Annotated in this window: 131 protein-coding genes, 1 tRNA gene and 2 pseudogenes (1 of these 134 cut by a window edge); 38 read left to right on the forward strand and 96 right to left on the reverse strand. The window is 40.0% G+C overall.

Features of this window, described 5'->3' with window-relative positions; all coding sequences use genetic code 11:
• From IEV27_RS05635 to IEV27_RS05670, 8 genes are all read right to left on the reverse strand, one after another.
• Positions 1–108: the 5' end (the start) of an inner-membrane translocator gene (locus IEV27_RS05635; RefSeq protein WP_188376456.1), read on the reverse strand. 246 nt of this gene lie to the left of the window's left edge; the window shows 108 of its 354 coding nt (coding positions 1–108); the start codon lies at positions 106–108; the stop codon falls past the left edge of the window.
• A 2-nt stretch (positions 109–110) separates the two neighbouring features.
• Positions 111–536, reverse strand: a complete 426-nt coding sequence (locus tag IEV27_RS05640) for a hypothetical protein (RefSeq protein ID WP_188376457.1) — start codon at positions 534–536, stop codon at positions 111–113.
• Between the two features lie 4 nt (positions 537–540).
• Entirely contained in the window at positions 541–714 is a 174-nt protein-coding gene (locus IEV27_RS05645; RefSeq protein WP_188376458.1) for a hypothetical protein, read from the reverse strand.
• Between the two features lie 79 nt (positions 715–793).
• Positions 794–1663: a permease prefix domain 1-containing protein gene (locus IEV27_RS05650; RefSeq protein WP_188376459.1), complete on the reverse strand. Its 870-nt coding sequence runs from the start codon at positions 1661–1663 to the stop codon at positions 794–796.
• Entirely contained in the window at positions 1660–1983 is a 324-nt protein-coding gene (locus IEV27_RS05655; protein WP_188376460.1) for a PadR family transcriptional regulator, read from the reverse strand. Before IEV27_RS05655 ends, IEV27_RS05650 begins: the two co-directional genes overlap by 4 nt.
• Before the next feature lie 92 nt (positions 1984–2075).
• Entirely contained in the window at positions 2076–2249 is a 174-nt protein-coding gene (locus IEV27_RS05660; protein WP_229734846.1) for a hypothetical protein, read from the reverse strand.
• Between the two features lie 86 nt (positions 2250–2335).
• Positions 2336–2518: a hypothetical protein gene (locus IEV27_RS05665; RefSeq protein ID WP_188376462.1), complete on the reverse strand. Its 183-nt coding sequence runs from the start codon at positions 2516–2518 to the stop codon at positions 2336–2338.
• Complete coding sequence (locus IEV27_RS05670; RefSeq protein ID WP_188376463.1) at positions 2505–3083, reverse strand: hypothetical protein; 579 nt, start codon at positions 3081–3083, stop codon at positions 2505–2507. Before IEV27_RS05670 ends, IEV27_RS05665 begins: the two co-directional genes overlap by 14 nt.
• Positions 3084–3228: 145 nt before the next feature.
• On the opposite strand from IEV27_RS05670, the gene IEV27_RS05675 reads away from it, so the two are divergent.
• Complete coding sequence (locus IEV27_RS05675; RefSeq protein WP_188376464.1) at positions 3229–4578, forward strand: N-acetylmuramoyl-L-alanine amidase; 1350 nt, start codon at positions 3229–3231, stop codon at positions 4576–4578.
• Positions 4579–4979: 401 nt separating this feature from the next.
• Here IEV27_RS05675 and IEV27_RS05680 read toward each other — a convergent pair whose 3' ends face one another.
• The 5 genes from IEV27_RS05680 to IEV27_RS05700 all read right to left on the reverse strand — a co-directional run bounded on the left by IEV27_RS05680 (position 4980) and on the right by IEV27_RS05700 (position 7447).
• A complete protein-coding gene (locus tag IEV27_RS05680) occupies positions 4980–5204 on the reverse strand; it encodes a hypothetical protein (RefSeq protein ID WP_188376465.1) in 225 nt (74 codons plus the stop codon).
• A gap of 29 nt (positions 5205–5233) precedes the next feature.
• A complete protein-coding gene (locus IEV27_RS05685; RefSeq protein WP_188376466.1) occupies positions 5234–5404 on the reverse strand; it encodes a hypothetical protein in 171 nt (56 codons plus the stop codon).
• Positions 5405–5486: 82 nt separating this feature from the next.
• Positions 5487–6071: a hypothetical protein gene (locus tag IEV27_RS05690; protein WP_188376467.1), complete on the reverse strand. Its 585-nt coding sequence runs from the start codon at positions 6069–6071 to the stop codon at positions 5487–5489.
• Between the two features lie 76 nt (positions 6072–6147).
• Entirely contained in the window at positions 6148–6957 is an 810-nt protein-coding gene (locus tag IEV27_RS05695) for a helix-turn-helix domain-containing protein (RefSeq protein ID WP_188376468.1), read from the reverse strand.
• A gap of 130 nt (positions 6958–7087) precedes the next feature.
• Positions 7088–7447, reverse strand: a complete 360-nt coding sequence (locus IEV27_RS05700) for a YuzC family spore coat inner layer protein (RefSeq protein ID WP_188376469.1) — start codon at positions 7445–7447, stop codon at positions 7088–7090.
• Between the two features lie 190 nt (positions 7448–7637).
• On the opposite strand from IEV27_RS05700, the gene IEV27_RS05705 reads away from it, so the two are divergent.
• Both IEV27_RS05705 and IEV27_RS05710 read left to right on the forward strand, forming a co-directional pair.
• The gene (locus IEV27_RS05705; RefSeq protein WP_188376470.1) at positions 7638–7955 is read left to right on the forward strand and encodes a hypothetical protein; all 318 of its coding nucleotides are present in this window, start codon (positions 7638–7640) and stop codon (positions 7953–7955) included.
• A 75-nt stretch (positions 7956–8030) separates the two neighbouring features.
• Complete coding sequence (locus IEV27_RS05710; RefSeq protein WP_229734848.1) at positions 8031–9278, forward strand: MFS transporter; 1248 nt, start codon at positions 8031–8033, stop codon at positions 9276–9278.
• Here the strand turns inward: IEV27_RS05710 and IEV27_RS05715 are convergent.
• The 7 genes from IEV27_RS05715 to IEV27_RS05745 form a co-directional block, all read right to left on the reverse strand.
• Complete coding sequence (locus IEV27_RS05715) at positions 9213–10019, reverse strand: AraC family transcriptional regulator (RefSeq protein ID WP_188376472.1); 807 nt, start codon at positions 10017–10019, stop codon at positions 9213–9215. The genes IEV27_RS05710 and IEV27_RS05715 overlap by 66 nt on opposite strands.
• Before the next feature lie 29 nt (positions 10020–10048).
• The gene (locus IEV27_RS05720; RefSeq protein WP_188376473.1) at positions 10049–10342 is read right to left on the reverse strand and encodes a hypothetical protein; all 294 of its coding nucleotides are present in this window, start codon (positions 10340–10342) and stop codon (positions 10049–10051) included.
• 132 nt (positions 10343–10474) lie between these two features.
• Positions 10475–10735, reverse strand: a complete 261-nt coding sequence (locus IEV27_RS05725; protein WP_188376474.1) for a hypothetical protein — start codon at positions 10733–10735, stop codon at positions 10475–10477.
• A gap of 304 nt (positions 10736–11039) precedes the next feature.
• A complete protein-coding gene (locus IEV27_RS05730) occupies positions 11040–12398 on the reverse strand; it encodes a copper amine oxidase (RefSeq protein WP_188376475.1) in 1359 nt (452 codons plus the stop codon).
• A gap of 395 nt (positions 12399–12793) precedes the next feature.
• A complete protein-coding gene (locus tag IEV27_RS05735) occupies positions 12794–13333 on the reverse strand; it encodes a nucleoside/nucleotide kinase family protein (protein WP_188376476.1) in 540 nt (179 codons plus the stop codon).
• 58 nt (positions 13334–13391) lie between these two features.
• A complete protein-coding gene (locus tag IEV27_RS05740) occupies positions 13392–13964 on the reverse strand; it encodes a YdeI/OmpD-associated family protein (protein ID WP_245345289.1) in 573 nt (190 codons plus the stop codon).
• A 62-nt stretch (positions 13965–14026) separates the two neighbouring features.
• Positions 14027–14398 (reverse strand): iron chaperone, encoded by a 372-nt coding sequence (locus tag IEV27_RS05745; protein WP_188376477.1) that lies wholly within the window; start codon positions 14396–14398, stop codon positions 14027–14029.
• A 372-nt stretch (positions 14399–14770) separates the two neighbouring features.
• On the opposite strand from IEV27_RS05745, the gene IEV27_RS05750 reads away from it, so the two are divergent.
• Positions 14771–15019, forward strand: coding sequence for an ATP-binding cassette domain-containing protein (locus tag IEV27_RS05750; RefSeq protein WP_229734850.1), 249 nt, complete (start codon positions 14771–14773; stop codon positions 15017–15019).
• Between the two features lie 79 nt (positions 15020–15098).
• On the opposite strand, the gene IEV27_RS05755 is transcribed toward IEV27_RS05750, so the two are convergent.
• The 4 genes from IEV27_RS05755 to IEV27_RS05770 all read right to left on the reverse strand — a co-directional run bounded on the left by IEV27_RS05755 (position 15099) and on the right by IEV27_RS05770 (position 18651).
• On the reverse strand, positions 15099–15449 hold the full coding sequence (locus IEV27_RS05755) for a DUF2200 domain-containing protein (protein ID WP_188376478.1): 351 nt from the start codon (positions 15447–15449) through the stop codon (positions 15099–15101).
• Between the two features lie 222 nt (positions 15450–15671).
• The gene (locus IEV27_RS05760; protein ID WP_188376479.1) at positions 15672–15977 is read right to left on the reverse strand and encodes a hypothetical protein; all 306 of its coding nucleotides are present in this window, start codon (positions 15975–15977) and stop codon (positions 15672–15674) included.
• A gap of 571 nt (positions 15978–16548) precedes the next feature.
• Positions 16549–17547, reverse strand: coding sequence for a tRNA dihydrouridine synthase (locus tag IEV27_RS05765; RefSeq protein ID WP_188376480.1), 999 nt, complete (start codon positions 17545–17547; stop codon positions 16549–16551).
• Positions 17548–18072: 525 nt separating this feature from the next.
• A complete protein-coding gene (locus IEV27_RS05770) occupies positions 18073–18651 on the reverse strand; it encodes a hypothetical protein (RefSeq protein ID WP_188376481.1) in 579 nt (192 codons plus the stop codon).
• 334 nt (positions 18652–18985) lie between these two features.
• On the opposite strand from IEV27_RS05770, the gene IEV27_RS05775 reads away from it, so the two are divergent.
• Positions 18986–20401, forward strand: coding sequence for a PQQ-dependent sugar dehydrogenase (locus IEV27_RS05775; protein ID WP_188376482.1), 1416 nt, complete (start codon positions 18986–18988; stop codon positions 20399–20401).
• Positions 20402–20963: 562 nt separating this feature from the next.
• On the opposite strand, the gene IEV27_RS05780 is transcribed toward IEV27_RS05775, so the two are convergent.
• From IEV27_RS05780 to IEV27_RS05790, 3 genes are all read right to left on the reverse strand, one after another.
• Positions 20964–21755: a DUF2935 domain-containing protein gene (locus IEV27_RS05780; protein WP_188376483.1), complete on the reverse strand. Its 792-nt coding sequence runs from the start codon at positions 21753–21755 to the stop codon at positions 20964–20966.
• Between the two features lie 589 nt (positions 21756–22344).
• Positions 22345–23388, reverse strand: coding sequence for a YheC/YheD family endospore coat-associated protein (locus IEV27_RS05785; RefSeq protein WP_188376484.1), 1044 nt, complete (start codon positions 23386–23388; stop codon positions 22345–22347).
• A gap of 1 nt (position 23389) precedes the next feature.
• Positions 23390–24607 (reverse strand): ATP-grasp domain-containing protein, encoded by a 1218-nt coding sequence (locus IEV27_RS05790; RefSeq protein ID WP_188376485.1) that lies wholly within the window; start codon positions 24605–24607, stop codon positions 23390–23392.
• Positions 24608–24932: 325 nt separating this feature from the next.
• On the opposite strand from IEV27_RS05790, the gene IEV27_RS05795 reads away from it, so the two are divergent.
• Positions 24933–25310: a hypothetical protein gene (locus IEV27_RS05795; RefSeq protein ID WP_188376486.1), complete on the forward strand. Its 378-nt coding sequence runs from the start codon at positions 24933–24935 to the stop codon at positions 25308–25310.
• 44 nt (positions 25311–25354) lie between these two features.
• Positions 25355–25930 carry a hypothetical protein gene (locus IEV27_RS05800; RefSeq protein WP_188376487.1) on the forward strand — a complete coding sequence of 192 codons (576 nt, stop codon included), beginning with the start codon at positions 25355–25357 and terminating at the stop codon, positions 25928–25930.
• A 908-nt stretch (positions 25931–26838) separates the two neighbouring features.
• Here the strand turns inward: IEV27_RS05800 and IEV27_RS05805 are convergent.
• Positions 26839–27189: a YqfO family protein gene (locus tag IEV27_RS05805; RefSeq protein WP_188376488.1), complete on the reverse strand. Its 351-nt coding sequence runs from the start codon at positions 27187–27189 to the stop codon at positions 26839–26841.
• A gap of 235 nt (positions 27190–27424) precedes the next feature.
• On the reverse strand, positions 27425–27835 hold the full coding sequence (locus tag IEV27_RS05810; protein ID WP_188376489.1) for an NUDIX hydrolase: 411 nt from the start codon (positions 27833–27835) through the stop codon (positions 27425–27427).
• A 263-nt stretch (positions 27836–28098) separates the two neighbouring features.
• Here IEV27_RS05810 and IEV27_RS05815 point away from each other — a divergent pair, with 263 nt between their 5' ends.
• Positions 28099–28839, forward strand: coding sequence for a hypothetical protein (locus tag IEV27_RS05815; RefSeq protein WP_188376490.1), 741 nt, complete (start codon positions 28099–28101; stop codon positions 28837–28839).
• A gap of 157 nt (positions 28840–28996) precedes the next feature.
• Here the strand turns inward: IEV27_RS05815 and IEV27_RS05820 are convergent, their stop codons facing one another.
• The 9 genes from IEV27_RS05820 to IEV27_RS05860 all read right to left on the reverse strand — a co-directional run bounded on the left by IEV27_RS05820 (position 28997) and on the right by IEV27_RS05860 (position 37465).
• A complete protein-coding gene (locus IEV27_RS05820) occupies positions 28997–29554 on the reverse strand; it encodes a DEAD/DEAH box helicase family protein (RefSeq protein WP_188376491.1) in 558 nt (185 codons plus the stop codon).
• Between the two features lie 330 nt (positions 29555–29884).
• Complete coding sequence (locus tag IEV27_RS05825; RefSeq protein WP_188376828.1) at positions 29885–30679, reverse strand: anti-sigma factor; 795 nt, start codon at positions 30677–30679, stop codon at positions 29885–29887.
• On the reverse strand, positions 30666–31238 hold the full coding sequence (locus IEV27_RS05830) for an RNA polymerase sigma factor (protein ID WP_188376492.1): 573 nt from the start codon (positions 31236–31238) through the stop codon (positions 30666–30668). Before IEV27_RS05830 ends, IEV27_RS05825 begins: the two co-directional genes overlap by 14 nt.
• Positions 31239–31648: 410 nt before the next feature.
• On the reverse strand, positions 31649–32257 hold the full coding sequence (locus IEV27_RS05835; RefSeq protein WP_188376493.1) for a flavin reductase family protein: 609 nt from the start codon (positions 32255–32257) through the stop codon (positions 31649–31651).
• A gap of 28 nt (positions 32258–32285) precedes the next feature.
• On the reverse strand, positions 32286–33536 hold the full coding sequence (locus IEV27_RS05840; RefSeq protein ID WP_188376494.1) for an MFS transporter: 1251 nt from the start codon (positions 33534–33536) through the stop codon (positions 32286–32288).
• 25 nt (positions 33537–33561) lie between these two features.
• Positions 33562–35049 (reverse strand): sodium:solute symporter family protein, encoded by a 1488-nt coding sequence (locus IEV27_RS05845; RefSeq protein WP_188376495.1) that lies wholly within the window; start codon positions 35047–35049, stop codon positions 33562–33564.
• Between the two features lie 3 nt (positions 35050–35052).
• On the reverse strand, positions 35053–35304 hold the full coding sequence (locus tag IEV27_RS05850) for a hypothetical protein (protein WP_188376496.1): 252 nt from the start codon (positions 35302–35304) through the stop codon (positions 35053–35055).
• A gap of 40 nt (positions 35305–35344) precedes the next feature.
• Complete coding sequence (locus tag IEV27_RS05855; RefSeq protein WP_188376497.1) at positions 35345–36253, reverse strand: hydroxymethylglutaryl-CoA lyase; 909 nt, start codon at positions 36251–36253, stop codon at positions 35345–35347.
• Between the two features lie 15 nt (positions 36254–36268).
• Positions 36269–37465 (reverse strand): CaiB/BaiF CoA transferase family protein, encoded by a 1197-nt coding sequence (locus IEV27_RS05860; RefSeq protein ID WP_188376498.1) that lies wholly within the window; start codon positions 37463–37465, stop codon positions 36269–36271.
• A 265-nt stretch (positions 37466–37730) separates the two neighbouring features.
• Here IEV27_RS05860 and IEV27_RS05865 point away from each other — a divergent pair, with 265 nt between their 5' ends.
• A complete protein-coding gene (locus tag IEV27_RS05865) occupies positions 37731–38387 on the forward strand; it encodes a GntR family transcriptional regulator (protein WP_188376499.1) in 657 nt (218 codons plus the stop codon).
• A 167-nt stretch (positions 38388–38554) separates the two neighbouring features.
• Here IEV27_RS05865 and IEV27_RS05870 read toward each other — a convergent pair whose 3' ends face one another.
• Positions 38555–39547: an aldo/keto reductase gene (locus IEV27_RS05870; RefSeq protein ID WP_188376500.1), complete on the reverse strand. Its 993-nt coding sequence runs from the start codon at positions 39545–39547 to the stop codon at positions 38555–38557.
• Between the two features lie 431 nt (positions 39548–39978).
• On the reverse strand, positions 39979–40131 hold the full coding sequence (locus IEV27_RS05875; protein ID WP_188376501.1) for a hypothetical protein: 153 nt from the start codon (positions 40129–40131) through the stop codon (positions 39979–39981).
• A 184-nt stretch (positions 40132–40315) separates the two neighbouring features.
• Between IEV27_RS05875 and IEV27_RS05880 the strand changes: the two genes are divergently transcribed.
• Positions 40316–40954, forward strand: a complete 639-nt coding sequence (locus tag IEV27_RS05880) for a YczE/YyaS/YitT family protein (RefSeq protein ID WP_188376502.1) — start codon at positions 40316–40318, stop codon at positions 40952–40954.
• 335 nt (positions 40955–41289) lie between these two features.
• On the opposite strand, the gene IEV27_RS05885 is transcribed toward IEV27_RS05880, so the two are convergent.
• On the reverse strand, positions 41290–41949 hold the full coding sequence (locus IEV27_RS05885; RefSeq protein ID WP_188376503.1) for an HAD hydrolase-like protein: 660 nt from the start codon (positions 41947–41949) through the stop codon (positions 41290–41292).
• Between the two features lie 123 nt (positions 41950–42072).
• On the opposite strand from IEV27_RS05885, the gene IEV27_RS05890 reads away from it, so the two are divergent.
• Complete coding sequence (locus IEV27_RS05890) at positions 42073–42522, forward strand: hypothetical protein (RefSeq protein ID WP_188376504.1); 450 nt, start codon at positions 42073–42075, stop codon at positions 42520–42522.
• 279 nt (positions 42523–42801) lie between these two features.
• Here IEV27_RS05890 and IEV27_RS05895 read toward each other — a convergent pair whose 3' ends face one another.
• Positions 42802–43335, reverse strand: coding sequence for a DUF1572 family protein (locus tag IEV27_RS05895; RefSeq protein ID WP_188376505.1), 534 nt, complete (start codon positions 43333–43335; stop codon positions 42802–42804).
• A gap of 230 nt (positions 43336–43565) precedes the next feature.
• On the opposite strand from IEV27_RS05895, the gene metA reads away from it, so the two are divergent.
• The 6 genes from metA (at position 43566) to IEV27_RS05925 (ending at position 47786) form a co-directional block, all read left to right on the forward strand.
• Positions 43566–44474, forward strand: a complete 909-nt coding sequence (gene metA, locus IEV27_RS05900; RefSeq protein ID WP_188376506.1) for a homoserine O-acetyltransferase MetA — start codon at positions 43566–43568, stop codon at positions 44472–44474.
• A 484-nt stretch (positions 44475–44958) separates the two neighbouring features.
• Positions 44959–45345, forward strand: a complete 387-nt coding sequence (locus tag IEV27_RS05905) for a sporulation protein (RefSeq protein WP_188376507.1) — start codon at positions 44959–44961, stop codon at positions 45343–45345.
• A 33-nt stretch (positions 45346–45378) separates the two neighbouring features.
• The gene (locus tag IEV27_RS05910) at positions 45379–46167 is read left to right on the forward strand and encodes a TerC family protein (protein WP_188376508.1); all 789 of its coding nucleotides are present in this window, start codon (positions 45379–45381) and stop codon (positions 46165–46167) included.
• A 345-nt stretch (positions 46168–46512) separates the two neighbouring features.
• Positions 46513–46743 carry a hypothetical protein gene (locus IEV27_RS05915; protein WP_188376509.1) on the forward strand — a complete coding sequence of 77 codons (231 nt, stop codon included), beginning with the start codon at positions 46513–46515 and terminating at the stop codon, positions 46741–46743.
• A gap of 66 nt (positions 46744–46809) precedes the next feature.
• A complete protein-coding gene (locus IEV27_RS05920) occupies positions 46810–47289 on the forward strand; it encodes a site-2 protease family protein (protein WP_188376510.1) in 480 nt (159 codons plus the stop codon).
• A gap of 104 nt (positions 47290–47393) precedes the next feature.
• Positions 47394–47786, forward strand: coding sequence for an SET domain-containing protein (locus tag IEV27_RS05925; protein WP_188376829.1), 393 nt, complete (start codon positions 47394–47396; stop codon positions 47784–47786).
• A gap of 41 nt (positions 47787–47827) precedes the next feature.
• Here the strand turns inward: IEV27_RS05925 and IEV27_RS05930 are convergent, their stop codons facing one another.
• From IEV27_RS05930 to IEV27_RS05940, 3 genes are all read right to left on the reverse strand, one after another.
• Positions 47828–49021, reverse strand: coding sequence for an MFS transporter (locus IEV27_RS05930; RefSeq protein WP_188376511.1), 1194 nt, complete (start codon positions 49019–49021; stop codon positions 47828–47830).
• Between the two features lie 13 nt (positions 49022–49034).
• Positions 49035–49442, reverse strand: coding sequence for an NUDIX hydrolase (locus IEV27_RS05935; protein ID WP_188376512.1), 408 nt, complete (start codon positions 49440–49442; stop codon positions 49035–49037).
• A 646-nt stretch (positions 49443–50088) separates the two neighbouring features.
• A complete protein-coding gene (locus tag IEV27_RS05940; protein ID WP_229734851.1) occupies positions 50089–50670 on the reverse strand; it encodes a cell wall hydrolase in 582 nt (193 codons plus the stop codon).
• A gap of 195 nt (positions 50671–50865) precedes the next feature.
• Between IEV27_RS05940 and IEV27_RS05945 the strand changes: the two genes are divergently transcribed.
• Both IEV27_RS05945 and IEV27_RS05950 read left to right on the forward strand, forming a co-directional pair.
• The gene (locus tag IEV27_RS05945) at positions 50866–51522 is read left to right on the forward strand and encodes an MtnX-like HAD-IB family phosphatase (protein ID WP_188376513.1); all 657 of its coding nucleotides are present in this window, start codon (positions 50866–50868) and stop codon (positions 51520–51522) included.
• Positions 51515–52567, forward strand: coding sequence for an iron-containing alcohol dehydrogenase family protein (locus tag IEV27_RS05950; RefSeq protein ID WP_188376514.1), 1053 nt, complete (start codon positions 51515–51517; stop codon positions 52565–52567). Before IEV27_RS05945 ends, IEV27_RS05950 begins: the two co-directional genes overlap by 8 nt.
• 113 nt (positions 52568–52680) lie before the next feature.
• Here the strand turns inward: IEV27_RS05950 and IEV27_RS05955 are convergent, their stop codons facing one another.
• The 5 genes from IEV27_RS05955 to IEV27_RS05975 all read right to left on the reverse strand — a co-directional run bounded on the left by IEV27_RS05955 (position 52681) and on the right by IEV27_RS05975 (position 57270).
• Entirely contained in the window at positions 52681–52878 is a 198-nt protein-coding gene (locus IEV27_RS05955; protein ID WP_188376515.1) for a hypothetical protein, read from the reverse strand.
• Positions 52879–53322: 444 nt separating this feature from the next.
• The gene (locus tag IEV27_RS05960; RefSeq protein ID WP_188376516.1) at positions 53323–54663 is read right to left on the reverse strand and encodes a sensor histidine kinase; all 1341 of its coding nucleotides are present in this window, start codon (positions 54661–54663) and stop codon (positions 53323–53325) included.
• Positions 54664–54666: 3 nt separating this feature from the next.
• A complete protein-coding gene (locus IEV27_RS05965; protein ID WP_188376517.1) occupies positions 54667–55362 on the reverse strand; it encodes a response regulator transcription factor in 696 nt (231 codons plus the stop codon).
• 43 nt (positions 55363–55405) lie between these two features.
• Positions 55406–56353 (reverse strand): ABC transporter permease, encoded by a 948-nt coding sequence (locus IEV27_RS05970; RefSeq protein ID WP_188376518.1) that lies wholly within the window; start codon positions 56351–56353, stop codon positions 55406–55408.
• Positions 56353–57270, reverse strand: a complete 918-nt coding sequence (locus tag IEV27_RS05975) for an ABC transporter ATP-binding protein (RefSeq protein WP_188376519.1) — start codon at positions 57268–57270, stop codon at positions 56353–56355. The genes IEV27_RS05970 and IEV27_RS05975 overlap by 1 nt, the downstream gene beginning before the upstream one ends.
• Before the next feature lie 429 nt (positions 57271–57699).
• On the opposite strand from IEV27_RS05975, the gene IEV27_RS05980 reads away from it, so the two are divergent.
• Complete coding sequence (locus IEV27_RS05980; RefSeq protein WP_188376520.1) at positions 57700–57861, forward strand: aspartyl-phosphate phosphatase Spo0E family protein; 162 nt, start codon at positions 57700–57702, stop codon at positions 57859–57861.
• Between the two features lie 40 nt (positions 57862–57901).
• Here IEV27_RS05980 and IEV27_RS05985 read toward each other — a convergent pair whose 3' ends face one another.
• The 5 genes from IEV27_RS05985 to IEV27_RS06005 all read right to left on the reverse strand — a co-directional run bounded on the left by IEV27_RS05985 (position 57902) and on the right by IEV27_RS06005 (position 61744).
• Positions 57902–59326 carry a sodium/glutamate symporter gene (locus tag IEV27_RS05985; protein WP_188376521.1) on the reverse strand — a complete coding sequence of 475 codons (1425 nt, stop codon included), beginning with the start codon at positions 59324–59326 and terminating at the stop codon, positions 57902–57904.
• A gap of 289 nt (positions 59327–59615) precedes the next feature.
• The gene (locus IEV27_RS05990; protein ID WP_188376522.1) at positions 59616–60026 is read right to left on the reverse strand and encodes a hypothetical protein; all 411 of its coding nucleotides are present in this window, start codon (positions 60024–60026) and stop codon (positions 59616–59618) included.
• Between the two features lie 84 nt (positions 60027–60110).
• Positions 60111–61037 carry an Nmad3 family putative nucleotide modification protein gene (locus IEV27_RS05995; RefSeq protein ID WP_188376523.1) on the reverse strand — a complete coding sequence of 309 codons (927 nt, stop codon included), beginning with the start codon at positions 61035–61037 and terminating at the stop codon, positions 60111–60113.
• Complete coding sequence (locus tag IEV27_RS06000; RefSeq protein ID WP_188376524.1) at positions 61030–61344, reverse strand: hypothetical protein; 315 nt, start codon at positions 61342–61344, stop codon at positions 61030–61032. The genes IEV27_RS05995 and IEV27_RS06000 overlap by 8 nt, the downstream gene beginning before the upstream one ends.
• A gap of 55 nt (positions 61345–61399) precedes the next feature.
• The gene (locus tag IEV27_RS06005) at positions 61400–61744 is read right to left on the reverse strand and encodes a hypothetical protein (RefSeq protein WP_188376525.1); all 345 of its coding nucleotides are present in this window, start codon (positions 61742–61744) and stop codon (positions 61400–61402) included.
• 140 nt (positions 61745–61884) lie between these two features.
• Between IEV27_RS06005 and IEV27_RS06010 the strand changes: the two genes are divergently transcribed.
• The gene (locus IEV27_RS06010) at positions 61885–62838 is read left to right on the forward strand and encodes a ribose-phosphate diphosphokinase (protein WP_188376526.1); all 954 of its coding nucleotides are present in this window, start codon (positions 61885–61887) and stop codon (positions 62836–62838) included.
• Between the two features lie 85 nt (positions 62839–62923).
• On the opposite strand, the gene IEV27_RS06015 is transcribed toward IEV27_RS06010, so the two are convergent.
• The 12 genes from IEV27_RS06015 to IEV27_RS06070 all read right to left on the reverse strand — a co-directional run bounded on the left by IEV27_RS06015 (position 62924) and on the right by IEV27_RS06070 (position 73019).
• Positions 62924–63154 carry a DUF3953 domain-containing protein gene (locus IEV27_RS06015; protein ID WP_188376527.1) on the reverse strand — a complete coding sequence of 77 codons (231 nt, stop codon included), beginning with the start codon at positions 63152–63154 and terminating at the stop codon, positions 62924–62926.
• Positions 63155–63308: 154 nt separating this feature from the next.
• Positions 63309–63500: a hypothetical protein gene (locus tag IEV27_RS06020; RefSeq protein WP_188376528.1), complete on the reverse strand. Its 192-nt coding sequence runs from the start codon at positions 63498–63500 to the stop codon at positions 63309–63311.
• 28 nt (positions 63501–63528) lie between these two features.
• Entirely contained in the window at positions 63529–64137 is a 609-nt protein-coding gene (locus IEV27_RS06025; RefSeq protein ID WP_188376529.1) for a DedA family protein, read from the reverse strand.
• 223 nt (positions 64138–64360) lie between these two features.
• Positions 64361–65035, reverse strand: a complete 675-nt coding sequence (locus tag IEV27_RS06030; RefSeq protein ID WP_188376530.1) for a hypothetical protein — start codon at positions 65033–65035, stop codon at positions 64361–64363.
• A 101-nt stretch (positions 65036–65136) separates the two neighbouring features.
• Complete coding sequence (locus IEV27_RS06035) at positions 65137–66624, reverse strand: alkaline phosphatase (RefSeq protein WP_229734853.1); 1488 nt, start codon at positions 66622–66624, stop codon at positions 65137–65139.
• A gap of 377 nt (positions 66625–67001) precedes the next feature.
• Positions 67002–68201: a GTP-binding protein gene (locus tag IEV27_RS06040; RefSeq protein ID WP_188376531.1), complete on the reverse strand. Its 1200-nt coding sequence runs from the start codon at positions 68199–68201 to the stop codon at positions 67002–67004.
• A 13-nt stretch (positions 68202–68214) separates the two neighbouring features.
• Complete coding sequence (locus IEV27_RS06045; protein ID WP_188376532.1) at positions 68215–69369, reverse strand: FAD/NAD(P)-binding protein; 1155 nt, start codon at positions 69367–69369, stop codon at positions 68215–68217.
• Positions 69370–69384: 15 nt separating this feature from the next.
• Positions 69385–69654 carry a 30S ribosomal protein S14 gene (gene rpsN / locus IEV27_RS06050; protein WP_188376533.1) on the reverse strand — a complete coding sequence of 90 codons (270 nt, stop codon included), beginning with the start codon at positions 69652–69654 and terminating at the stop codon, positions 69385–69387.
• Between the two features lie 300 nt (positions 69655–69954).
• Positions 69955–70296 (reverse strand): avidin-fold protein, encoded by a 342-nt coding sequence (locus IEV27_RS06055; RefSeq protein ID WP_188376534.1) that lies wholly within the window; start codon positions 70294–70296, stop codon positions 69955–69957.
• A gap of 13 nt (positions 70297–70309) precedes the next feature.
• Entirely contained in the window at positions 70310–70669 is a 360-nt protein-coding gene (locus IEV27_RS06060; protein ID WP_188376535.1) for a DUF5412 family protein, read from the reverse strand.
• A gap of 259 nt (positions 70670–70928) precedes the next feature.
• On the reverse strand, positions 70929–72149 hold the full coding sequence (locus IEV27_RS06065; protein ID WP_188376536.1) for a hemolysin family protein: 1221 nt from the start codon (positions 72147–72149) through the stop codon (positions 70929–70931).
• 105 nt (positions 72150–72254) lie between these two features.
• A complete protein-coding gene (locus IEV27_RS06070) occupies positions 72255–73019 on the reverse strand; it encodes a class I SAM-dependent methyltransferase (protein WP_188376537.1) in 765 nt (254 codons plus the stop codon).
• Positions 73020–73126: 107 nt separating this feature from the next.
• On the opposite strand from IEV27_RS06070, the gene IEV27_RS06075 reads away from it, so the two are divergent.
• Positions 73127–74296 carry an MFS transporter gene (locus IEV27_RS06075; RefSeq protein ID WP_188376538.1) on the forward strand — a complete coding sequence of 390 codons (1170 nt, stop codon included), beginning with the start codon at positions 73127–73129 and terminating at the stop codon, positions 74294–74296.
• Between the two features lie 258 nt (positions 74297–74554).
• On the opposite strand, the gene ald is transcribed toward IEV27_RS06075, so the two are convergent.
• The 10 genes from ald to IEV27_RS06125 form a co-directional block, all read right to left on the reverse strand.
• Positions 74555–75685 carry an alanine dehydrogenase gene (gene ald / locus IEV27_RS06080; protein ID WP_188376539.1) on the reverse strand — a complete coding sequence of 377 codons (1131 nt, stop codon included), beginning with the start codon at positions 75683–75685 and terminating at the stop codon, positions 74555–74557.
• 29 nt (positions 75686–75714) lie between these two features.
• Positions 75715–77055, reverse strand: a complete 1341-nt coding sequence (locus IEV27_RS06085; protein WP_188376540.1) for an aspartate aminotransferase family protein — start codon at positions 77053–77055, stop codon at positions 75715–75717.
• A gap of 184 nt (positions 77056–77239) precedes the next feature.
• Positions 77240–78832 (reverse strand): PucR family transcriptional regulator, encoded by a 1593-nt coding sequence (locus IEV27_RS06090; protein ID WP_188376541.1) that lies wholly within the window; start codon positions 78830–78832, stop codon positions 77240–77242.
• A gap of 126 nt (positions 78833–78958) precedes the next feature.
• Positions 78959–79189 (reverse strand): hypothetical protein, encoded by a 231-nt coding sequence (locus tag IEV27_RS06095; RefSeq protein WP_188376542.1) that lies wholly within the window; start codon positions 79187–79189, stop codon positions 78959–78961.
• A 26-nt stretch (positions 79190–79215) separates the two neighbouring features.
• A complete protein-coding gene (locus IEV27_RS06100; protein ID WP_188376543.1) occupies positions 79216–80709 on the reverse strand; it encodes an NCS1 family transporter in 1494 nt (497 codons plus the stop codon).
• A gap of 106 nt (positions 80710–80815) precedes the next feature.
• Complete coding sequence (gene hydA / locus IEV27_RS06105; RefSeq protein WP_188376544.1) at positions 80816–82234, reverse strand: dihydropyrimidinase; 1419 nt, start codon at positions 82232–82234, stop codon at positions 80816–80818.
• Positions 82235–82271: 37 nt separating this feature from the next.
• Positions 82272–83558 carry an NAD-dependent dihydropyrimidine dehydrogenase subunit PreA gene (preA, locus tag IEV27_RS06110; RefSeq protein ID WP_188376545.1) on the reverse strand — a complete coding sequence of 429 codons (1287 nt, stop codon included), beginning with the start codon at positions 83556–83558 and terminating at the stop codon, positions 82272–82274.
• Positions 83559–83594: 36 nt separating this feature from the next.
• Positions 83595–84968, reverse strand: a complete 1374-nt coding sequence (locus IEV27_RS06115) for an NAD(P)-dependent oxidoreductase (protein ID WP_229734854.1) — start codon at positions 84966–84968, stop codon at positions 83595–83597.
• A gap of 149 nt (positions 84969–85117) precedes the next feature.
• Complete coding sequence (locus IEV27_RS06120) at positions 85118–86008, reverse strand: nitrilase-related carbon-nitrogen hydrolase (RefSeq protein WP_188376547.1); 891 nt, start codon at positions 86006–86008, stop codon at positions 85118–85120.
• Positions 86009–86353: 345 nt separating this feature from the next.
• Positions 86354–87826 (reverse strand): CoA-acylating methylmalonate-semialdehyde dehydrogenase, encoded by a 1473-nt coding sequence (locus IEV27_RS06125; RefSeq protein ID WP_188376548.1) that lies wholly within the window; start codon positions 87824–87826, stop codon positions 86354–86356.
• 203 nt (positions 87827–88029) lie between these two features.
• On the opposite strand from IEV27_RS06125, the gene IEV27_RS06130 reads away from it, so the two are divergent.
• Together IEV27_RS06130 and IEV27_RS06135 are read left to right on the forward strand one after the other, a co-directional pair.
• Entirely contained in the window at positions 88030–88893 is an 864-nt protein-coding gene (locus IEV27_RS06130; protein WP_188376549.1) for an SDR family oxidoreductase, read from the forward strand.
• 161 nt (positions 88894–89054) lie between these two features.
• Positions 89055–89336, forward strand: a complete 282-nt coding sequence (locus IEV27_RS06135; protein ID WP_188376550.1) for a hypothetical protein — start codon at positions 89055–89057, stop codon at positions 89334–89336.
• Between the two features lie 398 nt (positions 89337–89734).
• Here the strand turns inward: IEV27_RS06135 and IEV27_RS06140 are convergent, their stop codons facing one another.
• From IEV27_RS06140 to IEV27_RS06155, 4 genes are all read right to left on the reverse strand, one after another.
• A complete protein-coding gene (locus IEV27_RS06140) occupies positions 89735–91258 on the reverse strand; it encodes a DUF1510 family protein (RefSeq protein WP_188376551.1) in 1524 nt (507 codons plus the stop codon).
• Positions 91259–91317: 59 nt separating this feature from the next.
• Entirely contained in the window at positions 91318–92715 is a 1398-nt protein-coding gene (locus IEV27_RS06145; RefSeq protein ID WP_188376552.1) for a glycosyltransferase family 2 protein, read from the reverse strand.
• Between the two features lie 190 nt (positions 92716–92905).
• Positions 92906–93871 carry a polysaccharide deacetylase family protein gene (locus IEV27_RS06150; RefSeq protein WP_188376553.1) on the reverse strand — a complete coding sequence of 322 codons (966 nt, stop codon included), beginning with the start codon at positions 93869–93871 and terminating at the stop codon, positions 92906–92908.
• Positions 93872–94633: 762 nt separating this feature from the next.
• Positions 94634–95113: a hypothetical protein gene (locus IEV27_RS06155; protein ID WP_188376554.1), complete on the reverse strand. Its 480-nt coding sequence runs from the start codon at positions 95111–95113 to the stop codon at positions 94634–94636.
• A 156-nt stretch (positions 95114–95269) separates the two neighbouring features.
• Between IEV27_RS06155 and IEV27_RS06160 the strand changes: the two are divergent.
• Together IEV27_RS06160 and IEV27_RS19970 are read left to right on the forward strand one after the other, a co-directional pair.
• Positions 95270–95751, forward strand: a pseudogene (locus IEV27_RS06160) (spore coat protein).
• Positions 95752–96180: 429 nt separating this feature from the next.
• Positions 96181–96381, forward strand: a complete 201-nt coding sequence (locus IEV27_RS19970) for an aspartyl-phosphate phosphatase Spo0E family protein (protein WP_268235636.1) — start codon at positions 96181–96183, stop codon at positions 96379–96381.
• Between the two features lie 205 nt (positions 96382–96586).
• Here IEV27_RS19970 and IEV27_RS06170 read toward each other — a convergent pair whose 3' ends face one another.
• Positions 96587–96982, reverse strand: coding sequence for a hypothetical protein (locus tag IEV27_RS06170; protein ID WP_188376555.1), 396 nt, complete (start codon positions 96980–96982; stop codon positions 96587–96589).
• A 190-nt stretch (positions 96983–97172) separates the two neighbouring features.
• The gene (locus IEV27_RS06175; RefSeq protein WP_188376556.1) at positions 97173–97427 is read right to left on the reverse strand and encodes a hypothetical protein; all 255 of its coding nucleotides are present in this window, start codon (positions 97425–97427) and stop codon (positions 97173–97175) included.
• 164 nt (positions 97428–97591) lie between these two features.
• On the opposite strand from IEV27_RS06175, the gene IEV27_RS06180 reads away from it, so the two are divergent.
• On the forward strand, positions 97592–97774 hold the full coding sequence (locus IEV27_RS06180; RefSeq protein ID WP_188376557.1) for a hypothetical protein: 183 nt from the start codon (positions 97592–97594) through the stop codon (positions 97772–97774).
• Between the two features lie 112 nt (positions 97775–97886).
• Here IEV27_RS06180 and IEV27_RS06185 read toward each other — a convergent pair.
• Positions 97887–98273: pseudogene (locus IEV27_RS06185) on the reverse strand (YolD-like family protein).
• On the opposite strand from IEV27_RS06185, the gene IEV27_RS06195 reads away from it, so the two are divergent.
• Complete coding sequence (locus IEV27_RS06195) at positions 98254–98991, forward strand: site-specific integrase (protein ID WP_268235637.1); 738 nt, start codon at positions 98254–98256, stop codon at positions 98989–98991. The pseudogene IEV27_RS06185 and the gene IEV27_RS06195 overlap by 20 nt on opposite strands.
• A gap of 60 nt (positions 98992–99051) precedes the next feature.
• Here the strand turns inward: IEV27_RS06195 and IEV27_RS06200 are convergent.
• Positions 99052–99124 (reverse strand) — tRNA-Val (locus IEV27_RS06200).
• A gap of 252 nt (positions 99125–99376) precedes the next feature.
• Between IEV27_RS06200 and IEV27_RS06205 the strand changes: the two genes are divergently transcribed.
• The 4 genes from IEV27_RS06205 to IEV27_RS06220 all read left to right on the forward strand — a co-directional run bounded on the left by IEV27_RS06205 (position 99377) and on the right by IEV27_RS06220 (position 101856).
• On the forward strand, positions 99377–100108 hold the full coding sequence (locus IEV27_RS06205; protein WP_188376560.1) for an alpha/beta hydrolase: 732 nt from the start codon (positions 99377–99379) through the stop codon (positions 100106–100108).
• A 15-nt stretch (positions 100109–100123) separates the two neighbouring features.
• Complete coding sequence (locus tag IEV27_RS06210) at positions 100124–100636, forward strand: YjcG family protein (protein WP_188376561.1); 513 nt, start codon at positions 100124–100126, stop codon at positions 100634–100636.
• Between the two features lie 4 nt (positions 100637–100640).
• Positions 100641–101069, forward strand: a complete 429-nt coding sequence (locus tag IEV27_RS06215) for a GNAT family N-acetyltransferase (RefSeq protein ID WP_229734855.1) — start codon at positions 100641–100643, stop codon at positions 101067–101069.
• Between the two features lie 97 nt (positions 101070–101166).
• Positions 101167–101856: a DUF421 domain-containing protein gene (locus IEV27_RS06220; protein WP_188376563.1), complete on the forward strand. Its 690-nt coding sequence runs from the start codon at positions 101167–101169 to the stop codon at positions 101854–101856.
• Here IEV27_RS06220 and IEV27_RS06225 read toward each other — a convergent pair.
• From IEV27_RS06225 to IEV27_RS06240, 4 genes are read right to left on the reverse strand one after another with little or no spacing between them, the layout of a single operon-like run.
• Positions 101835–102731, reverse strand: coding sequence for an MBL fold metallo-hydrolase (locus IEV27_RS06225; protein WP_188376564.1), 897 nt, complete (start codon positions 102729–102731; stop codon positions 101835–101837). The two genes, IEV27_RS06220 and IEV27_RS06225, sit on opposite strands and share 22 nt — an antisense overlap.
• A gap of 18 nt (positions 102732–102749) precedes the next feature.
• A complete protein-coding gene (locus tag IEV27_RS06230; RefSeq protein ID WP_188376565.1) occupies positions 102750–103046 on the reverse strand; it encodes a hypothetical protein in 297 nt (98 codons plus the stop codon).
• Positions 103047–103090: 44 nt separating this feature from the next.
• Positions 103091–103408, reverse strand: coding sequence for a DUF1360 domain-containing protein (locus tag IEV27_RS06235; protein WP_188376566.1), 318 nt, complete (start codon positions 103406–103408; stop codon positions 103091–103093).
• Positions 103409–103468: 60 nt separating this feature from the next.
• A complete protein-coding gene (locus tag IEV27_RS06240) occupies positions 103469–103765 on the reverse strand; it encodes a hypothetical protein (RefSeq protein WP_188376567.1) in 297 nt (98 codons plus the stop codon).
• 192 nt (positions 103766–103957) lie between these two features.
• On the opposite strand from IEV27_RS06240, the gene IEV27_RS06245 reads away from it, so the two are divergent.
• Positions 103958–104410, forward strand: a complete 453-nt coding sequence (locus IEV27_RS06245; protein ID WP_188376568.1) for a CotY/CotZ family spore coat protein — start codon at positions 103958–103960, stop codon at positions 104408–104410.
• A 40-nt stretch (positions 104411–104450) separates the two neighbouring features.
• Here IEV27_RS06245 and IEV27_RS06250 read toward each other — a convergent pair whose 3' ends face one another.
• From IEV27_RS06250 to mgtE, 3 genes are all read right to left on the reverse strand, one after another.
• Positions 104451–104945, reverse strand: coding sequence for a CotO family spore coat protein (locus tag IEV27_RS06250; RefSeq protein WP_188376569.1), 495 nt, complete (start codon positions 104943–104945; stop codon positions 104451–104453).
• Between the two features lie 271 nt (positions 104946–105216).
• A complete protein-coding gene (fabI, locus tag IEV27_RS06255; RefSeq protein ID WP_188376570.1) occupies positions 105217–105996 on the reverse strand; it encodes an enoyl-ACP reductase FabI in 780 nt (259 codons plus the stop codon).
• Between the two features lie 94 nt (positions 105997–106090).
• The gene (gene mgtE / locus IEV27_RS06260; RefSeq protein WP_188376571.1) at positions 106091–107455 is read right to left on the reverse strand and encodes a magnesium transporter; all 1365 of its coding nucleotides are present in this window, start codon (positions 107453–107455) and stop codon (positions 106091–106093) included.
• A gap of 268 nt (positions 107456–107723) precedes the next feature.
• Here mgtE and prpE point away from each other — a divergent pair, with 268 nt between their 5' ends.
• Complete coding sequence (gene prpE, locus IEV27_RS06265; RefSeq protein WP_188376572.1) at positions 107724–108455, forward strand: bis(5'-nucleosyl)-tetraphosphatase PrpE; 732 nt, start codon at positions 107724–107726, stop codon at positions 108453–108455.
• 90 nt (positions 108456–108545) lie between these two features.
• On the opposite strand, the gene IEV27_RS06270 is transcribed toward prpE, so the two are convergent.
• Genes IEV27_RS06270 through yjbM form a run of 3 tightly spaced genes read right to left on the reverse strand, consistent with a single transcriptional unit; the run spans position 108546 to position 110866 of the window.
• Positions 108546–109382 (reverse strand): RluA family pseudouridine synthase, encoded by an 837-nt coding sequence (locus IEV27_RS06270; protein WP_188376573.1) that lies wholly within the window; start codon positions 109380–109382, stop codon positions 108546–108548.
• Between the two features lie 40 nt (positions 109383–109422).
• Positions 109423–110229 carry an NAD kinase gene (locus tag IEV27_RS06275; protein WP_188376574.1) on the reverse strand — a complete coding sequence of 269 codons (807 nt, stop codon included), beginning with the start codon at positions 110227–110229 and terminating at the stop codon, positions 109423–109425.
• 4 nt (positions 110230–110233) lie between these two features.
• The gene (gene yjbM / locus IEV27_RS06280) at positions 110234–110866 is read right to left on the reverse strand and encodes a GTP diphosphokinase (RefSeq protein ID WP_188376575.1); all 633 of its coding nucleotides are present in this window, start codon (positions 110864–110866) and stop codon (positions 110234–110236) included.
• A gap of 175 nt (positions 110867–111041) precedes the next feature.
• Here yjbM and IEV27_RS06285 point away from each other — a divergent pair, with 175 nt between their 5' ends.
• The 4 genes from IEV27_RS06285 (at position 111042) to IEV27_RS20190 (ending at position 113269) form a co-directional block, all read left to right on the forward strand.
• Positions 111042–111623, forward strand: a complete 582-nt coding sequence (locus tag IEV27_RS06285; protein WP_188376576.1) for a CYTH domain-containing protein — start codon at positions 111042–111044, stop codon at positions 111621–111623.
• 54 nt (positions 111624–111677) lie between these two features.
• Positions 111678–112082 carry a globin domain-containing protein gene (locus tag IEV27_RS06290; protein WP_188376577.1) on the forward strand — a complete coding sequence of 135 codons (405 nt, stop codon included), beginning with the start codon at positions 111678–111680 and terminating at the stop codon, positions 112080–112082.
• Positions 112079–112969, forward strand: a complete 891-nt coding sequence (locus IEV27_RS06295; protein WP_308808305.1) for a ClpXP adapter SpxH family protein — start codon at positions 112079–112081, stop codon at positions 112967–112969. The genes IEV27_RS06290 and IEV27_RS06295 overlap by 4 nt, the downstream gene beginning before the upstream one ends.
• Before the next feature lie 123 nt (positions 112970–113092).
• Complete coding sequence (locus tag IEV27_RS20190) at positions 113093–113269, forward strand: hypothetical protein (RefSeq protein WP_507762584.1); 177 nt, start codon at positions 113093–113095, stop codon at positions 113267–113269.
• 206 nt (positions 113270–113475) lie between these two features.
• On the opposite strand, the gene pepF is transcribed toward IEV27_RS20190, so the two are convergent.
• Positions 113476–115281, reverse strand: coding sequence for an oligoendopeptidase F (gene pepF / locus IEV27_RS06300; protein ID WP_188376578.1), 1806 nt, complete (start codon positions 115279–115281; stop codon positions 113476–113478).
• Between the last annotated feature and the right edge of the window lie 62 nt (positions 115282–115343).

Below are 115343 nucleotides of genomic sequence, written 5' to 3' on the forward strand. Positions count from 1 at the left end.
CATTCCTGATACAAATAACGGAAGGCGTTCTGTCTTTTGAAGGTGATAAGCTCCGACATTCATAGCAAGCAACAGAGCAAAAAATAACAAAAGAATAATAGAATCCATCATCAGCCTCCTTCTCGCTGATCTGGTATGTCAATAATAACTTCTTTTGAAGAACTCCCATCACGATCGAATATCCAATATTCAAAGTCATGATCTCGACCAGCGAAGTTACGATCGACGGTTATGAGAAACTGTTCACTTTTTCGAAAGAAAAGAGTCCCTCCTGCAAAGGCATGTAAGTTAGTTACCTGTTCGACTTCTTCACCTTCCCTCGTCATGTGAAACACTTCGTATTGGAAAGAAAGGGAGGCATCCCCATCTTGATAATAAGGGAAAACGATCGTTTTATCATCTTCAGATAAATCAGGTTGATCCCCCAACCCTGTCCTGCCGGGTGGTCCTTCAGCTGAAATCCCCGCCCAGTAAACCAGCCCAAATAGAAGCACTACGCCTCCGATAAAAATAAAGTTTTTCTTTTTTAATGACATTTGTTCATCCGCCTTCCAGCCGATCCTTTGCAAACACATACAACACCAATCCAATGAGCATCGTAATGGCTCCATACATTCCTATAGTCAACATTGAGAACAAACCAACAATCATAACCAGTGCCCCGCAGCCAACGACTAGTGCCGCTGTTACTAATGGGGCCTGCCTCTTTTTCATAAGCAACAAAGTAAAGTGGGTGAGGAAAAATGCTATTACAGCCGGCTATCCCACTGTTTGAAAGAAAGTTACCATCTCATCACCCCCGAATAAGCCCTGAAATAGCAAATGGTGAAGCAGCAACAAGAAATAAAAAGACAAGTCCTACAAAGATAGCGGCAATCGGGCGTTTTTGAATGAATGTCATTTGGAATTTATAAAAGAGAAGCCAGGCAAATATGCTGGAAACAGGAATCAAAACATGCCACCCCATCCCTCCAAAGATAAGCATCCCATATGTAACAAATAAAGCAGCTGTGAAAAGCATGACACCGTAAACGATATTAACAACAAAGCTCACCTTTTGTATCTTTCGTTGTTCTGGTGAAGTTTGGTAAGGGTTCGATGCGTAATAGGAATGCCGAATAACAAAAATAATAGAAATCACGATAATAATCAGCAGGTAAATACTAAACATAATCATTTGAAAAGGGTACACCTGACTGACCATCATAAGCGCAACACCGTTCCACATAGCAGTTAAGAGCACGAGTACATTAACCGACCAGAAATGGCGGCCGACAAAAGCAATATTCATTCCAGTAAGCACGACGAGACTCCCAAACAAAAACTGAATAAGCAGCCACACAGGCTCCGCTCCGCCAAAAGTAAATGTTAAATATAAATGAAAGATTACACCAAACAGGATGGTAGCCAGTCCAATGACATACAATAGACTTCGTTGATACGGATACATCGCCTCTTGAAAACCATGACCAATCTGCTTCGATCCCCCAAATTCCTCAACCGCTTTCTTTTCTGCTTTTTTCTCAGGGTCTCCTTGATCCATATAAAAAGATTTCGCTTCTTCCAAATGAGAAAGAAGTTCTTCTTTAATTTCTTCTCTCTCTTCTTGAGGACTCTGCATCTCCTTTAATACTCGATTGACGTGCTTTTCCATCCTTTTCATGAAAAGTCCTCTGACGTTTTCATGATCAGATCATGGACACTTTTCCATTCTCCCAGCTTTTGATGAAGCACGGTAAGACCTTCATCTGTTATTTGGTAATATTTCCTCCGGCCGCTTACCGTCTCAGACCAGTAGGAACCGAGCCACTCTTTTTTTTCCAACCGTTTTAATGCGGGATAAAGTGTACCCTCGCTCATGTTGTAAAGATCGTTACTTTGTTCCTTTAAGCTTTTCACCATCTCATAGCCATACATATCCTGCTTTGAAACTAGCCCCAGAATGAGTATATCGATACTTCCCTTCATAATTTCGCGGTCCATCAATCCACACCACCTTCCAGGTTTTTCTATAAACATTGTATAACGATGTGCATCGTATAACAAGGTATAAATGTAAAAAAACACCAAGAATGCTAGTTCAACTTACGATTCCTCCTCATTTTCCCAACGAAGTGGTAGCAGCTTATCTCAAAGACGAGAAAAGCTGCGATGAGGCTGGCAAGGAAAGGAGATGGAACCTCTAAAGCCTTCATAACTAGAAGCGTACAAAAGAATATTCCTGCACCGAGTGCTAACGAATTTTTCACCTTCCCCACTCCTTTTTGATCCTATGTAGAACACTATTCTTAATGAAGGATTTATCCCGCTAATAGAGTTACAGAACGAATAACACTTACAGCCACTCCACATTTTTACGAGTAGAGGGAACAAGCACACCCACTGTAAAAAAGAAACCTACACCCGCCACAATGAATGCAAACTGCGAAACGTAAGAAGGGTAAGTAAGTCCACCGGTGAGCAAAGCTGCAAAGATAATCAATACGTGATACACCAACCGTTTATTACGCATCTTCATTAATATACCTCTCATAAAACGTAGTAAAAAAATTAAAGTTTTGAATAAAACTCATATGCAGATTGCCCATTTGCCGGTCTAAGGTCTGTTGAGAATGAAAAACAGACTGCTGGATTTCCTGAATTTCTTCTTCTAACGTTAAGTTGTGTTCTAGTAACACGCGTAAGTTAGACCGGTCATTCCGGGAATAGTCTTCTTGAAATGCGAGCTCTATGATGACTTTACGAGCATCTTTTACATATTGAAGAATTTCATCAAGTTCTTCACTCGTCATATTTCTTCCTTCTGTGTTAAGTAACCAGGACTGCTCATACATTTTTAGTACGTATTGCATGCGGTAGGCGGTCAAATCCTCGGAAGCAGAAGTAGTTAATGGCTCCTCAAACTTATCTTTAAAGGCAGTCACGTCTTCAGCATACTCTTTTACAACTACTTGGTCCGGCTCATATGTGAATGATGGATGTATACTTATAGGTGAATAGGGATACACCCAACTTGTAGTTACATAAAGAGCAACGCCACACAACAGTGAACCAGCTAGAATGATAAGGCCTATTCTTCGCATACCTATCTCCCCTTCTCCGTTTACTATTTCCTATGTCATAAGGCCTCTTTTTTTAAAAAATGAGGTGTTCACCTGCGGTAGTTGTCCATACTTAGGTTATTAAACTTACATATAATGAAGTAGTCTTAAAAGGAGGCTAATCTATATGAAAACTGTCGTTATAGATGCTGGTCACGGTGGTACAGATACAGGCGCTTCGTTTCAAGGCAGTCTTGAAAAAAACTTTAACCTGGCCATCGCTTTAAAAGTTCAAAGTCACCTGCAGCAAAACTATGAAGCGAATATTGTCATGACTCGTACAAGGGATGTAACCTTATCTTTAAACGAACGCACGCAGCTGGCTAACGATGCAAACGCAGACTTTTTCTTATCCATTCATAACAATGCGGCTGGCGGACAAGGGTTTGAAAGCTATATTTTTAATGGAACGGTTTCTATCCCGACCCGTACCTATCAAAACATTATTCACGATAAAATTATGAATGCCGTACGAACGAAATACAATATTAGAGACCGTGGGAAAAAGCGCGCTGATTTTCACGTCGTAAGAGAAACCAGGATGCCGGCTTTATTGCTTGAAGTGTTATTTGTGGACAATGCTAGTGACTTGTCACAGTTAAGAAACCCAGCTTTTATTGAGGAAGTATCAATTGCTATTGCACAAGGAGTCGCTGAAGCTTTAAACTTACCCGCGAAATCACTGCCTAAAGTATTATACCGAGTCATTGCGGGCTCATTTAATAAAAGAGATAATGCGGAACAACGAGTACAGGAACTTGCCCGACGCAGCATCGACTCTTTTATTCGCACGACTTCTATTTCAGGATTAGTATTTTACCGTGTGCAAGCAGGCTCGTTCTCTGAGAAATCAAGAGCCAATGAACAAATTCAGCGATTGAATAATGCCGGCATTCGTGACGCCTTTATTATTACAGATGAGGAAAGCGCTGATCCCCTTCCTCCCCCGCCAACACCTGTAGAGCTCTTTACGATTGAAGGAGAAACCTATTTACTCTCCCATCAAATGGATGAATTCGTTCGAACCGTCAATCCGAATGCACCTATGCTTGGCGCTCACTATGTATACTTCGGAAAAGCCTACGGCATTCGAGCTGACGTCGCTTATGCTCAGGCGATTCATGAAACCGACTATTTCCGCTTCACTGGAGTCGTAGATGCTGAGCAAAACAACTATGCAGGAATTGGCGCCACGGGTCCTGATCACAAAGGAAACAGCTTTGATACACAAGAAGACGGTGTACATGCTCATATCCAGCACTTGTTCGCTTACGCTTCCACTAAAAATATTCCTGCTCCATTTGAAAAAGTCGATCCAAGATTCGACCTCGTGCCACGTGGCAGTGCGAAAACATGGACTCAGCTTAACGGTAAGTGGGCGGTACCAGGTACAAGGTACGGTCAAAGTATTTTAAGTGTGTATAACAAAAACATGAATCATGCCAATGGACAATCACTAAGTAAAAAGAAGTACTAAATGACGTGTTAGACAAAGGTTAATAGGGTGAGTCTGGTTGATGGAATGAGATCAGCCAGACTTTTTTATGTAAGTCAGTAAATAGCCGCGAAAAATTCTATTTACCGGCGATTTCGGTGAATTTACACACGAAAATTTTAAATACCAGCGAAATTTCATATTTACCAGCGAATTTAGTAGTTTTACCAGCGACCTTAGTCACACAAGTTCATCTAAGACATTTCGTTATAAACAAACGTTCCGGCTAGTAAATCATGCGCGCTCGCTTACCTTTTGGCATGAGTACCATACCCGTACTGAGAAGCGCCCATAAGGCAGGCGAGCACATACTTTCCTGGGAACGCTTTTTCTTCTGGAAAACGTGTGATTTATCGACCTTGAACACACCTTTTTACCATCCCTTAGCTAAAAGGTCCGCCACCGCCATGATAACTATTATTCTTCATTTGTTCGGCGGCTATAGCAGATCTCGCATTCATTTGAGCGTTTGAATCAACCTTTGATCTTTCAACAGTTTCATTATCAATTCGACGTTTCTTAAACCCCAGCCGATTAAAAATCATCCCGAGAAACATTGGCAGAAAGCAAATTCCAATAATCGTTAACAATACCCATAATGCGGTCATCTTCCATCACCTTCCTAGAAAGAATGTGTTTACTTTGGTTCCCGGCTTTTTAAAACTCTCACTTCATTTTCCAAACGGTGCACTTTTCGTTCCAAATCTTTGCGCGGTTCGGTGACCCTGTTCCCAATGATCATAAAGATACTAATCACAGCAATGAGGGTGCCAGCTATCCATACACCAAAGAGAATAAACAAATCCATCGAGTTGTCCTCTCCTTTAATAAACTTGCTACTATGTATACGAGTACCACCCCGTATCTGTTTCATTTTTAATGCCGTTTTCCTATTTCTCCTCTTCGAACCACCCCAAATTGTCAACGTTCGTTGTTTCATCCTTTTCGAGTCCAAAATAATATAACACTTCTCCCTGCCCGTCATAGGCTGCAGCGTTCATTTCATCAAAGGAAATGCTGCGATCCCACGAGAATACAGATATTTCTCCTTCTTCTACCTCATTTTCTTTACGGTTCGTCTCTTCCCCTGCTTCTATCTTATCTACATCTGGATCCATACTTTGAACCACAAGCAGGGTTAAGGCATCTGTCTCATCTGTGTAATCTATAGATGATAACGTCTCTAGAGAAGCATCCGTCTGGTGTTCAATGTAAGTCGAAAGTGGACTTTCATAAAAAAGTCCGTCTTTTTTTACAAGGAATGTCTTATATTCTCCTTCTTCTTCATCGTTAAATAACCAGGCTTGAAAATTCCCCGCTTCGATTTTATTCAAATATTGAAGATCATTCTCATATTCAAAATGCTTCTCCACTGCTCCTTTTGCTGTAAAAGAAGGTTCATAAGCAAATAAGAAGATGAGAGGAAGCGCAATCGCTGTTACTACTAATATAAGCCCAACTTTTTTCTTTGTCATATCCATGATCTCCTTATTTTATCTGAATAATGTAACACTTTTACTGTAATGGACTTCCCTAAATATGTAAATAGCGTTACTCATTTAACCAGTCATAATAAAGTGTCTTCGAATCCTCCAACGTTTCCTTACGTGCCATCTGCATAAAGCGATTTTTTAATCCACCATAAAAATACCCTATAAATGTTGTATGAATCATTCGATGCTTTTGTGCAAATACCGTTTGCTTAAACACCTCAATGACTAGATCAATATACCATTCAAGCGGGTCGCGCATATCCCATTGTCGATAGGCACTTTCAACCGTCCTCCAGGCATGTAACGTATCTGTCGGATTTAGAAAAGGACGCACAGCTTCTACGAAAAGTTTGGGAATAAATGATGGGATGAACGTGTGGTCGAGGGGTACAAACATACAAGAAGAGCTTTCGCTTTGCTTATTCACTGCTTCGGAGATTTCTTCAACTGCTGAGGGTTGATCTGTAGAGGGTTTAGCAGGAGTTGGTACAGTGTCATATGGGGTGTCAACTGGGGTGACATCGTTCGGTAAAAAAAGATCCTCCTGGTGGAGAATGACTAAAATATTTGCGCCGCGTTTGCCGTTAGCTCGGGTCGTCTCTACTCGCTCCAGCAGCTTTTCTTGTTCCAGACGATTGATCGCTCGAATGACCGTTCTCCGGCTGACTTGCGTATGTTTTTCAATCGTTTCAATTTTAGCAAAAGATACGCCTCTGTACTTCACAGAATGCCGCCAAATAAACTTTAATACCTTCTGCGTAGCTTCTGATAATGCGGCTTTCATCCGAAAGAGAAAGGATCGTACATGCTTGTCCATTTCCTCTACACTCATAAATGTCTGTAAACTGCGAATCTGTTCAATTTCCATAAAACGTTCCTCATTTCATCTGTTTACTACTATAATCGAAATGAGATGGCAGGCCGGTGTTACTATTTTGAAAAAAAATTAAAAAAAGTGCCGGTTTTTCTGCCACCCGACACTTTTCCTCTTAATTTTTTCACCTCCACCGCAACGCAACCTGCAGTTTACAGCACTCATACCCATCAATGGACCGTCGAAATTCAAGACGCAGGCCATCAGGGTTATAATGAATATCCACTTCAGAAGTGACGCCGATTGAACCAATGAGACGCTTCACCTCGTCATCATTTGACTGCTGGGCGGCTTCCATCAATTGAGAATCAAACTCCTCAGATTCTGCCAGTTTATCGAGCACCTTGCTTGCATCCTTCATTAACTGCTTCGATTCAGTAGCCGACTGTGTCAAAAGAGTAGGATCCAACGATTCGTACTGACGTACACCCCAATAATACGGATTATAATAATAATGATAAGGATAGTGATAAATGTTGTACACGAAACATCCCCCTTTTCCATCCATAACATAACCACATCATATGTGTAAGAAGTTCGTTTTGGGATAAAGGAAATCCTTCGAGTATTATGATGGTATCCACTTTTGATCGGTGATTTGGGATTTTATGTTAAACTAGTAAGCAATTCCATACGATTCACACAAAAAAGTCATATCACACAGGTGATCAATAATGAAAACCATGTATATAGCCTATGGGATCCAATTTATATTTGGCTGTCTATTCTATTTGCTCATCGCCTTATGGGTAACGAGCATCCTTTACGTCGGGGACGCCCTCGGATGGGCGAGAAATCCCACGTTAAATGATGAAAAACTGCTTTTTCAGCTATTATTATCCGTTATCTCAAGTGTTGTATATATTTCAGCATTCGTACTGCTCCATCGCTTTTTCAAACGAAGAAGTACCGTACCCTTCTATAACCTGTTTGGCTTTCTTTCATGGCTGATCGGTTTCTTAGGATTTCTTAGTTTTATGTTTCTTACGTAATACCAGAAAGTTGCTTCATATTTTAGCAATAATACGAAAGACGATCACCTCGTTTTCTTTTACGATGAAAAAGAGGTGATCGTTTTGTATAGAGAATTATGGAAAAATAAGAATATCCGGTATTACTTAGCAGCCGGCAGTGTATCTCGTCTGGGGGATCTACTGTCTGGAATGGCTTTTTTATTTTTGGCTTATGATTTAACCGAATCAAGCATGTTAACGACGGGAATGGCCGTTGCTGAAGCATTGCCTTATCTGTTGTTTGGATTAATAGGCGGCGTTATCGCCGATTGGCTGCCAAAGAAAAAATGGCTGATTTCGTTAGATCTCGTGCGAATTCCTCTCATCTTGTCGGTTGTCGTTCTGTATCAGTTAGACATGCTGACTTACGCGTATTTGGTAACGATCAGTTTTTTGATCCAAAGTATAGGATGCTTTTTTAATCCTGCTCATCGCTCAGTTCTCCCCTCGATTACAAATGTAGAGGAACGTACAATCGCAAACAGTATGTATGACACGTTAACGAGAGGAGTAACCGTTCTTAGTCCAGTTGTCTCCATAGGATTATTAAACACGTATGGAGCCATCCATTTTTTTACGTTCGATGCCCTTACCTACCTGATTAGTGTACTTTGCCTGCGTCAAGTATCGATGGAAGATCGAACACAAGTCTCCGACAAATCGATTTCTGCCCTGTTCGATTCAATTAAAGTAATTGCAGTGTGGATTAAAACGCAACCGACCATTCGAAGGCTTTTCTTTTTTACTTTTATAACTGTATTTTTTAATACGTGGGTTTGGGAAGTCGGCCTCCTGCTGGCTTTAGCAGAAAAAAGCGCGCAGAGTGAGGAATTATACAGTATTCTTCAAGGGATATTTGGCGGCGTTGTTATACTTACAAACATTGTTCTTCCTTATTTCATTAAGAAAATGAAACTTTTCCATTACTTCATCGGTGGATGCCTATGGGGACTTGGCATTTTATACTATGGACTGTTATATGAAGTGACACACTTTTTCATCGGTTGTGCAATTGTTGGGATCGGACTTCCCATTGCCGGACTTGCTCGTGTATATTTAATTCAAACTCTAGTACCCGAAGAAAAGCTGGGGCGGGCGTTCAGTTTTAACGCTGTACTTTTATATTTATCAAATACCATTTCATTAGCTTTATACGGCTTTCTCGTTTTGTTCATACAAATTCAATGGTTAATGATCGCTAGCGGGCTCGCTATCTTAAGCGTTAGTATTAGCGGTTTACTTATGAAAACGGTGGAGGCGTCGAAACTCCGTGGGCGTCTTACGATAAACTTTCTTAAATAATTGATTATAAGAGGAGACATTTGTAAATCCATGCTGCAACGCAATAGTAAGAATCGGCTCTGCCGTATGCAGCAGAGAATGCTGACTGCGAAATAAGCGATACAGCTGTATCCAGGAATAAGGAGAAACTCCTGTCTCTTCCTTAAAAAGATGAGCCACCTGGAACTTATTCATTCCGGCTGCCTCAGCCATCTGATCAAGCGTCCACTCTTCTCTATAACTTTCTTTTAGGGCATTCATCACTTCATTCACCGGACCTTTTATATGTATAGAAGGAAAGGAGGTCTGATGAGAGCCCGCCCCATATTCCAACATGAGAATAGCGAGCTGCGTTAAACTATGATCAAGAAAGAGTTGATGTGATTCTTCAGACTCCTGAGTGATAATGAATTCTCGTACAAAAGTCATCCACTGTTGAATTTGCGGGTGTCGATAGGAGACGCGTGCATACTCAGGGGCTTGGTGCCCAATTCCTATCTTTTCTGCGGCTTCCATTAAGAAGGAAGGCTGGATTTCTATAAGAAATTTTTCATGATAGGCCTGCAGCTGTTTATGTTCATCTTTTGGGTTGAAGATAAAAAAAGCCCCTCGATCGATGGATTGGTCTCCATCAATTGTTTGATAGATTCCTTTTCCATAAGGAGAAAAAATCACCTTATAACAATCATCACTCCGCCACTGGCGCTCCCCCAACTGATCATTCCGCATAAGCAGCAGTCCGCTTTCATTATCAACTATCATCGCTCTATCCCCTGTCAAAATGCCTTCTTTTATTTGTGCTTAAATTGAAGTGCATGTTCTTTTGCAAACTGGACAATCTCATTATAGGTCTTTAAATCAAAATCTTTCTTAGTTAAACTATATACCCTGACTGTCCCTTCATCAATAAGCTTGATTCTCTCTCCTCCACGGACATACAGCGTCACATACAAGAACGGCTCATCTAAGTCATGTTCCATTCTTAAATCTTTCGGAAAATCCGCAGTAATAAGCACACGATCTTCTACCTGCTTTAAGGAAAGCTGGCTATAAAATTGAAGATTTTTCACATTCGTTATAAACAATGGACGTTCCCTCCTATTTGGCTTCGTTACTTTTTTGGATTGTGAAATTAATCACTTTCTCATAGTACGCATTCCCTTTTAAAAGTATTCCCTAACCTTGTTAAGAAATTGTGAATCTTTGTAAAGCTCAACTTAAAGTAAGTTAGATAGATAGCCTTGAATCGTGTCGATGAAGTACAGCATCAGAAAAGGACTAAAAACTAAGACGGTGCTGAGTACCACTAATGTTCGTTCTCTTAACCCAAGCGCCAATACTGCCCCAAATAAACCACACAACAAAGCAAGAAATCCTGAGTAAATGATTCCGTATTCTATAAGGAAAGAAAAAGAGAGGGACAGCAAACCAACAGAAAATACAACCCAATAAGTGATATATGGTAATTTCCCATTCATACTTTTCTCGCCTTTCTTTAGTGAAGAGCCACTGTATAGTTGAATCATATCGTATCATGATTGTGGAATAACTTCCTAGACTGTTGTCATGAAATCTGTCATAAAGCCTGGTTATTGGTCCTATGATTGATTTTCCTTCCACTACCTGTGGCAAAACATGAACCACTAAGATGTAACCTATACGTAATTTAAAAAAGGACAGCCGCAAAAGCAGACTGTCCTTTCTCTAAAGTTACCTAATTCTCGTGAAGTAATCATATGAACGTATTCTTACAATAATACTAAGCTATTATTCTCTTTTGAACTATGATTCCTTACGGCGTACTCCAATAACTAAAGCAAAGAGTGCTGCTGCCATACTGGTGAAAGCAATCATCCATCCGTTTAAACCAGACTGATCACTTGCTCCGCCCATTCCTGTTTTAGGCATCTCACTAGGTGTTTGATCTGCAAACTCTTCAGGGTTCTGGTCGACAATTGCCCCAGAAAGTCCTTCACCTACTCCATACAAATGAGCATACGCTTCACGAACTTGTTCGTATGTTGTCTCATAGTCACCTTCTACATAGCTGTCAAAGGCTCCCGTTAATTGATTGACATGCATTTGCAGCCCTTCTGCCGTCTGCTCTGCTTCTAACCCTCCATCAGTAGCGGTATCAAGAAATTCTGAGAAATCAGCACGATAATCATCAAGGTTGGCTAGAGCTTCATCTTTTGCTTCTTCATCCTCTGCTCCTGTAGCTTCCACATAATCTACAAAGTAACCAATATGTTCGGACCACATCATCTTAAACTCTTCCCCGGCATCTTCACCATACACAGAAGCAATAGCCGCGGTTAAATCTTCCGTATTCGCTTCGAGCGCTCCGGCAGCATTTTCAAAGTCTTCTGCTCCGTCACCGCCTTTTTGCATAGCGAGTGTGGCAAGCGCCGCATGTTCAGAAAGAAGGTGATTTAAATCAGCCCGTAAATCAGCGGCAGGAGCAGCTGGATTTGTGTTATCAAAATCCTCAGGGAATTGCGTCGTAATGGCGGTAGACAGTCGTTCCCCTACTCCGTACATATGGTCAATGCTTGAACGAAGCTGTTCATATGCTTCATCAAAGCTGCCTTCTTCATAATTGTCAAAAGCACCAACTAATTGATCCACATGCAATTGGAGTCCTTCAGCAAGCTCAGAAGCCTCCAAATTTCCTTCAGTTGCTGTTTCTAGAAACGCTGAAAAGTCCTCACGATAATTGTCTAAGTTATTTAACGCTTCTTCACGGCCTGCCTCATCTTCTTCTGCCGTCGCATTCACGTAGTCGACGAAATATCCAATATGCTGCGACCACATTTCTTCAAACTGCGCTCCAGCTTCTTCTCCGTAGACAGAAGTGATAGCCTCTGTCAAATCCCCTGTGTTCATTTCAAGAGCCGCTGCCGCCTGATCAAAATCTTCTGCTCCATCGATCCCTTTTTGCATCGTAACGACCGCTAAATAGGCGTGTTCGGAAAGAGCTTGATCAAGAGTAGCTCGTAAGTCGGCTGCCGGCGTAGATACCGACACATTTTTCATTTTCTCGTGATCCCCGTGATCATCCGCAAAAACTGTTGTACCCGGTACGAGTAGTGCTGCTGATAATGGTAAAGCTACAAACGTTTTCTTCCAATTTACTGTCATTTCCAATCACTCCTTATTATTTTTTCACTTAGCTAACGTAAAGGAAGATGAATTGGATCACTAAAATTCAAAAAATTTTTAAATAAGTTATTTTACCTTCCGATGCTTTTATATAGAGCATACAAAAAGGAAACCTCCAAATGAACGGACCAATGTATAGTACTTTCAATTATCGGCTGTTGTCTAGACGAACAAAGGCACTGACTCACGGAGGAATCAGTGCCTTTGTTCCTTAATAATTAAAAGATGAGAATTTCCCACTTCGTCTGTCCAGCATATATCTATCCCCTTAGTCATAGTTCCAGGATGGATCATAAGCGATAGAAATGCGGATGGAATACGACGTCAGAGATGGTCCCTCGGTTGAGAAGCAAAATAAGATGATTTGATCTGCCCTACATTCTAACATTTTGTAGGGTAGTATCTACGATTTCATTGACTGTTGATGCTCCATCTATAATGATATCTGAGTTTGGTTTTATTGTATTTTCCATTTCTAAATACGCACCTCTGCCAAATTTCATATAAAAAATTAAATCATTATGTACTTCAAAAGTTGTGGTGTTATGATAGTCCCTTAAAAGCCTTCTTGCCATTGCAATGTCGAGGGGTGTTTCAATGTAAATGGATAGATCAATAAAGTTCTTCAGCCTGTCATTTTGATAGGAAAACGGGTAATCCAGTATGATGTATGCAGGAGGATCTTCATCTTCTAACAATAAGTCTATATCCGCAGCAAGAGGTTCTAAATCCCACTGATTGTAATCAGGGCCTTCTTCTACCCATTGAATAAGATCATCTGGTGCTCCTTCAAAATCGTATTCATCAAAAAACAAAGCTTTAGATTTTTTTAATCTTTTTCTTGATTCTTTAGTTATTGTAGTTTTTCCGCCACCTGAAACGGATGCAATGGCTATCACTTTTGTTTTGACCACTTATGTATGTCCTCCCCCTTCCGTTTAAGCTTTTCTCAAGAACTACTACTCTTAGAGACTAATCGTTTAATCCCTTTCCATTGAGGATGTGCTCCATCCACTTTTCGACCCTTGACTCACGAGTTTTAGACTGTTTTGCTTTAGAAAAATAAAGAATGTATGCTCTTTGCCTTCCCGGTGTCAAACCTTCAAAAGCAGATTTTAAGGCAGGAATTTCATCAAATTTGTTTTGAAGTTCTTCAGGAATAATGAGCTCAGTATTCTTTTTCACTTCCAAACCAGCTTTTTCAACTTCAATCGCTTCATGGATATAGGATTTCAAGACATCTTCCAATTCAACGATTTCTTTAACACTGGTAAATCGGATCTGGCGCGCTGATTGCACATTCTCCGTTTGTTGGATGAGAATCCCATGGGCATCCTGCAGTAAGGCGCCTTTATGAAATAAAAGCGCACAATATTCCTTAAACCCATGGATCAAAACGATATTTTTTCCCTCAAATGTGTAGCAAGGATGATTCCACTTAAATTCTTCGGTCACCTCACAGTCAAGAGCGATCGTTCTTAACTTCTCAAATTCTTCCTTCCACTTTTCGGCATGACTTAAATATTCATCAACTTTAGGATTCATTCTACGATGATTAATCAGGAATCATCCTTTCTATTCATTATGAAAGTTTAAACTTAAGCCATTTATTCCCGCCAAAATTTCGTGTATTCTGCTTTATCCTGAATATTAAATTCAATTATTTTCTCAAGCAATTTATAATCTACCTGCTGATTCCAACGAATTCGAAACAGCCCCTTTGTTGAACTGTAACCAGCTTGAGCGATATCCTCGGCAAAATGCCTCATGGCTACTCCTTCCGGTGCAAAGCTCATATGATGCTTCGCTGCATCAATGCCGATAATAAATGTACCGTGATCGGTAAACATTGGCGTATTCCACTTGATTACTGTTTCTAAGTTTGGAAAACGTTCAGCCACCCACGATAAAACCTCTTCTATACGCTCACGGTTATCAGGATTATCGATGCCTTCTAAATATTTCGAAAAAACCTCCATGTTATTCCCTCCTGGTTATACGTTTTGCAGTTACATGAAATGCTTTGATCGAAGTGTCTAGCTCAGATTATATTATATCATTCTACCTGCAATTGATGTTTCTTCTAGTAAGGTAACTATTCGATCAGGTTTTACAACTAAGTGTCATCATGATGCTTTCCCTTGTTTCTTTTCCACCACTTGCCTCCTGCCCATGCTATAAAAAAATAAATAAATAGGATGCCAAGGAGGAGAAAAAGCTCTTCTATAGTAGTCAATCCCCAGATTGACCCGTATTGAGAAATAATGAATCCAAGTAAGAAATTCTTTTTTAAATGGTGTACGTAAAGAAGAAGTGTTAAAAGGAGTGGATTTATCACTGGGAAAGGTGAAGTGACTGCCTTAATAGGTTCTAAGGGTTCAGGAAAACGTACGCTGCTTACGATAGCAGCTGGTCTTCAACCTCTCTCATACGGTCGAGTATTATTCGAAGATCAGAAATTAGCAAAGTTGAGCTCAGATCAGTTGAGAAAAATTAGGGCTCGACATTTTCGGTATACTTCTTCCCACCTGAACTTTACTGCTAAAGTAAACCTATCCCAAAAATTGGACTACTGGACTCGTTTTTTGCTTGAAGTTTAAGATTATTGTCAATTCAAAAAAAACACTGATTCTTTCACATTTATAGATGTAAGTACAGGGTTTTTTTCGTTTTTAATCATTATTTCCGCAAAATCTTCTCCATCGCTTTTCCCTTTGCTAACTCATCGATCAGCTTATCTAAATAGCGAATTTCCTGCATAGTTGGTTCTTCGATGTCTTCCACTCTGACACCGCAGACCACACCTTTGATCAAATTACGTGAAGGATTCAGTTGGGGAGCTTCCGCAAAGAAGTCCTCAAAGTTTGTGTGCTTTTCTAGTTGCGCTTCTAACTCTTCCTGGCTATACCCTGTCAGCCAACGAATGATTTCATCAACTTCTGTTTTCGTACGTCCTTTTTTCTCCGCTTTCGTAATATAATGGGGATAGACATTTGAGACACTCATTGTATAGATCTTATGTTTGGTCATGATACATCCTCCCTTTCATTGATCAATTATTCTCCAATTATATCATTTAAAAAAGTTATTTTGATTTCTTATGGATTAACTGTAATACCATAGGGATAGAATCGACAAAGAATAAAAAGAGACCAAATCGCGTAGATTTGGTCTCTTTTTACTATGCTATTTTTATTCTGCTTCCTCGAAACGGAACTACTTATAGAAATATTAGGTTCTTATTGGCCCGGTTTATTTCTTTCTGTTGAACGTTTTATCTTTGATGGATTTAAAAGCCTTTGACGAATTGTACACGGTCTTACCTATTACATCCGAGCCTTTATCGGATGCTTTTTTAACGATGTTGCCGGAAGAGTCAATTGTTTTCCCGATCAATCCACCCTCACCAGTAATCGACTTAATGATTTTCCCAGAAGTATCGACCGTATGATCGACCACGTCTTTGGCTTCTTTGGATACGCCTTTAACAAATCCATCCTCTTTCTTGTCCGGCTGTTCATTTTCCTTAGAGTAGTTGTTTTTGTAGTCGTCGCTCACGCTCTCATCTCCTCTTTAGGAATAAATGGCTTACAATCCATATCTATGTAGGAAACGAACGCCTATGAATAAATTTTTCTGACGAAGAAGAGTACGGTTATCCATGTTAGTAAGTTGAAAGAGAAACATTTGAAACAAGGGGTTGCGGAAGGGCAATAATCCGTAAACATGCAATTGTAAAAAACCGTGAACGATTCGGTTTCTCCAAATAGTTCAGGTTGAAGAGAACCTGACTTCGATAAGGAGCAAGTGAATTTCAATGCTTGCCCCCCCTAGTGTTAATACTAAACGCGGCCGGAGGCAGGCACCAACGAACAAAGGCGCAAGCGCCCTGGTAGACACGCCACGCATAAGCAAAACGGCCGGAGGAAGGTGGCCTTCCCTTCCGCAGGGCGGACTGCTTATGACGCGAGTGTCTGGGCGCTGGAGCTGGATGTCGCTCTTTTAAATATATATCCACAGCTTGGAATTTTATAATTTCCTAGACAATAAAAAAGAGAGAAAAGCACGAACGGCTTTCCTCTCCTCGGAAAATCTAAGAATAATTCGGTTCAAACGAAAAGGAGTTTACTTAAGAAACAGAAAAACCTTCCTGTTCTTTCACTCCATCTTTCTCTGTAAATTCATCAAGCAGCGCACGCACTTCATCGGTGGATTCTGTACTCATCAGCTGGTTCCTCAATTCACCCGCTCCCCGGAATCCGCGGACGTAAATCTTAAAGAAGCGGCGGAGTGGTTTGAAGATCCGTGGCTCCAGTTCTTCCGAATACTTATCATGTAGATCGAGCTGCAGTCGCAGGAGATCGAGCAATTCCTCACTGGTATGCTCTTTCTTCTCCGTTTCGAAAGCGAACGGGTTATGGAAAATTCCTCGTCCGATCATCACCCCGTCCACGCCATATTTTTCTACGAGTTCAAGGCCCTTCTGACGGTCAGGAATATCACCGTTGATTGTTAGAAGCGTATCTGGGGCTACTTCATCACGAAGTTTCTTGATCTCCGGAATCAGTTCCCAGTGAGCATCGACATTACTCATTTCCTTTTTCGTACGGAGATGAATGGAAAGGTTGGTAATATCCTGTTCCAGTAGGTGCTTCAGCCAGTGGCGCCATTCCTCCACTTCCGTATAACCGAGACGGGTCTTCACGCTTACGGGCAGTCCTCCCGCTTTGGCTGCCTGGATGATCTCCGCTGCAACCTCCGGATGGCGGATCAGACCGGAGCCTTTTCCATTCGCTGCAACATTCTGGACAGGACATCCCATATTAATATCCACCCCACGATAGCCCATTTCGGCCATACCAATACTCATTTGGCGGAAGTATTCAGGCTTGTCTCCCCAAATATGGGCGACGATCGGCTGTTCATCTTCCGTAAACGTCAGACGTCCCTTTACGCTGTCTTTTCCTTTCGGGTGGCAGTAGCTTTCCGAATTCGTAAACTCTGTAAAAAACACGTCAGGTCTCGCTGCTTCACTCACGACATGACGAAAAACGACATCCGTCACAGCTTCCATCGGTGCCAAAATAAAAAACGGACGCGGCAACTCATGCCAAAAATTATCTTTCATAGTATATCTGAACCCTTTCGTTAAGGGAAACCATGTTCCCAAAATTAAAAAGTGAAAATGTTTCGGTTTTCTTATCCATTACCAGCTATGCTGGATTTCAACCATTATATACTTTAACGGTTTTAAACGAAAAGTGCAATAGAGAGTGATGGTAGGGCTTCAGCAAGGTCGGTCCGAACTCTACTATCAGCAGTAGTCAAAATCAGTACAGCCCATTGATTGGATGTGAAACACCAAACAGAAATAGAAAGCAGTGCGGTGGATAGAAACAGCCCCTCGGGGCGGATAATGGTTACTTCGGTCATTTTAAAACTTTTAATAAAATAATGACAACATCTGCTTCCTATCAAAGCAAAACATTCTTAAGATATAAAATCCCGTATAATAAAGCACCACCCAGTAAAATAAATAATCCAAGCATCACGAATCCATTTGTCATACCTTTAATTTTGAACCTTATTCAAGATTAAATTACAGATAAAAAAAGAAACAGTTATCTCTAACTGCTTCTTTCAAAGGTAAACCTTATTTCCGATAAGATAATCGTTTAGAAAAAACTTTGGTGAGTACTTTGAAAGCAGAGATACTTATTTTTTTCCAAATCCAGCTATACAATAAGGAAAAGGCCAATGTCCCTAAAATAACCATACTATTAAAGTGAGATGTTACCGACGGTCCCAGTATAGAAAATTTAAATCCATATAATAAAATACTTATACCTAATGTTAAACATAAAGCTGCAAATGGAATAATAAAAATACCTCTCTTTAAATACTTAAGACCCATACCTAGACTGAGTCCTAATAATCCTGTGGTAAAGAGGAACACCAATAGCTCACTTGGCTGGAACATTGCCAATAGAAATATGGTTAAGAAATAAGTCATCACACCTATTCTGAGTGCCAATAAGCTAGCAAGCACAAGAGGACCAGTGCTCATCATGCTCAGTATATAACCAATACCAGTGAAAATTCCCGCAGATTGAAAAATAAAGGCTATTGAACCTAATAGGGCACCAACTACAAGCCGCATTGTCTTAGAATAACTGTCAATAGCCGGGGTTAACTCCTCTTCCCATAATACTCTTTTGAAAAATGACCGCATCTGACACCCCCATAATAGGTAAATGCAGTGAGAAAGAAGTTTATGCTAGAAATTGATTAAGCTGTCCGTTTTCCAAACATTTTCCTAATATGCATCAAGATGGTGGCATCTCACGCATATGTTTACATACGTGTTGTTGATACATTTATTTTCATGAACTACCAACGAAGTCACTATGCGGGTCCTTTGGCCGCTAGAATGAATGAAAAGTGCTTTACTCTGGTACGGATAATGGTGCAATGCCTTAAAGCTTCTGCATCCCTCATTGGTACTATTAGAACTGTTCTCATCATATTCTTATAAAATAAAACCATTAGAAGGAGTGTAAAGTTAGTTGAGAAAAGTTAAGGTTCGATTACGTCCTATTGTGAATAGGATAAATTTACCTACTGTCTTGAAAACAGCTATACTTCCGGGTGACTCCATTGAAAGATTATTTATTGCAACTCAGGTAGGAGAAATCTTTTACATAGGAAACGGGGAGATTAGGACTTTTTTAGATATTCGTCCTCGCATCATAAAACTAGGTGCTTCTGGTGGGGGATATGATGAGCGAGGATTGCTAGGGCTAGCGTTTCATCCCGAATTTTATTATAACGGGTTGTTTTATCTTCATTATTCAGCAGCTGGAACTCAAGGGCCAGGTGCTCTTTCTGAATCTTTTAACCCTAACCCGTGTGATCCTAAAACTTTAAACCTAAGGTGGACAAATAGGGATACTCAATATGATCATATGGACACAGTTGAAGAATGGATTTTACCATCGAATGGCCAACCTCAAAAAAGACGCACATTACTTAACTTAAGAAGACCATTTTTCAATCATAATGGTTTTAACAGCTTAAACTTTTCACCTGAAACAGGAAAACTTGTTTTAACAACCGGAGATGGTGGATCCGGCTATGATCCATTTAATTTAAGCCAGGACGAAATGGAAATCGCGGGTAAAATCATTGAAATTGATGTAGTTAAAAATACATCTCTCTATCATCCACCTGTAGTCACGCGTTTTAATGAACTACCCGCACCTATTCAGGAAACACTTACGGTCATTGCCAAAGGGGTTCGTAATATCCCAGGGATTTCATTTCAAAGGTATTATAATCAGTATATAAAATATGCGGGAAATGTTGGCCAGCATTTGGTAGAATCGATTTTTTCATTCGTTCATTATAAGCCAATACCGGTTACTCAGCTTATTCAAGCTTCTTTAATGGAATCTGAACCTGACCAAGAAGGATTTATTAACTTTGGTTGGCGAGGATGGGAAGGTCCTTTTCCTTCTTCGATTATAAGGGGCTGCTCTGCAGATCCGAATTCGGATGAGAAAACTATCGCTTATTACAATGAAGCCATTGAAACTTCAGTGAGGCGGATTCAGCCTTTAACTAGTTATTTCCATAAAGATCCCCGCCCCTATAAGTTTGGGGGAACTGCACTTACAGGAGTCCATCCATATATGGGGAAAGGAATCCCCGCTTTAACGGGAAGCGTTGTGTTCACCGATCTTGCCCGGAAGGAAGAATCTCAAACTCCGGCTAAAGGGGTTTTAGCTTATACCAGGGTAAGATCAGATGGTAAACCAAATGATTTTAGTATTATAGAAACCGATTATAATTTTGGATCTCAACCTGCTTATTACGTTAATCTGGGAACGAATCTAGACCAAACCAGATTATATTTAGGGGTTTATGGCTCTATGAAAGTGACTGATTTTAACCAAGGTACTGTTTTTGAAATTGTTCCATGATTAATAATAATAAAAGTCTACCTAGATGATCTGTTTTTTTAAACTAAAGCTAGGTTTGCTTCCATATAGACTTTTTAGCTTTTTTCAAACAGACCTAAGTCTTTCCATCCATCATCAACTTCTTTTCTTTTTTCCAGAGACTTCAACCTCTATAGTATATAGAAGTGCAGTCAGGATATTTTCTGAGACTCAAAAGCTTTAAAGAATTGCCCCCTTATCCTGAAAACACAATTTCAGGATAAGGGGCTTTTTTTGGAAAAAACGAAAAGCAAATCCCTTGGTTTAGCAAGGGGTTTTTAAATGACTATCCACGGTAAGTTGGCCATAGCATGCCTTAAAAACACTATTTTCCAAGAATAGGTGAATAAAAATGATAAAAATAAAACGGTATAAGGTATTTTTTTATGATTGAATTACTTTATATTATTCTTGGTTTTAAATAGCTTTGAATGGATCGGTAGATTTCCTTATGGGGTAGAAGTTGAAAACTAACTAACATTATATTGATTTTAGCGGTCCTCGTCTTCTTTATTTTGTCATCCTTGGCATTTTATTAAATCGTTTAGTTATTGGCAGTAAGGCTAGCCTCAAACCTATCTATAATATGAAGGAACCTTTCTGCTTCACGAAAAACGTGGTCAGCTAAAAGAGGGTGGATATTACTTTTGATCCTACATTCTTCAATCAGTTCTTTTGCTGCTTTCTTAAAGTCTCGAAGAGCAACTACTGAAACCCGATTTTCATCAAGGAAATGATCTACTATTGGTTGAGTTTCTGACTGAGGACGCATTGAATCTAAGTCGGTTGCCTGGAAAACTAGTTGATCAAAATCATGACTAAACTCTCTCGCTTGGTCAACCAATTTTCTTTCAGATGGATCGAGTAGATGACCTATAAATTTAGAATGATCTGCCATTATTCTTAAGAAGAACACATTCTCTTTTATAATTTTACCAGGGGTTGGATTCAATTTCCCTTCATTTAATTCTTTCAACCGTTCACCAAAATAAGCTGCCTCTCGACTAGTATGGTCTAGTAATAGAGGATAATTGTTGGACCTTATTTCACATCGCAGCGTCAATCCAAGGACTTTTCGCTTATATGCCCAAATAGAATAAGCTGCTTGATATACTTGATTATTAAAAGCTGTGATTTGTTGAGGGTCAGAGTTTACAGTAAATTGACTTAATTGTTGTTCAACTCGTTCAAACAAATCAATAAACTGCTGTGCCTCTTGGATTAATTTCGTATCGTCAACGTTAAATCCGAGACTTAGAAATAAGGCGTGCTCTTTCATAATCCTAGACCAGAAACGGATTTCATCCAATGAACGAGCTACAAATTGATTAGCCATATTATTCCCCCCAGTTTGGTTTTCACCGAAGAGATTATATGCGCTAATTTTATTTAAAAGAACCTGGCAGTATTTCACTAATTCCACATCTGATCTTTAAAATGCGGTCCGTTAACAAAACATAAATAAAAATTTACTCTTTCACACTACTGTCCGAATCTGGATTATGTAAGGAAACGACGCTTATTACATAATCGCCCCCAAATACTAAAGACTCAATGTCGAGATAATTTTTAACTCCAAAATATAACTTACTCCCAATTCTGTTTTACACAAATCAAAAGAAACCCCAACGGAAAGATTGTCTTTAATAAAGTAGGAGCCTAACTCCGCGGCTCCCACTGTTGATCATATAATGCCCAGGGTACTCCGCCCAAGGCTCCGGTGTGCTAGCAGTATCGGTTATTCATCACCTTTTATGCAGGAAGGAAGAGATAGATGACAAATTTTGTTCGTAATACATAAATAGGAAACTACTCCGAGTCCCCCATCGTTGAAATCTTATACAGCCATTAACAGATCTTCAGACTAAAACTCGTTTATTTAGCCGCGCATCATGGGTTTTAATATTACTATTTTATATTTAGCACTATTCCTTATTTAACTCACTTCTTTTTTCATTTTGTCTGTGTAAGTAGCATGCATACTGGATCATGTTCTTAGCAACATCCATTTCGAATCTAAATAAGGCAGGGACACCTGGACGCCAGTTGACTTCAAAAATCCAGATTTTCTGGTTTGAATCAATTCCTATATCGATTCCTAATTCATCGAGAGGCTCCTCATACAATCCATCAAAGTGACGGGAGAATTGCAGGGAAAATTGTTCTAAAGTTCTTTTGACATCGTAATATTTCTCATCAAATTCATTTTGTAGTAATTTTTCAAATTTAGTAGAGTAGCCTCCTTGCCCTAAGTTAGCTATCACTCCCTTTGAGGCAACCCTTGGATAAATGGTACCCACTTTCCATTGGCCTTCTCCGTCCTTTTGAGTGTGCAATCTAAAATCGTAGGATAACCCGTTTTTCAGTTTGCACTTAATAAAGGGTTGAGCTAAATAGCCGCCTTTTTCGATTAAGCCATTGATAAACTCTTTGAATTCTTTTTTCGACATAACTTGCTTTAACTGGCTTCGAAAAACCGTATACTGTTTTTTACTTTTTTGTACATACGAAATATCATTCCCTTGGCAACCGGAAGAAGGTTTAATAATGAGATCAGAGTATTCCTTAAACAGGTCTTTGATCTCACTGAATTTAGTGAGACGTGTGGATGGTATCAAATAGTTTGAAAAAGTTTGACCTTTTTTAATTCGATTGTATACACTCATTTTGTCGCCAATGGGATTACTTGTAAACGGAATACGTTGTCGTAGTTCCTTCACGATGACTTCCTGTTTTGGGGTCATCGGTGAGCTTGAATTGTAAATCACGTCTGGGAAAGGGACCATAACTTCTTTCCACTCCCCTCTTTCGTAAACCCATCCAAGGATGGTTTCTTCTTTAAGGTTTACCCTCCCAGGGGAAAAAAAGAAAAAGTCAGCTCCTTCCATTTTGGCAGCTGCAGCATAAGCATATGATTTAAATACAGTTCTTGGATCATCACGGTGGGAAAGCATTCCAACGCTAGTCATATCATTCTTCCTTTTTCTCTAAATGAAAGTATAGTTCTTTAGCGGCATTAAGAGCGTTCACTTTAGCTTCTTTTGCAGTCTCGCCTTTTGCCATAACATAAGCATATCTCTTCCCCATTGAACTAGGAGGCTGCAAAAAGGTGCCTTTCTTTGGTTTAATATGGACTTTTTCCACTCCTGGACACCTTGAAGCACGTTTACGGCCTGTTATCTTTATTAAATTTCCTGACGATTCAACAGTTACGTAATGAGTGTAAATATGTTCTTCCCATTGCCTTGTTAAATTAGGTGTTTGTCCCAAATAGAGCCGAATAGTTTGCTCAACTAAGTCGATGCCATAAGCCTTCTTTATCATTTCGTTCATCGCCCCTCCGGAGATCCGTGGGTTGACTTCGATTAGCTTCCACTTTCCTTTAACCAACCTCAACTCTAAGTGACACGCCCCCTCTTTGATATTAAAAAGTTGGATAATGGAGGTTATATCTTCATACAAACTTCTACAAAAACCCTCTCCCAATTGTGGTTGGATGGAATAACCTGTAATAACAAAAGGATTATACTCCGAAAACTCTTGCTTTATGATAGCGACAATATGAACCCTTCCTTCGTGGATTAACGTTTCCACTAAGTATTGAGGTCCCTCCAAGTATTCCTCTACCAATATAGGTCGACCTCGATGTTTCTTTAATATTTCAATGATAGCGTTTTCTAACTCCATTTGATTATTGGCTAACATTACATCATTTGACCCCGTAGATTTTGGGGGTTTAGCAATCCATTTTCCTTCTTTATGTCTCTTTAAAAATGCAGGGAGTGAATCTTCAGGATGAAATACATCAAATGTTGATGTAGCGACTCCTTGAAGAACACAGTGAGTTTCAATCTTATCTTCCATTTTCTTAATAGCTTCTGTAGAAAAGGAAGACAACTTCCATTCATCCGATAATTCCGCCGCGATTCGGACATAAGATTCAAGAAAACTTAAAATAGCCACAATTTGCTTACCTTGATGCTGAAGCTCCAACATACACTGAATGACATGTTCCTTAGTGAGATCACTGAGCATCATGACGTGAACATCTGGAAAATCTTTTCGTTGACTTAAAAATTTACTTTGATTGGTTAAAAGTACAGTTAAATAGCCCAATCGTTCAGCAGCTTTAATAGCTTCACGACTTGAACCCGATTTGTTTGTTCCTATAAAAACCATGGTCTGCATGAATCTTTAGTTCCTTTCTATATCATTTATCACCATACAATAAGTGATTAATCCTTTATATTTTTATTAAATGCAAATACAAAATTAATGTTCATCTATTGAATTAAAAGAGGTTACCGCCCTATGTAGAAAGGTGTTCATAGAAATAAGTTGGGTTAAACTTCAAAGGTTTAAAGATTATTTCCGACACAGACCTTACACTTACAGCCTAAGTAAAGATGCCCATACAAAATAATCTAAAATACATAAAGTAGATCATACATGAAAAGTAGCACTACACGTTTAGAATGCCCCCATAAAAGGTGCCTTGAGGAGGAATGCTGGTGTGATTGAAGATTTTTGTCCAATGTGTGGTTGTCAGATCGGATGTTTTGCCAGTGATCATCATCGACATGATATTTCATCAGACCCCTTTAACAATAAATTATCCAAAGAAGGTGTATGCTCGTGCCCTGGTCAACTTCCAAAAATATTATGTGACGGATCTTCTGGAGACGATCTAATCCTCTTACAAGAATTAAAAAACAGGCTACAACAGTTGATCGGGTTTGAAGTTGAATTTTTATTGAAGAATAATGAAAAATTACGTGGCGAAGTACGTTCTGTAGGAGAGAATTTTGTAGAAATACTTGTGAAAGATAAGGAAGCCCTGTTGAATGACTATAACGAAGATAACAGTTGTGTAATCGATAATGATAAGTAAAGAATATGGTACTTAGAATAAAATGACTTGAGGAGGAAAGTTTGATGGTGAAGAATTCACATCTAAATAAAAAATTTCGAGTTCCCCCTGAACCCTACGTTATTCTATTACTTAAAAACGGGCTTCCTTTTCGAGGAGTGGGACTCGATAAAAGAAAAAAAGCGTTTGAAACCATTATTTTTAAATTTGAAAAGCACCTTAAAGAAAGGGGATATATCACTCTTAGTCCTGTTCATCCCCTCCACCCTTCTACTATTGTCATTCCAACCTTTGTTTCCTTAACCTCTATATGCGGGTGGCAATGGATTTCCGAAAGACAGCTCCAATCATTATCAACATATGAAAAATCAAAAGATCAATTTAAAGGTAAGAGTTACTCTCTTGTAAATAACCGTACGGACTTTATGCATAAAGGACCTTACGGGTTATATGACGGGCCGATTATAGCAAAACTTTCAAGGAAGAAAAGCGACCTTATTTGTAGGATGGAAGGAAATGACCCAGAACTTTCAACGAATATAAGTAAGCAGGAGTGTCTCTCCCCCATAAGTAAAGTTGATGAATTGCTGACTATGATCCCCTTAGATGCTATTTTAGATGTCCGCAAAGTCAGCTATTAAGCCTAAACGAAATATATGGATAGAAAAGCTTGCTCAGCCCTTCTATCCGTTAGGTATTTTTGAGAATGTGTAACATCAATAAATTCAATCTAGTCTAACCGTCTATAAAGAGATAAATATACATGGTCTTTATAGTACGCAAAACACCTAGCTTTTTTATGATTCCATTAATTGCTCCCGTTCCCTAATCAATTTCAAGTCCGCTGCATCAGCCTCCTAGTCCTGATCTCAACCTCCTTTGCTTCGATTCTCTCCATTTTATGAATCATCATAAATAGGCAGCAACACAACATCCTCATTTCCTCTGAAGCGAAGGCAGGACATCCATGATGACTAAGAACTTCCTTTATGATCCACTTCTCTTCCTCTCGAATCCATCGAAAAAACAGGATACCTCCCGAAAAATGCACTTAACGTTGTAAGCCTGCACTTCTCTGACGCTCCCCTTTACAAAAGAAAAAGGATACCCTCATATTAAAGGTATCCTTTTTCTTTTAGGCTGGTATTAATTTCCGGTTCAGAAGATACGATTAAGGAATCTAGCACCTCCATACCAGCTATGGTTTCAGCTTCACGCAAACGCTGCGTAACGGCAATAGTTATTCAGATTAGCGGACTTAAAGATCACTCTCGGATGAACGATGCTGGTATTAAATGATCCGACATGTGCCCGATGTATTCAAGCACATGACACTCGATCATCATCCCCGGTAAATTTACTGGCCAAATCAGGAGCATCTTCAAGAGAGCGAATAATAGTACAAGCCAATAAAAAAAGTATGATTAAAAACCCATAACTTTCTTTTTTTATATGGGAAGATTAAGATAGCTCTATTTATCATCGAGGAAATAGTTTCTCGATGAAAGATAAATAACTCCACACATGAAATAGTGTGGAGTTTACTCGTTTACTCGTGTTTTCTTGCTTCCTTTTCCTCAGAAACTTGTATGACCGGTTCATCCCACGGATGGTTCGGGTAGATCCCTTCTTCAATTACCTTTCTCAATAACGCTTCATCCCTAGGAATAGAAAATTCTATACGAAATGAAGTGACTGTCGTTTTCTCTCCTACCTCTCCCTCTGTAGGAACCGACTCATCTGATGGAACAAACTGCTCCATTCCATCCTTTGACTGCCACATGACGTTTCTGTAATTCCCGACTTTCAAGTCATCAATGGACAAAATCCCCTGCATTACTAAATCCACATATTCTGGAACGACAAATGTTTTGACTCGGTAAATATCCACGAATTTCAATCACATAACCTCCCTTATCTTCATTTAATCACTAGCATTATCCACGATGACGAAAATTAGTATTTATTTTTAAAGGCTTGTCATTTACTTTTCCACACTTAACGTATTTTATTGTCATTTACTACTCTACTGTGCCCGGTGTGATGAATAATTAATAACCCCTATGTTATGGATTTGCCCCCGATAGGTGAAGACTCGACTTCAAGATATTATATCCGAACTACCAATTGAACTCTTAACCTTGGAATGTATAAGGAGCAGATGATTTAAGCAAACTCTCTACCCCACCAGCATGGTAAGGCATTAGTTGGTTTGCGGTATTTATATCCAGCCACTTAATATCATCTATTTCATCTTTATGTATTATTTGTATAGCCCCTTCTACAATTTTCGCTTTGTAAGTAATAAATAGAGCATGATGGCCCTTGCTTTCAAAAAACGCTTCATTTACAGCGACTATGTTTTCAGTTTTTATTGTTAAATTTGTTTCTTCCTTACTTTCTCGCTTTGCTGCTTGTTCGAATGTTTCACCTTTTTCAACAGCACCGCCAGGAAGAGACCAACCACTACCTTTATTCTTCACCATCAAAACTTTCTGTTCAATTTCATTAAAGATAAAGGCATAAGCTACGTCGACTCGTTTCACTTTAAATCACTCCTAGTTAGTACATTTTATTCCGGCTAAATAATGATTGTTTATATTCAGCAAACGCCCCCTATTCTGGAACACTCGAAATCAAGATAATCTTACTAAAATGCGCTCATCCTTTAAAAGAGCTCATAAAGTTTACTTTCATAAATCTTTACTTACAAAATGAGTGGGCTTTCATAAACTATTACATACCTTTCAATTTGTTCACATAATATTATGGGACGACTTAGAATCTCTAACTGAAAGGGGAAATCATCTTGATCAGAGAATTGAAATTTTTAGTGAATCGTAGAATTCTCTTCACATTAGCAGTCTTTATCCTTCTTTACTTGAGTGTCACTTTGTTCAGAGCGCCTAATTTCACATTATTTGAACCGGTTGACTTTTTCACTCTCCATCTTGAAGGTCTTTTGCCAGCATTATTTCCATTACTTATTGTGGGTGTATACCTTATTCCTTCTGTGAAAAAGCAAATCCTTAATAATGGGTTGCCTATTAAAAAACGTCTATTATTAAATTCATATTTTTTCTTTTTACTTTCTTTTTCATTCATTTTCTTGCCTTTTCTTTTTGCATTTTACATTGATCCTCACTTAAGTATTGTAGATTATACCGTTATGAAAAGCTTTGAAAGTCCTGACAGTCACACTTTTAGTCAGTTAATGGATTATGGAACAATTACTTATGGGGTCGTATATTCTAGTTGGGTTGCTATTAATACAGTTATTTATGCTTCGCTCTCGCTACTATTACTAACGAAAATTAATAAGATTTTAGCTTTCTTCTTGCCTTTTCTTATTTATTGGGGAGCGCACATCCTTACAGCAAACCTATCATTAGAAGTTTTCTCACCGATCTATAGTGTTTTTCCATTTAACATTACACAGCAGCCTATATGGACGGCGTTTATTCCTTTTGCTGGTTTGATCATTATCATTTTAAGCCTCACCTTACTTATCCCTTACACAAGAAATAGCACTTTTGCTAAATTTCAATAATGAGTTTGCAGACGTTTTCCCTAGGGGGAGACGTCTTTCTTTATGAGCGCTTATAGAAGAATGTTCTCGGAAAGTTGCTTATTGAAGAAAAGCCCCCGATTATTAAAGAATTGAATTCGAGATAGTCATATTAAACAAAATTCATCTTAAACCCTATTTATAACTGAAACTCATCCTTTATCTTTAATGCCACTTCTTTCGTACTTAATAGTGTATTATTAATTTTTATGTAATTATCCCTATCTATTTCTCCCTCTCTAGAAGTTAAACGTAGCCTATCCATTGACGCTACTAATCTCTGCTCAGATTGTTCAATATTTCTTTTTGATGGCTTGTGTTCAAGGCGGTTAGGTGTTTTATTTCGTATCAACCTCTCTGCCAAATCTGCTTCTAATTCCACAAAATAAACTTCTGCTCCTTTAGATTTAAATATGTTGGTTATCCCTTCTACTAAATTCCAGTCCTCCTTATGATTAAACGCCCATACAAAAGTGAATACCAACCCATAATTATCTGTTTTAGAATAGGCTTCAAAAAACTTTTCTCTCATGAGGTTCGATAAATCCCACATTTCTGAAGTGAAACCAAAGTAAGGTTGTAGAAATTCAATGGTCATATGGTTATGAAATAGTTTTAGTTCCGTAGCTTTCTCTAATTCTTGACCCACAGTCATCTTTCCAACTGCTTGTGGTCCGAATATCAATACCAACTTCATAGTCTCCCCCCAAATTCTTTTTTCTTGTAATATCACCATATCCAGCATAGTCTTTCAAAAAATTCCCCCCTCCATTATAGAGGTTCTATAATCTTTCTCGTTCTCCTCTATTGCACTCCTTATACATACGATACCACCCTATTTTAGTTTCAAATATGGCTGGTATCTCGAAACTGAGTCTTCCACAAACCTGCCCTTATATTGAATACTTAATTTCTAGATAACTGACCGTTTATTGAATATCTTTTTTTCATAATAAAGATTAAGCTTCATCCATGATACTTAGTCTGGATACAAAAAAGACTGGTCAAAAATCGACCAGTCTTCAACTTACAATTCCGCCTGCAAGACAATATCACCTTCAGGCTGTTCATTATTAGGCTGGGGCTCTTTCGTCACGGCAATCGCATCCCACGATTGATCATCTTCTTCATTCATTTCAAACGTTACCGCTCCGTTCCCTTGATCGTCAGTTACAAATGCACCGGCTGGAACTGGATTTTGTCCCTCAATAAGCCAAACTTGATAGACTTGATCTTCTTCCAGCTCTTCCATTTCTTGAACTTGGACGAGTAATTCATACCCTGTTTCGCGTTGAGTCATCGTAGCTAATCCTCCTCCACCAAATTCTTCTGTCGGTGACAGTGAGGCTCTCTCGAATGGGGAGGCAGTCGCCAGTTCATTTCTGTTTTGTTCATCCTCTAATTCAGATAGAGCTACCTGGATGTCAGACAATGTGGATTCTAGGTTTTCATTATCAGAAGAAAGCTGCTGCAGCTGTGTTCCTAGCAAGACGTTAGCTCCAATCGATAGAAGCAGTCCGGCTGCCAATGCACCTGTCCACACTTTTGAAAGGGGGGCAAAAGATTTCTTCGATGGTGTAACCGTATTGGTTTCGGATGTTTCCTCTGCAAAAACTTGATGAAGAACTCTCTCCTTCATCCCTTCAGGGGGATCAACTTCTTCTATATGTGATGAAACGTCTGCCATCATGCCTTCGATTTCATTTACTTCTTCCCGGCATTCTGCACATTCTTTTAGATGCTGTTCAAATTCGATTCGTTCTTCTTCCGTTAACTGGTCATTGATATAGTCAAGAACCCATTCACATTTATGATCTTTCATCGTCGATCCCCCCTTCCTTTTCCAAGTTTTCTCGTAATTTCTTTAACGCCAGTCTTACTCTTCCTTTTACCGTGCCTAGTGGGATATCACATTTCTCTGCAATTTCTCTCTGTGACATTCCCTGAAAATAAAATAAGCAGATCATTCGCTGCTGAGAGTCAGGCAAGGTATGTATGGCTTTCCTTAATGCATCGCGTTCTTCTTTATCTTCAATTTCCTTTTCTACACCTGGCAGGTCTTCATGAAGAGAATCACGATTGTGCCATTCAACCTCTTTTACTTTCTTTTTCCGTAAAAGGTCGATGGAGCCGTTTCTAGTAATCGTTAAAAGCCAGCTTGAGAACTTGCCGCGTTCTCTCACATACGTGCCAGCTCCTTTCCCTCTCCACAGCTTCAGAAATACATCCTGCATCACCTCTTCAGCCATTTGAGTATCTTTCGTAAATCGATAAGCAAATGAATACAATAGTTTTTCATAGCGATCATACAGCAATTCCAATGCTTCTTTATCTCTTGATTGAATTCGCTCGTATAATTCGACGTCCGTTGGTTTATTCATTGAGGAATCCCCTTTATCAATAGTACCCATAGTATATAATAATTCATGGAAAGATTCTTCGTTTGATATAAAGCTTACGTAAAAAAATGAAGATTGGATGTGTATTTCCTTATAAAAATTTTCATGCAGTAAAAGGCCGGGACAAAACTAAAGCCGGGATTTCAAAAAATACACGAAGATCATTAGCGTAGTCAAAACACGCAGACTCCTGTGGGAACAGCGCGAGTCGAAGATCCCGCAGGAAAGCGCTCTTTGCTTTCCGAGGAAACTGAGGCCGTGCCCACGGAAAGCGGAGTGTTTTGACGGAGCGATGGTGGGGAGTCTCATTAACATAAATAATCCGAACTGATTTCTCCAGAATCGTTCGGATTATTTTATGTTTTATTTAGTTATGTCCCGGTCTCGAGCTGTTATTTTAGATCATCCTTAGGTAATTCAAATAAATCTTCAATCTCGCTGAACTTATTGGCCAGGCGTCCTAAAGGCCGCAGCTTATCCAGATTAACTTTATAACCTTCTTCATAATAGTCATCCTGGATATGATACATCACCATTTCACCAATAACTAAATGATCGCTCCCGAGCTTAACAATTTGATCTAACTTACATTCCATCTGGATAGGCGCTTCCTTAATTCGCATCGGCTTCACTTTTTCACTGGCGGCAGGAGTGAGTCCGGCTTCAACAAATTCATCGACCTCACTGGGAAAGTTCTCGGACGTTTTTTGTACTTCATTGCCTAAAGGCGTGGAAGATATATTAATGACAAATTCCCCGGTAGATCGAATGTTTTCTAACGTATCTTTCACCGTCCCTTTTCGTTCCCCTACCCCCGGTCCTACAGAAATACATAACATAGGTGGTTTTCTGGAAGCGACGGTAAAAAAACTGTAGGGAGCGATGTTCATCACGCCCTCAACAGATTGAGTAGATACCCAGGCAATCGGCCGTGGTACGACCGAGCCGGATAACAGTTTATATACATGATTCGTTTCATGTTCTGTTGGATCAAATTTCATAGTTTTTCAGGATCCTTTCTTCACAAAATTAATGTACGTATTGCTTCTCTTTTTTCATCTTATAAAGCCGGCTTAGCAACAGCATAACGATCACCATAATGCTGGAGATCATTAACCATCCAAAGGTATATCCAGCGGTTTGATCAACTATTAAACCGAATAGAGGCGGCAGCGAAATTACACCTAAAGATCCTAGTGTAATACTAAACCCGCTCGATAGACCAGCCTGTTCTTTTGGAACAAGTTCAGAGGCTAAGTTCATCCATATTCCGTTAAACCCCGAAACAGAAAATCCAAAAAGGAAAAATAAAGGAATCAACAAGCCATAAGGTGTGCCGTGAGGAATGAAAGCAACGACTGCACTTGCGAATAAAGTGATCGTTACAATGATCGCCATCACCGTCAGCCTCTTTCCTCCAAAGACGCGGTCACTAATCACACCCCACCCGATTCGGCCAAGGGATCCGCCAACCTCTGAAACAACTAATAACAGTCCGGCCAGTACGAGATTGATCCCAATCTGTTCATAGGTGAATAAGACGAGGTACGTATTTAAACACATTTGAGAACCGTTGATCCCCATTGCACTTAGACTAATTAATAGTAAAGGCTTATTTTTGGCCATGGCCGCAATGGAGGAAAAAGTTGATCCAGATGCAGCTTTTTCAGGCTTTTGCTTTTTCACTTCTACAGGATCTCTATAAAGGAAGTATGCGATAACCCCCGCTGCTAGTAACGCAACACAGGCAATTAAGACAACAATTCTCCATCCATATGTTTCAGCTAGAGGTAGTAGCAAAATAGCAGCCAATGCAGAACCAAAGGTAATCCCCATCTGCTTGATCCCCATCGCCGTACCTCGCTGCTTCTGGTCATACCAGTAAACAATTCCTCTATTCGTCGTAGGGTGCATCCCTCCATAACCAATGCCGCCAATCATAATAAGTAACAGAACAAATAAAAATGAGGTTTGAAAGGTCATAAGTAAAAAGCTAATCCCTAAACATAAGGAAAGCACCAGCAATAGCGGCCTTGAGCCAAAGCGATCAGCTAAGAAACCTGTAGGAATTGAAGCCACCGCCTGCCCTAGAAATAAGGCAGACGGCAGCAGACCCACCTGAGCTTTTGTTAATTGTAAATCTTCTTCGATGAGGACGCCAAGCGGTCCCAGGCTTCTGCCGATAAAAGCGACCATAATTTGTGCCATTAAGAGCCATAAAAGCATACGCCAGGGCTTGTATGTGCGAGAAGGCGCTATATCCAAGGCAGAACTTCTCATTCCAATTCATCTCTTTTCTATGAAACTACAATCCGATCACTTGTTTCGCTTCTTCCTCTTCTACTACAGAAACACTCATCACAAGACTTCCAACTACACAGATAATCAAATTGATGAGCAGTCCCCACAGTCCATTTGCTACACCTAGATACGACCAACCAAAGATCGTCATAACCGAAGCTACAATGGTTCCAGACAGCATGCCGGTAAATACTGCTTTCGTGTGAAGACGGTTCCAATAGAGTCCTAGAATGAGGGCAGGGGCAATTTGAATAAGCACTTCAAACTTTAACACAAATATTTGATAGAGCGTACCCGGCGGAAACCATGCCACAAGAATAAGAATACCTACAGCTGCGACTCCAACTAATTTACCTACTAATAGTTTCTTACGTTCTGAAGCATTTGGATTGATATAACTTCCATATAAATCATTCGAAATAATCGAAGAAAATGTAAGCAACACTGAATCAGCTGTAGAAACAATAGCCGCGATCACTCCACCGAACAGGAGAACCATTGCCCAATAGAAAATAACGTTCTGACTTGCTACTGCACTTGCCATCATTCCTACAAGCTGTTCCGATTCTGCGGTAGATAAGTCAGGGAACGCATTAATTCCAATAATCCCAATGATAAATACTACACCAGCTGTTAAAAAGGGCATCCAGGCCATACGACTGAATGAACGCTTTAATGTCCGTTCATCTTTTGCAGCAAAAATCCGCTGAATCGCATGAGGATAGACAGCTGCACCTATACCAATTAGAACGAGTAAACTAAACCAGTTAACGACACCAGGACCATCAGGTACTCCTAATTTTTCTGGAGAATACGCCTGCATGTAATCCGCTGACGTGGGTAAACCACCAAAATAAATAATTGAACCGATCAGGAGCATAAATACACCAAAGAGGAGCGCAATCCCTTGCATGGTATCCGTGTAAGCAACAGAGCGCATTCCGCCAAGCCAGCCGTAGATCAACATAATAATGACGAAGAATACTACACCCACCTGATAAGGTACAGTCCCGCCTGTTAAACCATCTACACCTTGTCCAATGGCCACAAGTTGTTCAAGCAAGTAGTTTCCTAGACCATACAGCATGAGGAGAGAGGCTAGAATCGTGACTCCTTTTGATTTAAAACGCTTCTCAAACCACTGGGCTGGAGTAATTAGGTTATATTTTTTCCCTAAAGAGTATAATCTAGGAGCGAATAATAGATAAGCCATAATAATCATAATAAAGAAAGGAACAGAGACTAAGTACTCGTATCCAAGCCGATAAGCAGAGGGAGGATAGCCAACTACTGTATTCCCGCTGTATTGCGTGGCAAAGAAAGTGAAAAACAAAACCATCACACCAAGACCTCGTCCACCAAGGTAATATTCATCTAAACTCTGGTGTATATTACGATTACGTAAAAACGTAATGACTCCTACACTAAGCATGATTAATCCATATACTAGTAGAATCACAATTCCTGACCAACCTGAAAATGCTAATTCCATCGTTTATTTCGCTCCTTTCTTTTCTGCTTCTTCTTCCTCTTCTTCAAGCATCCAGTGGTACTTTAAAACGTAAGAGAGGAAAGCCGACAATAACACCGAAGCTATAATAATGATGACGGCCCACAGCGGAACTCCATAAACTAGAATTTCACCGAAACTTTCTGGAAAATACCACGGATTCACCATTGCGAATAACAATCCGAGTACAATCCAAATCTTCCCGTTCTTAATTGGCTCTTTCTTTGCCTTTTTCATTTCGTTTCCTCCTTTTCACTCTTTGGCATTTTACTTTTGACTACGATACTGGATACAAGTCTGAGATTTTCCCTGCTTTCATGACTTGTCCCGGCACTTCATGATTCAAAATCGATTCTAAGTATTTGGATGTCTCAATTAATTCATCTAAATCAACGCGCATGTCGTAATCCATAAAAGCCAGCATATGCACAAGATCTTCGGTGCAAATATTCCCAGTAGCCCCCGGTGCAAAAGGACAGCCGCCTAACCCTCCCAATGAAGCATCGAACCGATCAACCCCTGCTCGTATTCCTTCCATTACATTGGCTAATCCCATTCCTCGCGTATTATGAAAATGCAAAGTAATTGGCAGGCGTGGCCAGCGGTTCCGTACTTTTTCGCATAAATGATAGACCTGCTTCGGTGTGGCCATCCCAGTCGTATCGGCTAATGTGATTCCTGATACACCAAGTGTAAGGTACTGTTCGATCAAACTCAGTACTCTTTCTTCATCAATGGTGCCTTCAAATGGACAGCCAAATGTCGTCGCAAGTGTTCCGTTCATTTGTACATTCGTCCCGCTTAAATAAGAGGATATATCCTTAAAGTTTTCAAAAGATTCATCCGTCGTTTTACGTACATTCTTCCTATTGTGAGTCTCACTCACTGAAGCGACTAAATTCACTTCATCAGCTTTACATTCCAGTGCACGCTCTGCCCCTTTGATGTTAGGAATCAATGTCGTATAAGTTACGCCACGTTGCCGGTCGATCCGTCTCATTACTTCTTCTGCATCTCTTAAATTCGGGACGGCTTTAGGAGATACAAAGGATGTAACTTCAATTTTGTCTACGCCGGTTGAGCTAAGCTTGTTTATTAATTTTACTTTTTCATCTGTCGGGACAAATTGGTCTTCGATTTGAAAACCATCTCTCGTCGCTACTTCTTGAATATAAATCCGCTCCACAACTTCTCCCTCCTTTTATATAATCCCTTTATCTTTTAACTGTTGAACTTTTTCTTCATCATAAGTAAGCCACTTCTTCATCACTTCCTCTGTATGCTGACCAAGTTCCGGCCCCAGCCATTTCGTGCCTCCTGGTGTTTCACTCATTTTCGGTACAACTCCAGGAATTTTGAGATCTTCCTCGTCATTAAGTTTGAAGTTTTGAATCATTTCACGGCTTAAGTAATGAGGGTCTTTCACGATATCTTCAATACTGTATATCGGTCCTGCAGGTACTCTCGCTTGATCCAACACCTCAAGCGCATACTCAAAGTTCACGGTCTTTGTCCAATTTTCTATCGTTTCATCTAGAAAATCGGCATGTTGAGCTCTGCCGCTGTTGCTCTGAAAACGTTCATCTTCAGCCAGCCCTGGATAGCCAATGGCTTCCATCAGCCTTTTGAAAATGGCATCCCCGTTTCCCCCAATGACGATATACTTCCCATCCTTACATTGATAGGTATTGGACGGTGCAATACCCGGCAGAGAAGAGCCTGTTCGTTCCCTAACTGCTCCCAACTTGTCAAACTCAGGGAGAGATCCCTCTAATAAGCTGAAGACGGCTTCATAAAGTGCGACGTCCACCACCTGCCCTTTACCCGTTCCATTAACGTCCCGATGATACAGTGCCATCATCGCCCCGATTACGGAGTACATCGCAGCTAAAGAATCTCCAAGGCTCACTCCTACTCTCGTAGGCGGCAGCTCTGGGTGACCAGTAATATGGCGAATCCCACCCATCGATTCCCCAATGCTTCCAAAGCCAGGTTTATTACGATAAGGACCGGTCTGACCGTACCCAGATACACGCACCATCACAATCCCAGGATTGACTTCCTTTAATTGCTCATAACCTAAGTTCCATTTTTCTAAAGTGCCTGGACTGAAGTTTTCAATGACGATATCACACTGCTCAACGAGTGATCTTACGAGATTCTGGCCTTCTTCACTTTTTAAGTTGATCGTGATCGACTTTTTGTTTCTTGACTGCAATCTCCACCAAAGGGACGTGCCATCGTAAATATGTCTCCATTCCCTCAGGGGATCTCCTTTTTTTGGAGGCTCTACTTTAATAACATCCGCTCCAAATTCGGCCATCAACCTTCCTGCAAAAGGCCCGGCAATAAGGCTCCCCATTTCTAAAACCTTCACACCTTCTAAACTCTGAACCATTTCTATCCCACCTCTTCTTTCTGAAAGCGCTTTATTATGATTAGAAAAATTAACTCCCTATTATCGGAAGTCCTTTTGGATACAACTAATATCAAAACTTTCTGAATCTTGCTACAACAATAACATTTTTGTATACAATAGTTCAATATATCATAGCAAAAATTTAATTTTAGGGCTAAATAACCTATACTTTGTATACAATAGATGTTCAAGATTGAAGTTTACTTACTTTTTTGGATACAATTATAAACAGAGGTGTTGTCTAATGAACGCATACGAATCGATAAAGAAATCAATTTTACACGGAGAGTACCCGCCCAAGATGCGATTAACTGAGGAATACTTAGCAAGCCAATTAAATTTGAGCCGTACACCTATTCGAGAAGCATTGAGGCAGCTTGAATCAGAAGGGTTGATCGTATCGATGAAACGCGGAGTTTCAGTGCGGCATTTTACAAAACAGGACATTGAACAAATATATGACTTGCGGGTGTTATTAGAAGGTTACGCAGCCGCTCAAGCAGCTCTCCATCGTACAAATGAGGATTTAAAAGAGATGAAACAAGCGAATGAATTATATGAAAAAGCGATTACCTCCTACTTTGACTCAGGTAACACAACGATTGATAACATCCTTGAAATCAATCAGCAATTTCACGATTCCGTCATTAAAGCTTCTCAAAACCAACACATCCATTCTCACATGTCAAAAGTTGTAGTTGTCCCTCTTATCTTTCGTTCCTTTTACTGGTTTGACGAATACCAGCTCCGCCACTCCTTGGACGTCCATAAAACGATCCTAAAAGCTATCGAACAGCAAGATACGGAGCGCGCCCGTGCTGCTATGCATGAACATATTTATCATGGACGCGACCAGGTCATCTTCCATATGGATGAAATCGATCATCACTATACGTTGTGACAGCCGACGTAAGGGTACCAGGTACCGAAAAGCTGTAAAAGAGAGAAATGCCAAGTGTGAATTTCGGTACCTGGTACCCAAGCGACGATTTAACATTAAAAATCCGAACTGATTTCAGTGAAATCGTTCGGATTATATTATGCCTTATACTGTTTTGTCCCAGCTTATTATTGTTTATTATACGGCAGAGGAGCCTCAGGAGATATTAGTTCTCGATCAAGCAATTCCCTCCAAAACTCGTTTGGAATCACAGTATCAAGAGCAGCCTGGTCCTCTTTAATTCTCTCAGGACGGCTGGCTCCTGGAATAGCTGCGGCAACAGCCGGGTGGGCCAGCGTAAATTGAAGAGCTGCTGCCTTTATACTAATGTTATGGCGCTGTGCTATGCTCTTTAGTTTCTCAACTCTCGCGATCATTTCCTCCGACGCTTTCTGATACTCAAAGTGACTTCCTCCTGCAAGAACCCCTGAATTGTAAGGGCCCCCCGCAATAATGCTCAAACCTTTTTCGTTAGCATTAGGGAGTACACGCTGTAATGCTTTCTCATGATCCAATAATGTATAGCTGCCGGCCATTAGGCATAGATCTGGATTTGCTTCTTCGAGTTCCATAGCGATCTCTATCGGCTCGACACGGTTTACACCTAATCCCCAAGACTGGATCACCCCTTCTTCGCGCAGGCGAGTAAGCTCTCGAAACGCTCCCGTTCGTGCCGTTTCGAATTGAGCCAGCCATTCATCACCGTGGAAGTCCTGCGCAATATCATGCACATAGACGAAGTCCAAACGATCTGTCTTTAACCGTTCTAGGCTCTGCTCAATTGAACGGAGAGTGGCGTCCCCACTATAATCAGTGACCACTTTATTGTTACGGCCGTGTTCAAACAATTCTCCCTTTGATGCTTCTTCCTTTTCGTCTACCATATATCTTCCAACCTTCGTACTGAGCACATAATCGTCTCGGTTACGGTTTGATAAAGCTTCCCCAAGACGAATCTCTGCCAGCCCTGCACCATAGAAAGGAGCCGTGTCAAAATAACGAATGCCATGATCCCAGGCTGCATTAACTGTAGCCATCGCTTCTTCTTCCGGTATCTCGCGGAACATATTACCTAAAGGAGCCGTACCAAAGCCGATTTTTCCCTGTATGAAATGTTTCATATTTATAAACCTCCAGTAAGTTAAATAATGGATAACCAACCATCACCATTTATTTAACCTTTACGGTTCAGCATGAAACGTTTTAACAGGCAGGAAGGTACTTATTTTGAATGCTTCACTTTCGAAAAGCCGATGAAATGGCTATGATGAAAAGTATAAAAAAAACGAGACCTACCCCAATTAAAATATCGATTAAGTTCACAATAACCCTCCTTTAATCACGCTAAGGCTCACACAGTCATCTCATGGGAATTGTTGTAATAAACAAGAGGTTATAAATTTCAGGTTGTCTGTTTTCTACTTTATCTTATTAATGGGAAAGGAGAAAAATGATGGAGCATGTAAAAGTGGTGGCGATCAAAGGGCTGATAACCATTGTAGGTCTTTATTTGGTACTCGGATTGACTTTTGGAGTCTCATTCATGACCATTTTAGCGATTGCCTAATAACGTACTTTCCATTCCAATGAACAAGTATTTCCATACAACATAAGGAACCCATTCTTCCGCAGCTTCAATTGGATAGTGCAGGGCTCCCATGTTTACTCTTCGTCTCTTCATGAAGAAGATGAGTTCTCGCTTCATACTCTGGCCATCGATCGTTAAAGGATTACGAGATTCTAAGTTTAGAAAGTAAAACTGGATAAATCTTTTACGATTTCATCTCACTTATTGACGCATGAATCAATCGCTAATAAAATGTGGTCACATTTCAGAAGAAGGTTTTTATGAAATGAGCACCATTTTTTATAGATTAGAGGTATGTGTTTTGCTATATCGTTCCTTCGTTTACCTGATGGGAATGTTTGTTAACTTCTTTGGCGTAGCCCTATTAATAAATGCTACCTTAGGAGCTGGTTTTTGGACCTCCTTTTTTATAGGAGTGACTGACCATCTTGGCTATACTGTAGGCTTCTGGTACGGGACCTTTCAGCTCATCATTATATTTGTTAATGCCGTATTAATGAAACAGAAACCCGAGGCAAGGGCAGCGATACCCGTTCTGCTGGAGAGTTTAATCTTAGACTTTTGGTTAATATTGGTTTTTTCCCATGTCGATTTATCGTCAGCCTCTTATATTATACAAGTTTCAGCCCTGTTAACAGGCGTAGCCATCATTGGATTAGGAGTGGCCCTATATATTCTGCCGCAATTTCCACGGGCGCCCGTCGACCAATTGTTTTTAGCTGTCAGTGCTCGTTTTAACTTAAGTATTCAAGCCGGTCAAACCGTGGTAGCAATGATCATGACTACGCTTGCTTTGATCGTAGGTGGCCCTGTTGGATTGGGAACGATCGCGCCTATGCTGTTCCTGGGACCAGTTATACAGTTTTGCTACACAAGAGCCTATCCACTGTATTACAAGCTTCACCCTCAAGGCAGCACAGTTTATCAAGAAGCGATTTAAGTCTTCCTCATTTTGAGGAAGACTTTTTTATGCAACCCAAGATTCAGCTCTTATTCCTACTCAAATGTTGGTTTCCATGAAAAATATTTAACAAAGTATTCCTCGCAGGAACTTGAAACCTATCATAATTCAGTACAAATTCCTTATCATCATAGTTCACTTCTTTTACATGCCACCTTTGTGGTCCATTCTATCAAAAAAACATCGTAGACTTATAGTTACAAATAGAAAGGCAAGCAACTAAGGAAGGTATTGCTGTTGAGCATTACAAAAAGGAACTTCCTAATAGTGGAAGTTCCTTCTCTTATCCTTTACCGTCCTTGTTTATTTACAATCTACTTATTTAAGGTGGGTACTATTGTTTTCAATTCAATTAACTCCTCGATTACTATATCAGCCTGAGAAAGTTCATCTTCTCGGGCAAAATCAAAATTACATCCTATGGCCACTAAACCATTTTCCTTAGCCGCGTTTATATCAGATAAGCGATCTCCAACTACTGCAGCATTTTTTATTCTATATTTTTCAATAATTGTCCTAACTAAATCTGCTTTATCTAGCGTTTGTATTTGTTGAATGCTAAATGTTTCAGTCACCCACTGATCCAATTGATAATAACGAACAATCGCTTGTAAATATTCCGTTAAACCATTACTTGCTATGTAAATGGAATACTTATTCTCTTTTAAATAACTAAAAACTTCCTCTACATGAGGATATAAAGCACCTTTTCCACTGCTTATATTCTCGATTAAACGTTCGAGAAAATAGGCATTCATTTGTTCTCTTATCTCATAGGAGTGATTGGGTAATAAAGTTTCCCATACTTTCGGTAAAGGGACACCCATAATCTCCCGGTATGTTTCTATAGGCGGTACTGTATCCCATTGATTAAGACTCCTTAGATGATCAAACGTATCAGTTAAAGATAATTCCAAAATTTCATCTGTTTGAAATAGTGTTCCATCCATATCAAAGATTAGTGCTTGAGACATTGTTTTACTCTCCCTTTTAAAAAACTGCTTCCCTATCGAAGTTTAACAGATAAGCAAGATGTGATTTTACTACTTAGTGTATAAAAAACGTAAGGATTGAAAAACTATCACGAGGTGATAGAGATGGCTTTTATTATTATTGTAGGTTTTGTTCTTCCATGGATTACTGGGATTTATTTATATAGGAAAGCACCGAAAATCTTTTTTACGACGGCGCCCATTACCGCCTTGATTGCAGTTATCTCGAACCAGTCAGGTATTCATATAGGGTTTTGGAAAGTTAACCATATGCCATCCGTTATGCTGTTAGATTCATTATTTTTAGACTTAGGAATATTTACCTTAGCCGGAGCCTGGTTTACCTATGCGCTGGTCTACAAAAACATTAACCCCTTTTGGGTGTACAGTTTATTTATTGGAGGGATGACATGTTTAGAAGGTTTAGCCCTTTTAAAAGGAACACTATCTTACGATGAATGGTCCTTGTTCTACACATTTTTGATGTATGTAGGAGGTTTTCTTGTCATTGGAAGAATTTCAAAATTATTAATCAAGCTTAACGTTTTTCCATAACCATTACTATAACTTAAGCACACGAAACCAATGTCACCTACATTGTACACAATTAATCTTCACCTGACTTAGGGGGTCAAGATTTCTCTTCACTAATTGACCTTACCCCTTCAAAACTTAAGGACACAATTTCTTCAATTTTGCGAATAACTCCTTGTTACTTTTTTTATTCACAGCACCATTATTTTAAAAACTTAGCTGATACGCGATCCAACACCTCCAATTAAGCCTTCCAAATAACTGCCCTTAAGTTGAATATATTTCAGCCCGTTTTATCGCCTATTCATGCTCTTTGCGCATGTACTCAAAATATTCTTCCGACTTCCCTTTTGGAATACTTAAAGTATGCCATTCTTCCCCTTTTAGAAGCTTTCCTATATAAACAATTTGACCGATATGTGAAGCATAATGAACCACCTGACGCTCGATCGCATCAATCACGGTATGGTTTTCACTTCGGATTTTTACGTGGTTTGTTAAATCAGCAGGCCTCAGATTATTTAATGTATCGAAGAGGATCTCCCAGCCTTCTTCCCACACTTCTATCAGTTCTTCTTTTGAAGATATGGTGTTTATGAACTCCTGGTCTCGGTTTCGATTCGGTTTCTCCCCATCAGAAGTAAAAAAATCAATCCAGCGAGATTTCATGTTTCCATTTAAATGTTTGACGAGCACGGCTATACTGTTTGACGCATCATTCATATACCACTGAATTTCTTCTTCGGATAGCTGGGTAATTGTCTTTTCCCCAAGTTCTTTCACACTATGGAATCTTTCCTGAACGACTTTTAAGTACTCTTTTTCAACATTCATAAGAAACCTCCTTTAAATAGTAGAAACGTTTAAGAGTAAACTTCGATATTTACTCTAGCGTTTCCTGCTTAGCGCGTAAGCTCATTAGCTGGATATCATTTTTCCATATGTGATAGGATAAGAACATTGAATATTCTTACACATTACTTTTTTAGCGCTTTCCCCCGTTGCACCATTAAACCTACATCATTATAATGAAAATATTACCTAGAATTGAGGAGGAACTGTGATTGCCTATCAACATTCCAAAGAACTTACCTGCTGGTGAGGTCTTAGCCAACGAAAACATCTTTATCATGGACGAGCAGCGGGCGATCACTCAGGACATTCGCCCTTTAAATATATTGATTTTAAATTTGATGCCTGAAAAACAGCGGACAGAAACGCAGCTGCTCCGCCTTCTTAGTAACTCTCCTTTACAAGTAAATGTTGAATTTCTACATACGGCCAGCTATGAATCAAAAAATGTAAGCAAGTCGCACTTGGAACAGTTTTATAAAAACTTCGACCAAGTGAAAGATCATCGATACGATGGGATGATTATTACAGGAGCGCCTGTGGAAAAGTTAAAGTTTGAAGAAGTTTTTTATTGGAATGAATTAACGGAGATCATGGAATGGACAAAAACCCATGTGACTTCTGTGATGCATATTTGCTGGGGCGCCCAGGCGGCCCTGTATTATCATTACGGCATTGATAAATTTCCGCTGAATCAAAAACGTACAGGTGTGTTCACCCATGACCTTCTTCACCCGGATATTCAGCTGGTCAAAGGGTGGGATGATGAATTTCAAGCACCCCATTCCCGTCATACAGATGTTTCTGAAGAAGAAATTCTCTCTCATGAGGACTTGATTCTTTTATCAACCTCTAAAGAAGCAGGACCATTTACAATTCAATCCAAAGACGGAAAGCATGTAATGGTTACAGGACACGTAGAATATGACGCAGCAACACTAGGTGACGAATACCACAGAGATAGAAACAAAGGTCTTAAACCTGATATTCCCTTTGATTACTATAAAGACAACGATCCAACGAAGAAGCCATTGAACCGCTGGCGGTCCCACGCCTATTTGATGTTCTCCAATTGGCTCAACTACTATGTATACCAGCAAACGCCTTATGCTTGGAAATAATGAAACTTTAGCGGGTCAGCCCTTATTTTTAGAGGGCTGACTTTTTTGTAGAAGCCATTTTAAAAAAGGAGGATCAAAATTAGATTTTTCAGAAAAATATATATTGACCATTTCCCAAAAATATAATATTATAAAATTACAGTTAACGAGTTGAAACTGTGCTCTAAAAACGAGCTTATTATACTCCAAAGGGGAGTAGCTAACAGTTATGTCGACATTACGTGATACTTTTATCACCGGCTTAACTGGCAACATTACGTTGTTTGCGAGACCTTTGCCAATTTTGGTAAAGGTTAGATATACGATTTCTCAAAACCTTTACCGAATTGACGGTAAAGGTTTTTTTATATGCTAAGGAGGAGAACCACCTTCAATTTGTTGTAGATTCTGAATCATTATTACCACAGAAGAGATTCACAAGTTCTTGTGAATCATGCCACCCGTTTACCCATGCAGTTAAAAAATAAGTAGGAGGGCTTATCAATTGATCAATAGGGTATTGAGTATTTTAAAAATCGGCACACCACGAGTGGATCTCGTGCTCGACACGCAGGAAATAGTGCCCGGAGAAAAGTTATTTGGAGCCTTCCACCTGTATGGTGGATGGAGAACTTGTAAAATTAGACGGCTCGAGTGTGATTTAGTTATCACTAACCTAAATGAGAAAACACAGGTTGTGGAACCTATCAAAACTGTACTGATGTCGCAGGTCATGAAGCCTAAAGAACGAAGAGAAATTTCATTTCATTACTGCATTTCTTCTAACGAGATTCCTCTCCGCTCAGAATATAGATACCATTTAAAAACAAGGGTAGTATTTGAGAACAATGTGAAGACGTTTGACCATGATGAGCTTACCGTCGCTAATTAATTTAAATATAAAAATAAGGGAGAAAAAAACAAATTGGACGTTACTTTATTGATGGAATATGGATGGGTACTACTTATCCTAATTGGATTGGAAGGAATATTAGCTGCAGATAACGCGCTTGTTATTGCGACTATGGTGAAACACTTACCAGAAGAAAAACGGAAAAAAGCTTTATTTTATGGTCTGGCCGGGGCTTTCGCTTTTCGGTTTGGTTCATTGTTCATCATCTCTTATCTCGTCCATATATGGCAGGTCCAGGCAATTGGCGCTCTGTATCTATTAGGTATAGCAGCCTATCACCTATTGAAAAAGCATGTACTAAAACCTAAACGAAAGAAAACTGAAGAGATTAAAAAAAGTTCGGGTTTTTGGATGACCGTAATAAAAGTAGAACTAGCTGATATTGCCTTTGCTGTAGACGCCATCTTAGCCGCTGTAGCTTTAGCCGTTACTCTTCCGCATGCTAATTTACCCGAAATCGGTGGTTTAAATGGCGGTCATTTTGTTGTCGTTCTTCTTGGAGGAATCATAGGGTTAGTGATCATGAGGTTTGCGGCTGGCTACTTCGTTGGGCTTCTTGAGCGACGACCCGGCCTTGAAACAGCTGCCTATCTTATAGTGGCTTGGGTAGGCGTAAAACTCGCTGTATACACTTTAGCCCATCCAGAGCTTGGGATCTTAGCTGAAGGCTTTGCTAAAAGTGTACCATGGAAAGTCATCTTCTGGTCTGTTCTTCTTTCGATTGGAATTGGCGGCTGGTTCTTATCGAAGGAGAAGCCTGAGCAATTACCGAAACCAACTGCAGCAATCTCCACTAAATAAGCTGGAGCAGTACGAGTCCTATGGCCAACAGGAAAGCAGTTTTTGCTTTCTGAGGAGACTAAGGCCGTGCCCGCGGAAAGCGAAGCATGTTAACGAAGTGCCGGAAACCCAGCATGCTAAATACGAAAGACCCGATCAAATTTGAATGATTTGTTCGGGTCTTTCTAAGTTATAAACTCTTTTGGCCCAGCCTTGTTTTACTATGAGTTCAACCTTTCTTTCAACAAAACATTCAAAAGCAAAACAATATTGGAGGAAATAGAGACATTTACCAATCGTTATATGAGGATAATGTTTGACAGATATGTTAAGGTAATTCCATGCCTTAAGCCGAGGAGAATAAATGTGGATTTACTACCGTTTATGAAAGATGAAGGATATACAGAAGCTCAATTTACTGACTTAGACGGAAAGGATTGGAGCCTTCGCTTTAAAGATATCCATTCGAATGAACAGTTGTTTCACCATCTAAGAATCTTGCCATCGTCTATTCAATATTTTCCTTTAGAGCGCCAGCCCTATATTTATTTTATTGAAAAAGAGAAGACAATCAAATGTCAATTGTTTAAAGTATAAGGGCTATTTTTTGAAAAGGTAAGTTCGTAAGCATTGGCAGGTTTTCCTCTACGATTGGAGTTTTTTATGTTTACCCTTAGTGATATTCCTATGTTTTTTGTTAACTTCTTTTTAATTCTGCCGATTGTCACCTTAGTGCATGAAGCTGGGCATGTTGTGATCGCACGATTATTTGGAGGTAAAATAAAGTTTTGTATTGGTACTGGAAAAACGCTCTTTCATATTGGGCCCCTTGAAATTAAGAAAAAGTATTTTATGGAAGGTTTCTGTCAGTACGAATCTTTGCAATACAACAAAACATGGGCTCATGTTTCGATTTATTTAGCCGGAAGCCTGTTTAACTTGTTCGTCATTTTGATCATGAATTATTTAATTACGATTGATGTATTGCCGGCTACGTTGTTCTTTTACCAGTATGCTTACTTTTCGATCTACTTTATTTTCTTTTCCTTATTTCCTTACCGAAATGATGATGGGAAACCAAGTGACGGAATGGCTATACACGACGTGATCCGTTACGGTAAAGCAGCTGATCCCATTGATTAAACAAACGCTCGCCGTAGAGTGAATATTTTAACAATTGCATTCTTCCCTTGCACCTGTCAGACTAGGGAATGATTAATAAATTGAAAAGAACTGCAGGTGATCATATGATTGAAGTAAGAACTTCTACAATCACTGATGATGAATCAGATAAAGGCGTATTTGCCACCCGTAATATTGCAAAGAACGAACTTATTCACGAAGCCCCTGTGCTTCCTTATCCTAATGAGGAACACAAGCATATAGAAAAAACGTACCTTGCTGACTACGCATTTGAGTACGGTGAGCACCATACCGCCTTTCTTTTAGGTTATGGCATGATGTTTAATCATTCGTATCAGCCAAATGCAGACTACCGAATTAACTTTGACAACAACTCGTTTGACTTCTACGCCTATACTGATATAAAAGAAGGCGAAGAAATCTTGATTAACTATAACGGTGAGGTTAACAACGACGACCCTTTATGGTTTAACAAAGAAGAAGAAAACGCTGAATAGCAGCAGTAAATGAAGCACCCGATTTTTCGGGTGCTTTTTTATTAGGAGGCTTGTTCGGCAGCTTCTTTTTCTTCAATTTTGACAAATAGAAAATAAATAGATATAAATAGCATCCCTAGACTGCTTCCTACCATTAGAACATGGATGGGTAACACTTGAGATAGCATGCCTGCGAGAAATGCTCCGATCGGAATAGTAGATACGAGGAAACTGTCTATGATCGAGGATACTCTCCCTAACAGTTCAGGAGAAATCGAAGTTTGCAAATAACTGATAAAATAAACGCTTATGGCCCCTATTGGCAGGTTCGCTAAACCAAATAAGAGAATAGAGACAACTCCGTTAGTTACAACAACAGCTAATAATAAAAATACAAAACTAAGGAAAGGAAAAAATGTCATAATGCTTTTTAATGGTAGGTCTGACAGTTTAAACGATAAAAGAGAACCTATTAAAGAACCAACGCTCATCGCTAACAAAAACATGCCATACGCATTCAAATCCACTTTAAATTCTGCAAAAGCAGGTAAAATGGAAATCATAATTCCAGCGACTAAGTTCGAAACTAAAAAAGGTAAGCAAACAAATAAAAGCGATGGCTTAAACAGATAGTTGAAACCTTCAACCAAGTCAGCTTTATAGTTTTTAACGTTGAATTTTCTGACCTTTTTTTGCTTAAAGTTATAACGTATGAGTGTAAAAAACAAGGCAGCTGCTAGAAACGTCAAGGCATTAAATACATAGATCGCCTCTACACTTATGAATAAAATAACAAAGCCAAATATCCCCTTCATCGCCATATCAATAGCTTCTTCAGTTGAAGCAAGAAATGAATTATATTTCGGGATGTCTTCATTATTCATAATCGAAGGCACAATGGAGATTTCCGAAGTTCCTTGAATATTTTCAATGAACGAGATCAGGAAGATTACTGTAAGAATAACCCTCACATTTTCATATTTAAAATAAAAAGCGAGAGGGATCATTAACATCAGCAAGAACTGAATAAATTGCGAGTACTTTAAGATCTTCTGTTTATCGCTATATTCCACCCAGGGACCGAATAAAAAATTCAACGTTTTAGGAATCATCGTAAACGCCGTGGCTAATCCCGTATAAACCGTACTATTTGTTATGTAATAAATGTGCCAGATAACGGCTACTTGATAAATGCTGTCACCAAGAGTGGATGAAACTCTTCCCGAAAACAACATCCTCGCATTTTTGTTGATCAAATCACTCCCACTATCAAAATTCTACTAGAAACGGATGATTGCTTTCATTTAGGCAATACTCGATTCGCTGTTTAAAGTTATCCCACGTTACCATTTCAAGCGCTTCCTCAACCGGAAAGAACCCTCCCTCTAACGCTTCTGAAGTCGTAGTCAGCTTTCCACCAATCGGCTTCCCTATAAATAAAGCATTACAAATTCCCCGGCTCAAGTTTTGAAAAATCCCACAAAATTTTACAATCTCAATATCTACCCCACACTCTTCTTTTGTTTCCCTCACGGCAGCTGCTTTTATCGATTCTCCTTCTTCTACTTGCCCCCCTGGCATTTCCCACCCTCTTTTTGGTCCTTTAATTAATAGCAGTTCATCGTTTTCATTTAAAATAATAGACGCTGCAGAAACAATGTGCTTTGGCGCAGGCACAAGAATCCCTTCTTTCAATATGTAAGATCATAAGTCTCATTTATATCGTAGCACATTCACCCAATTTATAACCAATTTTTACAAAAAAGAGCAAGCACTCTTACTAAGAATGCTTGACCAGAATGTCAAAAAAGAATGGGTGTAAACGTGGCATCCTGGTTCCTACATTAATCTGGAGAAAAGGAACAGAAAAAGCGCCGCTTTCCGCGGGGCAAGACGGAAAGTCTCCTCGATCTGCGATCTCCGGGGCCTCTCCTGTCTGCTCATCCCGCAGGAGTCGTCTCTTTTTCCGTTCCTTTTTATATGATGAGGCGAACGGAACCATCCTATAATGGATACCTGTAAGACTTTGATCTATTAAGCGTCGGATTTCTGTCATTTACGGAGCTACGAATAAGGTGTGACCCCGGAAGGCTGATAAAGACTGAGGAATTTTTAAATAGGAAGTTCGGTTAAGTTCGCACATCGTGTGCCAACTTAGAACGCCCCCACGTCCTGTGGGGCCATGGAAAGGGAGTCGTTTTCTACAACCCTTTCCTCTTCCTAATGCAAGAAATGTTTACACTGTCGAGATAAAAGGGAGAACTAAGGTTTCCCTACAAAAAAAGAGCAAGCACTCTTACTAAGAATGCTTGCCCTTTGTTCATTATCTTAAAAATACGTGGTTGCCAATGATTGTTGTAACTTCTTGACTCTCTAAATAGCTGCTATCTGCTTTGTCTGGATTATAGAAAAAGAGTGACCCTTGATCGTACCCTTGATAAGCGAACGCTTCATTCACGGCACGCTTAGATTCTTCGCTTGCAGGTTGATTAATAGATCCGTTTAATACTGGTGAAAATTGATAGCCATCATGAATCACGTTATGAATCGTGTCTGGGAAACGGTCACTTTCTACTCGGTTTAGGACGACAGTAGCTACAGCTACTTTCCCTTCGTAGCTTTCCCCTTCTGCTTCAGCCTCTATAAGTCGAGCAAGAAGATCTTTTTCATATTCGCTTGCTCCATCAGGAAGCTGCAATTCTTCACCTGCTTGAATCTCTGCGTTTGATTTATCATTGATGTCTTGTACTTGCTTTGCTGAGACACCATACTCCTTAGCGATCATATATAAAGAATCGCCCTCTTGGACGGTATGCGTATCGCCATGGGCAAAACTTTGCGTCGGAAATGAAAAGGCTAGAGCGCAGAAAGCTGCAATTCCGACCATCCCTACTTTCTTTAACACTTTGAATCTACCTCCTAGAAATTGATCTATTATAAAGTAACATAAGAGGTAAATTTCGTTTACTATTAATTGTTTCCAGTGTTTCCAGTTGCTCAATTTGTCTTTTCATAAGCCTCTCTATTCGATCTCCTCATTACATACGAAATATCTGTTACACTATACATATAAAATCTATGGATGATGGAGGCAGAGATCATGAAGAAATGGGCGTTTGTTTCCGACTTTGATGGAACAATTTCAACAAAAGACTTTTATTGGATCGTGATTGAGAAGTACTTTCCTGAAGGGGAGGATCTGTTTAAGAAGTGGAAAGCAGGGGAGATGAAAGATATCGAGTTTTTAACGACCGTCTTTTCTTCGATCGATCAGGAAGAAGAGCAGATCATCGAAGAGATACGGCAAATTCCTATTGATCCTTACATCCCTCAGTTTATTAAAACCATTCAAAATAATGGCGGCGACTTTTACATATTAAGCGCAGGTACAGATTATTACATTCATCATATTTTAGAAAAATATAATATTAAACAGGTGACCGTGCTATCAAATGAGGGGTACTATCAGGATAAAAATGTATATATGAATATAGATCCTGAGCATCGACATTTTTCTGAGCGGTATGGGATCGACAAGTCAAAAGTGATTCAAGATCTTAAGAAAGAATATGAAACGGTCCATTTTGCAGGCGACAGTGAGCCGGATTCCCATCCTGCCGTTTATGCTGACCTCACTTTTGCAAAAGATGTCTTACAGGACATTCTTAAAGATAAGAACATCCCTTTTATCCCAGTAAAAGAGTTTAAAGAGATCGAAGACGAACTAAAAAGAAAAGGATTTCTTCCTCATGTCTAATCCCATTACGAATATCCCTATACCAGCCATATTAGAAATTGAAAATGGCATCATTTTTCAGCTTGAGGATGTTCTTAAAAAACATGGATTTAAAAAAGTACTCATTGTATTTGATCCCTTCACGTATGAACATTATGAAAAGAAAGTGAAAAATAATTTCTCAAGTATAAAAGCGTATACACTGCTTATAAAAGAAAATCTAGATATTAAAGATTTAATCTCAAAAGCCTTTACGCTTGAAACACACGATGTGATCATCGCTATTGGCGGAGGGGCTGTCATAGATTATGGCAAATATATCGGATTTTCGAGAAACACACCTTTTATTAGTGTACCTACCTCTGCTTCTAACGATGGGTTTGCCAGCAGTAATTGCTCCTTATCTATAGAAGGAAAGAAAACGACTGTCCCTGCAAAAATCCCATACGGCATTATAGCGGATCTTGATATTATTAAAAATGCTCCAGATAAGTTTATCTTAGCGGGGATCGGCGATTTGATGTCTAACCTGACAGCTCTTTATGACTGGGAGTTTGAAGAAGCTCATGAAATAGGCCGTGTAAACGCATTTGCTTCGATGCTAAGCAAGAAAGCAGTAAATAGTTTTATACGAACCCCTATGAAGGATATTAAAAACCCAACGTTTTTAAAAGAGCTCGTCAGCTCCTTAACTATGGGAGGAGTTGCTACGGTCATTAGCGGGAACAGCGCACCTATTAGCGGATCAGAACACCTGATTTCTCATGCACTTGATAAATATGCAGAAAATCATCACATGCATGGTATTCAGGTAGGTGTCGCCACTTATATTATGGCCAATGTTCAAGGGCATCGAGCTGAACGGATGCACAAAGTATTTAGCCGTACTGGCTTTTTCGAATATGTAACATCTTTACAAATGACCAGAGCTGATTTCAGACAAGCGATTGAAAGAAGTCCGCACATGAAACCCCAACGCTATACTTATTTGCATGACGAAGAATATCGAGAAAAAGCACTGATTTTTTTAGAACAAGATCCGATTTTACAAGAAATCCTACGATAAGGAGAGGGCGAATCCCCTTTCCTTTTTTTAATTAAATAGAAAAATGGAAAAGAAACGAAAAGAAAAGCCAGTAAACACTCCACAAAAAGCAAATTCAATCTCCACGCTTAAAATCAGGCTCCTCCTCCCCCCATAGGCGGCCCACCTCTCCAGGACTTCTCTTTCTCAATAGCCCTTTCCACTTCTTTTTCTTGTTCAGTTTTTCTCATAAATTGGTTATTTGACCTTCTCTTCTGTTTCCTTCTATCGAGATACACCATCATCACTATAAATAAAACTAAAAATAATCCCCATAAAAAATTAGAAAGCACTTAATTTCCTCCTTTAGTAACGAGCATTTATCTTTCTTGTACTTCCTCCCAAATTCTCAATAAACGTCCTTGCGTTTCTCTTATTACCCCACCATGTTTTAAAGATTCCTACTAGTCGTAGATATGTCGTATTTCTAGTTACTCTTCTACCTCATAAAACTTTCCCCAGCATATGACACCATTAAAAGCTTGTGAATAATTAAATAGCTGAGGATCAAGGATCTTCAGCTATTCTATCGTTTATCAGTATTAGATAAGCATAAATTACGTATTCTTCAGCCCCTTATATATGGCGAGATTAGCACGAATGAAACACAAATTCAATGAGGGTGTTAAGGGGCGGATCGTTCAATTAGTTGAATTCCGATTTCCTCTATTTTTACGACTTCTGATGTATCTGTAACTCAAACGGCATAATACATACACTGGTTCCTTTCCTACCCCTTATTTCATAAACAAAGGGAGTTCCAGGGTAAAGGTACTCCCTTTATTCGGTTTACTTTGTACTATTATCTGACCTGAGTGCTGCTGGATAATAGATTGAGCGATAGAAAGTCCAAGCCCTGAACCTCCAAGTTCCCGGGATCGAGATTTCTCCCCGCGATAAAACTGAAGAAAAATTTTATCTATTTCCTTTGCTTCAATACCAGCACCATCATCGTGCACTGCTAATTGAAAAGTCCCCTGCTCGCTAACTTTCGCATTGACTTCTAAACTTTTAGCACCATATCGTATGGCGTTTTCAATTAAGTTCGTGATGACTTGGACGATCCTTTCCGGGTCGATGGACAGAGTAACAGAAGGGATGGGTTTTTGATAGCTTAGCTCCACCCCTTTTTTCTCCGCTTCCATTTCGAATTCCTCAAGGACATCTTGTAAGAAGGCTTGGCTATCGACAAGTTCTTGATGGATCGGAAACTTGTTGAGTTCCATTTTTGAAAATTGAAACAGGTCCTCAATTAAACGGTCTAACTGATCCGTCTTACGTCTGATGATTTGATAATATTTATCCTGCTTTTCTTTCGTATCGGCTATCCCGTCCTGCAATCCTTCTACGTAGCCTTTGATCGAAGACAGCGGAGTTCGCAAATCATGAGAAACATTAGCTATCAGTTGTTGTCTAGAGGATTCATACTGCTTTTGTTCCTCTTTTAGCTGTTTTAAATGAAGACGCATTGTATTAAACCCTTTAATAAAGCGGCCAATTTCATCTTTCTTCTTATAAGTAAGAGGATAATCTAAGTTTCCTTCCCTTACTTCTTCTGTCGCTCTGTAGATTTCTCTTAGAGGAAGTAAAATCGTCCGCGAAATATACCAGGTCCAGACGATGATTAGTGTAATTAAGGCTGCGACTCCAAGCCCAACACTAATAAATATGGATTGAAGGATGTGGCGACTTAAATTAGCCTGGGTTCTCATTTCTATCGTGTATAAATGACCTTCCTGTGAAGTGACTTCAAACTCAGCAGGGGGAAGAGTTACCGCGGAACTCTCTGCAGCAGATATATTATCGGAAGACTGATAGATGATTTCTCCTCCATTCTCTGTGACCTTTACTTCGGTGGAGAATCGTTCCACAGCTTCTTCTATATTAACTTGAGAGATCTCACGTTTTGAAAGCTGCTCCCTTAGCCACTCTTCCATTTGTTGATAGGATTGGCTGACCGTCTTATCTTTTTGTTCCAGCTGAGATGATTGAAGAGCTAAGGCTGTGCCGGTTATTAAAATAGGGAGGAATATAATGGATACAAAAGCGATAATCAGCCTTGTCTTAAGCTTGCCCACTTGTTACTCCCCCTTAAATTTATAGCCTACACCCCATACGGTCTTTATATATACAGGGTTAGAAGGGTCATGCTCAATTTTTTCTCGAATCTTACGGATATAAACAGTCAGCGTATTGTAATCTCCCATATGATCATAGCTCCAAACCTTGTCAAACAGCTGGTCTTTTGTAAAAACTTGGCCACGGTTACTGGCTAATACATGTAACAATTTAAATTCTCTGGCAGATAAATCAATTACCTGTCCGTTAAGAGTTACTTTGTATTCATTAGGGTCGATGATTAAGTTACCAAACTTAAGGGATTGTTGTTGATTGGGAGGTTCAGAATAATAGCGGTACCGGCGGATATGCGCCTTCACACGGGCCACTAATTCACTGGGACTAAAAGGCTTTGTAATATAATCATCGGCACCTATACCTAATCCAACGATTTTGTCTGTATCGCTCCCTTTAGCGGTCATCATGATGATAGGCATCATTGCCTTGCTTCTCATCCTCCTGCATAGTTCCATCCCGTCCATTTTAGGCAGCATTAAGTCAAGAATAACCAACGAAGGGTCCGTGTCCTGAAATTGCTGTAAACCCTCCTCCCCATCTATGGCATGGGTCACTTCAAACCCTTCTTTTTCAAGATAGTCTTTGATCAATTCAGCAAGCTCTATTTCATCTTCGACAATTAAGATGCGTTTAAAAGTCATTTCATCTTTACCTCCCAGCCAGCCCAGAAACTTCTTTTTCCAATTATACGGCAACGTCTCTCCATTTAAAAACGGACCAGGATACAACTATAAATAATAGAAAGTAGAGCACGAGTACGGTAATTGAAAAGGACATTGTCATGCCTTCTACCATTGGGACTCCATTTATATATTGCATTAAATTAGTATTCGCAAATAAAATATATTTTACCCAGTCATACGAGCTGAGGAGCTGTACGAATTGCGGCCCCGTAAACATAAGAAATAAAGAGAACCCTATCGCTAACGCGCTGCTCCGGAAAACAGTTGAAATCATAAAGGCTAACGTCGATATCATAACAATTTCAATACTTTTATACCCAAATAAGCTAAGGATATAGCTAATCATCGATTGCTCAACAACTTGTCCATTACTATAAGTTAGAAAAGCGTAGGTTTCCTCTGTCACTCCAAATAATAAGAAACCGAGGATCAACGAAAGCCCGAACATTAAGGCAAGCATTACAAATGCAAAGCTGATGATCGTTAAATACTTTGAAAGCAAGATTTTCCCGCGGCTCACGGGACGAATGAGAAGCAGTTTAATAGTACCTGACGAGAACTCATTCGCCACAATGCTTGCTGCAATGACAATCGTAAATAATGAAGCAATCCCTGTTAGGTTTGTAGTATCCGCCATGAATCCCCACAACGAATCAGGTTCAAGAGGGGGCAGGTTTTCTGCTAATCGATACTCTAACACAGCTAGCTCCTGCTCTAAATAGTCACGTTCTACTTTTAAAGCTACGCCGTTATTGAGCCTTTCCTCTATTTGGGTAATTTCAGCCTGTGCCTGTCTTTCCCAGGCAACCGTTTCCCCTTCGTTTAAAATAAATTTAGATACTAGTGCAAAAGTAAGCAAAATAAAGATCATTAACCCCACCATGATCCAGGTGCCTGATTTATGGTAAATTTTAATATGTTCATTCTGAAGCATTCTAAAAAAGTACATTACAACTCCTCCTTCGTCAGCTCTAAAAATGTATTTTCTAAAGACTCGTGTTTTTCATTAAGCTGATAAAGCTGATAGCCTCCCTTGACTATATCTGAAGCAAGCTTTGCTATATCTTCTTGTTTCTCAATTTCCACATGTGCGATTTCATTGCTTTGATGGACAGACCATGATAACGCCTGAAGGTACTCTATTACCTTTCCCAGGGGGTGTGCATTGATCTGAACGATCCTCTTATTGTGCTTATTGAGGAGCATATCCATTTTTTCTACCTGGAGCAGCCGGCCATGTTGGATTATACCTATTCGATCACACATGAGCTGCATTTCAGCTAACAAGTGACTCGAAACAAACACCGCTAAATTTTCTTCATGAGCGATCTTACGAATATATTCTCTTATTTCGCGAATTCCCGCTGGATCTAATCCATTTGTAGGCTCGTCTAAAATTAGAAGAGACGGTGAATGAAGAAGAGCCTGAGCGATACCTAAACGCTGTTTCATTCCAAGGGAATATCCTTTCACCTTCTCGTTAATTCTGCCGCTTAATCCCACTAATCTGACAATCTCCTTTATTCGATCTTCTGAAATTGGCTTAACAGCCAAACGAGCATAGTGCTTTAAATTTTCATAGCCTGAAAGAAAATCATACATTTCCGGGTTTTCTATAATCGCACCGACTTCAGCAATGGCCTTTTGGTACTCACGATTTACATGGTTCCCCTGAATATAGATGTCACCTTCAGTTACCTTCATCAATCCTACGATCATACGAATCATCGTTGTTTTCCCCGCCCCATTTGGACCTAAGAAGCCAAAGACCTCCCCAGGATAAACATTTAGTGAAATTCCATGGATAATTGTTTTATTTCCTATCTGTTTTTTTACATTTTTTATTTGAGCGACTGGCTCTGTCATATAAATTCTCCTTTCTTAATTCCTTTACTAGTATGCTGCTCATCATTTAAATGGCTCTTATAAAGTTCTTAAAAATTTATTAAAAAAGGTTCAGTCTCCTAGATAGGAAACTGAACCTTTATTAAATTAAGAGATTATTTTCTTCAATTACACAGGACTATTCTTACGTGAATCACCTTAAATGAATACCTGTCGATCACTACCCATAAATAAGAAAGATAGAATATTTATTTTTATAAAATCCCTCCCTCCATTGAAACCTAACAGATACCCTTTTAAAATAACTTTTTCGAAAAATGAGGAGCATCGTAAGTTTGTTAGAAGCTTTGTCGAATCATGAAATATTTTCACGAAACTATTGATTTTTATTTACAAAATGAGGATAATCGTTAACGTTGTTTGTTTAAATTCCATTGAAGGAGAATCCTTATGAATAATCAAATCATAGAGCCTAAATACAAATTAACGAAAGACATACAAGTGAAGAAAAAAGAAATGATAGAATTAGGCAATCGCTACGGTCTGACGGACAGACGCACAGTCAAATGCAGTCAGCAGCTCGATCATTTGTTAAATAGATTGGCTAATTAAAAGGACTGTCTCCTATACGAAGACAGTCCTTTCCGTTGCTTTATCTAGGGTCAACGGTTTGTTTACCAAAGTAAAAAATACCGACAGCCCAGCCAATTAAGGCCATGACGAATGCGAATAGTAAAAATGGTACCGGCCCTAGTGAATAGATGACCGGAACGGATAGAGCAGTAACTAACCCTCCACCTAAGAACGGTTCATAAATTAACTGTTTGTAACCGAATGCTTCTAATGCCGGTGTCTCTACTTCCGGGTCGACAATACGCATAAGCAAGAGACCTGTTGCAGTTATCCCCATAGACTGGCCTAAATCACCAATACTACGTTCAAACCAGTACGTGGGAATCATCTTTTTAGCGAATAGTTTAAAGGCTAACAGGTTCCAACCGATGCCTCCAACAGCTAATAATAAGAATGGAACAAAGAACTCACCGATAACGGCTAGAGAAATCGTACCTATCGCTGTTACGATTAAAATATCAAGAGACAACCCTTGTATCCTCATGACCATTCGACGATCAACTGTGTTGAAACGGTCAAACTTATCAAGGAACAGCTGAAGTAAAATACCTCCAACCATAGCCAGCGGGAATAATGGAATATACGTCATCACATACGTATCTGTCATAGGTCCCCATGTAATCGCCTCTAATCCAATAAAAGCTTGTTGAATGGCATAGCCAATTAAGATGGCGATCCCAATCATGGCAAAGTGAAAGGATAATGGTTCAATTGATTCCTGACGCAGGGTCATCGTACCAGCGGATTCACGATTTTCAAATTCACGAATGCCAAGCTTTTGTAAATCAGAGAATTTGCTCTGTTTTTGTGCGATTTGTGTTTCTCCTTTACGCACAGCAATGTTAATAAGTACAATCCCGAAAATCACTCCGGAGAGCACCCCAATCGTGGCTAGTCCAATAGCAAGGTCATAGGCTTCAGGAAATCCTAAATCCTCAAACGTACTTTGCATCCCCGCAGCCGTACCATGACCACCTTCAAAACCAATCTCAATTAATGCACCAGCCATCGGTGGAATATCGAAAAATGGTGTTAAAATCAATAGTGCGATTAATAGACCAATTACGTACTGGCCCCAGCCAATCGTCCATCCAAAAGCGAGCTGCGGCCCGCCGTTATGCCAGATCTTCTTTAAAGATGGTGTGGTTTTCCCTAAAAAAAGTGAAGCGAAAATAACATTGATCATGAGTCCTGGTAATGCTTCCCACACCACAGTCATATTTTCTGTAAGAAGACCCGTGGACCAAAAAGAATCTTCTCCTGCTAAGGGTGCAAGTGCGTTACCCAGCACTTGCGGTCCTAATAATAATGCTGCAAAACCTCCAATGATGGAACTAGGTAAAAACAGCGATTGAAATAATTTAACTTTTACGCGGATTAGCTTCCCAATGATTAAAAATACACCCATCACGAGAAGGCTGAATCCTATGACTTCAGCAGACACGTGCCTTCCTCCTTTTTTGACGATACTTCGGTTTTCCCACGGTAAAGTGGGTGTAAACGTAGAATCAATGACATCATTTGTCTATTAATGTCATTTATTGTAAAACAAAAAAATGACGCAGCCTCCTCTAATTGAATAGGAAACCACGCCATTTTGTTGTCTTTTATTATATGTTTGTCTCACGTTTTATGTGTATAAAATTTGCTTCACTTAAATTACATAAATAATAACATTATTAATATAGAAATGGTCAATCAAGACTCCTCGTTGCTGGCAAAATCTCTTTTTTCTATTCTACTTCCATTTCGAAGGTTTCTTCCTGATCATCCCACTGCACCGTCGCTTCTATTACATCGCCTTCCTCAATTCTCGTATCCCCTGTTGCACTACTTTCAGTGATGAAGTGTTTTTCAGTCGGTTCCCGATCGATTGTTCGAGTTACCTCACTGCTGGAAGTGCCCGCATCATACCCGAAGGAAATTCTTTCGATCTCCGAAAGCTCTTCTACCTCACCTTTATACGTAACCATAAATTCTTTTTGCACGGTGTTGCTATCCTTAGAAATGTTTAGCGATCCTTCCCAATGATCACTTTCTCCAACAAACTTGTAGGTTTCACCTCCGAAGCAGCCCGCTGCACTTACTAAAATGAATAATGAACCAGCTGTATAGATGCATTTTTTAATGAAAGATATTCTCATATTCTTCTCTCCCCTAATAAGCAGAATCCTTTCTAAATTTTTCAAAGAGGATCACTTCATTGAAGCTACATAAATAGTTCATTCTTAATAATTCTTTTCAAATAAAGATTTAAGCCACTCTATTGACTGGTCCTTTAATACGGAAACAAACTCTTGGCCTCGTCCAGTTGATTGCACAAAGCAATAGTCTTCATCATCCGGGCATTCCAGCCATCGTTCTCTCAACTTATCCTCTACATTTAAATACGTGGGTCGATACTGATCTTCATTAAAAAACGAAGGGAGTTTCCATATGCTTGGCTTATTTTTGTGAACAGTTGATGAGAGCAGCAGATTGGAGTTTAATTTAGGAAAATAGCCGCATCCAGGAAGATCTGAGTCATTAAATAACTTGTCCGATGCGATATATATTGTATTGTGATTTCGTTTTCTGAAGTCTTCGTCTGATCCATGAGGGTGGTCTACTTTTATGTCGTGAGGTAATTCTGAGAGGTTTTCTGAAGTGATGACTTTGCCAACTTTTAACCAGCCGTAAATAAAATAGGCTCCTTTCGTCCATCCCCCTTCTGGATCCAGCGGGTGGAGCCGGTTTTGAATAGGTTTAAATCGACTAAAAAATAGAAACACACTGCCTTCTTGAACGTGGTGATTGCGTAGATGGCCAGCTGCTGCTTCTGCTTGCCCAAAAGCCCCAAATGCTGGACCATTTTCTAACCACGAGGGGGCTCCTAGAACAGGATCATAATGAGCATAAGAGCTATGAATGATTTCACGAGCTTTTTTGCTGAAATTTAAATGTTTATCATTAATAAGTTCCTTTACATTATTCGCTTGAATTCCCTCTAGATAGTTTGGTTTGAGGAGAAGATCATCATATTTGTATCCATTATTATTTACAATGTCTCCAGGGATCGGAAGTACGATATATCTGCCGGTTTTGGGATCATAAGGAGAGTAGCCATGACCGGCCGATGAGTCGAATCCTTTTCTGCTGAAGATGAGTTTATCCATGGTGCTCCTCCTCTCTTTCTAATCTTAAAAACGAGTAATATCCTCCATAATATAATGGAAGAATAATAACCATATTCCATAAGATTTTTTGGAGAAAACTTAAATTCTCCATGCTATTAATAATCGCCGCAATGAAAAGTAATACGAAGATGCCTGCGAACCAAATAAATTGAGTGGATTTAGCCACGCGATTGATTTCTCCGCAGTCAGGGCATTGAATGTGGTCCATTTTGGACGTCTTTATTTCTCGATATGGAATGACTCGGCCGCAGGATTTGCACCTTCTATTTTCCTTAATGGTAAACAACCTCCTTACACGTACGTCAGTCGTTGTTTACCCTATTTTTCCAAAAGCTAATACTTTAGTTTTGAAAGCTATTGGAAGCAAAGGGTGTACCATTACTAAAGTTCGATTGAGTGAAGTAAGTCATGTTTATTTCGTCATTGATTGGTTGAAGTTTTTCTACGATTTGATCGTCTAAAGTGAATGCTTCATTAAAATTTCCTTCTTGAATGGATGTTTCAATAATTATAAGCTCCTGTTCTTTATCCAGCTTTACTTCTTCTACTGTTTCAAAACCTTTTACCTCCTCTTCTACTGCATCTAAAAGTAAAGTCCATTCATCCTCTTCTTCTAGGGAACTTTCGAAGAATAAGAGCAAACCTGCCACAATCATAAGCCCTGCGACTATTTTCCATCGTTTCATTTGTACCGCCTCCCTACTAGAAGGTATGTCCAAAGTTGATTTCTTATTTTGTTCACAAGGAAGTTTCTTGTTTCTCGGTGTATTTTTTGTGATAATAGTAGGTATGACTAAGATCGCTTTATTTAAGGGGGACCTGTGGCATGCCATTTGCAGGAGCTGAGGATAATATTAAAGTTTTTTCATTGAATTCGAATCGTGAACTTGCTGTGGAAATCGCTGATAATATGGGGATTGAATTAGGAAAGTGTTCAGTGAATGAATTCAGTGATGGAGAATTACAAATTAATATAGAAGAAAGCGTTCGTGGGTGCGACGTATTCGTTATTCAGTCAACGAGCGACTCCGTGAATGATCATATTATGGAGCTGCTCATTATGATCGACGCACTTAAGCGTGCTTCCGCTGCATCCATCAACGTCGTCATTCCTTATTACGGGTACGCTCGCCAGGACCGTAAAGCCCGTTCTAGAGAACCGATTACGGCCAAGCTGGTGGCTGACCTTATTGAAGAAGCTGGTGCTACAAGAATGATGTCCATCGACATTCATGCGCCGCAAGTCCAGGGTTTCTTCAATATTCCCGTTGACTTGCTGCTTGCAATGCCAATACTTACCGAATACTTTACCGAGAAAAACCTTGAAGACGTAGTTGTTGTATCACCAGATCACGGCAGCGTAAAGAGAGCTCGCCAAATGGCCGATCGATTGAAAACTCAGATCGCTATTATTGATAAGCGTGAGCCAAGAAAAGACTTCCCTGGTGAAACCAACATCGTCGGTGACATTGAAGGAAAAACTGCTATTCTCATGGACGATATTGTTGATACAGGAACAAGGATCACGAGCGGCACGAAAGCTCTTCTAGAAAGAGGAGCGAAAGAAGTGTATGCGTGCAGTACGCACCCTGTCCTTTCTGGGGAAGCGATTAGAAAAATTGAAGACTCTCCTGTAAAAGAACTGATCGTAACCAACAGTATTCCATTAACAGATGAGAAACGAATCGATAAATTAACTCAGCTCACGATTGCTCCGCTGATTAGTGAAGCGATTAAGCGTGTGCACAACGAAGAACCTGTAAGTCCGTTGTTTGATTAAATAAAGAAAGCCGTCCTCCTTTAATAGGAAAGACGGCTTTCTTCATTTTATTTAGAAGCGTATGTAAATGAGCGAAAGTATATGCTTATGAAAAGAGCGTATAAGAGGAAACAAAAAAGACAAAAGCCGCAATGGCGAAACTGGAATACGCCCAGAAACTCTTTTTATCTTTTTCCAGCTCTATAAATCCAACCGTCAGCAATAAGAGGCCCACTATAAATAGCATTAATGGGGATAGAGAAGTATCCCCGGCCATCAACCCGTACCCACCTAAAATAACGACAATCCCTGCTAAACCAATTCTTAATTTGCCCATTAAAATCCCCCTAAAGCCATCAATACCGCTAACACAGGTCCAACGATCACGATTCTACGGCAGCGGTCTTTCCTTATCCACGTCCTCTGGATTGCTGTTCATCTGATCAAGCTTTCGATTGATTTCTTCTAATTTCTGTAAAATCCCTTCTTCCTTATTGCCGTTCACGAATCTCTTCCTCCTTCCACTTATAATAGGCTGCACTACATCCAATAACCAGTAAAGTGACCATGGAAATGATATAAAGCAAGGTTTTAGTATGATTTTCAATTGTATTAAGGCTGCTGATTATGGAGGACCCTAGAACAATAGATACGATCAACCATAATAAATAACGACTCCTCATCTACTCTCCCTCCTTTATAGAAAACACCTCACATTCTTCGCCTTCTTCTAATGAACAGTCCGATTAGAAAAATAAACAATAAAATTAATAAGACATAAATGACTTTGGAATACACATCCATGTAATGAACGATCTCTTCCCACGAAGCACCAACTGAAGCACCTAAATTTACAAGTACCACATTCCAAATCAGCGTTCCTAACGTAGTAAGTGCAAGAAACGAAGGCAGATGCATGTTGGACATGCCTGCTGGAATTGAGATTAAGCTTCTTATGAGAGGTACAAATCGACAAAAGAAAACCGTCCACGGGCCGTATTTATCAAACCATTCGTCTGCCCGATAGAGGTCGTTCTTCGTCAATCGCAGCACGTGCCCCCATTTATCAACTACTCTTTCTAAACGAGCCACGTCTAACTGCTGACCTATTCCATAAAGCACCAACGCCCCGAGCACCGACCCCGCTGTTGCAGCAATGACCACTCCGAAAATACTCAGGGTTGATGTCGTCGTAACAAAGCCTCCGAATGTTAAAATAATTTCTGAAGGGATGGGCGGGAAGATGTTTTCTCCCGCAATTAATAATAAAATTCCTATGTATCCAAATTCATCGATGATGCCCAATAACCAATCTTCCATAGTACTCTCCTTTACGAGGAAAAAATGGCATCATCTATGTGTAAACCCGTAAACAAACATGCGAGCACAAAAATGATGACGACCATCAGGAAATCAGAAAAAATAAAAGTTATTACTTCCGACTCCCTTTTCCTTCCGAAGTAACGCAATCATGTCGTAATATATACGACTGGACCATAGGTTTAGTTTCACAGCCTCTTCTCTTTATTTCATATCATATGTTCTATCCTTCAAGCTCATCAAAGTATTTTTCAAGCTCTTCTCGCTCATAGGTTTTAAAAAGCAATTCTTGCCTGTCAAAAACTAAAATGACGGGAAATTCTTTAATCTCAAACTCTTCCTTATAATCGACGACATAATCTTCATCGTATTCGATCCAGCTTCCAACAGGGGTCGGATCTAATTTTTCAAGCATTCGCTCATCTAACTCGCTAGGCATCGTTCTGCTATTCTCATAAATGACAACGACTTTGAGGTCATCTTCTCTATGTGATAGAACTTCTGCGTATTTTTCTTCATACGTCATGTCGAGCAGGACAATCTCTTCTGCTTCTCCCTCATCATCCCCCTGTACAGGTGGGTTTACTAAAAGCTTTTGTCCCCTTTTTATCTCATCGAGCAAAGCAGGGGAGCCGTCTTCATAACGCAACTCCGTATCATCGGAGTATTTCCCTCTATATAAATATCCTTCATCCGTCGTAGGTTCTTCTGCATCACGCTTTGCCCATTCTGAAATATCGACCTCTATAAGCTGTTTTGTCTCATTCACTTCCAAAAATGTTCCGATCATTTCGTCATCTTTGTAATGGGAGTTAGGATTTTCTTCATCATTTGTTGAAGGAGGGTTTCCGCATGCCATTAAAAATAATAGAATAACCAAAACGAGTGGCTTTCTCATCTGCGCCCTCCATTCTTTTATTAAGTACTAGCTTTATCATACCATTGTTTTCCAACATTTAAAAAGACCACCTTTTCTAGTAAAAGGTGGTCTAGCGTCATTTATTTATTTGGTCCTTTTCCTTTATCTTTACCGTTGCCGTTGCTGTTCTCAGGTCCTTTCCCGTTATTATCCTTTGCGGAGTTCGCAATTAATTCAATAATGTCGGTATTGTCCATCACACCTTCAAAGTCTTCACTTCCCGCACCCGTGGCAAATACAGGAACCATGTTACCCGTGTGTCCGCCTGTACCGCTTTCGGCGCGGATCTCCGAACTAATCGCTCCAACTTTGTAGTGGTCCGCTATGATAGAACCAATTTCCCAGCCGACACGATATTCGGCATAAACTTCACCATCATCGTCTTGAATGGTTGTTAAGAACTCATCGACGTCTGCATCAGACAAGTCAATATCTGCATGCTCTGCAAAAACTTGTTTCACGCTGTCTTCAGTGTATGTTCCCGTTTCTTCATTGATTTCCATCTGCTGAGCCATGTACTCTGGAGAGACCTCAATGTCTTTTAATCCTTCAATGTCCATAGGCTCTGTCGCTGACATCCCCATCGTTTCATGGTCAGCTAATACAACGACCATCGTATCATCACGGTCTTCCGCCCAATTCACCACTTGCTCCACGGTACGATCAAATTCCATCGTTTCCTGCCAAACTCCAGTGGCGTCTGCAGCGTGTGCCGCATGATCAATACGAGCACCTTCTACCATTAAGAAAAAGCCATCGTCATCTTGTGAGAGGACGTCCAACCCTTTATCCGTCATCGCTTCTAAGGTCGGTTCCTCACTATTAAGTTCATCGCGATCGGTTTTATAACTCATATAAGAATCGTTAAATAAACCTAGCAGTTTATCAGGCGTACCTGATTCTTCAAGACTGCTTTCATTGTCTACAAATTCATAACCCGTGGATTGAAACTCTTCTACTAAATCAGTTCCATCCTGGCTGTCGGGGCTAAAGTAATCCGCTCCGCCGCCTAGCAGCACATCATATTGCTGATCAAGCATTTGGCGAGCAATCTCATCCTGGCCATCACGGTCAGGTACACTCGCTGTAAATGCTGCTGGAGTGGCATCCGTTACGGTATTGGTTGATATGACGCCTACTTTTTTACCTTCGTTTTGATAAAGATCTAAAATACTGTCGACTTCTTCACCTTCAGCATCGACACCGATGCCGCCATTATATGTCTTATTCCCTGTTGCGATGGCAGAACCAGCGGCTCCTGAGTCGGTTACAAAATTATCATCTGAATATGTACGCATCATTCCGACATTTTCAAGCGACTCCATAAATAAGTCCCCGGTTTTTCCAGACTCTAGAAGTCTAGCAATTTCCATCTGACCGACACCCAAGCCGTCTCCAACCATCACGATGACGTTCTTCGGTGATTTTTTATCAACTTCTACGTTTGATTCTTGTTTTTCATCAGCCGTAATCGATAGAGGTGAGTGATCTGACGTTAGGGCAAACATACTTCCGGAGAAGATGGCGCCTGCTGCCAGTGTAGCGCTTACTTTCTTTTTGATCGACATATTTTTCCCTCCACTGAATTTTTTGTAAAATTTTGAATACTAATTCAGTGTAAAGAGTTGAGAACAATACCGTCAATGAAATTTTTTAAAAATGAGTCTATTTCCATAAAAGGAATTTATTTCTTACTATGCAATAAAGGACTATTTACTCATTCACTGAACAATCCTATTAATAATAAGACTATTGCTAAAAACTCTCGCTCTCCATGAATGGTAATATTTTCTTAAGGATTTGTGCTCTCTCTTTACTACTTCTATTCCTTGAAAGAATACCTTCATTGTTTGATAGTAAACGCTTATGACATTACATTAAATTTCTCCTTTCCGTCGGTTTTTTCTACTTCTTCTACGAGTGAATTTTATTGTATAAAATACCCTCATGAATGGTCATGAGGGTGGTCACCTGTAAATTCAGGAAGAGGGTCAGCAAACGTCTTCCAATCCTCCTCCATTTCTCTTTCTGAAAGAAGGCATTGATCAAGCGTTTCTATAATTTTTTTCTGGTCCATTTCTATACCAATAAAAACAAGCTCTGTTAAACGGTCACCATAAGTGTCATCCCACCGGGTCAGTAATTCTGGGTCTTCCGCTAAAATCTCTTGCTGATCAGTTTCCGGAAGCACAGCAATCCACTCTCCTGCTCCTTGAATCGACAACGAAGTGCCAGCCTGAGATAGCAAACCAGCTATGTCATTTCGGGAAGCAATCCAGAAAAAACCTTTGGCACGTATAATGGAGGAGGGCCAGTTCTCAAGCCATGCCATGAGTCGTTCAGGATGGAATGGCTTCTTGCTTCGATAAACAAAAGAGCTAATGTTGTATTCGTCACTTTCAGGCACATGGTCCTCGTTCAATTCTTTAATCCATCCAGCGCCCTGGCTTACTTTCTCAAAATCAAAACGCCCTGTGTTCAATACCTCTTCAGGAGCTACTCGACTGAACTCACTTTCTACAATTCTAGCTTCGGGATTGAGCTGATGGAGAACGGCTTTTAATTCATCACGATCGCTCGACTTAACGAGATCGATTTTGTTTAACACAATGACATTCGCAAATTCAATTTGATCAATTAATAGATCGATAACTTCTCTCGCATCTGTTTCATCCGCAGCTTGCTGACGGTCCAGCAAGGTTTCTCCTGAGGCATAATCATCCCAGAAGCGATTGGCATCTACGACGGTCACCATCGTATCTAACCGACAGTTCTCGCCTAAGTGAATACCCGGTTCTTCGTCCTCATAAGTAAAGCTTTGCGCTACAGGAATGGGTTCCGATATACCCGTTGATTCTATTAAAATATAATCTATGTCCATTGCGGCAAGCTTTTCGACTTCTTGGATCAAATCTTCACGTAATGTACAGCAGATGCAGCCATTTTGCAGCTCGACCAATTTTTCTTCTGTCCGTTTAAACCTACCCTGTTTCACCATGCTGGCATCTATATTCACTTCACTCATGTCGTTGACGACGACAGCAATTTTCCAATCGGTTTGATTGTGAAGCAAGTGATTCAATAGTGTGGTCTTCCCTGATCCGAGATATCCGCTAAGTACAGTAACCGGTATGTTTGACTTCATTAAAAATATCCTCCTACGCATGAACAATTCGTTCCGCTGCTTTTCTCCCTCCGGCGATATTGCGAGCGGCCGGTCCGATTTCAAGTTCGGCTAATGCACCGGCCACATATAAGCCATCTTTCCATTCAAGATTTTGATTTACGATTGGAAATCCGCAAGGGGCACATGGAAGTTCATACTTAGCAATCGTTTTTTCTAACCATTCCTTACCCGGCAGGCAGGCTTCTGCACCTGTTGCTAGAATAAGGTGCTCTGTGTAAATAGCTGGATGATGCATCAATTTAAGTTTAATCTCAGTGTTTTTTTGAGCAGCTTCATTGATTTCATCTGTTATAATCGTTAACTTGCCTTTTTGTTGTAACGTTTTAAGTTCATTACGAAGTCCTTTTGTAATGGATCCGCGATTCCTCGCTTCTTTTATTAAATTACGACGTTTTTGATAACATCGTGTTCGGTTGTATCGATGTAAATATTTCGGGCCGAGCCACCCGGGATCGCTGTCAAAATCCTCAACTCGAAACGGATGTCGTTTAATGAGACTGACTGGTTCAGAGGCTTTTTCGGCAAGTGATTTTGCCATATGAGCAGCAGTTATCCCGCCCCCGACAATCGTGCATCGTCCTTCCTGGTCCGGCGCATTTTCTTTGAAAATGTGATGTACGCGAGTTGGCTTATGGCGTTTAAGAACATCGGCCCAATCGGGATAATGCGGGCGGTTATTGACGCCAAGTGCAAGGACAACGCTCTCCGCTTCCACCACCTCAGCTTGATCAATAGAAATATTCCAATGCGCTGTATCTTTCTCTAAACCTGTAACAAACCCCCGCCTCCAGCAATCCTTCACGCCTTCACGATTGAACAAATCGTCACAATGCTGATTAAACATATCAAGACGCGGACGGCCATAGTAACCGAGAAATGCACCGGCATAGTCGTTACTTTTTGCATATTTTTTCAAGCTGTAAGGATCCGGGTCAAGATGGTGTACAGAGGGGGAGCGCAAATAGGACATTCCCATCCGTTTCGTGAGAGTCTTCCACTTTGTCATCGGCTGTTCAAATGGATCAATGATGAGCAGATCTTTTTTATTCACTTTATTGTAATGGAGAAGATGGGCTGCAATCATACTGCCTTGAATGCCTCCCCCAACAATGACCCATTGATACATCGTTCCACGCTCCTTTTACCAGCTCGATTTTTTAACGCCAGGAATTTGGCCTTTATGAGCATATTCACGAAAGGCAATTCGAGACATCTTAAACTTCCTCATGTAGCCGCGTGGTCGGCCGGTGACTTCACAACGACTTTTTAGACGAGTTGGAGATGAGTCACGCGGAAGCTTGCGTAGGGCCTCATAGTCTCCCTGTGCTTTAAGTTCTTTTCGTCGTTCAGCATATTTAGCTACCATTTCCTGACGTTTTTTTTCTTTTGCGATCTTTGACTTTTTAGCCATGAACCATTCACTCCTTTTATAATTTTGATAGAAAAATCCCCTGCAGAATCGTAATGCCTTAAGCAGGGCTCAAAAATCCATTTTGTATTTTGGATCATCTAAGTTATCCAGTAAGTAGAACTACTTAAAGAGTAATAATTACGATTTAAAAACGTTTAAAAAAATATCTCTTGTTGGGAAGAGATATTTGCGCACATTAAACAGTAATCATTACGTTTTAAAATTATAAGGGACATTCTTAATTTTGTAAACCTATTTAATCCATTAAAAAAAGACGCTCTTATTTGAGCGTCTTTAAACCTATTTGACTTCCTGGATAATCGACTGTCCCGTGGTCTGCTCTTGATCCAGCCACTGCCACCTTTCATGTAATTCTATTCTCCCGTCCTCCAATACTGTTGGAATGGACGTACATTGCCCGCCTCTAATCTCATGGTTTGTATTCACATGATTGTAGCGGAACTCAAGAGAATCATCAGGATGTACAATTCCGATCAGCTTTCCTTTTACAATATCTCCTCCGCCATAATCCGCGTAAAGGATATTGTCCTCCTGGTAGTAATGAAAATAGGTACGGGAAGAGACTTCTCCACTCGCTGAGTTTTCAATCGACATAAACATTCGATTATGGTAATTAATCAAAAAAACGCCTCCTTTAGTAACCTCCATATGTTTCACCTTGTTCTAGATTTATTTGACGCTGGCTTATGATTACCGTGTAGTCATTCTCCCATTTTACCGTCGCTTCATATTGAGGGTAGTTGGAATACACAGTCTTTTCAAACCACAACGGTCCGTAAATCTTAGCTTTTACTCCATGAGAAGTAGCGGCTCCTCCATTGGTACGATATACATGTATTTCATATTGACCATCTGGAGAATGGCTCACTTTCATAAGTTCTCGTGCATTTGGTGAGTTAATAAACAGTCCAATAAAAAGCACGCCCGACAATAGGAATGATACAACAATCGTAATCCAGCTCCTTAAACTGGTAAGCCAGCTTTTTTTGTACATCAGACCGATCAATCCTAAAATAAATGCAGCCCCACTTAGAAAAAATAATATGTATACAGGGGGCGCAATTAACCACGTTTGATGGAAGGAAGCATAAACGGCGTGAAGGGTTAACCCTAAACAAGCAAGCAATATAACGAAAGATGCAATATTTATCTTTTCGGGAAAGAAATTCCTCCTTTGTTTATTTTTATAATTTTAACATAACTTGAAATCGAGTAAATAAGCCTGGTAAGAAAAACTCACCAGGCTTCCTGTACTATTTAATGATCTGGACTTTACGAATCATGCGCCCTTCAATTTCCAACACTTTAAACGTGAGGTTTAGTCTTTCAAGAACTTCCCCTTCTTCAAGAAAATCATTGCATTCCTTCAGCAAGTACCCTGCAAGAACATCTTCTTCTTCAGGGATTTGTGTATCAAAAATCGAATTTAAGCGGCGCAGCGTAATTTTACCATCACAAATAATCTCTGTTTCCGTTAACTTTTCCACTAATGTGTCGGTCTCAAGATCCATCTCATCTTCAATCTCTAGGCCAATCATGGATTCGATAATATCTTCGTGTGTGAGAATGCCTTCCGTTCCCCCATACTCATCTAAGACGATCGCTAAATGCTTTCTCTCTTTAGTCATTTTACGGAATACCCACTCAATCGTGTGAAACTCATACACAATTAAAGGATCAAAGTCGATAAAATCTTTAAAAGGCTTCTCCTCCGTTGTTGACCAGGAAATCAAATATTTTGAGTGAAAGACCGCGACAATATCGTCCATATCTTCATTGTAAACCGGATACCTGGTAAATGGGTTATTAATGACAACATCGCGAACTTCCTCGAACGTGGCTGTACTTGGAAGAGCGACAATTTCCACTCGAGGCGTTTTCATTACATCTTTAACGTTTAAGTTGTAGAAATCGAGGGCTCCCTTAATACGATAAGATTCAGTCTGATCAAACGTTCCTTCTGAATCTGCAATATCCACCATCGTACGTAATTCCTCTTTAGAAACGGACATTTCCTCGCCTTGATTTTTAGATAGCGCACGTGTAATTGTACCTGTCAGCCAATTTAGCACGATCGTAATCGGCTTAAACACAATTACGAAGAAACGAATAATGGGTGATACCATGTAAGCAATACGATCAGGAAATGCTGCAGCTATAGACTTTGGTATAACTTCAGCAAAAATAATGATCACGATTGTTAAAATAGCCGAAGCCAGCCCTACACTAAACCCATATTGGATCGCAAGTGTCGTCACGAGTGTAGGTAAAAGAATGTTTGCAATATTGTTTCCTATTAAAATGGTTGTGATAAACTCTTGAGGTCTGGACACTAAGTTTAAAAGTTTCTCTGCCTTTTTATCCTGTTGTCCAGCCTTCGTTTGAAGTCGCATTTTATTGGTTGCTGTTAAAGCTGTTTCACTTCCTGAGAAGAATAGTGAAACAAAGATTAATAATATGATCGCAATGATCACGTATGGCTTCCCCCTTTAGGAATTTTCCCTATTAAAAAATTACAGTATGTTACTACTATAGAATATTTCCTATTCATAAGGAAGCAAAACGATAGTTTGCCTTACTTACCGCTTCTGAGTTATACAAAAGATCTCTGCAAAATCATTGGTGATCTGTTTTTCAGGATTTAAAAAAACATCCTCCTTTATTCGACTCAGCCCTCGCTCGTAAGCCTCATCATCAATTAAAGTTAATACCGAGATATCCCGGTTTTCTGCATAAGAAACGTAATCGGCAGCCCTTACGTTTTCCATTTGATAGGTGCATTCGATCTTAACTTCGAACCCTCTTTGAGACAGCTCATTAAATAGGTCTTCGACTTGCCAGAATCGCTTTTCATCCTGTTGGTAAGCTTCAGGGAAGTAGTGATAGACCCACCATTTCTTCATCATATACATGTTAATGTTGTGTATTTTGAATACTCCGCCCTTTTTCAACACGCGCTTCACTTCATGTAAAGCCGCATCCTTATTCGTAAAATGGTGAAACGCATAATTGGTGCATATGTAATGGAATGTTTCATCTTCATAAGGAAGATTCTCAGTTAAAGCTTGAGTCAACGACACGTCCTGCAGTTTTTCTTTCGCTTTATGCAGCATTTTATCTGACGCATCTGCCCCATACCACTCGATAGGCTGGTTATGAAAATAACTTTTCTGATGATTTAGATAGATGCCTGTACCACAAGCCAGATCCAACACGTGAAGGGGTGCCGCATTTGTTTGATCCTTTACATATGTTTTTAAAGTATTGTCTACTTCCATTTCTTCATGTCTAAAAGAATTATTGTCGTAAACGTCTGCAATCTTTGAAAAGTCTGTTTGTTTCATGAAAACTCCCTCCTTAAGTAAACCCAATTTTCTGAAGAATTGTAGATTTCATGGTACGATAAATAGAAGTATCTTCACTCCCATTACATACCTAAGGAGCAACTTCATTGATAAAAACTAAATCCCTGCTTTTACTTTGCATTTTTTTATTTTTCAGTAACTCGATTATTACGTTAATCATCAGTTATTTGCCCGTTTATTTTGATGATAAAGGCTTTACAGGTTCCGAAATCGGCTTCTTACTAGCGATCGGTCCTTTAATTGGATTATTCTCTCAGCCGATGTGGGGCTATTTTAGTGACAAATACAAGACAGTAAAAAAAACTCTCCTTTTATGTCTGACAGGTCTGCTGATTAGCAGTTTATTTTTGTTTAAAATGAACACGTTTACATCATTAATTTTGATTGGAGCATTCTTTTTTCTCTTTATGTCTGCCCTTGGAGGTCTGGGTGACAACCTCGCTAAGAAAACATCGATCCAAAGGGGCATTCCTTTTGGGAAGATTCGCATGTGGGGATCAGTAGGTTTTGCCTGTACGTCGTTAATCAGCGGAAAAATCCTCTCAATCATTGGCATCGAAAACTTGTTTTATCCCTTTCTCATAGTCGTTCTGATGACCATTCTCGTCGGATTCACCTTAAGCGATGCGTCCATTAGCAGTAAACCCGTAGCCTTAGCCGATGCAGCAAAACTAGTGATTAACAAGAAATTAGCCGCCTTCCTGCTTATCGTTCTATTTGTTACGACGACTCATCGGACGAATGATAACTTTATAGGCATGTATGTAAAAGAAATCGGCGGAGATGCCAGTTTAATCGGATGGGTTTGGTTCATCGGGGTCATGAGCGAAGCACTTGTGTTTGCCTTTAGTGCTCTTTGGTTTAGACGGTTCCAGCCGCTTACGTTCATTATTTTTGCAAGCTTACTGTACAGCTTCCGCTGGCTATTAATGTCGGCAGCAACCCAGCCTTTTGAAATCTTGATTCTTCAAGTGACGCATGGCATCTGTTTTGCGGTAATTTATGTTGCCTCGTTAGAGTTTTTAAGTGATATCGTTCCAAATGAGTTGCAATCAACAGGTCATCTACTGTTTTTAAGTGTAAGCTTTGGTCTTTCTGGAATTATTGGGGCTTTATTTGGAGGGTTTACACTCGACACGTTTGGCGGTTCAGTTCTTTATCAATGGTTAGGCTATATTGCGCTCATAGGATCAATTGGACTTATTGTCTACCGATTATTTTACCGTCTGGCTCCTCAAAAACAAGTTTATCAATAGGCAGGTTTCACTTACTTTTTCAAAGCTGCAAATGATTATCACCTGTTCGGATCACGCTCTAACCATAAATGGGTTAGGGAACACGACAGACTCCTGCGGGAGATGGTTAGACTACCACAGAGGAGTATCATCATAACCCTCTCAGAGCGAGCTGTTTTTTCACCCCTTTACACTTCATTTTTAGGCACTGAAATGAAACAAAGTCTAATGAAAAAAACCATTCCCTCACCACACAAGAAAAACGGTGAGGGAATGAACTTATACGATCGACTTCATTTGTATCGCTTGTTTTACATCCATGTACTCCATTTGGTGAGCATGAGCTACTTCTTTGTACGTCACACTTCCATTTACTACATTGAGTCCCTTTAATAAAGCTTTATCATCTAAACAAGCTTTCTCATACCCTTTTTTAGCTATTTGACTCGCATAAGGGATCGTAACGTTCGTTAAAGCAAGTGTAGAAGTTTTTGGAACAGCACCCGGCATATTTCCCACGGCATAATGCACGACCCCATGTTTCACATAGGTAGGGTCATCGTGAGTCGTCACCTGGTCCACAGTTTCTACAATTCCTCCTTGATCCACCGCGACGTCGACGATCACAGAACCCTCTTTCATGGAGCTCACCATATTTTCACTTACAAGCTTTGGTGCCTTAGCCCCAGGAATGAGCACAGCTCCAACGACGAGATCAGACTCCCGCACAGCTTCTTCCACATGTAAAGGATTGGACATTAAGGTGTTTACGGAAGTCCCGAACAAATCATCTAATTGACGCAGGCGTTCAGGGTTGAGATCGAGAATGTTCACGTCTGCCCCTAAACCAATCGCGATTTTCACGGCATTGGTTCCTACAACACCGCCACCGATCACCGTAACTTTCCCTCTCTTCACCCCAGGTACGCCGCCAAGCAGCACGCCTTTGCCACCTTTTGGCTTTTCTAGAAATTGTGCTCCAATTTGTGTAGCCATGCGTCCGGCTACTTCACTCATTGGAGTGAGCAATGGCAGCATTCCATTTTGCAGCTGAACCGTTTCATAAGCAATGGCGGTTACATTTTTTTCTACAAGGGCCTTTGTTAATCCTTTTTCAGCAGCTAAATGGAGATAGGCAAATAAAATTAAGCCGTCATAAAAGTATTTGTATTCTTCAGCAATTGGTTCTTTTACTTTAATCACCATTTCTTGAGCCCATGCCTCCGCCGGTGAACCAACTATACGTGCCCCCATGGCTTCATATTGCTCATCTGTAAAGCCAGAATGGACCCCCGCGGTTGTTTCGATCAAAACGTCGTGTCCTTCATTCGTAAGGCTCAAAACTCCTGCTGGTGTAATGGCGACACGATTTTCATTATTTTTTATTTCTTTAGGAATGCCTATACGCATTCGTTTCACCTCCCAGGACATGCCACGGCTTATAATTGTTTAATTCCATCGACCATCGTATTGATTAACAAAACGAGATCTTCTTCTTCAATCGATAAAGGCGGCGCAATCGTAAGGACGTTATTAAATCCAGCAACAGTCATACCATTCTTTCCGATAAAGATGCCTTTTTTCTTACAGTACGCAATGACACTATTCACTTTACTTCCTTCAAGAGGCGCTTTGGTTGCTTTGTTTTCTACTAATTCGATCCCAATCAGCAACCCTTTTCCTCGAACGTTACCTACATTCGCATGGTTCTGGAGACGATCCGTCAATTCCTGCCTCACTCGTTCACCCAGCTCTCTGGAACGGTCAAATAGTTTTTCATTTTCCAAAATCTCAATGTTCTTTAAAGCTAAAGCACATGCCGCCGGATTTCCTCCAAATGTATTAATATGACGGAAAAAGTCATATTGTTCCTCACCCGTAAAAGCTTCATAAATTTCCCGCTTTACAGCTGTGGCTGATAACGGTAAATAAGCACTTGTAATCCCTTTTGCCATCGTCACTATATCCGGCTTCACACCATAGTTCATAAATCCAAATGGTTTCCCTGTTCTCCCGAAACCACAAATGACTTCATCAGCGATTAATAGGGCGCCATGACGCTCACAAATTTCTTGAACTTCCGCCATATATTCTTCTGGGGGAACAATTACGCCGCCACCTGTAATAATCGGCTCCATGATCATTCCAGCGATGGTATCGCTCATCTCCCACGTCATCACTTGATCAATTTGCTGTGCGCCCCATCTGTCTTTTTCGCTATGATCATTTCGATATGTATCTGGCGGGGAAACATGAAGGAATCCTGGTCCTAACGGTTCATATTTGTACTTCCGTTCAGCTTGGCCGGTAGCTGCCAGAGCCCCAGTGGAATTTCCATGATAAGCTCGATACCTGGAAACGAATTTATACCGGTGATGATCTCCGTTTTGCTGGTGGTATTGTCTCGCAATTTTAAAAGCCGCTTCGTTTGCTTCAGATCCGCTGTTTGAAAAGAACACAACATAGTCGCCGCCTAAAAGCTCACTTACTTTTTCACTTAATTGAATGGCAGGTTCATGGCTTTGAGTTAAAGGCATATAAGATAATTCTTTTAACTGTTCATAGGCCGCTTCCGCTAATTCTTCTCTTCCATATCCGACATTTACACACCATAACCCGGACATTGCATCTAAATATTGGTTTCCATCTATATCCGTAATCCAGGATCCTTTTGCACTTTTGGCCACCATTGTAGCGTTTGGCGTGTAAGGCTTCATTGAATGCCAAACATACTTCTCATCTTTTGCAAGTACATCTTGAGTCACCTGAGCTTTTGTCAACGGAGATCCCCCCTCAAAATAATTAAGAAAATAATTGTTAGAATTATCTTAATTATCTAATATCAGGCGGGAATTATCATTAGACATTCTGTCAAACAAATTACTTTCAACATTCACATAATGACTACAAATATATTCCATCCGTTTTTTCTCATAGAAAAAGCCTGCCCCGAAAGGACAGACGTTACTTTTTTATTGTTTTTTGATAATCGTGAGCAAGAATTGTAAATTCAATCACTTGTCTTTTTTCGGCTTCCATAAAATCTTTACCTAACAGCTGTTCGAGCTTTTCTAAACGATGGTACAGCGTCTGCCGTACGACAAAGATTTTCTTAGCTGTTTCTTTTTTGGAACCATTACATGCCAAATAAACTTTTAAGGTCTGCAGCAAGTTCGTTTTATTTTTCTGATCATATTCAATGATGGGTTCCAAGTACTCATTGATAAGGCTATTTAAATCACTATGCTTATGTACAAGAGAGATCAATCGATACATATGCATATCTTCATAGAAATATTTATACTGACCGGGCGGAACTTTTCCTTGGATCGATAACGTTTCTTTCGCCGTGTTAAAACTTTCATGGAGCTGATCTAGACGCCTCACATATTTACCGCCAGCGATTTGAAAAGAAGAAACATGGGCATCTTCCAAGATCTTTTCCAGCCGGTCGATTCCTTTAGCCGTTCGGCTTTTCCAATCTTCTTCGCCTTCTTTATTCAAGAGAATAAACGTAAGAAGGTGGCGCTTCTCTACTGGAAATACAAAATAACCTTTCTGATCAAATACATTTTGGATCAGCATATTTAAATACGTAACATCCGTATTTAAAGGCTCATTTTTCTTCGTTTTTATTTTAACAATAAGTACAACAGCTCCTGATACGGAACCATTCATTTTATAAACAGTAAGGTGTTCATTAATTTCATCGAAGCTATGTACGCCTTGCAGCCATTCGAGCATCCATTCCGTTTCTTCAGCTTTCCGTTTTTCTTCCGTATAGAGTTCACGCAACAAATATTGAGCCAAAGCCGTAGCCGTACGATCTAATAAAAGAGATTCAAACTCTCCAAATTCTCTCACATGGGATAGCAAGTAAATAGTAGCAAACTCTCTTTCAAACACTTGAACCGGCTGCTTTAAAACTTTTTCAGTGTTGGTCGCTTTAAGCTGATCAATGGTGGCTAACAATTGTTCTCGTTCTGTCTCTTTCACAGCTGGAATCGTAACCACCTGGTGATCGTTGGCTATATAAACGAGCTGGCAATTTAAATATTGCTGCAAGTATTTAAGAATTTCAAAAGAGTTGTCGATCGACAATAGCTTTTTATTTAATCGTTGAGAGTAGTCTTCTAGATTTGTAATGAGCTCGTACTGTTGATTAATTAAATCTGAATGGATATCTTGCGTTATTTCTACAAATGACACTTCCTCTTCAAACGTAATGATGGGAAAGTCATGTTGGTTGGCTAACGTGATGGCTTCCTCAGGAATCTTGTCAATGAAACTTCCTAGTTCAATGCACAATCCAGCCACATTTCGTTGAATTAATTGATCTAATAATGAAAGAAACAGTTCATCGTTTTCTTTCCAACCAAACCCTGTGGACAGGACGAGTTCTCCGCCTTTTAAATTTTCTCTAACCTCAGTAATTTCAAATACGTGAACCCACTTGACGAGGCGGTCCAGTCCTTTATCTCCTGCTACGACGCTGGCGCATTTAAAATGGTCTCTTCCTAAAATGGTATGTATTGAAAAAGCAAAGTGACTCTTCATAGAATGACCCCTTATTCAAAGGTACTATAATTTTTCAGAAAAATCTATAAAATATAAGGGGGCATTCAAGAACACATGAAAAAGAGACGGCGGTTCCCGTCTCTTCTCTCCTATTGTTATAGAATTTTATTTGGTCTGTTTCTGCTGTTGAAAGAGGATCGTAGAAAAATATTTTCGCGAGTCTGGATGCAGAATTTGAAGTCTCTCCTTCTTTTCTTTTTTTGGGTCATTTCCTTCATAGGTGAATTCAATAAATGCCCCGCTTAGGTTCTCAGTCACAGCCGTCATGACGTAACCCTGTTCTAGTAAAAAATCGATCTTTTCTCTTTCTAATGCAAATTCACGATAAGATGACATGATCATCCTCCTCTACTCTAATCAGATTAGGCGTCGATTTTCGTCGGCCCTGATTCTGTGCCCGTTTTCTTCCCTAATTTTTCTTCCACAAAAGCTTCTCCAATTTCCCAGTCGCGGCCTACCGTAATACCGAGGTATTCATTGTCATCCGGATTTTCAATCTCCGCTTGCAGATACTTTTTAAAATACCAGTACTTAGCGAGAAAGTAATAACAGACGGCTCCTACGAGAAATCCGACAAAGAAAGAGTAGTTACTGAAGGTGTAAGCTGCAATACTTCCTATTACCCAGGAAATCATTCCAGCCCAGTTTACTCCACCTTGATAAGAGAACTGGCCTTCTTTTTTATACAGATCGTAAACATTCATCCTTCTTTTTCGTAACAAATAATAATCGGCAAAAATAATCCCTACTATTACAGAAAGAATAGCTGCGGCAACAAGAAGGACCGGAATTAACAGGTTAAACACACTCCACGGCTGAATCACCGTACCAACCAGTCCTGCGATAAAAACCCCGCCCCAGAACGGAAGCTTTGGTCCTCCTACATTAGAGAAAATCGTAGCAGCCGGTACGATATTTGCAGAGACGTTTGTAGACCATTGAGCCAGTACAATCATTAGCAAAAGAACACCTAATACAATTCCGCTGGCTGCTTCCTGCAACGCGACGACAGGATCGTAATTGGCTACTGAAATATAAGATACAGCACCGAGCACGACGATAAAGGTTTGAGTAAGTGGTAAAGCAATTAAACTCCCTACCATAGCCCCTTTATTTCGCTTAAACCAGTTTCTTTCAAACTTAGGAGCTTTGATGAAGCGCGAAATAGAAGAAACGTCTGCAGCCAATGTGGCCCAAAACCCCATATTACTAACCACTACAACAACAAACGCTGTGAACGCGGCACCGCCTGTGACCGGGCTCTCTACCCATGACCAAATATCTCTTCCCGCTTCAGTAGCTGAACCCGCTAACGTGTAATACATCCATATGCCAATCAGAATGATAACGGGAGCGGCTAAGTCAGCAAATTTCTCTACCGCTTTAATTCCTAAAGCCGTGTTTAATAATTGAAATAAAGCAAATATGATATAGCAGGTGATCCAGCTGTCGAATCCAAATAAAATATTTAATATACCGTTCATCGCAGTTGAACCAAAATAAGTATTAATCCCAAACCACATGGAAGCTGCTACCCCTCTGACGACAGAAGGAAAGTGCGTACCTAATGTCCCAAAAGGTGCCCTCATATAAACAGGAAAGGATATCCCATGTTCAATTCCAATATCTGCAGTCATCGTGATGGCAAGTCCAATAAGTATCGTACCTAACAGAGTTCCAAGAACAACGGCCAACAGAGAAATTGACTGAACACCAGCGCCGCCAATAGCAAAAGCTGCTAAAACGACCGCCATACCTACCCACATAAACGAAAAACCAAGCGTACTAATTTTCTTTTCACGATGAGGAATTGGCATTAGATCGGGCGACATTAAATGCTGATCTTTTTTGTCCATGTACAGGAATCCTCCTAATTTTACCTATAAATTTTTTATGAACTGCCTGACGTGTAAAGGTTAAGCCAGGCAGTTCTTTCTATTTAAGAAACTTCATAAAAATCTATTATTTAATTGTGAGTTGTTCTTGGGAGGATAATTTAAAATCACCATAACGGGCACGTTTTAAATACTGCCCGGAACCTAATGTGCCAACAAACTTCTTATCACGGACTACAAACTCCCCGCGGGATAGTACGCTGACTGGCTGGCCTGTCACTTTCATCCCTTCAAATGGATTGTAATCTGCTGCCATATGACTTGTCTCCACCGAAATTGTGCGTTCTACTTTCGGATCAAAGATGACGATATCAGCATCTGCTCCAACAGAAATTGTACCTTTCTGAGGGAATAAACCAAATGTTTTCGCCACTCGCGTGGATGTAATATCAACGAACTGATTTAACGTGATTCTTCCTTTTTTCACCCCTTCAGAGAAGAGGATGCTCACACGGTCTTCAATAATTGGACCGCCATTAGGAATCTTCGTAAAGTCTCCTTTGCCTAAATCCTTCTGCCCGTTAAAATCAAAAGAACATTGGTCGGATCCTAACGTTTGAAGTTCCCCATTTTTCAATGCGTTCCATAACACTTCCTGATTATGCTTTTCTCTCAATGGCGGTGACCAGACATATTTAGCTCCTTCAAAGTTCGGCTTCTCCAGATAACTTTGATCGAGCACTAAATATTGAGGACACGTTTCTCCCCATACGTCATACCCCTTCTTACGAGCCTCTGAAATTTTTTCGACCGCTTCCTGACATGACACGTGCACGACATAAAGCTGCGAATTTGCCAGCCCCGTCAATTGAGCCGCACGCCCAGTCGCTTCCCCTTCCGCTTCAGGCGGGCGAGTCAGCGCATGATAGATCGGGTCTGTATTCCCTTTTTGTAAAGCTTTTTTCACTAAGTGATCAATAACGTCCCCATTTTCTGCATGTACCATGACTAAGGCACCAAGCCTTTTCGCTTCTTCAAGCGTACGGAAAAGTGTTTCATCATCCGCTTGGAAGACATTTTTATAAGCCATAAAAACTTTAAATGAAGTAATACCTTCATCTTCAATGACGCTAGGAAGCTGATCAATAACCGCATCATTGATTTCACCAATCATCAAGTGGAAGCTGTAGTCGATCACTGATTTTTCTCTCGACTTCGCATGCCATTGGTCAATTGAGTTTTGAAGGGGTTCCCCTTTGTTCGTTAAGCAGAAATCGATGACAGTTGTCGTGCCGCCAAATGCTGCAGCAATCGTACCTGTTTCAAAGTCATCTTTACTGACTGTCCCGCCAAAAGGCATTTCTAAGTGAGTGTGTGGATCCACTCCCCCGGGAAAAACGTAATGACCCTCTGCATCAATTACTTCTGCACCGGGGTCTGATAAATCTTGTCCGATTAACGCAATCTTTTCGTTTTCGACTAGAATGTCTGCTTTAAATGTATCGGATGCCGTCACAATAACTCCATTTTTAATAATTTTCTTCATCGTAGCCCTCCTTGTATATTGGTAGAAAATAAATAACTTACTTCACTAGTTTCACGTCACATGATGCTGTAGCACCAATAGCCGCCTGTCTTTCGTTCCACGTCATTGGCGGCTTGCCGTTATCGTAGTCGACCATGTCGATAGCTCCATCAACAGGACAGACGATTGAACATAAATTACATCCTACACAGTCTTCTTCACGTACGCGCAAGATATCGTTGCCATTTTCATCTTTCAGCATATCGATACATTGGTGAGACGTGTCTTCACAGGCAATATGACATTTATTACAGTTAATGCATACGTCATTATTGATTTTCGCAACGATCTGATGATTGAGATCTAAGTTTCCCCAGTCAGAGTACCGTTCAACCGATTTTCCAACAAGGTCCATGACAGAGCCAATGCCTTTATCATCTAAATAATTATTTAATCCATCTTTCATATCCTCTACAATACTAAATCCATGGTGCATCGCAGCCGTACATACTTGTACACCAGTCGCTCCCATAAGCATAAATTCAACGGCTTCACGCCAGCTCGATACGCCACCCATTCCTGAGATCGGAACATTAATGTTCCGATGACGGGCACACTCCGCGACCATGTTAAGGGCGATTGGTTTGACCGCTGGACCGCAATATCCTCCATGCGCCCCTTTGCCTGCCACGTTTGGAATCGTATCCCACGAGTCAATATCCACCCCAGCTAAACTATTAATGGTATTAATCATACTTACAGCATCCGCTCCGCCGCGAACGGCAGCCTCGGCTGTGAAGGTAATATCCGTTATATTTGGCGTAAGCTTAACAATAACCGGAGTTTCGGCCGCTTCTTTTGCCCACATCGTTTGTTTCTCAACAAGTTCAGGTACTTGTCCGGAAGCTGCTCCCATTCCACGTTCTGCCATCCCGTGAGGACATCCAAAGTTGAGCTCTAATCCATCTACCCCAACCTCTTCTACCCGCTTAACAATTTCATGCCACTTCTCCTGGGTAGGCTCAACCATTAAAGAAGCGATGATCGCGTGGTTTGGAAAACGTTTCTTCGTTTCATAAATCTCTTTTAAGTTCACCTCAAGCGGCCGGTCGGTTATCAATTCAATATTGTTAAAGCCAGCCATGTTCTGGCCGTTGAAACTTACCCCGGCGAAACGGGAAGATACGTTTAAAATGGGGTCTCCTAATGTCTTCCACACAGCTCCACCCCAGCCCGCTTCAAACGCACGCTGTACTTGATATCCTGAGTTCGTTGGAGGAGCAGAAGCTAACCAAAAGGGATTGGGAGATTCTATTCCTGCAAGATTTAGTCTCAAATCTGCCATTCTATTACGCCTCCTTAAATATAAATCGTTCTGTTTTTACGCGGTGGCCGTTGGAGCTGGAGATAATTGCTTGTGGATCGCAAGCGCAGCTTCTTTTCCTTGCTGGGCTGCTGTCACTACCATCGCATCTCCTTTTCCTTTTCCAAAAATTACGTCGCCTGCAGCGAATACTTTAGGGTTCGACGTTTGTCTCGATTCTGGATCCACTTTCACCACTCCACCTTCGTGTTCAAGCCCGAAGTTTTCAATTAAATCTAAGTGACGCGTTTGACCAATCGCTTTAATAACCGCGTCGACTTTGATCGTAAACTCGGAATCTTTGACAGGGACCGGTCTTCTTCGTCCATCTGCACTTGGTTCACCTAGCTCCATTTGTACGCACGTAAGCTCTTGAACCTTGCCGTTCTCATCCCCTTTAATGCTGATCGGCTGGGTCAGCCAATTAAACTCAACACCGTCCTGCTTAGCAAATTCATATTCGAAATCATAAGCCGTCATCTCATTCGCTGTACGTCTGTACACAATTTTCACATTTTCTGCACCTTTACGAACCGAACAAGTCGCGGCATCAATGGCTGTATTTCCTGCCCCTACGACGACGACTTTTTTACCCATTAATTCTTCAGTGATCTCTCCTGATTTGGTACTCTTGACGAATTCAATCGCATCGTGGACGCCGTCGAGTTCTTCTCCTTCAATCCCAAGCATTGGAACGCTTCCCATCCCAATCGCCAGAACAATCGAATCGTAATGATCCATTAATTCCTCATAACTGACGTCTTGTCCTACCTTCGTATTGGTTCTAATTTCAACATCCATCTTTTCAACTTGCTCGACTTCCCAATACGATATTTTTTGCGGCAAGCGGAAAGAAACAATGCCGTATGTATCTAATCCGCCAGCCTTCTCTTCCGCTTCAAAAATCGTGACCGTGTATCCGAAACGAGCGAGTTCACGTGCAGCCGACAGTCCTGCCGGGCCTCCACCCACAACCGCAACCTTCTTGCCATTCTTTTCACCTGGCTTAAATAGCAGCTGCTCATTCTGAATGGCCCAATCCGTGGCGAAGCGCTGTAAATCTCCAATAACGATCGGTTTGGTCGAATGATTTAACACGCACGCCCCTTCGCACAACTCTTCCGTTGGACAAACACGAGCACACGTCGCACCGACAGGGTTTGAGGACATAATGGTAGTGGCTGATCCTTTTAAATTGCCTGAGGCAATTTTCTTAATAAACTTAGGTATGTCAATATCAGTTGGACATGCTTTGATACAAGGTGCATCATAGCAATACAGACATCGATTCGCTTCTTCTACGGCTTCAGCATTTGTTAACCCCTGGTGAACCTCTTCAAAATTAAGGCTTAAATCCTCCAATGAAATCCCTTTGCTTTTTAACTGACTCAATGCGCTTACCCTCCTTGTATAGATCCCATCTATGCAGGTGCTTCTCGTTGCATTTCCCATCAGTTTACTAATAAAAAAGGGCTACATAGAGAAAATTATTATATTTTCCTTTTGCTCTATGTAAACCCTTTACGTTGTGTATTTATTGATTAAGGCAGCAGTTCAACCATATTTTCATAGGTTTCAGGTCGTCGATCGCGATAAAACTGCCACGTATCTCGAACTTCCCGAATAAATTTCTTATCCATCTCTCCAATTATTACTTCATCTTGATCACGACTGGCAGTTGCCACAAAGCCGCCACGCGGGTCCACTAAATAGGACTGTCCATAAAACTCTCCCATGTTCCAAGGCTTTTCATAACCTACCCGGTTAATCGCCCCTAAGTAATAACCATTAGCTACCGCATGGGCTGGCTGTTCCAGCTTCCATAAATACTCTGAGAGACCAGCTACTGTGGCTGAAGGATTAAAGACAACCTCCGCACCATTTAAACCTAGTAATCTTGCCCCTTCTGGGAAGTGACGATCATAGCAGATATAGACGCCTACTTTGGCAAAAGCTGTATCAAATACAGGGTAGCCTAAGTTGCCAGGCTTAAAGTAATACTTTTCCCAAAACCCATATCCTTCGTCTCCAACTTTTACTTGAGGGATATGATGTTTCCTATATTTCCCTAAGTATGAACCGTCCGCGTCAATAACGGCAGCCGTATTGTAATAGGTCGCAATGCCTTCCTTTTCATAGATAGGCAATACAATCACTACACCCAACTCTTTAGCTAAATCTTGGAATTGTCTAGTCGTTGGACCATTTGGGATTTCCTCCGCCGCATCATACCATTTGGAATTTTGTTCTGAACAAAAGTAAGGTCCATAAAAAATCTCCTGCAAGCAAATGATCTGAGCACCTTTATCCGCTGCCTCTTTCACAAGCTTCACATGCTTTTCTATAGCATGCTTCTTATGAACTTCAACCGGTTCGTTACCATCTACATCGTGGGAAGCTTGTATTAATCCAATTTGTACTTTATCTGACACTTGAATTCCTCCTTATGTAAGAGTTTTAATTAGTGGTGTAAAATAAAAGTGATTGTGGAAGAAATCCGCCCCTTTTATAATTTATTGAATTTTTTCTATTTACTGAAAATTTTGTAACTTAATTAATACTTTACACTATTTTTACATTTTTTCCACTATACACATTGTTAAATTTCATAGTGGAAATTTTTCCATTTCGTAAAATGTAGATCATCAAAAATAGTGAGGCTGGTGGGTGTAAGAGTCAATCTGCAGTCATCGTTATGAAATGAAAAAAAGGGGGAGTTTGACTATCTAAAAACGCGGGACTCCTGACAGCAGGAGCCCGCGTTGTAGTCACATGGTTTAAAACCAGCGTTGAGTAAGCATTTTCTTCTTCGTATAAAAGTTCACGCCATCTTTGCCATTGGCATGTAAATCTCCATAAAATGATTTCTTCGCTCCGGAAAACGGGAAGAAAGCCATAGGGGCAGGAACGTTTACATTAACACCCAGCATGCCTGCATCCATTTCTTCTCTAAACTGTCTAACCGCCTGCCCGCTTGATGTATAAATAACGGCTCCATTCGCAAATTCTGATTTATTCGCTACGTTAATCGCTTCGTCCAACGATTCAGCACGCACAATACTAAGTACAGGTGCGAAAATCTCATCTTTCCAAATCTTCATATCTTCTGTCACGTAGTCAAAAATCGTGGCTCCTAAGAAGTAACCCGATTCATTTTCACGCAGTTCAACTCTGCCATCTCTGACTAACTTGGCGTTGTCCTTCTCTCCTTCTTCAATATAATGAACCACACGATCTCTATGAGTCTCGCGAATTAACGGTCCTAAGCTCGTCGTTTCAGCCAATCCGTCACCTACATTAAGCTCATCAGCCGCCTGCTTAATTTTCTCTACTAATTGATCACCTACATCACCGACGGCTACGACTACAGAGCATGCCATACAGCGTTCCCCTGCACTACCAAAAGCAGCGTTGATGATCCCTTCCACCGATTTGTCTATATTACAATCTGGCAGAACGATCGAGTGATTTTTCGCACCGGCTAATGCCTGCACGCGTTTCCCATGATTTGCAGCTGTCTTATACACATACTCAGCCACAGGCTGGGAACCTACAAAGGAAATCGCTTCAACATCTTCGTGCTCCAATAAACCATTGACGACATCATGCGCGCCGTTCACTAGATTTAATACACCTTTTGGAAGCCCTGAATCATGCATTAGCTCAACAAGGTATTTAGCAAGAATTGGGGTGCGCTCAGATGGCTTCAGAACAAACGTATTTCCACACGCAATAGCTAACGGGAACATCCAAAGCGGCACCATCATTGGGAAGTTAAATGGTGTAATCCCCCCTACGACACCAATTGGATAACGGTACATTCCAGAATCAATGCCATCCGCAATATCAGGAAGCATTTCTCCCATCATTAATGATGGAGCTCCTGCAGCAAATTCGACGCATTCAATTCCTCTTTGAACTTCACCCATCGCGTCTTTTTTCGTTTTACCATTTTCTAGAGTAATGACCTTCGCCAATTCTTCATGATTTTCTTTTAACTTCTGTTGATACTCAAACAACACTCTTGCACGCTTCGTTACCGGAGTTTTGCTCCAGCTTTTAAACGCTTCTTTTGCAGACTTTACTGCTTTATCTACATCATCCTTCGATGAAATGGGCACTCGAGCGATGATTTCACCCGTCGCAGGGTTTGGCACTTCCTCAACCTGATCTCCTTCGGAAGCGACCCACTCTCCATTAATAAAATTTTGAATCAACAGTTGATTAGACTTTGAGAAAGTTGTCTCCATTTTTTCACCTCAATTGTAAGATTCTGTTTCCTATACTCATTAAGTATAATTTCAGAATATTTCAACATCAATGGACGAAGTGTCAAATTAAATGGAGCATTAATTGACAAAGTGACGTTTCACTTGTCAAAAAGCTTTATGGTTGAATTCTTTCTTGATTGGGCACCCTTACTGTTAACTCACTTTTCACGGGAGGAAGTCATATGACAAATCAAAAGAAACAAATACAGCCTAAACAGCATCAAGATCGGCAGCCGGGATATGAGTATGAAATGAACCCGCTACCGGAATACGTAGACCCTAACTATAAAGGAAGCGGTAAACTGGACGGCAAAGTAGCTGTGATTACTGGAGGAGACAGCGGAATTGGCAGAGCTGTCAGCGTATACTTTGCCAAAGAAGGTGCAGACGTAGCTATCATTTACTTAGATGAACATGCCGACGCTGAAACGACAAAAGGACTTGTCGAAAATGAAGGTCGCACATGCATGCTGATCAGCGGTAATGTTGGAAATGCGGGTTTTTGTGAAGATGCCGTAACGAAAGTAACGAGTGAGCTAGGCAGGATTGATGTGTTAGTCAATAATGCGGCCGTGCAGTTCCCTCAAGAAGACTTTATGGACATTACAAATGAACAAATGGAACAGACTTTTCGGGTTAATTTTTTCTCCTATTTTTATATGGCAAAAGCCGTCCTTCCTTACTTAAAGAAAGGTAGTACGATCATCAACACTTCGTCTGTTACGGCTTACGCAGGAAATGAACAATTGATTGACTATACAGCAACCAAGGGAGCCATTACTTCCTTTACCCGAGCTCTGTCTAAATCTTTAGTTGGAAAAGGAATTCGAGTAAATGGAGTAGCGCCAGGACCTATATGGACACCCTTAATTGTTTCAAGCTTTGATGCAAAAAAAGCTTCAGAGTTCGGGTCGGATAACCCCATGGCCCGTCCAGGCCAACCAAGAGAAGTCGCCCCTGCCTTTGTTTATTTAGCAAGTGATGATTCGAGCTATGTAACGGGACAGATGATCCATGTCAATGGCGGCATCATTGTAAATGGGTAAATAAAAAGGAGAAGCTGCTTCCAACCTGCAGCTTCTCCTTTTCTCATGACGAAGTCGTAACTAGTATACTATGTATATTTTCTATATATGGTAGATTGTCTTATACACATTAGGAATAAACTCATAAAATACAGTATCCAATAGAAAAGGAGGTGACTTCTATGGGATGCTGTCGAAACAACAATGATGTAGGCGGCGCTTCAAATAATCGCAGAAAAAGAAGAAATGACGTAGCTGGAGTTCGTAATTTTAACGGAAGCAGCTGTAACAACAACGACGTAGCAGGGGTTTCTGATGATAACTTCCGCGTACCTGTTAAATCTTTTATTGAAGGTGAAGATTTTTGCCGTGCTGTAAACCGCTGCTTACGCAATGACTTAGCTGGCGCTGAAGACGATCGACGTCGAAGAAACAAAGGCCGTCACTGGGATAGTTGGTTCTAAATTTGAATCCTATGCTCCACCACTAGGACTCTCTCGATCTATTCGTTAATGATCGGTTACTATTTTTAAAGACGTGCTCCAGGTTCCGCTATTACTGGGTCGATAAAGGAATCGAGCACGTCTTTTTTTATCACTATTAGTACATAATTCGTTCGATATCAACGAAATTCTTCTATAAAAGAAAAGAGCGCCGTCTCCTCTCAAGTAAGAATAGGGCTATTTCATCGCTAAAAAAGGTTAAATACTTTTATACGCACTTATATATTAAAACAATTTAATTGCCTTATGTTATTCACACCGATTAAAACAAGAAAAAGAGGGAAATAAATCTCCCCTCTTTTTCATTAAAAAATTATATTTTCCAGCAAACACCGCTTCAGGAATCCATCTCTATATTATCAGCTCTTCTTATCATTTTTATGAAGCACTTCTACTTTGGTAGGTTTGTATCCTGCCCCATCCACCCATGAGACGTAGACACGATAGTTATTGGATTGTGTTTTATTAGTCACCGTAGCAATGACACTTTTTGAGCCATCACCACTCACCCACCATACGATCATATCACTTTTCGTTAATCCAGCCCCTTTTGAAATAGCTGCAGTCATTTCTTCCCAATCCTGTGATCCTTTTTCAAAGGTTACTCCCGTATAGTTTTCCTGCTTAGTAGGTATTGGAGCCCAATCTTCAGTAATTACTTTAACGACATTCGAATCGCCTCTATTCTCGACGGTTTCTTCCTCTGAATCTTTATTTTCCTTTTCTTTTTGTTCTTTTGTCTTTTCTTGCACTTCATGAGAACCCTCTGGGTGGTTTTCTTCCGCTTCCTTAGAGTTTTCTTCCTCTGAACCTGTATCTTCTGTTTCTTTATGTTCATTTGATCCTTCTTGCTCTTTACGAGAAGCCTCTACATTAGTTTCTTCCGATTCTTTGGAGATTTCTTCTTCAGAGTCACTTGACTCAGGATCTTGTGTCTGCTCTTTTTCAGCATATTGATTCTTATCATTGAGCTCTAAATGATTTTTCAGGGTAGTAGATATTTTATTGAGTTCTTTCTTATCAGGCATATAATAGTAAGTTCCCTTTATAGTTTTATCTTCTCCTGCGATTTCATAATCGGTTATATTTTCTTGAGCTTCTTTATAATTTGATTGAAGCCTCCAAAGTTCAAAAAGATTGAAGTTTGTATTTACATTTTTTCCAACCACTTGGGCTATTTCCCCAATTTTCGTGACAGAAGATAGATTGGATCCTTTTTGTAAAACAGACTCTATGACTTGCCGCTGGCGTTTTTGCCGACCTAAGTCTCCTCTTGGATCCAACTCTCTCATTCGAGCATACAATAAAGCTTCTTTACCATCTAAAGTAAGTTTACCTTTAGGGAAGTCCACTTTTTCATCAGTGAACTCTAAATTATGAGTACGGAACTCAAAATCATTGTTTACTTCCACTCCATCTAAGGTATCAACAATACCAGTAAAGCTTTTCATATCTACTTCTATATAATAATCAACCGGAACATTTAAAAGATTTTCAACAGAATTCATGGTCATCTCTACATCCCCAACACCATAAGCACTGTTGATTTTGTCTAATCCTCCTTCGATCTTTGTATACGTATCGCGAGGAATACTAACCATTTTAACGGACTTGGAGGCAGGATTAATGGTCAATAGAACCAAAGTATCGGTTTGTCCACCTTGTTCACCTGCTCGAGTATCCGTACCCATTACTAATACAGATATAGGATCCCCATCCTTAAGGCTGATTTCTTCCAGTCGATCTCCAAATTTTCCCTTTCTGTCGATCTCTTTGACAATATTAGAGGAAGTTGTAGTTGTAAACTGAAATACATAACTGATGACCCCTAAAGTTAGCACTGTACAAGCTGTTAAAATAAAAAGTACGGCTTTTTTACCCATTGACCAATCCTCCACTATCAAGCCTATTACCTGTCTTTGTTGCAGGTGTTTTCCCGTGCTTAAGCGGCATTTTTAGTAGCCTTATTATGATAAGTTCTCCCTGTACGAGCAACTTTGTTCCATTTCTTGTTGAAGAAATAAGAGATACTTCCATACATTACAAAATACATAGTTACAAATCGATAAACTAAAATATCAAAAATGATGGCTGAAAACAATCGGAAACCATCTTTCCAGTTAAATGTAAATCCGTAATGCTTTCCTTGCTTAATCGCTACCACATCATAAATCACCCCAAATATGAATATCCAGAACATATAGAAAAACACATAATTCAAATATGAATTTTCAGGTGCGTTGATCATATTTACGATAACGATAACGGTCATGATATATGAAGCAAGGGTGCCTATTAGGAATGCCTCAAACACATAAAAAAAGGAAACGGCTTTTGAAAATATGGTTTTCCCAAAGAAAGATCGAAAATGAATAATACAATCTATATATGCCTTTTGCCAGCGCAAACGCTGCTTTGTTAAGTCTTTCCATGTCTCAGGCAATTCAGTAAAACCGACAGCGTCAGATATAAAACTAATTTTGAAGTTTTTGTGTTTCGCTATGAGTTCATGAATACGCAGGGTAATGTCAATATCTTCTCCAATTGTTTTTCGATATCCCCCCACATCTTGAAGCACTTGTTTTCTGAAAATACCAAACGCACCTGATATAACCGCCAAGCCTTTAAAGCGGACCAGCGACAATTTTGATATATAAAATGCTTTTAGGAAATCCAGAACTTGAACTCGCAGCAGCATGTTTGCATTACGTAAAGACAACCGGTTCGAAGAATGCTTTGACTTTGCTTGCAAAACATGTACCATGCCGCCTGCAGCAACTACATCTTCATCACTAAAGGTATCGTTGACAGCAGGTAATGCCATATCTTCCAAAATAGTGTCTGCATCTAATGTAATCGTAATTTCTTTACTGGAATATTCGATCCCAGCATTTAATGCATCAGCTTTTCCGCCATTCTCCTTATCTATAACGTAGATATTAGGGTAAAGTTCAGATTGATAGGTTTCTTTGACTTTTTCATGAGACAGCTTCCCGTCCGTAGATATTTTACATGGATGCAGCTGCAGCATTTTATCTAAATAAATCAACGTATCATCTGTTGAACCGTCATTGATATAAAGCACCTCCAGTTGAGAATAAGGTAACGATTTCATGTTCTCAATTGAAGTTTCTAAAATACCCGTTTCATTAAAACAAGGAACTAAAATGCTCATTCCTTTTTCATCTTCTGGCTCATGATCCATCATCCATTTTTTCAGTGTAGCCTCTCGTTTATTGGACCTTTCATTAGATTCACGGAACCAAGGTAAAGAATGGTATAAATGCAACACCGGAAACGTAACACTTAATATGAAAAAAACCATGATTAATATTTCCAAAAGAACACTCCTTTAATAAATATCAAACCTAATTTGAAGTTCGTCTACTAAAAATAAATGCTCGTAACGGCAAGTTTTTTAGTAGGTAGACTCTCAAATGAAATGCTTGCTCACAGTTGTTGAAGTACAGTTCTTGACTACCCATATAGATATGACTTTTTCTCAAACATACCTTAATGGCTAATTGAGTTTATTTTATTTTTGAATTTGATTCCTGTTTATCTAATAGTGTTGGAACGGTAACAAACTCATAGCCTTCTGCCCGTAATTCGTCAATGATTTGAGGCAAGGCCTTAACAGTTTCAAACTGTCCCGATGCATGGTAGTTATGTTGAAGTGCTATAACTCCAGGACGAGCGTCTTGCTTCACTCTTGATACAATCTCTTCAGCAGCAAGCCCCTCCCAGTCCTTTGAATCGGCCGTCCACAGAATCGAACGGTAGCCTTGGCTTTTCAGCAGGGCTGCTTGTCGATCTTCTATTTCACCAAATGGCGGTCGGAATAAGTCTGGTTTAACCCCAGTTATTTTCTCAATTTCAGCGTTAGTAGTCTTTATGTTCTTGCTCATTTGCTGGTCCGTTAGTTCAGGCAAGTGAGGGTGATCCCACGTGTGATTACCTATCACGTGTCCATCCTTGTGAATTTGCTCCAGTCGTTCAGGATACTCACTCACACGTTCTCCTGTCACAAAGAAAGTAGCTTTCACATCTTTTTGCTGTAAGATTTCTAAAATTTGTGGAGTATAGGTATCTTCTGGCCCGTCATCGAAAGTAAGGGCTATTCTTTTCTTATCGGTATTTCCCATATAAATCATTTCATTATTTAATGAATCACTTATTAATTGTTCTGGGGAAACCCTAGGGCCTATTAATAACTCCGGTAAAGAACTACCGAGTTTAATCGTAGTTAAATGGGGAGTTTTTATTTCATCAATTTCGGACTTATCAAGTATTTCCAATTGTTGACCTGGCTTAAGTGTAGTTGATAGCAGCTTGTTCCTGTTTACGATCTTATCTTCTGGTATTCCATACTTATCTGAAATTTTCGATAGGGTATCCTCCGGTTTAACTTCGTAGATTTCAGCCATTGAGGTTTTTCCTGACATGAGTAGACAAACTGAGATAAATACTAATAAACCAGTCACTTTTTTTAGCATGTTTTCACCACATCCTGTTCATAATTTTTGATGGACTACACAAGCGATTCCTAAACTTTAACTCTATTAATCTCCGTGAAAGTTCAACCTCTAATTGATAATAAAAGCAACCCTATTTCAAGAAAATAGAAAACGCCCCCCATATAAGGAGGGCGAAAAATCATCATCGTTAAAATGGTAGCACACTAGCGTGACAGACTAACACAGGCTTATTATCTAAAAATAAAACGTATTGATGTAGTCCAACCTATTTACCTGATGGCATACTTTTCCTCTTAGATCCGTATGAATAGGCAATTTAAGTTAGTTTAATCATTTACCCCCAAAAATTAAATACTTTAAGGGAAAATATGAAATTACTTTGTCATGAGAATGATAAATACTTTTATTCCACTACACCTTCTATTTTGCGGTGGATATTTCCAAAAAAGCTGCGGTTCGTTAAAAATGGGTATGTTCTAATGCTGCTGATCAAGAGCCAGCAAACAAAATAAATGGAAAGTGTTAAAATAAAAAAAGAAATGACGCGTCCTCCCCTCTGCTAGGAAACCACGCCATTTCTGCACTTTGTATGGATGATTCCGATTGGGCTCGAACCAACGACCTCCACCCTGTCAAAGTGAATGCCCCTGTATGATCATTTCCAAAAGTCTTGTAATAAATACTTTTATATCAACTTTTATGAAAGCTCAATAGTAATGAATAGAACCTTTCTTTATCAGATTTGTTGAATTTGGTCCACAAATGGTCCACTTCTGTCCACTATATACAATTATGATCAACAAAATCTTGCCTTAAAATTTTATACTTCTTAAGTAATTTTATATAGAAGATTACTCCAATAAATCCTGCTAAATAAATAACAAATGTCCAGAAAAAGTTCCAACCATTTAAATAAAGGATTTTCCCCAGCCAAACAGCCCAAAGTTCCAGAATTGTGGTAATAATAGTGAATAATAAAGTAAGCAAAAAAGGGTTGACTATTTCCTTTATTTTTATAAATCCAAACAAACAAGACCATAACGGAAAGTAACCGATTATAAAAGGAAGTGCTGACAAGGATGGGTTATGTTCATAAGTCGGAGAAACATCCCAAAAAAGTCCAAAACCCCCAAAATTGAATATAACTGCAAAGGTTACCCCTACAGGATACATCAATGTTATTACTACTGGATTTTTTTTGAATAAGTAACCTATTATTGCACCAGGAAGAACTAGACCAATTAGTATATTGATCCACATATCTAAGAGCTCCTTTTACTTCTTTCATTTAGTCTACCAAGATAGGAGGTATTTATTCTACTTTAATAATTCTGTACTCACTTTCTTAAGACAAATTTCATTTTACTTTTTTATGTATATAATATCGAATGCGAAATTTTAAGGGGGAATTTTTAAATGGACCAGCATTCACATCTTGCTTGGCATGAAACAATGGAAATACATAAATTAGTAGCCTTTCAATCGATAGGAATAATGAAACTAAAAAAAGCTTGCAAGGATAAAAATGATCCCACACTCAGAAATCTTTACCAACAAGCGACCACTGGTTTAACAAAAAATCTTCAAGAGTTATTGGCGTTTTACCCCATGGCACCTGTACCAATGGAGGATCACTATCGTAATGAATTACCATTTTATGCTGGTGATCTATTGGCTTTATTTAAAACAGGAGTTAGAAACTATGCCATTGCTATAACGGAAACTGCAACTCCTGCTCTTCGGAATGTGTTAAAAAAACATTTGAGTAACGTAATTGATACGCACGCTGCTGTTTAACTTTTATGTATAATCATGGCTATTATCCGTCATATGACTTAAAGGAACTGCTTAAGAATGACGTTAGCCTCGCTAACAAATTCATATCTAAAAGGTATTGATTGAGTTCTCTTACTAATCTGTACTCTAGAAAAAGAAAAATCGTGCCTCAATTTAAGCATTTTATAAAATGCTAATGATGCCACAGTTTTAATTGAGGATGAAATAACTAAAGGTTACGTTTTCATTACAAAAAGGGTTCGCTGTTAAGTTTGTAGGGTACTACCATAATGGAAATAGCATTGCGGAATAGAGTAGGGCTGAAACTAAAATGAAATATCTTCTGGTTATTAAAGTTTCCTTTTTATAAGATTATTCAGCATTTAACCTTATAGTGGTATAAGAAAAGTATCTGTTTGTTTTTAACTATTTCAATGGTGGACCGGGTTTAGTACTGAATATGAAGCATTAAGGGAAGCAAACCAATTTACTAGCTAGAGGAAAACTATGTGTTTTAATCAGTGAACTTCTCTCCTTTATATCTCTTACAGATGCAATTTAAGTGGAGAGGAAGTATAGAACTGTCGAGTATCAAAGAATTACAAGAAAAAATAGAAGTGCTCAGAACGAAAATGTATAAAACGTATGAAAATAACCCTAATGACCCGCAATTACTTGCTATTTCCCAATCGCTGGATAAGCTTTTAAATGAGTTGGAACGATCAATGAGAAATGAGAAAAAACCTAAATAATAACCATTCAAGGTTATTAATCTGTAATTTTTACTTCTCAAAATAACACGAAGATGTTAAAGGTCTCCAGCAACCTACTTTAGTCTTTCGTGATGGGTTATTTTTGTATGTTAGCCCAATACTCTTATTAAGAGTATTGGGTCTTTTTCTTTTACTGAGTTTAAGATAATTTTAAAGCCCCTCCATGAAGGGGCTTCTAATTTCTTTAGTAATATGGATAAGGATAATATGGTTGAGGATAGTATGGATATGGATATGGATATGGATACGGATATGGAGAAACATAAGGTAATAGCGCTAATGCTGCTAAAGAGGCCAGGGGGAAGTCGCGACGTCTGAAGCGCCGGAATCTTCTTCTAGGTTGCCCATATCCACCATAAAATTGACGAGTATCCCCTTCATTCTCAATCTCTGGTTCCATCGCATCTTCACCGACTAATACATTAAATCTATCCCTGCCCACATCATCGATAATACCATCAAAAGAACTACCGTCTCTCATCGTTAAAGTTACATGATAATGCATGTATTTTTTACATTTATCATGTAAGTTTCTTGTTTCTTCATATTCATTGTAGTCATCATAGTTACCTGCATTCATTTTAACTCACTCCTTTCAAATACATAAATATTCATCTAAAAGGAGAAAATTACAGTTCTATATGAGAAAAGAGATTATACAAAAAGCCCCATCCATTAGGAGGGGGCTTTAGCAGAGTGGTAGCTTTGCGAGGTGCACTATAATAATAAAACATTAAAATTAAGTTCTTTATTGAAATTAACACTGACGCTTAACGTTGTTTATTTCTTCTTTCCTCAGAGGGTTCTTCTCCTACATCAGGTTCTTGTTCATCATAATCAATCATTTGCTCTTCATCATTAATATTAGGTCCCATTTGGTCGCGTTGATCTTGTTGATTTTGCTGCTCATACCGAGTTTGTTGCATATTTTGATTTTCAGGTTGTTCTTGATTATTAGTTCCGCATCCCGTAAGCAGGATAGATAGGAAGATCATTACGGATAGAAATAATGTACCTAGTTTCATGTATTTCCACCTCCTTTTTAATTTTGTTCTTTTATTTTTTACAGGCTTGAAAAGATTATCCTAAAATTCATTAAATTTTCTTGGAGTGAATAAGGAGTTAAAAAACTAAAAATTACTTAGACTATATGATGTTAAAAAGTCAAAAAGAAAGGTGGATACTCCTCATGCAAAATCGGAAAAACTCTTGGTTTGCCCTTGGAACTGCCGGGGCTATCGGTGCCGCAGCTATGTATGGAATTTCCAGAATGAACCGTAACGGCGGGATCCAACAACTAGCTCAAAGAGCAAGGCAGAGTCAACCTGCTCAAAACATGCAAAAAGCTCTTCCAGATATGGAAGGGAAATAATTTAAAATCCTCCTCAATCTGAAGAGGATTTTCATTCTCTAATTATGGACCAAGGTTTTTTCGCAAAAATTCTCGTATTAATCTTACGGTTATTTAAAAAGATAACTTAGCTTTACAAAATGGTTACTTCAAAAATGTCATAAAAACATATTGCTAGTTCATCTTTCTCATTCTCAGCCACTAAATTAACTTTCTTAGTACCTTCATTCATCCCGATTACTTTTACCTGTGAATAGCTATATGCGTGGCCATTATGGTATTTTATTTCGATAGTAAGGTTATTTTTCATTGCTATATCATGAACAAATGCGCGATCCTGCATTTGTTGTTAATCTAGTAAAGGTTTCTCTACTTTATTTTGTTCCTTATAAGTTTCTTTCACCATTTCAACATGTTCAGGCAGCATGAGGGAAGTCCACTTGATTTTACCGCGATCTGAAGTATTCTCCATGAACCCATTTTCGGTAAGAACAGCTGGCATGGCTGTTTCTCCTACCATATGGAAATTAGCTTCTTTTTTCCACGCTCAACTTAAGGTAAAGGCTCGCGTTTATGATGAGAATGAGTTAGAAGGTACATTTAAGGAGATGAATAATGAATCACTAAGATGGCAGGTATTCATTTCCCTTATCCTTGCTTGTAGTTTTAGACGTGGAGAAAACCTTGCCCTAGAAGCAGACCTTATTAATTGGGACAAGAATCAAATAACGATTGATCCAGCTATTGTTAGAGGTGAAAAAGGAAGACCTGTTTTAAAGGATCCGAAGACCTTCAATTCCACTAAAATTGTGACGCTACCCAATTCCGTAATGGTCCTTCTGAAAAAATTATATATGGAAAATAGAAGACTTAAAATGAAAGCCGGAGAGATATGGCAGGAGGATCACCATGAATGGCTATTTTGTAATGAGGATGGTACCCACTTCGACCCTACTACTCCAACTACCTGGTGGCGGAGATTTACGAAAAGAAAAAACATACGCTACATTCGTTTGCACGATCTTCGCCATACTTCAGCCACCATGTTAATCAATCAAGGAGTACATGCAAAAGTGATTTCTGAACGGTTAGGACATGCGGATATTCGAATTACGATGGATACTTATGGCCATGTATTAGAAGCAGCTGATCAAGAAGAAGCAAGCAAACTTGATGGAATCTTTACAAAGCGAAAAAAATGCCTAATTAAAAAAATCGGCAACAAGTGCCAAAAATAAAAGAAATGACGCGGCCTCCCCTCTGCTAGGAAACCACGCCATTCCGGCACTTTGTATGGATGATTCCGATTGGGCTCGAACCAACGACCTCCACCCTGTCAAGGTGGCGCTCTCCCAGCTGAGCTACGGAATCATATATGTAACGTAAATCATTCGTAAAATTTGTTACGAACAAATAATAATATACAATGAGATTTAATTATTGTCAACGATTCCTACTAAAATTTTTAGTTTTTAGCGTATTTTGTCGAATAAAATGGAATAATAAGGGGACTCGCATCTCTTCTACTTTTTCCTGAATAATGTGATAAAATAAGGGTGGTACGTTTATGAAGCCTGCGATGCGGGAATTTTTATAGTAATCGTTGTTGTTAGGAGGCGCTTTGTGGGACGTAAAGGTAAGTTTCAAACTTTCACAATTTCTAGTCAGTATTTAGATGAGGATATGACAATCAAGGTGTATACACCAGAGAATTATTCTCCTCTTTATAAGTATCATTTCTGTATTATGCAAGATGGTGATGATTACTTCCAAATGGGGCGTGCAGCGACGCTGAGTGATAAGCTTCATTCGGATCGCGAAATTGAAAATACCATCTTTATTGGTATTCATTATAATGATAAGTATGATCGTCAGGATAAATATCACCCTGATGGTAAGAAACAAGGGGATTATGTGAATTTCCTTGTCCGTGAGGTTGTTCCTTTATTAGATGAGGAATTTCCTGGGTTTAGTATGGGAAGAGGTCGAACGCTTGTTGGCGATTCACTTGCTGGGACGTTGGCATTAATGACAGCGGCTAAATTCCCGAATATTTTTGGCAATGTCATCATGCAGAGTCCTTATGTTGATGAACACGTTCTTGAGTACATTCAATCGATCGATGATTTATCATCTTTAACCATTTACCATACGATTGGAAATCAAGAAACGGATGTAAAAACGACAGATGAGGCTCGAAAGAACTTTTTAGAGCCTAATCTTGAGTTGCGTCAATACTTAGATAAGCAGCCCCTTTCCTATGTATTCTTCGAATTGGATGGGGATCATACGTGGGGATCCTGGCAAAAGGATTTTCCCCGCGCGTTAAAAACGATGTTTGCGAAAGAAGATTAAGGAGGGTATCAGCAAATGAAATACGGAATTGCAGCATTTCCATCAAAAAAAATTCAAGACGAAGCGAATTCTTATCGGAAGCGTTACGACCCGCACTACGCCTTGATTCCACCACACATCACGCTGAAGGAGCCGTTCGAGGCAGATGAAGAGCAAATTGAAAGCAAGATTATTCCTGAGTTAAAGAGAGTAGCTAAGGAGACGACGCCTTTTAACATTCATATCCAAAAGGTTAGTTCTTTTACACCGGTTACCAATACCATCTATTTAAAAGTGGAACCGTCTGACGAGATTGCTTCGCTTAATGAACGGTTGCATAGCGATCATTTACCGGATAATAAACAGTATTCATTTGTCCCTCATATTACAATTGCTCAAAAACTTTCTGATGAAGAATATTCCGACGTGTACGGTACTTTAAGCATGCTGAAGTTTAATATTGAAGATAAAATCGATCGCTTCCAGCTGCTTTATCAGCTTGAGAATGGAGCATGGAGCGTATATGAAACGTTCCGCTTTGGAGAATAAGCTGATGGCTTTAGATTTGCGCACCGTTACAAATGAACAGGAAAGACAAGATGCTTTCACTGTGCGTAAGGAAGTTTTTATAAATGAGCAAAACGTGTCAGTTGAAGATGAACACGATGAGTATGATGAGACTGCGACTCATATTGTCGGTTATATTGACGGGGAACCTTTAATGGCTGCTCGTCTGCGCTTTGTAGGAGAATATGGAAAGTTTGAGCGCATTTGTGTAGCAAAATCTCACCGTGGTCAGTCGCTTGGCAAGCAAGTCATTGAGTATATGGAGATGGTGACACGGGACGGCGGCTATCAGAAGGCGAAGTTGAATGCTCAAACGCATGCCGAAGGTTTTTATAAAAGCTTAGGCTATGAAACTGTATCTGAAGAATTCATGGATGCGGGTATTCCGCACGTTACTATGATCAAAGTGTTATAAATACAAACCTGCCAATTTGATTGGCAGGTTTTTTGTATAAAATCATCTTTTTTCGTCCACAATGCTAGCAGACTATAATTCGGGGATGGGGGATACTATGGAGTATATGCGCATTGGGGTCGAATTAATTTTTGGGTTCTTCGCCTTATTTGCCTTAACCAAATTGCTAGGCAAATCACAAATCACCCAAATCACTGCTTTCGACTTTATTTCAGCCGTTATTCTAGGGGAATTAGTTGGTAATGCGCTTTATGATAAAGAAGTGGGGGTTCTTCAAGTTGGTTTTGCTGTTTTTCTTTGGGCCATTCTTTTATATATCACAGAGTTGATGACTGAAAAATTCAAAGGTAGCCGAAAATTTTTAGAAGGCCGACCTTCCATAATCATTAATCAAGGACAGATTGATCGTGAGCAAATGAAAAATAATAAGTTAGATATAAACCAGCTTCAGCATTTGTTACGGACGAAAGATGTTTTTTCATTGCAGGAGGTTCAATTTGCTGTACTTGAAACAGATGGCACTATTTCTGTTATGAGAAAATCTCAAGTGGAAACAATAACTCGCGAAGATATGAATCTCCCCCCTCAGCAGGTCGCTCTCCCTCGTGTGCTTATCAGTGACGGTGAAGTGCTTTGGGACAATCTTACGGAACTGGGATTAGATAAGACTTGGCTTGAAGCTGAGCTATATACTCAAAACTTCAGTGGCATTCAGGAAGTTTTTATTGCAGAGTATACGCCAGGCGAACAGCTTTTTGTTATGGGTTATGAACAGCCAACTCGATAAAACGTCCAACAAAAATCACTTACCTTGTGGGTGATTTTTTTTCGTTTGATGAGACCTACTAAATAAGCGGTCACCGCCGTCCGGTATAATAACCATTGAGACAATTGGGGAGCTTGAACCTCGAATTCACAGCACATTTTTGCCACAATCGTTTCGTGAGTAATGGCTTCTTTTACATTCGCTTCTAACCAGACAAACAGGCGTTCATGATAGTCGATATTCGCTTGAACAGTAGCCTTAAAGTCTTTTTCATATGTTCCATGGCCAGGGAGTCCCCCTGAGCATGAGACATCAAGCAGCTTTTTTAAACTTTCTATTGTCTCGTGAGCATCTGTGATGTAAGGAATTTTATGCTTCTTTAATTGGTCAACACTAAAGTAAGCATCAGCTGCATATAGCGTATCGTTGATGACTAAAGATAACTGGTTGTAACTGTGACCAGGCGTTGAAATACTTTTCACAGGTATCGTACCTATCGTGAACTCCCCTTCTTCAACGAGTTCGTCCACATTCATCGCTGGCCCTTCTAGAAACTTATTACGCAGTTCAGGCAAAGGATCGTTTCCGCCGAATAAATACAGAGGTTCTAGTGATGGGTTTTGTAATATCGCAGCTTCAAATGCTGGAGCAAATGTATATAGATCGTAGTTGTCTTGTAAATAAGCTGCCCCTCCATAATGGTCAGCATGGGCATGACTAATAAAAAGGTGAGTTAAAGGCAGCTCCCTTTTACGAAGCTCCTTTTCTACCTTTTTCACAGATGAGCGATCGATCCCTGAGTCAATAAGCAGACCTGTCCTGCCGTCTGTTACGTAACCTATATTCACTGCGCTTTCGTAATAATAACAGTGATCATTGATTTGATGGAATGACATCGATATTCTCCTATTTCTTTAAATGGTTTCACTGAAGCGCTGGCCTTTCCCTGTGACTTCAGAATAAACTTTTTCTTCCAAATCCGTTGCACGTTTCTTCTCATTATAATGAACTGTTTTAGGTGTGTGAAGCTGGTGATGGAGATATTGAGAGTTCTTTCGATCTTGTTCTCTAGGGGTATAGTATTCTTTCAGCTTGTGATCCAGTGTTACTTTAAACACACGGTCGAGCGCAAACGGCGACCGTTCATCGGATGTAACTCTCTGTTGATAATCCTGGTATTGATAATGCTGGATTGGCAGAATATATCCCATGATCTCTCCTCCTTATCCTTATGCTTACCCTTTTTCTCACTCCATTATTCCCCGTTTCTCCGACTCCATTCATAGATAATTGATTGAATTCCTGCGACAGCCAGGATAAGAATGAACAGTTCGCTGTAAGGTACATATAGATGAAGAAATATGACAAATAGCGATGCCCAAACTCCTACACACCATTGACAGCTTACTAATTCTCCAATGACTCCTTTAGGTTCCAGCCACTCTTCTGTGCCTTCTTGAACGATTGTAAAAAAAGGTGCACGCAACGGCTCAAAAATAACATCTTGGACAATAAGTTTTGTGACACGAAACGTAGCAAAAATGATTAAAAATAACTCCAACCCTGTTACCATTCATTCATACTCCTTTCTTTTTAAAAGAAAACGGCCACTACGAGGTAGTGACCGGGGTGATTAGATCCAAGAAAATCCACCGTGAGAACTTGATTCATCGTCGTGCTTACGTTTTTTATTATGACGGTCAGAGCTGCTTGATTCATCATCAAACCAACCGCCAAAAAACGGATCACGATGTTTGCGATCTTTACGATCGTCTTTGTGATGGTCCCTGCGCTCATCCCTACGATCATCCCTACGATCATCTCTATCGTGTCTGCGGTGTTTATCATCTGAATCAATAAAAACGTTGTCGGCTTTGATTACTAAATCTTTTACGTAAATCACTTTCTTTTCCCGCTTCTTTTCAGACATTCGTTTCATCTCCTTATTAATAGTCATTGATACTGTATGGTTTCTTTCCCTAATTGGTATAGTCAATGGCCCAGGCCACAATCATTCGCCTACGATTTTGCATAAAAGAGACAAATGCCCACACCCGAATCTAGGTCCGACATATTCTATTAAAGACATTACGTCAATACGTATCGAGAGGGGCAAACGAAAATGAGCTGTGGCAAACATCATGATTCAGGTAATTGTGTTTGTGACATTTTAAGTGAAATCGTTGCAGCACAAAATGATGTACTATCCGATTGCAACACCAGCTGTGAGCAGTCGATTGGGGATTTGCTTGGTGACACAGGAGGTTCAGGTCGTGACACGGTTCCTGTATTGCTTTATTGCAAAGGGAATTGCAAACCTTTTAAGGGATTTGGTGCTCGTCGTGATTCCATCAAAGACATTAAAGGAAGCTTCTATTTCCGTGTGAAAGACGTTGATAAGGACTGCTGTGCAACACTTGAACTTCTTCGTGATCCAGAAGACAAGAACGAAGATCCAAATTCTCCAGTTGAGCAAAAAACAGGCAACCTAAAAGCTACTGGCATTTGCATTTCCGTCGACTTAGACTGCTTCTGCCATGTGACTTGCTTACCAGCAATTACAGCATTATCCTAAGCACATGAAAAAACCGCGCAACGGGCGCGGTTTTTTGCGTTTAAAACCCAAGTAACCGAATCGATTGGATCTCTTCAAACGGGACTTCTTTTTGAAAAGGCTTCTGAAAAATTTTCATATGAACAATTCCATCTTCGTACCTCTGAATATAGCCTTTCCATGTATCATCCGCTGTGGTTACTTCACACTTCATCTTTGGAAGCTGACTTGGCAGTTGAATAAAGTAGTTCACCTTCTCTTCTAGCGACATGTCCCGAAAGCGCTGGCGCCGATCTTTCCGTGAGCCAAAAGATGAATCGGCTTCGGTTTCAGCCGCAGGCTCACTTGGTGGCGCTTCTTCCGTTGTCGTTTCTCCCTCACCGTTGATCAAGGACTGATTACGCATTCGTAATTCACTTTCAATTAAGGATGGTTTTTTAGCGGTGGATTGACTACGAAAACTTGTTTGCATGGAAACTTCGGCGGGTGGCAGGTTAGGCTGGGTAATATAAAGAATCGGTGGTTTTGCCTTTTGCTTTTTATTCGCCACGTTCATCTCTCCTTTTCTATTCATCATTCTATGTATATGCGGCGAAAAGTTTTCATGTACCCAATTTTAATGGACGAGAGACGAAGTAAATTTTTAGCAAAGCAGTGGTGAGTTGATAGCATTTATAGACAAAATAGCACAGATGCAGACGAATTTCTCATTTTGCATACAAAAATAAACTATTTACCAGCCAAACGAACAAAATGGCGGACGAATACTAGCCTAAAAGCGCAAAAAAACGCCCCGACTTCAATGTCAGGACGTTTTTTACTATGAATTAATAGGCAACTGTGCTGAAGCCAGAGTCCACGTGGATAATTTCTCCTGTTACGCCACGTGACAAGTCGCTCATTAAGAAGTATGCTGTGTCGCCTACCTCTTCTTGAGTAATTGGGCGGCGAAGTGGTGCACGTTCTTCGATCACCTGGTGGATTTTGTTAAAGTCGCCGACACCTTTAGCAGAAAGTGTACGAAGTGGTCCTGCAGAGATCGCGTTTACGCGGATCGCATGCTTGCCTAAGTCGTTAGCTAAGTAACGAACACTAGCGTCGAGGCTTGCTTTAGCTACACCCATCACGTTATAGTTTTCCACTACTTTTTCCCCGCCAAGATAAGTAAGAGTCACAATTCCGCCGCCTTCGGACATAATCGGCTGAACCGCTCTTGCTACAGCTGTTAGGGAATAAGAACTGATGTTGTGAGCCGTTAGGAAACCATCACGGCTTGTGTTTAAATATTCGCCTTTTAGCTCATCACGATTGGCAAATGCGATACAGTGAGCCAGACCGTGTACAACGCCTACGTCTTTTTGAATGTTTTCGAATGTTTGAATAATCGCTTCGTCATTCGTTACATCACATTCGTAGAATAGAGATTCAGGGCCTTCCAGCGTAGCTGCCAAGTCACGGACAGATTTTTCAAAGCGTTCAGCAGCGTATGTGAAAATTAAACGCGCACCCGCTTTGTTTAGAGATTGGGCAATTCCCCATGCAATGCTTCGTTTGTTCGCTACGCCCATAACGACGTACGTACGACCTTCTAGTGAAAAATTACTCATTTCAAAAATCCTCCTCGAGGTGATTTCATTAGTATTATGATTTGTTATTAGTACCTGCTCCTATTTTATTATATCACTCACAAAAACACAAACACTATAGGAGTAAACTCATAAACGCTGTCGCCAGCCCGAAATAGATCAGAATCGATATTAAGTCATTAATCGTCGTTATAAAAGGACCGGATGCTACAGCAGGATCAATATTGAACCGGTGCATAACCAGTGGAACAAGGGCACCTGCCAGTGTAGCCACAATTAAGGTGATCATAATCGACAAACCTACAAGTAATCCTAAGTAAAGATTATTTTGCCAAATAAATACGATTAAGAAGATAAGAATTCCACAAGAAATCCCTGTTATTAAACCGGTTCCCGCTTCCCTAAAAACGATCTTCGACTTTCCTTGCTTGTAAGTCTCACCAGTCGCAATTCCACGAACAGCAACGGCTAAGGCCTGAGTACCGGTGTTTCCTGCCATTCCGGCAATTAAAGGAATAAAGATAGCTAAAATCGCCACTTGGTCCAGTGTTTCTTCAAATCTGCCAATAAGACTTGCGGTCAAGCTTCCAAGGAACAAGAGAATGACAAGCCAAGGAAGTCGTTTTTTAGCCGAAGTAAATGCGCGATCATCAGGACCATCCACATCAGAAATGGCTGCTAATTTAGAGTAATCATCACTCGCCTCTTCTTCCATAACATCCATAATGTCATCAACGGTAATGATCCCTAGTAGATGATTTTGGAAATCAACGACCGGTAAAGCAAGAAAGTCGTAATCTCGCATCATCCGTGCAATTTCCTCTTGGTCCTCCCCTACGGACACAGAGACGACACGCTCACTCATAACATCTGAGATCACCCAGTCTTCTTCTGAAATAATTAAGTCACGTAAAGATATAACGCCTACCAGACGTTTATCTTCATCAATCACATACGTGTAGTAAATCGTCTCTGCATCAGGAGCTTCTTTTCTTAAATGAAGCATCGCTTCACGGATCGTCATCCCTGCTTTGACAACAACAAACTCTGTCGTCATGATCGATCCGGCTGTTTTCTCTTCATAGTGAAGCAGGTCTTTAATCTCTTCAGCCGAATCATCGTCCATAATGGTTAGAAAGCTGGCAACCTTATTCTTATCCAACTCATTTAAAATATCAACCGCATCATCTGTAGACATTTCAGCAAACACTTGAGCCGCAAACCTAGGGTCCATTTCTGTAAAAAACGGCTCAATTTCATCGTAGTCAATGTGTTCCATCACGTCTGCAACTTCTTCAGGAGACAAATAAGTATAGATTTGCAATCGGACGTCATCTTCTACCTCTTCAAATATTTTCGCCTGATCGTAAGGATGCAAATCAAGAAATTCGGCACGGAACTGATCAATCTGATCATTAAAAAGAGCGTCTTCAATCGTTTTCCAGACGTCCATCCGTTCATGATCCTCTAAATGCTCCATACTTATCCCTCCCCACTCTTATTCTTTTAGTAAATGTTCACCACTGGTTGTCTTGCTAATAAAAATTGACGTATTGATGTACACTTATAATTATAAAGGCAACTGATCAAATTGCTCAAATGTAAAAAAATCGAACGCTGACAAAAGTAAAAAAGCAACACTGAACGATTATATCATTAAAACTACGTTTTTTTCTTTATTCTCTGGGTACCAGGTACACCATAAGTGCTTTTCGGTACCTGGTACACCTATAAAAGGAGTTATCTTTATGAAAGTTGATGTTATTGGTGATGTACACGGATGCTTATATGAATTAAAAAATTTGTTCTCAGAGCTTGGATACGAGTGGAGAAGGGGATTGCCTCATCACCCGGAAGGTCGTATTCCGGTGTTCGTAGGTGATCTTACTGACCGGGGCCCTTCATCGATTGAAACCATCCGTTTCGTTTACAAGCTCGTAATGACAGAAGGCATAGCCAAATATGTGCCAGGGAACCATTGCAATAAGTTGTACCGCTACTTTAAAGGCAATCCTGTCCAGGAAAAACACGGCCTTGAAACGACGGTTGCCGAATTAAAAAGCTTAACGAAAGATGAGCAGAATCAAGTGAAAAAGGAGTTTATTGAACTTTATGACGCCTCTCCATTATATATTGAAATACCTGAAGTCCATGCAGTCGTTGCTCATGCAGGCATACGCGAGGAAGACATTGGTCAAGTAAATAAACGGATCAGAACCTTTGTCCTCTACGGAGATATTACGGGGGAACAATTACCAGACGGTCGGCCCGAAAGAAGAGATTGGGCTCAGCATTATAATGGAGATCAGTGGGTGGTCTATGGACATACTCCTGTATATGAGCCTCGCTTCGTCAATAAAACCGTTAACATCGATACAGGCTGCGTCTTCGGCAATAAACTCACAGCCTTCCGCCTGCCCGAAGAAACAACCGTCAGCGTCCCCTCTACGATGCCGTTAGTGGAAGAAAAAATTAATTAATTTGTGTACCAGGTACAACATCCTTTCTTTTCGGTACCTGGTACACAGATAAAAAAGAAAAAAAGCAGGAACCATGAGCCTGCTTTTTTGTTATTTGTATTTCTTCCAGGCGGCGGGGGGATCTGCGGAGAAACGTATCCATTTTCTTGTCCATGGATGGCGGAGCGTAAGTTGATGACAATGCAGCGCCTGGTAATCAAGCTCTGGGATATCTTCTCCCCCATACAACGAATCTCCTGCAAGCGGATATCCGATCGAAGCCATATGCACTCGAATTTGATGCGTACGACCTGTTTGCAGCTTGCATTCCACCCGAGTGTACCGTCTTCCTCTTTTCAGGATTTCATACTCGGTGACTCCGTGCTTCCCTTCTGGATGCACCTCTCGCTGAATAATAGAACCCGGTTTACGGCGAATCGGTGCATCAACGGTGCCTGTTTCCCCTTTTTTCATCTTCATTCTTCCCTCGACCAATGCCGTATACTTCCGCTCCACCTCATTAAGCTTAGCAGTTAAAACGGAATGGCTGTACTTATGCTTGGCCACAAGCATTAGTCCTGAAGTGTAACGGTCGAGCCGCGTCACGATATGAACCGTATACGGCAGGCCCTTCGTATCGTAATAATGAATCAACCCCTGAGCTAAGCTCCCTGAAGGGTGGTTCGGACGGGGAGACACTTCAACCCCTGACGGTTTATGAAGCACGATAATATCTTCATCTTCGTAAACGATGGATAACGGAATAGGTTCACCTACCATCACCGGCCCACGTGCCTCTTTAGGAAAAATGATCGAAAGCTGATCCCCCTGCTGTAAATGTGTCCAATGTGGAACGCTCACACCATTGACTTGTAACACAGCTTCCTGTTTGACATGCTTATACAATTGAGCTGAAAAATTCGCTCGATTCCTTAAAAAAGCTTTCATCCTGATGGGTTCTTTTACAATCCAGGATTTAATTAACGGTTTACATGGAATGTTCATCTGCTACAAACGAGTCATGCACTCGACTCCAGAATGGAAATGGGCGGAAACGTGCAAAACGAACACGTTCTTTCGCCACTCGGCACTGAATCGATTTTACATCCTTATAGGTTTTTGTGATATGGTCTATTGTAATAAGGAAGCTTTTATCGTTTTTCGGTTTTAATAAGCACGTGTGATGGCCAGGTAAAATAAGAGGAGAACCGATTGTCCGGAACACGCGATTATTAATGGACGCCATCTCTGTAATTTGGATCGCTTCAAGCGAGGGGTGTAAAATCGCACCGCCTAAAGCTTTATTGTACGCTGTACTTCCTGACGGGGTAGAAATACAAAGACCATCTCCTCTAAAGGTTTCGAAGTGGTCGCCTTTGATTTCAATATCAAGTACCACTGATCCTTCTGATGTTTTAATGGCACACTCGTTTAAAGCTAAATGACGATCCTCTGTCCCGCCGCTATTGGGGCGAATGGTTACTTCAAGAAGCGGATATTCAACCACTTGAAATGGGGTGCGTGCGATTTCAATGATCAATTTTTCTAGTTCATCCGGTGTCCAGTCTGCATAAAAACCTAAATGGCCGGTATGGACACCGATAAAAGCTGTCTTATCCAGACGGTGAACGTAGGTATGAAATGCTTCTAGAAGTGTTCCGTCGCCACCAACGGAAATCGCTAAGTCTGGTTCCTCTTCATCGTATTCAAGTTTAAATTCAGTTAAGTAATTTTTGATTTTCGTGCGGATCTCGTTGGATTTTTTATCACCCTTTGAGAGGATCGAAAACTTCATGCCGTCAGCTCCCTTCTGGTTTTTTTATCTGTTTTTCGTTGAAAATTTTTTGTGCTTCTTGGATTTCACTTTTAATCTTGGACATCTCCTCATCTAATCGAAAGGCAGCTTCAGCAGCTCGTTTTAGCCTTGATTTAACTTCCGTGGGAATCTGTCCCGCATATTTATAGTTTAATGAATGCTCGTTTGTTGCCCAAAAATTCATAGCTAACGTACGAATTTGAATTTCGGCCAGAACTATTTTTTCTCCATGAATCGTTTCCACCGGGTATTTAATAATCACGTGAAACGAACGATACCCGCTGTCTTTTTTTCGTGAAATATAGTCCTTCTCTTCAACGATCTCAAAGTCATGACGGTTCTTGAGCATATCGACCACAGAATAGATATCATCGACAAATTGACAAACGACGCGAACGCCGGCAATGTCTTGCACTTCATCTTCAATATTTTCTGGATTAATCCCTTTTCGTCGAGCTTTTTCAATAATACTCGATTTAGGCTTCACTCGACCCGTTACAAATTCGATCGGTGATTGATCGCGCTCATATTCAAATTGTTGCCTCATTCCTTTTAATTTAACCTTTAATTCTTCCACCACTTGAGCATAGGGTGCTATAAAAATATCCCAATTCATGCGTGTTGAGCACCACCTTTATGTATCCTACAGTCTAGCATGGTTAAGCTGTTTGACTCATCATTATTGTATCATATTTACCAGCTTAAACTAGAATCAAACGTGATGAGAATGGTTAATCTTTGCAATTTGAACGACAAATAAATCATAATAAATGATAAGAGGTGAAGTACAAATGTCCCAAGAAATTGAAATTGAATTTAAAAACTTACTGACCGAAGAAGAATACGTAAAGCTTTACGAGGATTTATCTTTCGAATCAGTTGAACTTATAGAACAAACCAACTATTATTTTGAAACTGAAGACTTTAAGCTGAAGCAAGTAGGAGCGGCTCTTCGAATTCGCAGGAAAAAAGATACGTGGACGTTGACGTTAAAGCAGCCTCATTCAGAAGGCTTACTGGAAACACATGATGTGCTGACTCAAGACGATGTGAATCAATGGATGATCAGCCGGCCGACGTCAGCTGAACATGTTGAAAAACAGCTGCGCGAGCTTGGTGTATCCATTGATGAACTTAAATACATGGGCTCTCTCATGACTCGCCGAAAAGAACAGGAATATAAGAACACAACGGTTGTGCTTGATCACAGCTTTTATTTTGAAAAAAGTGATTACGAACTTGAGCTCGAAGCCCGGTCTAAAGAAACAGGGTTAAACGTTTTTCGCGAACTGCTCGCTAATTATCATATTCCTGAGAGAAAAACCGATAATAAGATCAAGAGGTTCTTTAATGCCAAGCCTCAATCAGATTAGTTGCCGTTCAAGTTGTCCGTTGCTAAAATAAATAAACAGACAGGAAGGGATTTTATGCAACCTACACCAGGCACTATTTATGAAGCTATTGGAGAAGAAAAATTAAACGAACTTGTTGATCATTTTTATAATTATGTAAGCCAACATCCTGATCTCATCCCTATATTTCCGGATGACCTCACGGAAACAAGGCGCAAACAAAAGCAATTTCTCACTCAATTTTTCGGTGGACCCCCTTTATATATTCAAGAGCACGGACATCCGATGCTTCGGGCACGCCACCTTCCCTTTACAATTACACCAACCCGTCGGGACGCTTGGCTTTCTTGTATGGACCAGGCTTTGACGGATGCTGAAATTGAAGAACCTTATCGTACAGCAATGCTTGACCGCTTAACGATGACAGCTAACCACATGATGAACACACCAGAGGACGAGGAGAAAGGAGAATCGATGTGAGTTGGAAAAGCTTAAATAGCTCAAGAGAGCAACAAGGTACATCCACTGGTTTTTTTGATTTATTAAAAAGACCCATTGAGATGTACGTATTCGTGGATCCACTTTGCCCAGATTGTTGGTCACTCGAACCGATCTTGAAAAAGCTTACCATCGAATATGGACGATTCTTCTCTATTCGCCCGATCATCAGTGGAAACTTAGCTTCCCTGCAAAACTGTGATTCCGATCGACCAGAGAAGCTGAAAAAAGTGTGGGATAAGACAGGATCCCGCACAGGAATGTGTTGCGATGGCGATGTTTGGATTGAAAACCCAGTATCCTCCCCTTTAGTTACGGCACTTGCCGTTAAAGCAGCAGAGCTTCAAGGGAAAAAAGCAGGCATGCGGTTTCTTCGCAAAGTCCAGGAATATGTCTTCTTAGAGAAGCAGAACATTTCTGACGAAGGTGTCTTGCTGGAATGTGCGAAGAAAAGTCGTCTCGATGTTCGTGAATTTGAGAAGGACCTACATTCCGAATCCGCCAGGAAAGCATTGCAATGCGATATTAAATTAACACGTGAAATGGACGTTGATTCTGCTCCTTCCATGGTCGTTTTTAACGAATCGGACGAGGAAGCAGGTTTAAAGATTACCGGCATTTATTCATATGATGTTTATGTAAAAGTATTAAAAGAGATGTTACAAAAAGACCCTAAACCAGCTCAGAAGCCCCAGCTTGAAGAATTCTTAAGCCACTACCGCTTCGTCGCGAATAAAGAAATCGCTGTGGTCTATGACTGGTCAGAGCAACAAGCCAAGAAAGAAATGAAGAAACTTGTGCTAAAGCAAAAAGCACGCGAAATCCCCGTAAAACACGGAGCATTTTGGGAATATATTGATGGTCAATAACTGATCCATGGTGAGCTGCAGCGCTTGCCGTGGATTTTTTTATGACTACTAATCCTCTCATAATCCTGTCCTTTTTGAATAAAATAGTTATGATTACGAACCAAGAAAGGGGATGCTCTCATTATGAAGATCTGGTTGTTTATTCTATATCTCATTTTATTTCTTGCCATTTGTTTCTTTCATTTATTCGCTTTAATGCGTCTATATCCTCTATATATTACTACTCCTCTTCTCGTGCTCTCGTTTTATTTTCTCCTTCACCTCCTCTTTCACAAAAAAAAGTTCCGCGGTTTCTCCTAACGAAACCTGCGGAACTTTTTCAATGTCTAGGAATTTATAAAATTCTAAGCTGTGGATATATATGTTTAAAAGAGCGACCTCCAGCGCCCAGACACTCGCGTCATAAGCAATCCGCCCTGCGGAAGGGAAGGCCGCCTTCCTCCGGCCGTTTTGCTTATGCGTTTCGTGTCTACCAGGGCGCTTGCGCCTTTGATCTTTTTCATTTTTTATTTTAATAACTCTTCCATTTCATTCAGCTTCTGTTCAAAAACATCCAACGCTTCATAAACAGGGTCTTTAGATGTCATGTCTACTCCAGCCTGCTTCAATACTTCAATTGGATAATCACTGCTTCCCGCCTTTAAAAAGCTCATATAGCGTTCAACAGCCGGTTCACCTTCTGTTAAAATTTGTTCGGCAAGTGTGGTTGCTGCAGCATAGCCTGTAGAGTATTGATAGACATAGTACCCCATATAGAAATGAGGAATACGTGCCCACTCAAGACCGATTTCGTCATCAATGACAAGCTCTTCACCAAAATACTTTTTATTCAGGTCATAATAGATTTGAGTAAGCTTATCCGCAGTAAGAGCTTCACCGTTCTGAGCTTGAATATGAATTTCATGCTCAAATTCAGCGAACATCGTTTGACGAAATACAGTGCCACGGAAACCTTCTAAAAAGTTATTTAATAGATAGAGCTTCTCTTTTTTATCATTTGTATTTTTCAGCATATAATTATTCAGCAACGCTTCGTTACACGTGGACGCAACCTCTGCTACAAAAATGGAATAGTTACCGTAACGGTAAGGCTGATTCTCATGCGTATAGTAACTGTGCAGTGAGTGACCAAGCTCGTGAGCAAGAGTAAACAAATTGTTCACATCATCCTGCCAGTTCATCAAAATAAACGGATTCGTCCCATAATGTCCGGAGGAGTAAGCCCCACTACGTTTCCCTTTATTTTCTTCCACATCAATCCAACGGTTTTTAAACCCTTCCTTCACCGTGTTTACGTAACTGTCCCCAAGCGGCTTCAAGCCATTTACTACAAGCTCTTGAGCTTCTTCATACGACACCTTCATTTCAGCATCTTTAATCAAAGGTGTGTACATATCATACATATGAAGTTCATCGAGCTCAAGCACCTTCTTCCTCAGTTCCACATAGCGATGCATCAGAGGCAGACGCTCGTTCACCGCTGCAATTAAGTTGTCATATACTGTTTCTGGAATATTGTTGCGGTCGAGCGCTGCTTCTCTTGCTCGTTCGTACTGTTTAACTGTAGCAAAATAATTATTTTTCTTCACATTTCCGCTCAGCGTAGAGGCAAACGTGTTTTTAAACTGTCCAAACGTATCATACATGGCTTGGAACGCATTTTTACGCACTTCCCGATCTTCTGATTTAAGGAAACCAACATAACGACCGTGCGTTAAATCTACTTCTTCTCCTTCCTCATTTTTAATGGAAGGGAACGTTAAATCCGCATTGTTCAATGCTCCAAACGTTTGCGAAGGGTTCGAAGCTACTTCAGAAAATCCCGCGAGCAAACGTTCTTCCTTCTCACTAAGGACATGGTCTTTGCGGCGAGTGATTTCCTTTAAGGCATGCTTGTATAGCTCTAAATCCTTATTCTCATTTATAAACTTATCCACCGTTCCTTCAGGAAGAGCGAGGATTTCTGGAGTAATGAAACTCATAGATGAAGCTACTTTTGTATATAGACTTTCAGCTTTTGCATTCATTTCCTGATAATAAGAGTTCGTTGTGTCTTGATCATTTCTCATATGTGCATACGTAAATAACAAACCGATTCGGTGAGAGATTTCATCTTGCAGCTTCAGCAAATTAAAAAGCTGTTCAGAGGATTCACCCAGCTTGCCTTTATACTGTTCGATTTCAGGAATAACTTCTTTTACCTGCTCAAATTCTTTATACCATTTTTCATCCGTTTCAAATATAGATTCTAAATCCCATGTTCGTTCTTTAGGTACTTCTTCTCGTTTTGGTAGCTGCTTGGTCGATGCCATACTAATCCTCCTCAAAAGTAATTCGTCACACTAAACAGTTCTAGATCATTACCGTAATTCCT

It is taken from the genome of Halobacillus andaensis (assembly GCF_014636475.1).
GTDB classification, from domain to species: domain Bacteria; phylum Bacillota; class Bacilli; order Bacillales; family Halobacillaceae; genus Halobacillus_A; species Halobacillus_A andaensis.

Excerpts from the sequence above, each read along its gene's own strand:
- IEV27_RS06060 (WP_188376535.1), bottom strand. The coding sequence starts at position 70,669 with ATGTACAAAAAAAGCTGGCTTACCAGTTTAAGGAGCTGGATTACGATT.
- IEV27_RS05870 (WP_188376500.1), bottom strand. The coding sequence starts at position 39,547 with ATGAAACATTTCATACAGGGAAAAATCGGCTTTGGTACGGCTCCTTTA.
- IEV27_RS05890 (WP_188376504.1), top strand. The coding sequence starts at position 42,073 with ATGGCTTTTATTATTATTGTAGGTTTTGTTCTTCCATGGATTACTGGG.
- IEV27_RS06010 (WP_188376526.1), top strand. The coding sequence starts at position 61,885 with ATGCCATTTGCAGGAGCTGAGGATAATATTAAAGTTTTTTCATTGAAT.
- IEV27_RS05780 (WP_188376483.1), bottom strand. The coding sequence starts at position 21,755 with ATGGCTAATCAATTTGTAGCTCGTTCATTGGATGAAATCCGTTTCTGG.
- hydA (WP_188376544.1), bottom strand. The coding sequence starts at position 82,234 with ATGAAGAAAATTATTAAAAATGGAGTTATTGTGACGGCATCCGATACA.
- IEV27_RS06245 (WP_188376568.1), top strand. The coding sequence starts at position 103,958 with ATGAGCTGTGGCAAACATCATGATTCAGGTAATTGTGTTTGTGACATT.
- IEV27_RS05850 (WP_188376496.1), bottom strand. The coding sequence starts at position 35,304 with ATGAAAAAGGCAAAGAAAGAGCCAATTAAGAACGGGAAGATTTGGATT.
- IEV27_RS06270 (WP_188376573.1), bottom strand. The coding sequence starts at position 109,382 with ATGAAAGCTTTTTTAAGGAATCGAGCGAATTTTTCAGCTCAATTGTAT.
- IEV27_RS05680 (WP_188376465.1), bottom strand. The coding sequence starts at position 5,204 with ATGACCGCATTATGGGTATTGTTAACGATTATTGGAATTTGCTTTCTG.
- IEV27_RS06135 (WP_188376550.1), top strand. The coding sequence starts at position 89,055 with ATGGGATGCTGTCGAAACAACAATGATGTAGGCGGCGCTTCAAATAAT.
- IEV27_RS05885 (WP_188376503.1), bottom strand. The coding sequence starts at position 41,949 with ATGTCTCAAGCACTAATCTTTGATATGGATGGAACACTATTTCAAACA.
- mgtE (WP_188376571.1), bottom strand. The coding sequence starts at position 107,455 with ATGGAGCATTTAGAGGATCATGAACGGATGGACGTCTGGAAAACGATT.
- IEV27_RS06225 (WP_188376564.1), bottom strand. The coding sequence starts at position 102,731 with ATGTCATTCCATCAAATCAATGATCACTGTTATTATTACGAAAGCGCA.
- preA (WP_188376545.1), bottom strand. The coding sequence starts at position 83,558 with ATGGCAGATTTGAGACTAAATCTTGCAGGAATAGAATCTCCCAATCCC.
- IEV27_RS06130 (WP_188376549.1), top strand. The coding sequence starts at position 88,030 with ATGACAAATCAAAAGAAACAAATACAGCCTAAACAGCATCAAGATCGG.
- IEV27_RS06170 (WP_188376555.1), bottom strand. The coding sequence starts at position 96,982 with ATGAATGCAGGTAACTATGATGACTACAATGAATATGAAGAAACAAGA.
- ald (WP_188376539.1), bottom strand. The coding sequence starts at position 75,685 with ATGCGTATAGGCATTCCTAAAGAAATAAAAAATAATGAAAATCGTGTC.
- IEV27_RS05945 (WP_188376513.1), top strand. The coding sequence starts at position 50,866 with ATGAAGAAATGGGCGTTTGTTTCCGACTTTGATGGAACAATTTCAACA.
- IEV27_RS06155 (WP_188376554.1), bottom strand. The coding sequence starts at position 95,113 with ATGTGGATCAATATACTAATTGGTCTAGTTCTTCCTGGTGCAATAATA.
- IEV27_RS06290 (WP_188376577.1), top strand. The coding sequence starts at position 111,678 with ATGCAACCTACACCAGGCACTATTTATGAAGCTATTGGAGAAGAAAAA.
- IEV27_RS05970 (WP_188376518.1), bottom strand. The coding sequence starts at position 56,353 with ATGTACTTTTTTAGAATGCTTCAGAATGAACATATTAAAATTTACCAT.
- IEV27_RS06195 (WP_268235637.1), top strand. The coding sequence starts at position 98,254 with ATGGCTGTTTCTCCTACCATATGGAAATTAGCTTCTTTTTTCCACGCT.
- IEV27_RS05755 (WP_188376478.1), bottom strand. The coding sequence starts at position 15,449 with ATGACCAAACATAAGATCTATACAATGAGTGTCTCAAATGTCTATCCC.
- IEV27_RS05655 (WP_188376460.1), bottom strand. The coding sequence starts at position 1,983 with ATGGACCGCGAAATTATGAAGGGAAGTATCGATATACTCATTCTGGGG.
- IEV27_RS05965 (WP_188376517.1), bottom strand. The coding sequence starts at position 55,362 with ATGACTTTTAAACGCATCTTAATTGTCGAAGATGAAATAGAGCTTGCT.
- IEV27_RS06210 (WP_188376561.1), top strand. The coding sequence starts at position 100,124 with ATGAAATACGGAATTGCAGCATTTCCATCAAAAAAAATTCAAGACGAA.
- IEV27_RS05865 (WP_188376499.1), top strand. The coding sequence starts at position 37,731 with ATGAACGCATACGAATCGATAAAGAAATCAATTTTACACGGAGAGTAC.
- IEV27_RS05950 (WP_188376514.1), top strand. The coding sequence starts at position 51,515 with ATGTCTAATCCCATTACGAATATCCCTATACCAGCCATATTAGAAATT.
- IEV27_RS05715 (WP_188376472.1), bottom strand. The coding sequence starts at position 10,019 with ATGATAGTTGATAATGAAAGCGGACTGCTGCTTATGCGGAATGATCAG.
- pepF (WP_188376578.1), bottom strand. The coding sequence starts at position 115,281 with ATGGCATCGACCAAGCAGCTACCAAAACGAGAAGAAGTACCTAAAGAA.
- IEV27_RS06140 (WP_188376551.1), bottom strand. The coding sequence starts at position 91,258 with ATGGGTAAAAAAGCCGTACTTTTTATTTTAACAGCTTGTACAGTGCTA.
- IEV27_RS05745 (WP_188376477.1), bottom strand. The coding sequence starts at position 14,398 with ATGGAGGTTTTTTCGAAATATTTAGAAGGCATCGATAATCCTGATAAC.
- IEV27_RS05740 (WP_245345289.1), bottom strand. The coding sequence starts at position 13,964 with ATGAATCCTAAAGTTGATGAATATTTAAGTCATGCCGAAAAGTGGAAG.
- IEV27_RS06070 (WP_188376537.1), bottom strand. The coding sequence starts at position 73,019 with ATGAAACAAACAGACTTTTCAAAGATTGCAGACGTTTACGACAATAAT.
- IEV27_RS05995 (WP_188376523.1), bottom strand. The coding sequence starts at position 61,037 with ATGGATAAACTCATCTTCAGCAGAAAAGGATTCGACTCATCGGCCGGT.
- IEV27_RS06235 (WP_188376566.1), bottom strand. The coding sequence starts at position 103,408 with ATGGTAACAGGGTTGGAGTTATTTTTAATCATTTTTGCTACGTTTCGT.
- yjbM (WP_188376575.1), bottom strand. The coding sequence starts at position 110,866 with ATGAATTGGGATATTTTTATAGCACCCTATGCTCAAGTGGTGGAAGAA.
- IEV27_RS06025 (WP_188376529.1), bottom strand. The coding sequence starts at position 64,137 with ATGGAAGATTGGTTATTGGGCATCATCGATGAATTTGGATACATAGGA.
- IEV27_RS06220 (WP_188376563.1), top strand. The coding sequence starts at position 101,167 with ATGGAGTATATGCGCATTGGGGTCGAATTAATTTTTGGGTTCTTCGCC.
- IEV27_RS05730 (WP_188376475.1), bottom strand. The coding sequence starts at position 12,398 with ATGACAGTAAATTGGAAGAAAACGTTTGTAGCTTTACCATTATCAGCA.
- IEV27_RS06175 (WP_188376556.1), bottom strand. The coding sequence starts at position 97,427 with ATGAAACTAGGTACATTATTTCTATCCGTAATGATCTTCCTATCTATC.
- IEV27_RS06090 (WP_188376541.1), bottom strand. The coding sequence starts at position 78,832 with ATGAAGAGTCACTTTGCTTTTTCAATACATACCATTTTAGGAAGAGAC.
- IEV27_RS05820 (WP_188376491.1), bottom strand. The coding sequence starts at position 29,554 with ATGAAGTTGGTATTGATATTCGGACCACAAGCAGTTGGAAAGATGACT.
- IEV27_RS06150 (WP_188376553.1), bottom strand. The coding sequence starts at position 93,871 with ATGCTAAAAAAAGTGACTGGTTTATTAGTATTTATCTCAGTTTGTCTA.
- IEV27_RS20190 (WP_507762584.1), top strand. The coding sequence starts at position 113,093 with ATGAAGATCTGGTTGTTTATTCTATATCTCATTTTATTTCTTGCCATT.
- IEV27_RS06230 (WP_188376565.1), bottom strand. The coding sequence starts at position 103,046 with ATGGGATATATTCTGCCAATCCAGCATTATCAATACCAGGATTATCAA.
- IEV27_RS05875 (WP_188376501.1), bottom strand. The coding sequence starts at position 40,131 with ATGAAGCGAGAACTCATCTTCTTCATGAAGAGACGAAGAGTAAACATG.
- rpsN (WP_188376533.1), bottom strand. The coding sequence starts at position 69,654 with ATGGCTAAAAAGTCAAAGATCGCAAAAGAAAAAAAACGTCAGGAAATG.
- IEV27_RS05980 (WP_188376520.1), top strand. The coding sequence starts at position 57,700 with ATGAATAATCAAATCATAGAGCCTAAATACAAATTAACGAAAGACATA.
- IEV27_RS05800 (WP_188376487.1), top strand. The coding sequence starts at position 25,355 with ATGGTGAAGAATTCACATCTAAATAAAAAATTTCGAGTTCCCCCTGAA.
- IEV27_RS06040 (WP_188376531.1), bottom strand. The coding sequence starts at position 68,201 with ATGAAGTCAAACATACCGGTTACTGTACTTAGCGGATATCTCGGATCA.
- fabI (WP_188376570.1), bottom strand. The coding sequence starts at position 105,996 with ATGAGTAATTTTTCACTAGAAGGTCGTACGTACGTCGTTATGGGCGTA.
- IEV27_RS05640 (WP_188376457.1), bottom strand. The coding sequence starts at position 536 with ATGTCATTAAAAAAGAAAAACTTTATTTTTATCGGAGGCGTAGTGCTT.
- IEV27_RS05645 (WP_188376458.1), bottom strand. The coding sequence starts at position 714 with ATGAAAAAGAGGCAGGCCCCATTAGTAACAGCGGCACTAGTCGTTGGC.
- IEV27_RS05685 (WP_188376466.1), bottom strand. The coding sequence starts at position 5,404 with ATGGATTTGTTTATTCTCTTTGGTGTATGGATAGCTGGCACCCTCATT.
- IEV27_RS06215 (WP_229734855.1), top strand. The coding sequence starts at position 100,641 with ATGGCTTTAGATTTGCGCACCGTTACAAATGAACAGGAAAGACAAGAT.
- IEV27_RS05675 (WP_188376464.1), top strand. The coding sequence starts at position 3,229 with ATGAAAACTGTCGTTATAGATGCTGGTCACGGTGGTACAGATACAGGC.
- IEV27_RS05830 (WP_188376492.1), bottom strand. The coding sequence starts at position 31,238 with ATGAATAAACCAACGGACGTCGAATTATACGAGCGAATTCAATCAAGA.
- IEV27_RS05665 (WP_188376462.1), bottom strand. The coding sequence starts at position 2,518 with ATGAAGATGCGTAATAAACGGTTGGTGTATCACGTATTGATTATCTTT.
- IEV27_RS05695 (WP_188376468.1), bottom strand. The coding sequence starts at position 6,957 with ATGGAAATTGAACAGATTCGCAGTTTACAGACATTTATGAGTGTAGAG.
- IEV27_RS05705 (WP_188376470.1), top strand. The coding sequence starts at position 7,638 with ATGAAAACCATGTATATAGCCTATGGGATCCAATTTATATTTGGCTGT.
- IEV27_RS06005 (WP_188376525.1), bottom strand. The coding sequence starts at position 61,744 with ATGAAACGATGGAAAATAGTCGCAGGGCTTATGATTGTGGCAGGTTTG.
- IEV27_RS05725 (WP_188376474.1), bottom strand. The coding sequence starts at position 10,735 with ATGAATGGGAAATTACCATATATCACTTATTGGGTTGTATTTTCTGTT.
- IEV27_RS05825 (WP_188376828.1), bottom strand. The coding sequence starts at position 30,679 with ATGAAAGATCATAAATGTGAATGGGTTCTTGACTATATCAATGACCAG.
- IEV27_RS05670 (WP_188376463.1), bottom strand. The coding sequence starts at position 3,083 with ATGCGAAGAATAGGCCTTATCATTCTAGCTGGTTCACTGTTGTGTGGC.
- prpE (WP_188376572.1), top strand. The coding sequence starts at position 107,724 with ATGAAAGTTGATGTTATTGGTGATGTACACGGATGCTTATATGAATTA.
- IEV27_RS06125 (WP_188376548.1), bottom strand. The coding sequence starts at position 87,826 with ATGGAGACAACTTTCTCAAAGTCTAATCAACTGTTGATTCAAAATTTT.
- IEV27_RS06285 (WP_188376576.1), top strand. The coding sequence starts at position 111,042 with ATGTCCCAAGAAATTGAAATTGAATTTAAAAACTTACTGACCGAAGAA.
- IEV27_RS05650 (WP_188376459.1), bottom strand. The coding sequence starts at position 1,663 with ATGAAAAGGATGGAAAAGCACGTCAATCGAGTATTAAAGGAGATGCAG.
- IEV27_RS19970 (WP_268235636.1), top strand. The coding sequence starts at position 96,181 with ATGCAATTTAAGTGGAGAGGAAGTATAGAACTGTCGAGTATCAAAGAA.
- IEV27_RS05840 (WP_188376494.1), bottom strand. The coding sequence starts at position 33,536 with ATGAGAAGTTCTGCCTTGGATATAGCGCCTTCTCGCACATACAAGCCC.
- IEV27_RS06095 (WP_188376542.1), bottom strand. The coding sequence starts at position 79,189 with ATGTCATCTTATCGTGAATTTGCATTAGAAAGAGAAAAGATCGATTTT.
- IEV27_RS06045 (WP_188376532.1), bottom strand. The coding sequence starts at position 69,369 with ATGTATCAATGGGTCATTGTTGGGGGAGGCATTCAAGGCAGTATGATT.
- IEV27_RS05975 (WP_188376519.1), bottom strand. The coding sequence starts at position 57,270 with ATGACAGAGCCAGTCGCTCAAATAAAAAATGTAAAAAAACAGATAGGA.
- IEV27_RS05920 (WP_188376510.1), top strand. The coding sequence starts at position 46,810 with ATGTTTACCCTTAGTGATATTCCTATGTTTTTTGTTAACTTCTTTTTA.
- IEV27_RS06015 (WP_188376527.1), bottom strand. The coding sequence starts at position 63,154 with ATGGGCAAATTAAGAATTGGTTTAGCAGGGATTGTCGTTATTTTAGGT.
- IEV27_RS05990 (WP_188376522.1), bottom strand. The coding sequence starts at position 60,026 with ATGAGAATATCTTTCATTAAAAAATGCATCTATACAGCTGGTTCATTA.
- IEV27_RS06035 (WP_229734853.1), bottom strand. The coding sequence starts at position 66,624 with ATGTCGATCAAAAAGAAAGTAAGCGCTACACTGGCAGCAGGCGCCATC.
- IEV27_RS05845 (WP_188376495.1), bottom strand. The coding sequence starts at position 35,049 with ATGGAATTAGCATTTTCAGGTTGGTCAGGAATTGTGATTCTACTAGTA.
- IEV27_RS05770 (WP_188376481.1), bottom strand. The coding sequence starts at position 18,651 with ATGCGGTCATTTTTCAAAAGAGTATTATGGGAAGAGGAGTTAACCCCG.
- IEV27_RS06180 (WP_188376557.1), top strand. The coding sequence starts at position 97,592 with ATGCAAAATCGGAAAAACTCTTGGTTTGCCCTTGGAACTGCCGGGGCT.
- IEV27_RS06275 (WP_188376574.1), bottom strand. The coding sequence starts at position 110,229 with ATGAAGTTTTCGATCCTCTCAAAGGGTGATAAAAAATCCAACGAGATC.
- IEV27_RS05895 (WP_188376505.1), bottom strand. The coding sequence starts at position 43,335 with ATGAATGTTGAAAAAGAGTACTTAAAAGTCGTTCAGGAAAGATTCCAT.
- IEV27_RS05790 (WP_188376485.1), bottom strand. The coding sequence starts at position 24,607 with ATGCAGACCATGGTTTTTATAGGAACAAACAAATCGGGTTCAAGTCGT.
- IEV27_RS05765 (WP_188376480.1), bottom strand. The coding sequence starts at position 17,547 with ATGAAAGATAATTTTTGGCATGAGTTGCCGCGTCCGTTTTTTATTTTG.
- IEV27_RS05690 (WP_188376467.1), bottom strand. The coding sequence starts at position 6,071 with ATGACAAAGAAAAAAGTTGGGCTTATATTAGTAGTAACAGCGATTGCG.
- IEV27_RS06030 (WP_188376530.1), bottom strand. The coding sequence starts at position 65,035 with ATGAGAAAGCCACTCGTTTTGGTTATTCTATTATTTTTAATGGCATGC.
- IEV27_RS05785 (WP_188376484.1), bottom strand. The coding sequence starts at position 23,388 with ATGACTAGCGTTGGAATGCTTTCCCACCGTGATGATCCAAGAACTGTA.
- IEV27_RS05835 (WP_188376493.1), bottom strand. The coding sequence starts at position 32,257 with ATGAAATTTGATCCAACAGAACATGAAACGAATCATGTATATAAACTG.
- IEV27_RS05925 (WP_188376829.1), top strand. The coding sequence starts at position 47,394 with ATGATTGAAGTAAGAACTTCTACAATCACTGATGATGAATCAGATAAA.
- IEV27_RS05860 (WP_188376498.1), bottom strand. The coding sequence starts at position 37,465 with ATGGTTCAGAGTTTAGAAGGTGTGAAGGTTTTAGAAATGGGGAGCCTT.
- IEV27_RS06020 (WP_188376528.1), bottom strand. The coding sequence starts at position 63,500 with ATGAGGAGTCGTTATTTATTATGGTTGATCGTATCTATTGTTCTAGGG.
- IEV27_RS06240 (WP_188376567.1), bottom strand. The coding sequence starts at position 103,765 with ATGTCTGAAAAGAAGCGGGAAAAGAAAGTGATTTACGTAAAAGATTTA.
- IEV27_RS06250 (WP_188376569.1), bottom strand. The coding sequence starts at position 104,945 with ATGAACGTGGCGAATAAAAAGCAAAAGGCAAAACCACCGATTCTTTAT.
- IEV27_RS06100 (WP_188376543.1), bottom strand. The coding sequence starts at position 80,709 with ATGGACAAAAAAGATCAGCATTTAATGTCGCCCGATCTAATGCCAATT.